This is a genomic window from Priestia sp. TRM10, from assembly GCF_057808375.1.
Genome location: NZ_JBJZOT010000013.1, coordinates 1 through 115343, shown reverse-complemented (window position 1 = coordinate 115343; position 115343 = coordinate 1). Strand labels below are relative to the sequence as shown.

The window sequence follows — 115343 nt, the reverse complement described above, 5'->3', positions numbered from 1 at the left end:
TATCACTGCACACAAGCAGGACTTGACTATGCAATTGTAAATACAGAAAAACTAGAGCGCTTCGCCTCTATCCCAGAAGAGGAAATCAAGCTAGCGGATGATCTTCTTTTCAAAACAAATGACGAAACCCTTCAAACGTTTACTGAATTTTACCGCGGCAAGAAAAAAGAGAAAAAAGTTGATGCTAGTACATTAACGCTTGAAGAGCGCCTTGCAAGTTACGTTATTGAAGGAACAAAAGAAGGACTAATTCCAGATCTTGATCAAGCTTTACAAAAGTTTGATGATCCGCTCGATATTATTAACGGACCACTTATGGACGGCATGAGCGAAGTTGGACGTCTTTTCAATTTAAATCAGCTTATTGTAGCAGAAGTTCTGCAAAGTGCAGAAGTTATGAAGGCTTCTGTTGCTCATCTTGAGCCATATATGGAAAAGAAAGAAGATGATACAGGAAAAGGAAAAGTCATCTTAGCTACTGTAAAAGGTGATGTGCACGATATTGGAAAAAACTTAGTGGATATCATCTTAAGCAATAACGGTTTTCGCGTAGTAGACCTCGGTATTAAAGTCACTCCGCAAGATTTAATTAAGGCAATCAACGATGAAAAGCCGGATATCGTCGGATTATCAGGACTTCTTGTAAAATCAGCTCAACAAATGGTGATCACAGCTCAAGACTTGACCCAAGCTAAAATTTCGGTTCCGATTTTAGTTGGAGGAGCTGCCCTTTCTCGTCGATTTACGGATCAAAAGATTTCTGCGGAATATAACGGGCTTGTGTTATATGCAAAGGATGCAATGGAAGGATTGTCTCTTGCAAATTCACTGCGCGATGAAGAAAAAATGGGTAAAATGATTGAAGAGCGTAGACAAAAAGAGAGTTCTGTTGCTGTTTTAGAAAAACCTGCTACAGCTGTTAAGACAGAAATCGTTATTCCAAAACGTTCAAGTGTCTCAACAGATGCTCCTGTTTATATACCAAATGATTTAAAAAAGCATGTTATTAAAAACTACAGTCTTGCAATGGTCGAGCCGTATATTAACTTACAAATGCTCCTTGGTCATCACCTTGGAGTAAAGGGAAAAATTTCTCGTCTTCTTGCTGAAAAAGATGAAAAAGTAGTTGGAATGAAAGAAATGGTCGATGATTTAATGACTCTTTCTAAACAAGAAAACCTTATTAAACCATCTGCCACATATCAATTCTTTCCTGCTCAAGCTGATGGAGATGACGTTGTTATTTATGATTCTGATGAAAAAACAGAGATTGAGCGTTTTACGTTTCCTCGTCAGCAAAAAGAACCGTTCCTTTGTTTAGCAGATTACTTAAAACCAAAAGAATCTGGCATTATGGATTATGTATGCATGTTTGCTGTAACGGCTGGGAAAGGTGTAAGAGAGCTTTCAAAAATGTTTAAAGATAACGGAGATTTCTTAAAAAGCCACGCCCTTCAAGCTCTTGCTCTTGAAACAGCTGAGGGCCTTGCAGAACGTATGCACCAACAAATTCGTGATCAATGGGGCTTCCCAGATTCTCCTGACTTTACAATGCAGGAACGTTTCACAGCTAAATACCAAGGTCAACGCTTTTCATTTGGCTATCCTGCATGTCCAAATCTAGAAGATCAAGAAAAGCTTTTTAAATTGCTACAACCAGAAGAGATTGGAATTCAATTAACAGACGGATTTATGATGGAGCCTGAAGCATCTGTAACAGCGCTCGTTTTCTCTCATCCACAAGCACGCTACTTTAACGTATTATAATAAAAAGAGCTAAGCATAATTGCTTAGCTCTTTTTATGTGCATCCTAAAATAAACATTGCTACAATATAGACAACAAAACCTATTGGTTGGAAAAGGAGAGACACAACAGATTGATTAAGCTACTTGTAAGTGATTTAGATGGAACACTATTAAGCGCCGAGAAAAAAGTAACGCCTGCTGATTTAAAGGCAATTAAAGACTTAAAAGAAAGCGGAGTTGATATTTGCCTTGCGTCTGGTCGAATGGATAATGAAATGGCTAAGGTGGCTCTTATGCTTCAAGGTGATTTTCATCAAATAAGTCAAAATGGAGCCTATGTTATAACACGCGAGCGTGAAACACTTTATGAAAAAGTATTTTCCGAAGAAATTGCGAGGAACGTTTATAATACAGTTAAAAATCCTGAAACAATTACGCTCGTTTGCTCAAATCATACAAATTTTGTTGAACAAGATCATGAAGCACTAGCAGAGATTCAAAAATATCTCTTCTTCCCTATTGAGAAAGAACCGAACATGAGCCTTGAGTTTGGTCAATCACTTTTCCCTTCTAAAATTTCTGTCATTAGCTTTCCTGACGAGATTTTCGCTATTGAAAAATCCATCATTGAGCAGTTTTCCAATGAAGTTGATTGCTACGTCTCAGCTCCAGGATGTTTAGATATTATGCCTAAGAATATTAGTAAAGGACATTCACTACGCATTCTTCTCTCTCACTTAAATTTAAAAGAAGAAGAAATTGCCTGTGTTGGCGACTCTTTTAACGATATTCCGATGTTTAACATCACTCCGCATAGTTTTGCGATGAAAGGTGGAGAACCGGAGGTTCAAAAACTCACTACTCATGTCGTTTCTTCTGTAAAAGATGTTGCTCAATACATCTTAGACTATAATGCAAAAACAAGCGTAAAATAAGCAAAAAAGACGTGTTTTGAACACGTCTTTTTTACTGTACTTTTACATCCCTTTGCTTTACCATCATTGTATTATAAGCCATTCGTGTTTTCGAAACAGTTGCTTTTAAAGATGTTGGCGGATCTGCATCTTCCCTTAACTGCGTGTTCGTCAAATCAACAACAACTCTTGCGAGAAGTTCTACTACTTCCTGCAAATCTTGCTGACGATAAGCAGTTTGATCTTGTAAACGGCAGTGTAAAATCTCGTATGCAAGCTCTCGTATACGAATTAATTTTACTCTTTCTTCCACAGTGCTTCACTCCTTCCAACTTTGAACTGCTCTTCTATTGTTCATATTCCACAGTATTGATTGATATCCTTTTACTATTTTATATTATTCCTATTTTTCTTAAAACATACCAATTAATACCTATAGGAAGAAAAGCCCCAATGAAATGACTGCTCCACTTATAAGAAGAATAAATACGCAAAACCCCATAATATCTCTTGCCTTCAAACCAGCGATAGCTAAGGCAGGAAGAGCCCAAAATGGCTGGATCATATTTGTCCACGCATCTCCCCAAGCAACAGACATTGCTGTCTTCGGAAGTGAGACACCCAAGTTTTCGGCTGCTTCTAGCATAATTGGAGCTTGTATGGCCCATTGCCCTCCGCCTGATGGAATAAACAAATTCACAAGTCCGGCACTCCAGAATGTTAAAACAAAAAAAGTAGATTCAGTTGAAATCGACACAAATGCTTCTGAAACAGCTGTCGCTAACCCGGATGACTGCATAACTCCCATTAATCCTGCATAAAAAGGAAATTGAACAATAATTCCGCCGGTTCCTTTCACAGCCTCTGTAACCGCATTCAAAAACTTTTTTGGTGTTCCATGAAAAAGGATACCAAGAAAGAGAAAGAGAAAATTCACAATATCTAAATTAAGTTCAAGACCATTTTCACCTACATATATTCCTAAAAAAACAAGTCCTGTCCCACCTATTATTAAAGAGATGAATCGGCTATTTTCAAGCTTAGTTGCTGGTGTCTGTTCTTCGATTGAAGCCGCTTCAAAAGAAGCTCGTTCTTCTAAAAGTTTTGGATCAATTGTAATAGTGTCTTTTCGAGAAGGCATTAAGAAGCGATTTGTAGCAGGAATGATTATAAATAAAGCAATGACGATAGCTAAATTATACGTAGAAAAAATGGTATCACTTGTTGAAACAATCCCTATTAATTCTTCTGAAAAATGACCTGGGGTTGAAATTGTTAAAGGAATGGATCCAGATAACCCTCCATGCCAAATCACAAATCCACTATAGGCACTTGCAATAAGAAGACGGTAATCAACATTTTCTATCTTTTTAGCGACTTCTTTGGCAAACAGAGCGCCAATAACAAGCCCAAATCCCCAGTTAATAAAACTTGCAAGCATTGATATAAACGTAACTAAAATGATAGCTTTACCAGGCGTTTTTGGAATACTTGCAAGAGCGCCTAACCAAATTTTAAAAAGGTGACTGCTTGCTAGTACATGTCCTGTCAATAAAACAAGAACCATTTGCATTGTAAACGACAAAAGTCCCCAAAACCCTTCACCCCAGTAATTAAAAAGTTGCGTAGCTGTTGTTGGAGTGAAAATAATAGCACATCCAAAGACAAGAAAAGTAAGTAGAAAAACAAAAATTAAAGGATCTGGTAAGTATCTCTGCATAAGCCTGTTTGATAAAGAAACAAGCACCCTCATTTTTCTCCCTCCCTATAAATAGTATTTTCATTTTCTGCCCCGAGATAGAGAAAACTTGTGGTACAAAGCAAAACGGCTCCAAAAGAAAGTAAACTGAAAGGAATGGCATATTCAATAATTTGAAGATTAAAAGTCAAAAAAGTAGACCATACTGCGCCACAAGCTAACATTATGCTATAGATAAAAATTAGATACTTTTTCACTTCCAAGCCTCTCCCCTTTCTAAATTCCGATCTTTTTGAAACTTACGATATGTATCTTTTTTCCACATACATTTATAAATACCTTTTATAAATGTATTAAAAATAAAAAGCAGCTTTCAAAAGCTGCTTTTCATCTTAGTAATATGGATAATACGGATAAGGATATGGCGGGTAATAGTATGGACGACCTATAAGTGCACTTCCTAAAATTCCCCCAAGCACTCCTCCAATAAAAGGTCCTCCAAATCCATAGCCAAATCCATAACCGAAAGGACGACCAAATGGTCGGCGGCCATATGGACGACGAACATCATATGGTGAAATGTGATGATACATCATTATTTCCTCCCTTAAAAAACTGATTACACTTCAACATATGACAAATGTACATATTTGCGTAGGCATTTACCCTAAGCAAAGGGATTTTTCTTTAGAAGTTATTGAACAAAAGCACAGAGCATATGCTTTTATTTTAAGAATTTTCTGGTAAAATGAAACTATAATAGGTTTAAAGAAATGGTTTTAAATGCTTTGCACTATGCGCAAAAATATAAAATGATAGCGCTACCAAAAATATAGGGGGCATAACAATGGTGGAAAATAAAGTTGTTTATATTACAGGAGCAGCACAGGGAATTGGCTTTCAGATGGCTGAACATTTCGCAAAAAACGGAAGTAAAGTAGCATTAACAGATATTAACGAAGACGGAGTCAAAAATGCAGCTGCTTCTTTACAAGAAAAAGGATTAGAAGCAATCGGGTTAAAGTGTGATGTTACAAAAGAAACCGACATTCAAAACACACTACATGAAACAGTTAGACATTTTGGATCCCTTGATGTGCTTATTAATAATGCAGGTATGCAATATGTTTCTCCTCTTGAAGACTTTCCAACAGAGCGGTTTGAACTTCTTATTAAAATTATGCTAACGGCACCATTTATAGCTATTAAACATGCTTTGCCTATTATGAAAGAGCAAAAAAACGGCCGTATCATTAATATGGCTTCTATTAATGGCGTTATCGGATTTTCTGGGAAATCCGCTTACAATAGTGCAAAACATGGAGTTATTGGTCTTACAAAAGTAGCCGCACTCGAAGGAGCTGAACATGGGGTGACGGTAAATGCTCTCTGCCCTGGATATGTTGATACTCCACTCGTGCGTAATCAGCTTAAAGATCTCGCCTCAACGCGTAATGTTGCACTTGAACAAGTACTTGAACAAGTTATTTACCCACTCGTTCCACAGAAACGATTGCTCTCTGTAGAAGAAATTGCAGACTATGCTCTCTTTTTAGCAAGTGAAAAAGCAAAAGGAGTAACAGGGCAAGCTGTTCTTCTTGATGGCGGATATACGGCTCAATAAATAAAAAACACAGTGAGATGTCTCACTGTGTTTTTTATTTATTTCTACTTCTTACTTGATTTGATAAGTAATCAATAATTTCCTCTTGGAGAGCGCCTTTATCGTGAATTTTTTTCGTCTGTGTAAAAATGCCATCTCCTCCGTTGGCAAGAAATGAGGTTGTTGAAATAAGATAGCTTTCTTTTTCTTGAAGTGGAATACCTCCAACTTTCACATTCCTCACTCTTTTTCCTTTTGGATACTCTGGCTTAAAAGTGAAGGATAATCCTGATGCATGAAGAAAACCACCATGCTCTTTAGGATAGCGTGACACACCGTTCTCAAGGGCCTTCTTTATATCAGCCCCTTCTGCTTGAAACGTAACTATTCTATCTTCAAATGGGATAACGTTATAAATATCTCCTCGCGTCAGCACACCTTGAGGCCACCCATCTCTAATCGCTCCCCCATTAATGAAACCGATATCTGCACCTGTGCTCTGCTTTAAAATATCAGCTAAATAATAACCAAGTGGCGTTCCTCTTGTACGCAGCGTTTTACGTTCTCCTTTAAAAGCTGAAGAAGAGTACCCCACTTTCTTATTAAAATGCTTTTCTACTTTCTTGTTGTACATTGATATAAGGGTATTTATACCTTCGTCTTTTTCAACCCACTGTTTCTTTTTTAAAAGTTCCCCATGTATAGACGAAAGGGTTTTCCCATTAAAAATCAACTCGACTTTTCCTAACGCTTTTCCATGTTCACATGCTTGCGCAATTGCAGCATACTTTCTTTTTTCAAGGTCTTCAAGACAAGTATGACTATGTCCTCCAATAATAAGATCAATACCTTTTACATAATCCCCTATCTCTCGATCCTTTGTAATACCACTATGAGAAAGGAGAACAACAGCATCTGCCTTTTTTCTCACATCATTTACTATACGTTGTACAGTTTTTCTCTCATCTTTAAAAGCTAATCCTTTTGTATTACTAAAATTTGTAGCTGTCTTTGTTTCAGTTGATGTCACTCCAACAAAAGCAATCTTTTTGTTTTTTACAGACTTAATCATATATGGTTTAAAAATAGGTTCTCCTTTTTTTGTGATATTAGCATTTAAGATAGGGAAGTTCATCATGGTTTCTAACTTACTCAGATGCATGCCATAATTAAAATCATGATTTCCAGGCGTCATTGCATCATATTTTAGCTTGTTCATGATCATAACAGCAGATTCACCTTTAAAGAAAGAAACAAAGTTCGTCCCATGCAAAACGTCTCCTGTATCAACTAGTAAAAGAGATGGATAAGAATCACGCATTGTTTTAATTAGATAAGCCATCTTCGCATAACCGAGCTCACCATTTGCTCTTTCTACTATATGTCCGTGCATATCATTCGTATGTAAAATAACAATGCTGTCTTTTTCAGTTCCATAAGTGTCTTTACATCCTAGAAAAGATGTAAATAAAATTAGTGAAAAAAGACATTTTTTTAGCATAACTTCTTTCTCCCCCTCATAATGTTTGAGTACTATCGCGTTGTTTAAATGTGAGAATATTTTAAAATATTAAAAACCATTATTGACATTGAATATGGTAAGCTTTATCATCATTTAAAATGTTCTATTCTATATGGTGCTATTCTTATCAACAAAGATGAAATAATTTTTTGGCTTTGAGAAGGAGGATTATATATGCAAAAAAATCTGGAAGTTCGCAGTGGCCCTAATTACTATGAGTGTCAAAAGGATGTGCTGTCTTCACTTGAGGAAAGGCTTAGTACATTAAATTATAAAAAAGCTTTGTGGATTCATGGCAAGAAAAGCCTTGAAGCTGCACAACCCTTCTTGCCTCAATTTCATTACATTCAATCACTTTTTGTATCTTATGAAGGGAAATGCAGCCTAAAAGAACGAGATCGCCTTGCTAGTAAAGCCGAAGAGTTTAGGGCAGACGTTATTATTTCACTTGGAGGCGGCAACGTATTGGATCTTGGAAAGGCTGTTGCGAATGTAGTTGATTGTGAAGTAATTCTCATACCAACGCTTGCTTCTACATGTTCGGCTTGGACGCCAAAAAGTCTTATGTACAAGGACGGGCAGTTTCATAGCGCTCTTTCTCATCCAAAACAAACGCTTATGGTTTTGATTGAACCAAGAATCATTCTTCACTCTCCTGTAGCCTATTTACGCTCTGGTATTAGCAATACGCTTGCAAAGTGGTATGAATTAGACGCTCTAATGGCTAAAGAAGAAAACAAAACGTATGCAATGGAGCTCGCTCATCAAATCGCTCATAATAGTCATACATTACTTCTTGCACACGGTAAACAGGCACTTATTGATCTAGCCACTGTAAAACTCAGCACATCTCTTCTTAAAACAATTGAAATTATTATAATGGGCGGGGGAATAGCTTCAAGTTTTAATTCTCAACACGAAACAGCGACGCTTTTTCAAAATAGTATTTCCCTTAACTCTTCTTCACCCCTGTTGCTTGGTGAAAAAGCGGCTTATGGGATTTTCATTCAGCTGGCTCTTGAAGAAAATTGGGACGAAATAGATCGTATTCTTCCTTTTTATCGCCAAATTAAACTTCCATATGGAGAAAATATAGAAACGGTAGAAAAGCTCGCTTCTTTCATTGCCCAGGATAAAAGAGTGCATGTTCTTTTTCCCTCGCTTACTCAACAGGAAGTAGTAGACAGTATTCAAGCCCTACTTCATCATATTCAGCAAAACGAGCGTGTACCTGTTTTATAATTGAATGAAATTCGGTTACACTAATAAGTAAGTTGATGAAATGGGAGATGAAAGGTTTGGCTAAAGAAAATATTGAAGAGTATTTAGATCGTGGAATGTACGGAGTAAAAGAAACAAAATCTGAAGAACGACGCTATTATTTAACAGCACTAAGAGAAAGAATTGAAGTTGCTTTGAAAAAAGGACAGGTTATGAAAACATCTCCTTATGAACAAGTTGTAGCAAACATTAAAAATGTGCGAAATGGACATCTTTATTTAAATGGAGAAATTAGCTATCCTCACCTATCTAAATATATTAAAATAGCTAATCAAGAGAATGTACCTTTTACAATTGTCCAAAATCATAATAGTGAAACAGATATTGGCCTTGTTTTGACAGGTAGCAATGGAAGTGAAGATAAGGATATTTTTATCCAAAATTAAAAAGCAGGCTTTTGCCTGCTTTTTTATCTTTAGAATACTTATCATTATTTCATAAATACATGATCACCAATACGCGCTACAACAGGACGAGATTTAATCCAATCACTTGTTGCAATGTCTGGGTTGTAGAAAAACAGCGTTTCTTTTTGAGCACGATTTGTAATAGCTTCGTTCACAGCTTTCTTTGATTCTTCTGAAGCTGGATTGTTAATTGAACCGTTTTGAACAGGTGTGAAAGCATAGCTTCCCCCTGGAATCTTTTGATTAATAACCTCTGTAATTGTATTCGGAAACTCGCTTGAAGCAACTCGGTTTAGCACAACGTTTGCTACTGCTACTTTTCCTTCATAAGGCTCTCCTTTTGCTTCAGCCTCAACAACGCGCTCTAAAAGATCACGTTCTTCTGGCAAAACAGCTTGTCCTTGATTTTCTGGTGATGCACTTGCTTGTTCAGCTGTATTTGGCTGTGTAGCTACGTTTGTTTCTGCTGCTTTAACTTCTTTTGTTTGAGCAGGCTGTGCCGTTTCTTTATTTGGAATTGTAAGCATTGCTTGCGCATAAATAAGGTTTCCTGTTAGGTTGTTTGCCTGTTGCAACTCTTCAATGGAAACTCCATAGCTTTTTGCAATACTAGATAATGTATCGCCTTTTTTAATTTTATATAAGTCATCATCATTTGTTGGAATAAATAGTGACTCACCAATATAAATAATGTCGTTTCGACGATCATTTGCTTTTTTAATATCATCAATTGAAATATGATAATCTTCTCCAAGCTTCCAAAGGGTATCCCCTTTTTGAACTTGATGGTTTGTTGCAGCAGAAGCTGTTCCTTTTCCAACGAATAAGAATGCAATTGCTGCTGATACAACAGCCCACTTTTTCATATTTTTTTTCTTCATGATGCCCCTCCTGTAGAAAACTATGTTCCTAAATCTATCACAGCTTTTTCTACAATGCATTGAAAAAATAGATTAAGTTTATTGCATAATCTTTAAAAACTATTACAAAAGAAACCGAGAAAGCTTTAAGCACAATAAAAAGTCCCAGTTTCATTTGTAATAAAACTGGGACTTTATACAATATATTTTTTTAATCTTGGAGACAAATGTCTACAACATCATAGAAATCAATGACAATTTTAGAGCCGTTTATATCCATAAATGTAAATACATCTTCTTCTTTTGAAAGATGAATAACATATCCATCAAGCGATTGTTCTCTGTTATCATAAACTGTCTTAATAGCTACTTTTTTATGATGAATAAAAGCATCTTGCAAAATTTCATGAAGACGTTTAAGACCTTTATCTTCAGGACGCTTCGTTATTAGCATGCCATACGTAATGTGACCTTTTTCGTTTCTCCATACGTAGTCTGCAAAATAAAATGGAGTTTTATTTTTCACACTCTTCCCTCCGTTCATATCTTAAGAAGTCTAGCATAAGAAAAGGCACTGAAAAGTTTTTCAGTGCTAGCTGCGTGGAGCTTCTAAATAGTGATAAACAATTTTACCACCGTGCTTTGCAATTCCTCTAAAATGTTTAAAGTCTTCCCTTTGAACAAGAAGAGGTTGAAATAAGAGAAAATGTTCTTTTTCAACTACAAGTTCATCTATCTCTCCCTTTTTCAATGCATCAAGCTGCTCATTTGCTTCTTCTCTATCCACTAAAAACACCTCTTTTATACTTCTAGCTCATCTTTCTTATTCATACGCTCTAAAATACGGCGCTTCTGATATAGCATTATACCAGCTTCTGCAACGTCCTGCATCATTGACTTATTAATAAATGCTCCAAAAAAAACACCTGCAATAGGGACAAGTTGAAAAAGTTTCTTCCATCCAAAGTTATCTCTGTACGTGTAGACTACCTCACGCCATCCTTGCAGCTGTGAAGCCATTGCCGCATATTCATATTCTCCGTTACGGTAAAGAGCTAAATCCTCTAGAATAGCTTTTTTTCCAACAACGTCAGCAGAAGAAAATTGCAGGCATTTTACGATAAAAGCCCGCTCTTTTTTATCATTTGGATCATAGCCATAGCAGACGGCTATATCTTGAAGTGTTTTAAGTGACAGCCCAAGCAAGGCAGGAATATCAACAGCAAGGGTAAATACTCCCCCAAAACCTGTTGTTGCTCCTTGCACTGTCGCCATATTCCCTCTGTTTTTTTGAATGCTTTCACTTACAGCATTCATTACAGCTACAGGAACTTTGTCTATGTCTTCTATTGTTTCTGGATTAATTCCATTATTTTGCTCACGCAAACGTTTTAGTACGCCTTTTTCACTTGTTAAATACTTTCCTCCACTTTGAACAAAACTTCCTAGCTCATCTAGTAAAGAACCAATTTTCTTTTGAATAAAAGCAGGCGTTAATTTATCTATAATTTTAAAAGGAATACGGCTGAAACGTTCCCAAAACCATAAGCCCTTTTGATCTTTTTCCCATTTTTCAATTTCTTTTAACATCTCTTGAAGTGTTTCTCTATTTTCCATCCGCTCTCTCCTTACTTTTAAAAACGTTATCTTTCATCATAATACGTTTAAAACAGAGATAAAGTTTCAACTTAAATAGGGCTTCTTTCCCTTTTTCATCTTAACCAAAACTATACCCCAAATTACTCACAATGTCAGTTCAAATGTGCTATTTTTATAAAAATGTCTTTACGGAATTTGTTTTTTAAGGCAAAATATTTAAAAAAGTAATTTTCAAAAAAATGAAACTTTTTTAACCAGTAATCGTTAATGTTATTAAAACGCTTTTGTAAAGGGGAGAGAGCATGAAGATTGCGGAGATTGGAAACGTTATTCAATTTAAGGATGGATTGAAAGGAATTGTAGAAAAAGTAAACGAAAACTCTGTTATCGTTGATCTTACGTACATGAGCAACTTTCGAGAATTAGATTTAGAACATAAAACCGTTGTGAACCATAAAAACTATCAAATTATTGCAGAAACCCTATAGATGAAAAAAACGCGGTAGAGTCTCTACCGCGTTTTTTTACTGTTTTTATCTATAACCTGTTTCTTTTGCTCTTTTGTTAAAATGCCGATTTTATAAAATAAATAAGCGTATTTCTGAACTTTATTCACCGTATTTCGCTCCTTTTTACTCTATTATATGGCAGTGGCAAAAAAAGTTTCCTTAACGCAATAATAAACCAAGCTCTTTTCAAAAAGCAAGAAAAAAAGCTAGAGCTTTTGCTCTAGCTTACATATGTTGTACAGATTGTTGGTTCACTACTTCATTACAATTACCATTAAAAATTTCATCACTTTCGTGAACATGAACCCCATTTTGTTCAACTAATGCTGCTGCAACCATTGCTTTTGCAACATTTTCACATTTAATTGGTTTGTATTTACGATATTTTCCTACAAAAGCAAACGAGAATAGTCTCATTAAACTAAAGATTGCTTTCTCATATAATCCTATCCGCTCTCTTTTTCCGATCAGAACCGATGGACGGAAAAAATGGGTTGATCGAATATAAAGCTGACAAATATCTTCCTCTGCCTGCCCTTTTACTTTAATGTAGAAAAAAGGTGAGCGCAGATTAGCACCTATTGAGGTTACTGCTAAAAAGCTTCGGGCCTTTTGACTTTCTGCACATTTTGCTGCAGCAAGAGGGTACTCATAATCCTCTTTTAAAAACTGTGCTTTTGTCCCCGATTGTTTCATCGTTGATCCAATACAGCAAAAAACATGGTCAACTTCAAATTCCTTCTCATACTCTTTTAAGTCATCAAAACTCGTGCGGATTTGACGAAGTTTTTCATGTTGAATAGGTAATGTTTTTTGTACAAATACCGTTACTTTTTCATACAGCTTGTTGTCTAATAAAAGGTGCAAAAGCTCTTTTCCAATAAGACCCTCAGCGCCAAGCAACACTGCTGAACGTTGTTCCACTGCTCTCACCTTCTTATACCATTTTTCCTTAGAGAATACTTAAGTGACACTTATGAAAAGTGTCACTTATACGTTAACGGTTATCAATTTTCTCTGGATAAAGATCATGATTCATTAGACGATGTTCGGCAATACGTTCGTATTTTGTCCCTGGTTTTCCATAGTTTACATACGGGTCAATTGAAATACCACCACGTGGTGTAAATTTCCCCCATACTTCAATGTAACGTGGATCCATAAGCTCGATTAAATCGTTCATAATGATATTCATGCAGTCTTCATGAAAATCCCCATGATTTCTGAAACTAAATAAATACAGTTTTAATGATTTACTTTCAACCATCTTTTGATCTGGAATATAGCTAATATAAATTGTAGCAAAATCTGGTTGATTTGTTTTAGGACAAAGACTTGTAAACTCAGGACAGTTAAACTTTACAAAATAATCGCGATTTGGATGTTTGTTATCAAACGATTCCAGCACTTCTGGAGAATAGTGAAAAGTATATTCTGTTCCCTGATTTCCTAGTAATGTTACACCTTTAAGTTCTTCATTTTTACGACCAGTCAATTGTCGTTCCCCACTTTCTACGCTAGTCATTCTAACAGCGTTTTTCATTTTTGTGAATAGTTCTGTGCATATTTTTTATTAAAATTTTTTTCCTTTTATACGCCGCGCTTGTTTCCCCATACAAGAGTATGAAGCTGAGGCAAAACACGGGCATGATTCATTTTTTTAGATTCCACAGCTTTATCAATAAGCCACTCATACTTTACGAGGAGATTGTTCAGTAAGTCCTCATCATTTGCTGTTGTCACATCATCGTTTCCAACCTGCAAATAAAAAGAAACGTCGGGATAGCGACTGTGAATAGCTTCTGCAAATTCAAAGTCTTCATCATTAAAAACAACCACTTTCAAACTTACATGGTTGAGACGTTCTCCTTGTTTAAGTCGCTCCATCACTTCATCAAGAACTTTCAAGTTTGGTTTCATCTTAGAACTTGGAGGTTTTGGAGAGATTGTTAGATCATTGATTTTCAAAAACCAGTCTTGATAGCGACTTCCTTGTGTTTCAAGACCTGTTTCAATTCCTTTTTGCGAAAGAAGGTCAATAAGTTCATCTAAATGTTTTAAGAGCGCTGGATTCCCTCCAGAGATTGTTACATGATTAAAGTGCTCTCCACCTATGTCAAACAACTTCTGTAAAATTTCTGAAGCCTCCATCATTTTAATATCTTCTTTTGCAGAACCGTCCCATGTAAAAGAGGAATCGCACCAAGCGCAGGAGTAATCACAACCTGCTGTACGAACAAACATAGTCTTACGCCCAACGACCATTCCTTCCCCTTGAATGGTTGGACCGAATATTTCTAATACAGGAATTTTATGACTCACTTTTCTTCCCTCTTTTCGGACGATACACAACATAACTTGTTGGCGTTTCTCGCAAGAAGACTTGCAAACAAACTGGTTTGTTTTCTAATGTATCTAAATACTTTTGAATGCGCTCGTAAATTGTACGTGCAACAACCTCTGTTGTCGGAAAGAAGTTAGGATCACGGTCATCAAATGCTTCATGATCATTTAACAACGTATGATCAAACTCTTTTGCCACAAGTTTTTTCAAACTTTGAAAATTTACTAAAAATCCCGTTTCATCAAGTTCGTCACCTGCAATAGTTACGTTAGCAAAGTACGTGTGACCGTGCATATTTTGACATGCTCCTGCACTTTCATGAGGAACAAAGTGAGCTGATGCAAAATGCATATCTTTGTTTAGTTCATAGCTAAAATCATGAGCGACGCTCGGATAAATTTGCTGTAGCATTTTTCTCCTCCTCTTTCTCAGCCAAGTATTGATTAAGCCCATTTTTTCTTAGTTTACATGCTGGGCACTCTCCACAGCCATCAGCTTTGATGCCGTTGTAACATGTAAGCGTGTTATAGCGAATATAATCAAGAGCACCAAGCTCATCAGCTAATTTCCACGTATCTTTTTTATCAATCCACATTAGTGGCGTATGAATTACAAAGTTATGGTCCATTGATAAGTTAAGCGTAACATTTAATGATTTAACAAAAATATCTCGGCAATCTGGGTATCCCGAGAAGTCTGTTTCACAAACTCCTGTTACAAGATGGCGCGCGCCCTTTTGCTTTGCCATAATCGAGGCAAATGATAAGAAGAGCAAGTTTCGGCCGTCCACAAACGTTGTTGGAAGCTCTCCTTCCTTCTCCTCTATTTCAATATCAGATCGCGTAAGAGCATTTGGAGCAAGCTGATTTAATAAAGACATATCAAGCACTGTATTTTCTACGCCAAGGTCTTTTGCAATTTCTTCTGCAACTTCTATTTCTTTATTGTGTCTTTGTCCATAATGAAACGTCACCGTCTCAACTTCTGCAAAGTTTTCAAGTGCCCAAAATAGGCATGTTGTGCTATCTTGTCCACCGCTAAATACAACAACCGCTTTCTCATTTTTCAACACGAACAACTCCTTAACAAACTTAATTTATGCACAAAAAAAGCGAACTTTTAAAAAGTTCGCTTCACTTATCATTGTAAAAAAATACCTAAATATAACTAGAGCAACCGAAAAAAGACCATAGCTTTCCCCTGTTCAAAAAGCGGAGCTATCGTGTTGCTTAGTTTTTTATCGAGGGAGTTTGCGAACCTCTCCCATGCAAGCGCATGGATTTTCAATATATTTTTCTATCCTACTATAGCATATCTTTTTTACTGAGGACAGGTTTTTATTTATATACCATCAAAAAAGCTAACAAATGTGTTAGCTTTTTTACAATACTATTGTTTTTCCTTTTTGTTTGGATAAGGACTTGTTTCTGAAGCGAGCTCTTCAAACGTTTTCACTTTCCCATGTGGCTGTTGAGTTTGCTTTCGGACATTCCATTGACGCTCTTGTTCATGCTTTGACTTTGTCAAAATTCTCATTCCTTTCTCTATCCATTCCTTTATTAGACTACACTTTTCCTCGTATTTTATCCGCTTCCTTTTTATATAATAAGGAAGATTTCCTGCAAAAAAAGGTTTGAAGGAAACTCATAGTGTAAAATAGTAAAGAAAAGGATTTTTATCCATACATGCAATTTACTTACGGCAGAGAAGGTGAAATTATGGGAATCGGCAAAAGAATGTTAACACGCTATATGTCAAAAGCTATTCCATTTGTTAAAAATAAAAAGCGTAGCGCGTCTCTTTTAACAGGAGTTGTTCGCAAAGTTAAAAAACGTTCTTTCAAACAAAGCAAAGAAGAGCTTACATGGCTTATCAATATGTTTAGAGACTGGATTAAAGGAGACTATCCTAATATCCCTAAACGCACATTGCTCACTGTAGCAGGCACTCTTCTTTATGTTCTGTCTCCTATTGACCTTGTTCCAGATTTTTTATTTCTAATTGGTGTCTTAGATGATTTTGCTGTCATCAGCTTTGCAATGAAACAAATTGAAAAAGATATTAATCAATACAAAGCCTGGTTTCAAAGTCAAAAGCGACCTCTTGAGCTACCGGAAGATACTCTTTCTTCTACAAAATAAAAATAAGCTACTGTAAAAGTAGCTTATTTTTTTAGATGAGCTTGAAACCAGTTTTGAATCTCTGCATCTGTTTCTCTTTCATATTGACTTAATGGATGATCTCCATTTGGATAAATAACAAGTTTCACTTCCTTGCTCTTGTCTTGTAACTTCTTCACAAGCTTCTCTGCTTGTGTATAGTGAACAAGCTTGTCATTTGTTCCATGCAAAAGCAACAGTGGAGAATTCACTTTGTCAGGCCAATATACAACAGAGCGAGATCTATAAGCGTCTTTGCTTTCTTGTGGTGGACCAACAATTTGATTTAATACTTCTTTCATTTTAGGACCGCGCTGATCATAAAACTGAAACATATCTGTAATGCCTGATTTAACAACGACTGCATCAAACTTTATATTATTTTTCATTAAAAGATATGTCATCATACCGCCTCTTGAATATCCAAGCGCAACTTTGTGACTTTCATCCGTATATGGAAGACTTTCAGCATAATTTAAAAGATTTATAACATCATGAATATCTTGTCCTCCGTACGTTTCGGTTCCTTCACTTCCACCGTTGCCACGATATTGACTTGCAATTACAACATATCCTCTATTTGCCCATGAGGCGAGGTAAGCTAACCTTTCCTCATTAATTTGGCTATAATGGCCATGACCTCCTCTATTATATACAAGAATAGGCCAATTTCCTTCCGTTCCTTTTGGTTTTAGCAAATATCCTTTTATTTTTAGCTCATCGCTAGGATATGTTAGTTCATACGTATCAACGCTATTTTGATATGAAGAGGAAACGTGAATTTTACGTTGAATATCATTGCTTCCCTCTCCTCTTGTTCCAACAAAAAGCAAAAAGCTACAGATGACAACTCCTACAAGTAGTAGGATTGCTTTTTTCATGTTCTTCTCTCCTATGCTCAAAATGGTGTTTATAGTATGTGCTTAACAATGATGAATTTATAGTTGGTAATAAAGTGAAACTTTTTTACAAAGATTGGTTCTTATGAATCTTTTCAGTAAGAAAAAGGATTTAATATAGTTCTAATTTCTTTCTTATGAAGATTTTTTAGCTACTCCAATCCCTGTATAAGCAAATATAATTGAAAATAATGGACAGAACAATAGGAAAAAAGCCCACGGAACATACGTTTGCACAGAGACGCCTAGTACCTGTGAAATAAATGCACCACTTACTCCCCACGGAATAAGTGGATTTACAAGTGTTCCTGCATCTTCTAATGTACGAGCTAAGTTTTTATTTTCTAATCCGTACCTATTATATAAAGGTTTGAAAGTTTGACCTGGAAGTAAGACTGATAAGTATTGTTCTCCTGTAATAAGGTTAACACCGATACTAGCTAGAGCTGTTGAAAAAATAACGTCTCCGCTTCGCTTTATTAATGAAATAATTCCTTCAAGGAAGGCTGTAATAACACCAACAGTCTTCATCAATCCCCCAAGCGATAAAGCAATCATAACGAGAGACACAGAGCTCATCATTGATTGAAGACCGCCTCTATTTACAATACCGTCTACAATTTTATTACCTGAATCAATGCTTACACCCTCTTGCAATGCTAGCAATACTTCTCCTATTGCAAACTGAGGTTGAACAAGAACAGTTGTGATAAAAGCTGTTAAAATACCAATAATGAGAGTTGGAACAACATCTTTTCTTCTAATAGATAAGAAGAGAACAATAAGGGGAGAAATTAATGTTAACAAGCTTAACGTAAATTCATTTGATAAAACCTCTTTAACAACTGCAATTTGCTCGTAATCAAGATTGTCTGCAGCATTTCTTTGAAGCCCTAAGACTAAAAAGAGAACAGAGCTTAATAATAAACTTGGCACCGTCGTCCACATCATATGACGAATATGTGTGAACATATCGACTTCTACAATCCCTGCTGCAAAATTGGTTGTGTCTGAAAGAGGAGACATTTTATCCCCAAATGCAGCTCCTGAAATAATAGCTCCAGCAGCAAGGGCAGGATCGACGCCCATTACAGAGGAAACACCCATAAGTGCTACTCCAACAGTACTAACTGTTGTAAACGTACTTCCTGTAAAAGTAGAAATTAAAACCGTAATAAATAAACTACTCACTAAAAAATAGTGTGGAGACAAAAAGTCAAATCCAAAATAAAGAATTGTTGGAATTGTACCACTCATCATCCATACAGAGATTAATACACCAACTAATGAAAGGATTAGAATGGGTTTAATACCTAATGAAATTCCCTCTATAATTCCTTTTTCAAGTTCTTTCCATTTTGTACCCTTTATAAAGCCCAAAAAGCCTAAAAGGATAACGCTACCTAGAATCGGAATATGAGGAGGAACCTTAAAAATAAATAAACAAACAAAAATGAGGGCTAATATAAGAACAATAATTCCGAGTGCCTCTATAAATGATAATTTCTTTTTCATGCTAATACGAGACTCCTTTTCTACTTCAACGCTTTTGTGCAACAGAGTAAATTATAACGTCTTCCACTGTCTTCTGTAAATTTTCTTTTATTTCAGTTTTTAAGAGCAGTTTACTTGCGTAAAAAAACGGGAAGATTTATACTGAACTTCATCATTCAATATCAATTTCTCAAAAAAGAAGAGCAAATTTCTTGTTATCCTCACAGGCAAAGTGTATGATAAGAACCACAAAGGTCAAAGATAGTCAAACAAAACTCTTGATAAACAAAATTAAAAGGTGTACAATAGTCTTACAAAGGTCAAAGATAGTCAAAGTCAAAGCAAAATTTTTGACTTTATCACTCTATTTTTGATATAACTTTTAAAATTACTATTGGTTTTATAGAGACAGATATATAGGAGGCAGATATATGATGTTATGTCAAAACTGTGGTCACAACAAAGCCAATATTCAGCTAAATCTTCAAATTAATGGTGAACGTAATCAATATCAACTTTGTCATACATGCTATCAAGAACTACAACAAAAACATAAGACTCCTGCAGGATCTGGAGGTGGATTTATGAACATTGATGACTTATTTAAACATTTAGCATCATCTTCTTCACAACCTGAGCAACAGAACAATCCATCATCTTCACAAACTGGTGGTGGAGGCTTCCTAGATCAATATGGAAGAAATGTTACAAATGCAGCGAAAGCTGGACTTATTGATCCAGTCATTGGTCGTGACGAAGAAGTAGAACGTGTAAGTGAGATTTTAAATAGAAGAAATAAAAACAATCCTGTTTTAATTGGAGAACCTGGTGTTGGTAAAACAGCCATTGCTGAGGGTCTTGCTTTAAAAATTGCAAATGGTGATGTACCAAGCAAGCTAATGAATAAGGAAGTTATTCTTCTTGATGTGGCATCTCTTGTTGCAAATACAGGAATTCGAGGTCAATTTGAAGAACGCATTAAATCGTTAATTACAGAACTACAGTCTCGTAAAAATATTATTCTCTTTGTGGATGAAATCCACTTACTTGTTGGCGCTGGTTCTGCGGAAGGTTCAATGGATGCTGCTAACATCTTAAAACCTGCTCTTGCTCGCGGCGAGCTTCAACTTATCGGAGCAACAACGTTAAAAGAGTATCGCAACATTGAAAAAGATGCTGCACTAGAGCGTCGATTCCAACCAGTAATGGTTCATGAACCTTCTGAAGAGGAAGCCTTTGCTATTCTTCAAGGTATTAAAGAAAAATATGAACAATATCATGGAGTAACGTTTACAGATGAAGCGCTAAAAGCATGTGTATCTCTTTCACATCGTTACATCCAGGACCGCTTCTTACCTGATAAAGCAATCGATCTTCTTGATGAAGCTGGTTCAAAAATGAACTTAAAAGCTGGCGTGCGAGATCATAAGGAAGTTGAAGCTCGTCTAGCTGAGATTGCAAAGGAAAAAGAAGCAGCGCTTAAGGAAGAAAAATACGAAGTTGCAGCTAAACTTCGTGATGAAGAAGTAAAACTAGATGCTTCTCTCAAAGGCAATAGTAACGATTCACTTACTATTGAGATTTCTCACATTGAAGAAATTGTAGAGAAGAAAACAGGCATTCCAGTCGGAAAACTTCAAGAAAATGAAGCAAATAAAATGAACAACTTAGCTGACAGCTTAAATAGCCACGTGATTGGCCAAAAAGAAGCTGTTTCTAAAATCGCTAAAGCAATCCGTCGTTCAAGAGCTGGGTTGAAAGCAAAACACCGTCCAATTGGTTCTTTCCTCTTTGTAGGACCAACAGGTGTTGGTAAAACTGAGCTTACAAAAACACTTGCAAAAGAGCTGTTCGGTACGAAAGATTCAATGATTCGGCTTGATATGAGTGAATACATGGAGAAACATGCCGTCTCTAAACTTATTGGTTCACCTCCTGGTTATGTTGGACATGAGGAAGCTGGTCAGCTTACTGAGAAAGTGCGTCGTAATCCATATTCACTAATTTTGCTTGATGAAATTGAAAAAGCACATCCAGATGTTCAACACATGTTCTTGCAAATCATGGAAGATGGACGTCTGACAGACAGCCAAGGACGAACAGTAAGCTTTAAAGATACCGTTATTATTATGACAAGTAATGCAGGTGCTGGCGTTAAGAAAATTACGGTTGGATTTGAAAATAGTGCTATAAAAGATACTTCTGTTCTTGAGTCACTTTCCGCTTACTTCAAACCAGAATTTCTTAACCGCTTTGATAGCATTGTTGAATTCAATCATCTTGAAAAAGAAGATCTTATTAAGATTGTAGATTTAATGGCTGAAGAACTGAACGAAACACTAAAAGAACAAAATATTGATGTCACTATTTCACAAGAAGTTAAAGAAAAAATTGCTGAACTTGGATATCATCCAGAATTCGGGGCTCGTCCACTGCGTCGAGCAATTGAAGAACATCTTGAAGATGCTATTACAGACCGTATTCTTGATGAGCCTGACGTGAAAACACTGAATATTATTATTGAGAATGATGATATTGCAGTTAAAGCATAAATAAAAAAATCCCCTCTTAGCTAAGAGGGGATTTTTTTATTTTATTGCTGATCGTCTGCGTTGTCTTCGCCTTCAGTTTGATCATCACTATTATCATCTGTATTTCCTTCTTCAGTTTCAGCCGCATCATCTGTTGCCTCATCTGCAGCCGGCTCCTCTTCTGTAGAAGTGCTATCATCTGTGGAAGTTTCTTCCTCAGTAGAAGCATCCTCTTCTGTTGAAGCATCTTCGTCTGTTGAAGTCTCCTCTTCTGTACCAGAAGTATCTTCGCCAGTACCGCTTGTTTCTGTTTCTTCAGTGTTGTCTGTGTTGTTTTCCGTTTCGTCTTCTCCATTTGCATTACAAGCTGTCACAAGCGTTAGAGCTAAAGCAGAACCAACTAATTTGATTAACAAACCTTTGTTTTTCATATGCAAGCTCCCCTTTTCTAATTCAGATTTTGGGCAATACGTGATAAGTTGTCCGCCCTACAGAAATTATATATAATTCTCTTTGTCGAAAGGAGTATTTTACCATTTTATCATTCAATCTTTACAGCTTCTTCATTCATTTACGTTCTGTCTACACTACATAGGAAAATAGAGCTGTCTTTCTTAACAATCTTAACAATTAGAAAAAATCTATTATATTTTTTACGTCGTTTTTTTTAACTTTATCAAAACTTGTCCTTTATTATGGTATGATGGGAATGTTAAACATTTGTCGAATATTTGTGAAAGGTCGATGTAGGATGTCAGAAAGTATGAAGTTGATCCAAAATCGGAATACGATTTTAGTAAAGTTATTGTGGTTCTTCTTTATGGCAGATCTTATTGCCATTTTTACTGTTAATTCGAAAGTGGAGGTTGTGTATACTTTTATCGGATTTTCAGCAATTGTGGGATTATGTTTGCTTATTCCACTATCTGCACTTATTCTCTATTGTAAAAATCATGCGATAACAATGTATAGCATCATTACAGCATTTTATATTTATATCGTATATCTGATTATGTCTAACCCTTCTTTGGTAAATTACCTTTTTCTACTACTCGGCATTATGATTTGCTTCTTTTATCAAGATGGAAAATTAATCGTTTTGTCATCAATTGCATCCATTTTGTTACTCGGATACTTTTATACAACTCAGTTTTCTATCATAGTAAAATCCATGTCAAAGTTTGATGTTATTTATTTCATTCTATTTATCATATTTTCAGCTATTTTATATGGATACTATGCTCGTTTTACCAATCGACTATGGTTAAAAGTATTTAGCGAAGTCAAAGAGAAAGAGGAAGCGCTTCACTCAGCACAAGAGCATTTTCAAGCTTTTTTTATGTATAACAATGACGCAATGGTTGTTGTAGACTTATTAGGAAACGTTATTAACGTAAATCCGGCTTATGAACGCATTTATGGATGGAAAAAAGAAGATATTTTAGGGGAGTTTCTCCCTTCCATTCCGAGAACGCATATAAAAGAAGCGAAGCAGCGCTTTTGTCGTGTTGAAAATGGAGAACGAATCATCGGATTTGAAACCGTCGACATGTGTAAAGATGGAACGCTCATCCATGTAGAGATTACGATATCTCCCATTTATGACCAGTTTGGGAAGGTGATTGCTCTTTCTGAGATTTGTCGGGATATTACGGAAAGGAAAGCAACAGAAGAACTTTTAAGACAGCGTGATAAGCTTGTCTTAGCTGGAGAAATGGCTGCTGGAGTAGCACATGAGGTACGTAATCCGCTCACATCCTTGAACGGGTTTATTCAGCTTATTCATGAGACAGATTCAAAGCATAGAACATATACAACAATTATGCTCTCAGAATTAAAGCGAATTAATGATATCGTAGGAGAATTTCTTTTGCTTGCAAAGCCTCAGTCCCTTTATATGGAAATTGGTCTTCTTGAAAAAGTATTGTCAGATGTTACTCTCCTGTTTAAAACAGAAGGTGCTTTAAACAATATTTCAATCTCTCTTGAACCATTTCAAGAACCTGCTTATATTCAAGGAGACACAAATCAGCTTAAACAAGTTTTTATCAATTTGCTCAAAAACTCGCTTGAAGCTATGCCTAACGGAGGGAAGATCGTCATCACCCCAAAGACTACAGAAGATGGCTTTGTGGATATATTTATTAAAGATAACGGAGTTGGAATTTCCAAAGCCCTTCTTTCTAAAATTCAAGAACCCTTTTTCACAACAAAAGAAAAAGGCACAGGGCTTGGACTTGTCATTATTCAAAATATTCTTCATCAACATCAAGGATCATTTATCATTTATGATTCAAAGATAAATGAAGGAACAACAGTAAGAGTTCGTTTACCTGTTATAAATATTTCACAGTAAAAAGGCGCTAAAACTAGCGTCTTTTTATTTATGAAAAGAACTTGCGTGAAGTCCTACCTTTTTTAAAAGCTCAATAGCAGTTTCTTTTTCATCTTGTGATAAAGGATTGAAAAGTTCATGGATTCTTTCAGCATGAGGTTTAAAAATATCTTCAATAATCTCCTTACCTTCATCGGTAATTTCTGCATATGTAACACGTCTATCTGTTGGACATGCTACACGTTTTAAAAACCCCTTCTTTTCTAACTTATCTACAACATAGGTAATACTACCGCTAGCTAATAAAATTTTTCCACCTATTTGTTGAAGTGGCTGTCCTCCTTTATGATAAAGAAGTTCTAATACCGCAAACTCTGTTGGGTTCATACCATAACCTTGAATAATGTGTTGCACTTGATCATTTATTGATCTACTTGCTCTAGATAAAACGATAAAAAGCTTTAACGATTGGTCAAGCTCTTTATTTGTTAATTCATTTCCCATCTCTAAACTCACCCTCTATTTATCTCAACTTCAAGATATAATCATACTAAATTAGAAATTTATTTGTCAAACCTTACCTTACAATTTATTCTACTTTCTTCTCTGTAGCTTTCCATTTACCTTTAATATCCATTATACAAGAAATTTTCCCCTCTTCCTACTCTTATGAAACGTATACAAAGATAGTTTTACTCTTTTTCATTTGATATAATCAAAAAATGGATAATGTATAAAGGAGCTATTCGAGTTTGATACTTCGATCACTTTTTTCTAAATGGCGAACGTCTCATTTACTTTTATATTTAGTTATTGTATTAATTCCTTCCCTTCTTATCAGTACAGTTGCAACCCAATGGCGGATAAACGTTTTACAAGAACAAGAAACAAAACAAGCGCTTCATATTGCATCTCTGCATAAAAATTACGTGGATCGCTTTATTAGTGAAATTATTACGAGTATTGAAACAATGGCAATCTCTTCTTATGCTGAAGATCAGTCTTTTGAACAGCTTCAAGCTATCTTTGAAAGAGCACAGCAGAAGGACGCGAGGTTATCCGGTATTTACTATTACGATGTAGATGGAAATACAAAGTTTGGTTCAAATGCTCTGCTGCAACCTTTTAATGTAAGTGATCATCCCTTTTTCAAAGAACTCCTAGAAACTAGAAATACAACGATTTCAAATGCATATTACGAGCCAACAACAGGTCGATATATTATTACAATTGCTACTCCATTACTTGATGATCAAGGAAAAATTAAAGCTGTAATCGCAGCAAATTTGCGTGTTCGGTATGTAGCAACCGTTTTAGAAGAGCTTACACCAGATGAAAGTGTAAAGCTACTTGATGAAAACAATAAAGAAATTTTTCATACAGGGAAAGACCTAAAAACCGAACATAAAACAACAATAGATACCCAGCTTGAGCGAGTACCGTGGACAGTTTCTGTAGCTACTTCTAATGTTAACCAAGGAACCTTTGGCCCATTCTTTGCTTTTTCCTTTTTTGGTTCTTTTATTGTGATGAGCGTTCTTTTTTTAAATTTTAGAATTAGGATGCTAAAAAGACAGGCACTTCAAGAAAGAATCCAAAATGAAGCTCAAAAACTTGAACTTGTTGGAACTCTTGCAGCAAGTACTGCACATGAAATTCGAAATCCCTTAACAGGAATTAAAGGTCTTGTGGCCCTTTTAAGCGAAAAACATAAAGGAGAACAAGATCAGTTTTATTTTTCAGTTATTCAAACAGAAATTGAACGAATCAATGAAATTGTTAGCGAATTTCTTATTCTTGGGAAACCTGTCGTAGAAAAACAAGGATACTATCACCTACAACAAATACTATCCGATGTTACACCTATTATAAAATCAGAAGCCAACTTACATAATATTGAGGTCATAACAACTCTTCCCCCAGAGCCTCTTTATGTTCTTTGTACAAGAGATCATTTAAAACAAGTTGTTCTGAATTTAGCAAAAAATGCCTTAGATTCAATGCCAGAGGGAGGAACATTAACCCTTTCTCTTTCCGAAAGACAAGAAGTTGCCATTTTGCATGTCCAAGATACAGGGACTGGGATATCAAAAGAAACGCTTTCGAAAATTTTCCACCCTTTCTTTACGATGAAAGATACAGGGACAGGACTTGGACTTGTTGTTTGCAAACGAATTATTGAAGCTATTGATGGGACAATTGAAATCGATAGTACAGTAGGAAAAGGAACAAATGTTATTGTCACAATCCCAATTCAAACAGAGCATACCGAAAGCTAAAAATTCATGTTGCTTTCGTTTTACTCTCTCATTTGCGATAATAAAAGAAATCTATGTATAGGTTAGTGGTGAAAATATGACACGATCACATCTTATTTTTGATTCATCTATTGGAAAACAGAAACCTGAAACAATTGTTAACAGACAAAATCCTTGTCCATTTTGTAATGTAGAAGCTCTCACTCACATTATGGATCAAAAAGACTCCATTATTTGGCTTGAGAACAAGTATCCGGTTTTACAAGATGCATTTCAAACCGTCATTATTGAAACGGATGAATGCACCTCAGAGCTTTCTTTATATTCAAAAGAACACCTTCATAAGCTCATCGACTTTGCTTTGAAAAAGTGGAAAGAAATGCAGGAAAATAGCCAATATAAATCTGTTCTGTTTTTCAAAAACCATGGTCCTATGTCTGGAGGTTCTTTGCGTCATCCACACATGCAAATTGTAGGACTTAAAAATGTTGATGCATATAGAGAATTAGACGAGCGACAGTTCGAAGGATTAACTATTCATGAGGAAAACGGGGTAATATTTAACCTTTCTACTCTCCCAAGAGTTGGTTTTTTCGAATTTAATGTTCGTTTAAAACAAGGCGGAGAGCAAACAATATTTGCTGATTTGCTACAAACGGCGGTTCACTATGTATTACATCATTTTCATAGAAATTGTACGAGCTATAATTTATTTTTCTATCCCCTTGAAAATAAGGAAGTTGTTGTAAAAATCCTACCGAGATTTTCAACCTCTCCTCTTTTTATGGGCTACGATATTGCTCAAGTTTCTAACAAGCTCTCAGACGTCGTCCACCAAGTTCAAGAACTGTACTTTTCTCAAAAAAAATAACTTAAATAAGCTATATTCCTTCTTTGAGTTGAATATAGCTTATTACAGCACAAAACATCCCTTCTTATGCATATTGTAAAAAAGTGACTCTCCATGATCATTGACGACTATTAAAGGAGCTTAAACATTTATGAAGGAAGTTTTAATCGGGAGCATTTTATCAGCTCTTTCAACAGGTTTAGGAGCTCTTCCTATCTTATTCATCCAACATCTCTTAACACACAAATGGCGTGATATTTTATTAGCTTTTACAGCCGGTGTGATGACAGCTGCTGCTACAATGAGTCTTATTCCAGAGTCTTTACAAACAGGCGGTCTTCTCCCTTTAACAATTGGATTATTGTTAGGAACCATTGCTTTAACATTACTTGAACGGAATATTCCTCATATTAATTTGGAACATCAAAAAACAGGCATTCAGTTTGATGAGAAAGCTTTTCTGATCGTTGCAGCGATTACTTTGCACAACATTCCAGAAGGTCTTTCGGTTGGAGTTAGCTATGCTTCTGATGTGGATAACACAGGTAACTTAATTGCGCTTGCCATTGGATTACAAAACGCGCCTGAAGGGTTGCTTGTTGCTTTATTTTTAGTGCAGCAAAAAATGAATCGTTTCAAAGCTTTTATTATAGCAACACTAACAGGTACTGTAGAAATAGTTGCGGGTCTTCTTGGCTTTTATCTTACATCTTTCTTCGACTCTCTTGTTTCCTATGGCCTTGCTTTTGCAGCAGGAGCGATGCTTTATATCATTTATAAGGAACTGATTCCAGAAAGTCACGGAGATGGGAATGAACAGACCTCCACTCATTCTTTTATCATTGGTGTTCTTTCCATGATTCTGCTTATCAATTTGTTTTAAATTATAAAAAGCCTGATTGAATTACGATCCATTCAATCAGGCTTTTTATATACATTTTTTATACAAATGATCTCAGTATATTCTATAATAATCATAAACTCTTAGTTGTTAAGCTTTTCTTTTCTCTTCTCTATGTTGAAAAACGATAAAACAAATCATTTATTTAGAAAAAGCAAGTGACGTTGGTAAAATAGTAAAGAAAGGCATCTTGTCTTCCTGCTTTTGTTCAAGACATCGCTGATATTTATTTAATAGCTCATCCAATTCTTGGCTGCAGAAAATGGTATCTTTATGTGTATAACCTTTTTGCTCAGCAAGTTTACACATCTCTTGTCTTTTGTGTAAAATTTCGCCCAGCAGTGCCTCTGCTTTACCATCACTATACATTTGCAACATTTTATCCTCCCTTGCCATTAAAAGTAACCCCCTTATGCTTCATTACAAATTCTACTAAAATTGTAAACAGGTTTGCAATAAGAAAAAATACTTTTTCATTACTTCTTAACAGCTTTGTAAAACAAATGTCGTAAATAACATGATTCACATAATGTTACAGCATAGATGTGATATACAAAAAGACGTATATGAGAAGCTACTAAGAGTATAGCTATATTCTTTTGTTTAGATTAACAGTATATTTGGATTTTGTAAAATGATAGTATTTATTGGAACAATACCCCACAAAATACCGCCTAAACATAAATATATTATATAGGAAAGTGTGCCTACTTAAATAAAAAATGATTTCTGCATTTTTGCAGAAATCATTTCCTTAAGAGCATATTATTTAGTATCAGCGTAGATTGGTACCCATCCTTCTGTTGTAACAAAAATACGGATTGCAACAACTTTTCTGTCATCCATAAGTGTAAAGTAATGCTGAATATTTTCAGGAACGGAAATAAGATCGCCAGGTTCAAGCTCAACATCGAAAAAGTGGCCATCTTTTCCTTGGATAACAAAAATGCCGTGTCCACTTACAATAAATCGAACTTCATCATCTGTATGATGGTGTTCACGCTGAAAGTTATTTAGCAGTTCATCTAGATTCGGAGTTGCATCAGATAAAGAAATAACATCCTGAGCTTTATAGCCACGACGAGTCGAAATGTCTGCAATCTCTTCTTTAAATGTTGCTAAAATCTCTTCTTTTTCTTCTTCTTTTAAACGATAATTCTCTTGCAGATGAAGAGGTAACTTTGAAATATCCCAATTCTCATAGATTACTTCTTGACTTTGTAAAAATCCCGCAACTTCCTCTTGATTTTCAATGCGCTCATTTGTTTTATGTAAACGAATGTTTGCCATGTTTTCTCCTCCTTAGTTTGTAAACTGTATTTGTTTTGCAAAAAGCTTAAGTTTTAATAGATAGCTACATAAAAACTCATATGCTTCTAAATGACGTTTAGCTTCAAAAGCTGTTTTCCCCCATACTGTGATTCCGTGATTGCGAATTAATACAGCTCCTGTATCTTCCTTAATATGCTTTTTAAATACATCTCCAAGTTTTTGTAAATCCGCAAAATTCGGGATGATTGGAATCTCTACTTTTGCATCTTCTTCCCAAAGTCCTAATGCTTTAATAATCTCCTGCTTTGTAAACACAACTTTCCCCTGATCACCATAAAGTTCTGAAACAACGTTATTATCAACTGTATGAACATGTAAAACGCATCCTGCTTTCGTTTTCTCATAAATAGCCGTATGGAGAACAGTTTCTGCAGAAGGTTTAAGCCCTGTTTCTTCTGCAGGAAGCCCATATTGATCTACAAGCAAAAAGTCTTCATTTGTACGTTTGCGCTTATCTTTTCCGCTTGCTGTAACAAGAAATGTTGTAGGACTTTCTGTTACTCTAATTGATAAGTTACCGCTTGTGCCAAAAAACCAGTCTCTTTCTGCCAATTCATCCTTGATAGCAGCTAATTCAAGCCACTTTTCTTCGTACCCACTCATTTTAGTTCCTCCCTCACCCGCTTAATCTCAGAGATAACATCATAAAACGTGTCAAATGAAGCATGTGGAAGCTTTAATGTTTCACATTTCTCTAACAAATAATCTCTAGCAATTACGAAATCAGCTTGCTTTGCAGCTTGAAGATCCGTTACAGAGTCGCCAATAACAATTGTAAATGCATCATCTTTTTGCAACGTTCTTAACAGCGATGGTTTACAGCAACCGCAACCGTTATCACACTGACTATCACAGCTATGTGGCCAGCGAATTTGTACATTCTCTCCGCTAAAATCTCCTTTATTGCAATAGATAAAATCTTTTTCTATATAGGGAAAGAGAATGGGACGAACAAAAAAATCAATACCTCCACTTACGATATAAAGAGGAATGTGATGTTCTTTCACATACAAAACAAACTCACTGAAGCCATTGCGAATTTGCGCATTTTCTAGTACATACTCTGTCATATCTCCTTTAAGAGAAGATGGTAAAAGATTAAACATCTTTCCCACTCCTTCTTTGATGGAGATTTCTTCAGCAAGCACTTGATCTTTTAATGAAACCCATTCTTTCGGCGCAAATTTTTTCATAATTTCAATAATGTTATCTTTAGATGTAACCGTTCCATCAAAATCACAAAACAAGATCAAATTCTTCATTTTACAACCTCTTTAGCTCCCCAAAGCTCAATTGCTTCTTTAAGGTTTTCGCTTGTTTTTGAAGCCTCTTGTAATGTTAATCCAGATACCGCAGCGTCAATGGCTGCTCTGAACGCTTTCCCTCCGCCGACTGCTCCATTTGGGTGCCCATGTACACCTCCACCAGCATTAATGATTGTATCTTTTCCAAAATCATTATAAATAAGAGGCACAAGGCCTGGATGAATCCCAGCTGATGGAACAGACCATCCTTTTTTCAAAGAGCTATTTTCTGTTAGATATTCATGGGTCTTAATTGCCTCACGATGATCAAGGGCAACACTTCCATATGGGGAAGGAAAAAGGGAGAAATCAGCTCCTGCTAAACGATTAAGTTTTCCAAAAAGCAATGAAGCACTTATTCCGTAAAAAGGTGATGAAGTCATTGCACCACTGAACGCTGGGTGCGCCATAATTGGCAGCCCGATTTCTTCATCTTCTCGAAGAGCTTGCAAAACATCTAAGCCATATGAGTACACGTTAAACAAAAGAGCATCTGCTCCAAGTTCTTTAGCACGCTTTGCTTTATCTTTTAGTTCAAATGTTTTGCCGGATAAGTTTACAGCATAAAGTGTTCTTTTCCCTGTTTGTTCATAAACATCATCAAGTACTTTCTTCCCTTCACTAATTCGATCTTCAAAAGGTGTGAGTTTATTTTCAAATAAAATCTCATCATCCTTAATTAAATCTACGCCACCTAATGCTTGGCTTTTTAACTGATTTTTCAAATAGGACATGTCACGTCCAATCACACCTTTAAAAATACTCATCACTAGAGGACGATTGTGGACATTAATTTTTGTACGTATTTCTTCAATGCCAAAGCGAGGTCCTGGAAATACTTTTGTTAGTTCTTCTGAAAGTTTTAGATCAACAAGTTTAATCTTCCCGTCTAAAGAAAGTTTTCCGAAAACTGTTGTTAAAATAGCTGGTATGTCATGAGAAAAGTTAGCAGAAGGGTAAGCAATAGCTATTTCTGCTTTATAACCTCCCTCTTCTTCTCTAATGATTTCTGAATACATAACGCGACCTTTGTGTTGTTTCAACTGCTCTCTTTCTAAAAGAGGCAAGTCTGTCCATGAACCAACAGTAAGACCTAACGCTATCTTTTCTGCCTGTTCTTCGACTTTTCTATTTTTTAAAATATTATGATATATTGCAATTACTTCGCTCATGTAGCGTCACCTCTTTATGTAAAAATAAAACCTCTCTTCAATCACTGATTGAAGAGAGGTTTTGTATGATCCTCTTATCTCTCAGCATTGCTGTAAGATTTAGCACCGTACTTTATAGCCGGTTGCCGGGCTTCACAGGGCTTATTCCCTCCACCTACTCTTGATAAGAATTATATTTATGTTTAGTTGTTTATGAGTCAATTCACTTTGGATTATGACATTCAAAGAAAAGATTGTCAATAATTTTTAGAAAATTCCTAATCCCTTGATTCGCTCAATAGCTTCTCGGATTCGCGTTTCCTCTGTTAGCAATCCTGTTCGTACATATCCTTCACCATGCTCACCAAAACCAATTCCTGGAGCTACCACAACATGTGCTTTCTTCAAGAGTAGATTGGAAAATTCCGTTGATGTATATCCTTTAGGGACACGAAGCCAAGCAAAAAAAGAGCCTGCTGGAGCTTTTACATCCCATCCGATATTTTGCAATCCCCCTATCCAAACTTCACGTCTTCTCTCATAAAGAGACAAAAGATCCTGAACACTTTTATGACTATGCAGAAGCGCAACTTCGGCTGCTTTTTGAATAGGACTAAAAATACTAACATAAAGGTGATCTTGTAAAAGTTCAATTGCTTTAATAACGCTCTCGTTTCCAACCGCAAAAGCAATGCGCCAGCCTGCCATATTAAATGTTTTAGAAAACGTATAAATCTCAATTCCAACGTCTTTTGCTCCTTCAGTTTGCAAAAAACTTCTTGGCTTCTTGCCATCAAATCCGATTGCTCCATAAGCAAAATCGTGAACAACACAGATATCATTTTTGTCGGCAAAGCTCACCGTATCTTCAAAAAATTCTTTTGAAGCAACAGCACCTGTTGGATTATTTGGATAGTTTAAAAACATCAGCTTAGCACGTTGTTTATCTTCTTCTGACAGTGAACTATAGTCAGGTAAAAAATCATTTTGCTCTGTTAAAGGCATTTTAGTTAATGTTGCGCCAGCTAGCGCAACCCCTGATAAATAGTCCGGGTAACCCGGATCTGGAACAAGGACACCATCCCCTTTATTAAGCAAACACTGGGGAATTTCAACCAATCCTGCTTTTCCGCCAAATAAAATGGCTACTTCTTTTGTTGGATCAATTGTTACTCCATATTCTTGTTTATAAAAAGAGGCTGCAGCCTCTTTTAAAAAGCTGTGCCCTTGAAAAGGCGGATAACCGTGAAATTGAGGATTATTACTTGCTTCTTGAAGAGCCTTTACAATATGATTAGGAGTCGGCTTGTCTGGATTTCCCTGACCAAAATTAATTAAGTCATGTCCTTTATGTGCTTCTTTTGCTACTTTTTTAACAAGAGAAGCAAAAAACTGTTCTGGTAACCCTTTTAAAAGGTCTGACTGCTGAAATATTTTCATCATAAACAACCTCTCGAAAAATTCTACAAATTCTAATGATTCATGATATATGCTTCTTTCATTTCTGTAAAGATGAAAAAAGAAAAGTTTTTCTCGCTCTAAACAAATAACCTAATCTTAAATTTACGTGTTGACAAAACCTACAATCGTTGCTAGTATACTTTTCAAACAGTGTTATTTCATTTCCAACTTAAAATCACATATACTCTTATCAAGAGTTGGCTGAGGGAATTGGCCCTTTGACGCCCAGCAACCGACCATTTGTTCATTCTGTGTAAAATGAACGTAAAAGTGGCACGGTGCTACTTCCAACAGAAAGGATATCCTTTCTGAAAGATAAGAGGTTTGACCATATCTTCAAGCCTCTTTCATAAAGGAAAGGGGCTTTTTCATTGTTAAATAAGCACCCCTACTCCCTTTCACTTCTTAATTCCGATTAAACAAATCTATTTTGGAGGTTTACTTCTCTTATGACTTTTCAATTTGATGTTTATAAACCGTTAACAGAAGAAAGCGCTATATCTCTTTTAAAACAACTTCATTTTTTTGCTGAAGATGAACATGTAACATGCCATGAAATTGGCGATGGGAACCTTAACCTTGTTTTTCAAATGAGTGCTCAAGGTAGCGCAAAAAAATGGATTGTAAAGCAAGCTTTACCATACGCTAAAGTTGTGGGAGAAAGTTGGCCATTGACGCTGCAGCGAGCCAAAATTGAAAGCGAAGCTCTGTTACAATTTGCAAAATTCACCCCTCACCTTGTTCCTGAGGTGTTGTACAGTAATGAGACGCTCGCACTAACAATTATGGAAGATTTATCTCATCTTTCCATTGCAAGGACAGGACTTATTAAAGGTGAATCTTATCCGAATTTAGGAAAAGATATTGGCACCTTTTTAGCTCACATTCTCTTTAAAACATCTGATTTAGGGTTGAGTCCAACTGAAAAGAAAGAAAAAGCACAGCAATTTTCAAACCCTGAGCTTTGTAAAATAACAGAAGACCTCGTTTTTACAGATCCATTCTTTGATCATGATACAAATGATTTTGAACCAGAACTATCAGAAAAAGTAGAACAACTTTGGAAAGAGGATGAACTTAAGCTTGAAGTAGCTAAATTGAAGAGACTGTTTTTAACAAATGGAGATGCCCTTATTCACGGTGATTTACATACAGGAAGTATTTTTGCTAGCGAGCATGAAACAAAAATTATCGATCCTGAATTTGCTTTTTATGGACCTTTTGGTTTTGACTTGGGTCATTTTATCGCAAATTTATTGTTTAATGCACTCCGTCGTCCCCAAGCTCAAACTGAGCTTTTTGGCTTTATTCATGATACATGGGAAACTTTTTCGTCTGTATTTACGTCTCTTTGGAAAGAGGATAAAAACAATCCTTTTCTACAAGTTAACGGCTATCTTGACTATACACTCCAAACCATTTGGCAAGATGCATTAGGTTTTGCAGGATGTGAAATAATCCGCCGAACAATTGGGCTTGCTCATGTAGCAGATCTTGATACGATCGAAGAAAGTGAACTTCGTATTCGTACAAAAGAGATTGCTTTAGACATAGGAAAATCTCTCATTTTAAATCGAGTAGAGATTAAAACTGTTCAAGACTTGCACGAGCTTTATATTGAAAATAATGAATTTTTAGGAAATAACGCTAGAACTGTTTAGAAAGGATGAAAGAAAAATGGCAATACCAAGATCGGTAGAATGGAAAGAGGATTCCATTAAAATTTTAAATCAACAACTTATTCCCAATTCTGTTGAGTTTCTAACTTTAGAAACAATTGAAGATGTATGGGATGCTATTAAAACTTTAAAAGTGCGTGGAGCACCAGCAATTGGAATTGCCGCTGCTTTTGGATTAGCCCTAGCTGGATCAAAATTTGAAGGAGAGGACTTACAAGAATTTCATACACACATTCGTGAACAAAGCTTATACCTTGCTTCTTCTCGCCCAACGGCCGTTAATTTAACATGGGCCCTTCATCGTTTACAAAATAAAATTGAGAATGCGGCTTCTGTCAATGAAGCAAAAACAAATCTTGTTCATGAAGCTATTTTGATTAGCGTTGAGGATGAAAATATCTGTTATAACATTGGACAGCATGCTTTGTCACTTTTTAATAAGAATGATTCTGTAATGACCATCTGTAATGCAGGGTCGATTGCCACCGCTTATTATGGTACGGCATTAGCTCCTTTCCATCTCGCAGCAGAAGTTGACTTCCCTATCCATGTATTTGCTTGTGAAACTCGCCCTCTCTTACAAGGTGCGCGATTAACAACGTGGGAACTCTTACAAAGCGGGGTAAATGTTACGTTAATTACTGATAGCATGGCTGCACATACAATGAAAACAAAGAAAGTCGACGCTGTTATTGTTGGAGCCGACCGCATTTCTGCAAATGGAGATACAGCTAATAAGATCGGAACCTACGGATTAGCTATTTTGGCAAAACAGCATGGAATTCCATTTTATGTTGCGGCTCCTTTATCAACGTTCGATATTTCTCTTAAAAATGGAGATGAAATTCCAATTGAAGAACGAAAAGAGGAAGAAATCCTTAAAGTAGGAAATGAGTGGGTTGCACCTAAAAACACATCTGTTTATAATCCTGCTTTTGATGTGACTCCTGCAGAACTTATCTCAGGTATTATTACAGAACAAGGTATTATACATGGAACTGAATTCGATAAAATCCCTGACTTATTTACAACTAAAAGCTTATAAAAGAGAAGAAGCATAGCTGCTTCTTCTTTGTTTTTTACAGAAGTGTAACATTTCATTGTAGAAAACATATTCTTCTCTTCAACTGCTTATTATAATAATGAAATTTTTAAAAAGTGTAAGGAGGACAAGAAAGTGAAAAAAAATGAGAAAGAATTCACAGAATCCGAAAGCTCCATGCACGAAACAGATGAACAACAGTCTGTTGATCTCGTTTTTATAGAAGGACAAGGATGGAAAGAAGAAGAAAGTGAATAAGCTAAGCGAATGTATCGCTTAGCTTTTATATTTTTACTGTGCCATTCTGAACTGTTAATCCTTCAACAGTTAATAGAAGTTCTTTTTGATGTATTTTATTTCCCGCATATCCTGTTAAAGAGGCATCTTTTCCTATTACACGGTGACAGGGAATAATAATAGGCAAAGGATTAGCTCTATTAGCACCGCCAACTGCTCTTACTGCTTTTGGACGCTGTACCTCTGCTGCAATATCACTGTAAGACCAGACGCTTCCATAAGGAATTTTTGATAATGTATTCCACACTTCCCGCTGAAATAGCGTACCTTTTTCAATACAAAGCGGTAAATTAAATGTTTGTCGTTCTCCTTTAAAATATTCCTCAAGCTGTTGCTTAGCAGTAAGCGCCCAACCCTGATTTTTAATTTCATCTTTTTCAATAACAAGCTCTTCTCCAATGGAAAGAGCTGTCACGCCTTTGTCGTTTGAATGGATGACAATATTGCCAAGCATCTCATGAACAAGGACGCTATAATATTTGTTCATTCTTTCTTATTCTCCTCACTTGGGTTGATTGGTAAGATGATGGAAAAAGTTGTGCCAAGTCCTATCTCACTATGAACGTCAATATAACCGCCATGTTCCTCAATAATTTTATATGACACCATAAGACCTAGTCCTGTACCTTTTTCTTTTGTTGTATAAAAAGGCTCGCCAAGACGCTTAATTCGCTCTTCAGGCATGCCTTCTCCTTCATCTTTAATAGAGACTACAATAAACTTTTCATCTTTAGCATGTACACTTACAGTTAGGGTACCACCTATAGGCATAACTTCCAATGCATTTTTCATAATGTTAATAAATACCTGTTTTAGCTGATTCGGTTCACAGTAAAGAAGCGGTAATGAAGGCTCAAATTCTGTATGAAACTGCACGTTTACAAGCGTTGCTTGTGCTGTTAATAAGTCCATTGTTTCTTGGACAATTTGAATAATATCTTTTTGCTCGTGTTTAATTGCCTGAGGTTTTGCTAATACAAGAAAATCTGTAATAATATTTTCAATACGCTGAAGTTCTGACGTAATGACGTCAAAATATAGAGAAAAATCATCTTTCTCTTCATGATCTATACTATTTTGTAAAAGCTGAATAAATCCTTTCAATGCTGTCATTGGATTTCGGATTTCATGAGCAATTCCTGCGGCAAGCTGCCCTACCACTTGTAGGGTATCTGATTTTCGAATTTGCTCTTCCATCTCTTTCTTTTCAGTGACATCTCGTAGCATTGTCATATAGACCCCTGGAATAATATCTTTCTTCGTTGAATATTCAATGGTTCGCTTGCGACCACTCTTCATTGTGTAAGTTAACTCACCTTCATGCTCTCTGTATTCCTTAAGAAACGATAAATGAACATCTAATATCTTTTTGTTTCCTTCATCTAGCAGGTTTCGCACGTTCAATGAGCATACTTCTTCTTTTGTTAATTCAACAAAATCACATAAAACAGAGTTAGCATCAATAATCTTTAAATTTTCATTCCAAAGCAGAACACCATCGACAGAACCATTGAAAATCGTTCTAAATTTTTGCTCACTTTCTCTTAACTCTTGTTCCATTTTCTTTCGTTCACTTATATTACGGAAAATAGTTAGATTATGGCCTTTTATAATACCTTGTTTTGCTGTAAACTCTAAGTCTTTCTTTTCACCATTTGGCATATAAAAAGGCAGCTCTTCTCTTATCGCATTAAAATCATAAAAACGATTTGTAATTTCTTTTGTTTTTGGCTGTGATAAATCTAAAAATTCTTCTAGATTACTTCCGATAAGTTGATGAAGAGGAAGCTCAAATGTACGAGAGGAAGAAGGATTTGCATCTACAACTGTCCAATCTTCATTCCAAATAATAATGGCATCAACAGCGCTTTCAAAAATTTCTCTAAATTTCTTTTCACTTTTAGCTAGCTCTTGCTCCATGTCTCTCTTTTCTGTAACATCGCGCATGATAGACATATAATAATCACTATTAATATGAGCTGTTGTTGTAAAATCAAAGTACACTTCTTCTCCTTGCCTAGTTTGAATAGGAAGTTCTCCTTGTGATTTTCCATTCCTTTTTAGCGCATGCCAAAGACGCTCAATCTTATAATGATAAATCGGAAGAACAAGCTCACTTAATGTTTGAACAAGCAGTTCATTTTTAGTGTAGCCAATCCTTCGGCAAAGGGACGGATTCGCATCAATAATTCGCCCTTTCTTGTCAAAAATCAAAATACCATCAATCGCTTGATTAAAAATATCTTGAAACATTTCTTGACTAATAAACCGCTCATTTTCTAAGTTCTTTGTTTTTGTAATATCCCGGAACGTTGTCATTAAAATGGCATTTTCTCCATCATGCTTTTCTGACTGAAATTCAATATACTTTATCGAGCCATTCGGCAAATATAAGGGGCCCTCAAAATAAAAATGGTCTCCGCTTGTAAGAGAATAATCATACCGCTCTAATGCCTCACTTGACATCATTTCCAAAAAATCTCGCACATGAAGTGAGAGGAGCTCCTCTTTTGCACATTCAAACAAGCGACAGGCTGCTTGATTGACGTCTGTAACGCGCAAATCACCATTAAATACAATCATTGCATCCCGTGCTCTGTCAAATACGATTCTAAGCTGCTCCAATTCTGCTGTTTCATCTCGACTTTTCTCAGTTGCTTGAAGTGATCCTTCAGCCGACATAAACGTTGCTCCTTTCACACATATATAGTGACAGCTTTCTTATTATCTTATGGTTATTCTACATATTACTCCAAATTCCTCCTATCTCTTTTTGAATAGACAGGAAAAGATGCTTGACTAGATTTCTCTAGCCAAGCATCTCTTTAACAGTCTTCAACAATAATATAGGTTGCTTTGACAGGACCATGAACACCAACGACAAGGTTCATCTCAATATCGGCTGAGTTACTCGGTCCTGTAATAAAATTAATGCAAGAAGAAATATCTTCTCCTCCTTCAACTTTTTGATGAATATACTGCGCAGCTTGCGTCATTCTCGGCACGATTGTACTCTTAGGAATAATAGCAATATATGTTGTAGGAAGAAGGCTAACTGAACGTCCCTTTCCTCCTCCGTTAAATAAAACAACTGTTCCTGATTCTGATAAAGTTATATCACTAAACGTAATCCCAACATTAGCTTGTGCTGCTTTTTGGATATTCTCTTCTCGTTTATCCTTGCCCCATATATGAACATTTTGTCTATCTAGAAGGGAAGATAGGCCATATTGAGAAAAACGAGGGTCATCCCATACAATAACCTCTCCTCCTCCGTTTATTTCAACTACTTTTTCTACTACTTCTTGCAAGCTTATGGATAAGGTGCGAATACATTCTGTATGAATCTGTTCACAGTATTCTTCGAGATGATCTGCTAGTTCATCATTTGAAGCATCTTGAAAAACATATTGTTGGGGAGAGTGTGTCCATGTTGGACGTTCTATCTGTTTACTTCTTTTTCTTCCAAGCTGCTTAGCAATATCATTCAGGAAAGAATCTCTATTTTGAATTGTTCCATAGCTCATTTGTTTTCCCCCTTTCTTTCCTGAAACCAATCTCTGAATCGCTCTTTGTTTGGAGCTGGAAATTCTCGAATATTAGTCCAGGCTTTAAGCGGTCCAGGCCCTTTTGATATTTTGTCATCTGTTGTAAAAGGACTTAGTGCAGACTTGGCCACCTTACCACCCAAATTATATAGTTTAGGAATTGATGCCCCTAACCCAAAGACTTTCATAGCCATCTTCTCTGAAATAGGAGCACGTCCCTCTCTTTCTACAATAACCTCTCTATGCTTGTGCAAAAGTTCATGAAGCGGAATCTTAACAGGACATGCTTCTGTACATGCTGCACAAAGGGTAGAAGCATATGGAAGTTCTTTATAATCATCATAGCCACCTAAAAGTGGAGACAAAACAGCTCCTATCGGCCCTGGATAAATAGATCCATAGGAATGGCCACCAACATGTCGATAAACAGGACAAACATTTATACAGGCTGCACAGCGAATGCACTGTAAAACAGATTGAAATTCAGTTCCGAGAATGTTAGACCTTCCGTTGTCAACAATTACGAGATGAAATTCTTCCGGACCGTCTACATCTCCTTCACTTCTTGCACCTGTTAAAGCTGTAACATAGCTTGTTAAACGTTGTCCAACAGCACTTCTTGTTAATAAACTAACAAGAACCTCAAATTCTTCAAATGTTGGCACAATCCTTTCCATTCCCATTACTGTGATCTGAGTTTTAGGAATACTCGAAACAAGCCGAGCGTTCCCTTCATTTGTAACAAGACCAATAGAGCCTGATTCTGCTATAGCAAAATTACATCCTGTAATTCCAATATCAGCTTTTAAAAATTCTTTGCGTAACATTTCACGCGCATGAAGTGCAAGTTCTTCTGGCTTCTCACTTTTCAAGTAAGACAACTTTTCCTTAAACACTTCGCGAATTTGTTCTTTATTTTTATGAAGAGCAGGTGCCACAATATGTGAGGGCGGATCGTGTTCATCTAGCTGAAGAATGTATTCTCCTAAATCTGTTTCAATCACTTCGCATCCTATACTCTCTAATCCTTCATTCATACTAATTTCTTCTGTTACCATTGACTTTGATTTTACAATCTTCTTAGCTTCTTTACGCTTTACAATATTTTGGATATACTTATTTGCTTCTTCACTTGTTTTAGCAAAAAAGACATTTCCGCCTCTTTTAGCAACATTATCACTTAGCATTTCTAAATAATAATCAAGATGATCAAGCGTATGTTTCCGGATTTCTTCCCCTAGTGAACGCCATTCTTCCCAATGTCCAAGCTCTTGGGCCGCGTGTAAGCGTCTAGCTCTTAAGCGTTCCTGAGCACTTGACACAGCGGAACGCATAAAATCATCTTGAAGGCCATCACCAACACGTTCTTTAAACTGCTTTTCTCCAATTTTCATCCCCATATGTTCTGCCTCCTTCTAATGGCTATTCAATACTTCTGCGATGTGAAGCACTTTGATTTCCTTTCCTCTCCGTTCTATCCTTCCACCAATGTTCATCAAACAGCCACAATCTCCGCCAATTAAATAGTCTACTTCTGACTCGTCAATATGGTTGGCTTTTTCATCTACCATTCTTTCAGAGATATCTCCCATTTTCACCGCAAATGTTCCACCGAAACCACAGCAGTTGTGCGAATTAACGAGCGGTTCAACTTCTAGACCTTCTACATGCTGTAAAAGCTTAAACGGGGCATCTCCAACTTTTAAAAGCCGAGTCATGTGACAAGAGGTATGATAAGTCGCTTTTCCTTGTAGCTTTGCTCCTACATCCTCGACTCCTAATACTTCAACAATAAACTGAGTAAGCTCATACGTTTTAATTGCTAAGCTCTCAGCTTTTTCACGCCACTCGCTGTCATTTTTAAAAACATGAGGATAGTCGCGAAACATCGTTGCACAAGATCCTGATGGTGTAACAACATACTGGGCATGCTCAAATGTCCGAATCATATTTTTCATTGCTTCTCGCGCTTCCTTGACGTATCCGCTATTATAAGCAGGCTGTCCACAACACACTTGCGTAGTCGGGAAATCAAGTTCACATCCTAATCTTTCTAAAAGCTCCACTGTTGCTTTTCCTACTTCTGTTTGAAACATGTCGACAAGGCACGTTGCAAATATGGATACTTTCATTTTTACCCCTCCGTATTAAACAGGTCATCTGATGACTTATGTTTAACTTATTTAAATATAAGAATATTCACAATCTATATTTTACCATAATCGTACTGCTAATTTATGAATTAAGCTATTTTTTATATACTTTTACGTTCTTCTTTTTCATATACCCTTGTATTTCTTGTTTGTAAAATAATAGTGATAATAAGTCCTGCTACTACTCCTCCAAATAATAGAGTACCAATATTAAAACCAACTCCATATAGAATCATATACCCTGCTGCTCCTGTAATGAAGACGTAGAAAGTCATCGGTAAAAGAAGCTTGCGAATCAGTGAACCTTCTTTTCCAGCTAAACCTGCGGCAGCTGATGCCGCTACAACATTATGCACACATATCATATTCCCAGCAGCTCCTCCTACAGCTTGCAAAGCGACAACAATACTTGGAGTTGCGCCAATATTGTCTGCTACTCCAAATTGAAAAAGAGCAAACATCATATTGCTGATTGTGTTACTTCCAGCTACGAAAGCTCCAAGTGCCCCTATCGCTGGTGAAATTAGAGGCCAGTTCTCATTGAAAACCCCTGAAATTCCCTCTGCTATTGTTAGCGGCATACTCATATATCCTTCTAAACTTCCTCCTGTATTAATAAAAACTTGAACCATTGGTACGGAAAAGATTAAAGCAACCATAGCAGCACTTACTGTCTTTCGTGATTCCCCTATTGCTTTTTTAGCACGTTTCCATTCCATCTTATGAAGAAAGAATACGATAAAGCTTGTAAGTAAAAACACAACTCCAGGAATATTAAGCGGAACTGTAGAAAAACCAATTTCACTTCCAAATAAATGGTCTATTCCCACTTCCCAACTTTTCAACCAAGAGGAGAATGGCAAAAAGTTAACTCTTGTCATAACTAAAAGTGCAGCTACAATAATATAAGGAACCCATGCTAAAAGAGGTGAAATAAAACGACCAGGCTTTTCATTTTTTATTTGTAGCGTTCCGCTCCATTCTTTATTCCATTTTTCCTTATGTTCAAAATCCCAAGCTTCTTTTGGTACAAACAAACCTTTTTTAACTGCAGGAATTACAATGGCTAGTCCAACAAGTCCTCCAATAAGGGAAGGAAACTCAGGGCCTAGAAAGACCGCTACAAGCATATATGGAACCGTAAATGAAAGTCCTGCAAAAAGAGCAAACTTCCAAACTGCAAAACCTTCTCTAAATGATTTTTTCTCACCAAAAAATTTCGTAAGCATAGCAGCTAAGAAAAGTGGAATAAAAATTCCTGCAATACTATGGATGATGGCTACTTGTCCTCCAAGATCAATAAGATAGCGCTCATATGTTGTACCAAGAGTTACAATATGCTTATCAACAAGCTCTGAACCGCTTAATCCTGTTCCAACTCCTGTTAAAATTGGCGTCCCAACTGCTCCGAAAGAAACAGGTGTTGATTGAATAATAAGGGCTACCATTACAGCTGCAAGTGCAGGAAATCCCACGGCTACAAGAAGTGGAGCAATAACAGTTGCTGGTGATCCCCACCCTGCTGCTCCTTCTAAAAATGAGCCAAAAAACCAGGCGATAATGATTGCCTGAATACGCCGATCAGGCGTAATCCCCATAAAACCTTGACGAATCGTATATACTGCTCCACTCTCCTTCAACATATTTAAGAGGAGAATAGCTCCAAAAACGATAACACCAACTTCAAGAGCAGATACAACTCCCTTTACACTTGCAGCCAAAATATCTGTCAGCGGCACCTTCCATACTCCATAGCTCATTACTGCTGTAATGAGTAAGGATAAAGGCATTGCCTTATTTGCTGGCCAACGCAAAACCACAAGAAACAAGAAAACTGAAAAAATAGGTACAACCGCTAGCAGTGATAACATCCCCATGCTCATTGCTAAATTCCTCCCTCTCCTTATAACATATGGTCATCAGATGACCAAACGTAATCATATATAATTATATTAGAAAACGCTTACAAAATACAATACTTAAAAATGATTTTTCCTTTTTATTCTAAAAATATATGAATGGGAAATAATGAGAAGAAATGAAGGTTCTTTTCTTCTCATTATCTGATTATCTATCCTATTTTCTTTTTTTAGCTATAGCATCGTTAAGCTTTTATGAATGATATAAAATCGTTATAATAAAACTAGGCTATTAAGGAGGGTTCTCGTATATTTATGGAAAACAATCAACCCCAGTTGAAGAACAACTTAATTTCAAAAGCAATTGATTACACACGTGTGGGTGTCGTTATTACAGATCCTTCACTTCCTGATAATCCTATTGTTTATACAAACCAGGCATTTTTGAATCTAACAGGCTATGGTGAAGAAGATGTTATTGGAAGAAACTGTCGTTTCCTACAAGGAGAAGCTACAAATAGAGAAACCGTTCAAGAAGTTAGAAAAGCCATTCAACAAAAAAAACCAATATCTATTGAAATCCAAAACTATCGAAAAGATGGAAGTAGGTTTTGGAATGAGCTTGCGATTGATCCTGTTTATTCTGAGGAAAATCAAAAATGGTATTTTGTTGGAATACAAAAAGATATTACGGTGCAAGAAAACTATAAACAGCTTCTAGAAAAAGCTTTAAAAGAACTAACTGTTCTCTCAACCCCAATTGTTCCAATTGCTGAGAAAATCTCTGTTCTTCCTATTATCGGAACACTTACAGAAGAACGCTATGAAGAAATGATTAACCAAGTAAGTCATTACTTAACGACTGCTAAAGATGATGTTCTTGTGATGGATTTATCAGGTCTTATTGGGATTGATACACATGCGGCCCATAAAATCTTTAAGTTTCATGAACTTCTCAAATTAATGGGAACAGATCTCATTTTAACTGGAATAAAGCCGGAGCTTGCTATCAAAACAGAACAACTCAATCTTGATTTTTCATCCCTTCAAACGTTCCTAAATGTAAAGGATGCAATCAAACAGCTTAAAAGCTAAAAAACCAGCGAAGAGTTACTTCTCCGCTGGTTTTTTTATTTCTTCCAGAAGTCATCATAAACAGTAATTGGTAGATGACGTTTATGCTCTGTTTTAAGGAAATGTGCTTGAATTTTCTCTGCTGCTTCTTTTCCTACGTCTTTTCCTTCTAGATAATCATCAATTTGATCATAGGTGACACCAAGTGCTTCTTCATCAGGAAGCTGTGGGCGATCTTCTTCAAGATCTGCTGTTGGCTTCTTATTATAAAGATGCTCTGGACAGCCTAGCTCTTTTAACAGCATCTTACCTTGACGTTTGTTTAAACGAAATAGAGGGACAAGATCCGCGCCACCGTCACCATATTTTGTATAGAAACCTGTGACAGCTTCAGCAGAATGATCTGTTCCAATTACAACTCCGCTATACATACCCGCAATTGTATATTGAGCAATCATACGCTGCCTTGCCTTCACATTCCCTTTGTTAAAGTCAGAAACTGAATCACCAGTATCTGTTTCAACAGCAACAAGCATTTGATCAACAGCGCCTTTAATATTCACTGTGACTGTACGGCTAGGTTGAATAAATTTAAGCGCATCTTGACAATCTTCTTCATCCATTTGTGTTCCATATGGAAGACGAACAGCGATAAACTCATACTTTCCTTCTCCAACTTCTTCATTTAGCTCGTCTACTGCCATCTGAGCAAGTTTTCCTGCTAATGTAGAGTCTTGTCCACCAGAGATTCCTAAGACAAATGTTTTTAAAAAGTCATATTGTTTCATATAGTCTTTTAAAAAGTCTACACTCTTACGAATTTCTTCTTGTACATCGATAGATGGTTTTGTATCCATTTCTTCAATAATACGTTTTTGTAAATCACTCATAGTTTTCTTAACTCCCCTTCCAGCTTTTCACGATAGTTCTTATTAATGTTCCCTATTTCTTTTGTAACACATTAGAAAGTTTTTTAAACTCATTAACGAGTTTGCATGACTCTTGTCGCTTCTCTGCGCGTTTCCTCAATATTGTGCATTTTGTTCTGCCAACATTCTGTGCTTAAATCAACTGGATATTCTGTTGGTCTTGATACATCTTCATCTGATTTTGAGATAATTTTATAATCGTCCCACAAATATTGGAGATTCTGCAAACAGTACGCTCTCATTTGTTCAATAGACGGCTCTTTATAAATAAGCTCGCCTCCAGCAAAGATGTTTTGATGAATGTTTGTTGCTCTAAAGTCTGTAACATATTTACTTACATGCGTATGTACAGGATGGAACATTTTTAAATGATCTTCTTCGTTTGGCTTTTCATTTTCCATTGCAATGTAATCGCCTTCCCATTTTCCATTCATCGTATTTGCAATACGATATACGCTTTTTAAACCTGGAGTTGAAATTTTCTCTGGGTTTTCTGACAGCTTAATTGTATCTACCATATTCCCGTTTTCATCTTCAATTGAAACAAGCTTATATACAGCTCCTAATGCTGGCTGTTGATAAGAGGTAATCAGCTTTGTTCCAACCCCCCAGCCATCAATCTTAGCTCCTTGAGCTTTTAAATCTGTGATGGAATATTCATCAAGATCGTTTGAAGCGAAGATTTTCGCATTTGGAAACCCTGCTTCATCAAGCATTGCTCGAGCCTGCTTCGACAAATATTGAAGCTTTCCACTATCAAGACGGATGCCAATAAAGTTAATACGGTCACCCATTTCTTTTGCAACGCGAATAGCGTTTGGCACGCCAGAGCGAAGCGTATTATATGTGTCAACTAAAAATACGCAGTCTTTATGCGTTTCAGCATAATGTTTGAAAGCTTCATACTCATTACGATACACTTGAACAAGGGCATGTGCATGAGTACCTGAAACAGGGATGCCGAAGATCTTTCCAGCGCGCAAATTACTTGTTGAATCAAACCCACCAATATAGGCTGCTCTTGTTCCATAAAGAGCGGCATCTAATTCATGAGCCCGTCTTGAGCCAAATTCCATAAGCGCTGGCGCATTTTCTCCTTCAATAAGCGTATCTGCTCCTACAGCTAACCTGATGCGTGATGCTTTTGTCGCAATAAGAGGATGGAAGTTTAAAATATTAAGAAGCGGCGTTTCAATAAGCTGTCCTTGTAAAAGAGGAGCATCAATTCGCATAATTGGCTCATTGGCAAAAATAATCTCTCCTTCTACAACAGACTGAACGTCTCCAGAAAAACGTACGCCCTTCAAATAATCGATAAACTCTTCCTCAAATCCTAGTACATTATATAAATAATCAAGATCTGTCTCACTAAAACGAAAATTTGCTAAATAATCAATTACGCGTTCAAGACCCGCAAAAACCGCATATCCTCCCCCAAAAGGCATTTTGCGGAAAAACGTTTCAAAAACAGCTCGACGATTATGCATGTTGTTTTTGAAATACGATTTCGCCATATTAATTTCATATAAATCTGTATGAAGTGCTAAACTATCATCCTGGTAGCATTTACCCATTTCCTGTTCCTCCACCGACAATTGGTTATTTTCGTTCACATAATTCATGGTGAGTGCAACCTATTTCCTCTATAATTAGAAGAATGCTAAACTTGCTACTATATAAAAAAGCTGAACTCTTTTTAAAGCGAACTAATTCCATTATTTTTCCCACATGCTATTTTACTTCTCCTCAACAACATTTTCTAGTAAAACAGCTTCAACACTCATTAAATGAGAAATCATTAAATCTTGGGCTCGCCTAACATCCATTGCTTGAATAGCCTTATAAATTTGCATATGCTCATCATAAAGGCGCTGAGAAGTGGTTTCTTTAGAATACAGCCATACTCTCCTTGTTTCCCTCATTGATTGAAGCATCATTTCCCCTACATTGTTCATAAGTCCTACTAAAAGGGGGTTTTGAGAAGCTTTCGCAACAGCAAGATGAAATTGAAAATCAGCTTTCTCACCAAGTTCCTCATCACCAACAGAATTCAGCATTTTTTCTAATATGTTTTTCATATTTATTAAATCTTCTTCTGTTCGCTTTGATGCTGCAGCCCCTGATGCCCCAACTTCCAGCACTTTTCGAACTTCTAGCAAGTTTTCAATATCTTCTTTCTTCATAAGAACGGCTGTTGTAATAGGGAGAGAAATCATAGATGGATCAAATTCCCTGACAAAGGTGCCTTCACCTTGTCTCATTTCAATAAGTCCCATTGCTCTTAAGGCACTTAGTGCTTCTCGAATAGCAGAACGGCCAACTTGAAAATTTTCAGCAAGCTGCCATACAGAATCTAACTTATCACCAGGTTTCAAATCCCCATTTTTTATATTTAAAAGCAGCTCTTCTGCTACTTGTTCATAAATTTTCCTTGGTTTAATTTTTTTATATTCCAAAGCCGTCACCTCTGCCTTGTTACTGCCCTTATTGTAACGAAAACATGTCCATCATACAATCACCACTTAAAGTAAGAAGGAAAGATGATTGCACGTATAGAAAACATCGTTACAAGGCTAAAATGTGATAAAATGAACTATTGATAGGAATTAGTTTACCATTTGTCAACGCGAATTTCACCCTAATTCTAAGGAGGAGTTTCTTTCTTGTGAACATTATTGTCGCAACATTAAATGCTAAATTCATTCATACCAACCTTGCGCTACGCTATTTGAAAGCGTATGCAGAACCTGATTATACAGTGGAAATGGCTGAATATACCATTAAAGATCCTCCAATGAACATTGTGACTGATCTTTACCAAAAGAAACCTGATATTATCGGATTCAGCTGCTACATTTGGAATATTGAAGAAACCATTAAAGTAATAAGCATGATTAAAAAAATTAGTCCCCACACTAAAATTATTTTAGGTGGCCCTGAAGTAACCTATGATGTTACATATTGGCTTGATCGACTTTCTGATGTTGATTTTATTGTTATTGGTGAAGGAGAAAAAACGTTTAAACATCTTCTTGATGAACTTCATGGGCAAGAAAACTTCACAGATGTGAGCGGGATTGCATTTAAAAAGAATGGAAGCTACCATATAAGCCCACAGCGTAATAAAGTAGATTTGCGTGAAATGCCTTCTCCATATCGGTTTGAAGAAGATATTGAAAATCTTTCAAAGCGCGTCGTGTACATTGAGACAAGCCGTGGTTGCCCCTTTAGCTGTCAGTTTTGTCTTTCTTCTATTGAAGTTGGCGTGCGTTATTTTGATCGAGAAAAAGTGAAAGACGATATTCGTTATCTTATGAAAAATGGAGCCAAAACGATTAAGTTCGTAGACCGTACCTTTAACATTAGCAGAAGCTACGCAATGGAAATGTTCCAGTTTTTAATTGATGAGCATATACCAGGAACAGTTTTCCAATTTGAAATAACAGCAGATATTATGAGGCCTGAAGTTATTCAGTTTTTAAATGATAATGCTCCAAAAGGACTGTTTCGCTTTGAGATTGGCGTTCAATCTACAAACGATTCAGTTAATGAACTTGTAAAGAGAAAACAAAACTTTGCTAAACTTACAAGAACAGTTACCATGGTGAAAGAAGGAAGAAAAGTTGATCAGCACTTAGACTTAATTGCAGGACTCCCGGATGAGAATTACGAATCTTTTCGCAATACGTTTAATGACGTTTTCCAACTTCATCCAGAAGAGCTTCAGCTTGGCTTTTTAAAATTGCTTAGAGGAACAGGACTGCGCCTAGAGGCTTCAAAATATGGATATGTGTATATGGATCAAGCTCCTTATGAAATGCTCTCAAATAATGTTCTTTCTTTTGATGAAGTTGTACGTATTAAACAAGTAGAAGATATTTTAGAAAAGTATTGGAATGCCCATCGTATGGATGAAACCATTCATTACTTAGTGAATCACCATTATGAAACCCCATTTGATTTCTTCCAAAGATTTGGAACGTTCTGGGAGGAAAAAGGCTGGAGTCGTATTGGCCATCAGCTTGAAGATTTATTTAAACGTCTTCAAGAATATTTACTAACTGAAGATTTTCCTGAAGAAGACGTAGTACTAGGGTTTATGAAAATAGACTATTTAGCAAACCAGCGCTACAAGCCAAGAAAGCCTTGGTGGCCCTCTAGTGTAGCAAAAGATCATCGTTCAAAGTATTACCAACAAATATTAAAAAATCCGCTCCTACTAGGCAAAGAATTTCAGGAAGAGAAACTTGATGAAAAAGATTTGTACAAGCATACTGTTCTTGAAGTTTTACCATTTGATTACACTAAATATCAAAAAACAGGGGTTTTAACAAAACAAAAAACGCTTGTAATGGCGTATTATGATCAAAAACAACAGAAAACAAAACTCTATATGAGCACGCTTGATTCCTTCAATTTATCAAGCGTAGGATAATTAAAAAGAAGCAGCACGCTGCTTCTTTTACTTTTTCTTACGTTCGCACTCCGCTTTTCGTTCAATGCTTCCTTCATAAGGTTTCATGAAGTTATAGTCCCCAAGCTCAGGACCAAATTCTTCATGCATAGCACTTTCTTTTTCATCTCTTAAATGTTTTTCATTCTTATTCATCATGAAAACTCCCTTTTTTACCTTTTCGGCCTTTCTTAGAGTTACGATTTGCTGCTTTATGGCTGTCTTCTCCACTATACTCTGCAGAGAATTCAGTGTCTGGCATACTTTCAGTTGGAGTTTGATTGTTCGTCTTTGCTGCGTCAAAAGAAACTTTACGCTTTGGCATTTTTTCACCTTCTTTTTTAGATTCTACTTTTAGTTTGGAGCAGTGAAGAGGAAATCATAAGATGAAATAAATAGAAAAAAGCCGAAAAAAGAAGCTCTCTTTTTTCGGCTTTTTTTATCCAATAATAACTCGTTCTTTCGGATAATGGAAATCGGGTTGAGCACCTTTTCCTCTTAAAATAAACAAGCAAAGTAAAATCCCAACGCGACCAATAAACATTAAAATCATAATAATAATCTTGCCAATATTACTCAGGTCTCCTGTAATCCCTGTTGAAAGCCCTGTTGTTCCAAAAGCTGAACAAACTTCAAACATAATATTCACAAGCGGAAACGGCTCAAGGACGCTTAATATAATAACTGAAATAGAGCAAAGTCCAACTCCTATAATTGTTACAACAAGTGATTTTATAATATCTTCTTCATGCAACTCTCTTTTAAAGATACGGACTTGCTTTTTTCCAAGTGCATAGTTATATATAAACAGGATATTAAGAGCAAACGTCGTTGTTCGAATACCTCCTCCTACTGAACTCGGAGAAGCCCCAATAAACATGAGCGCACTTAAAACAAGAAGAGTTGAAGTCGTGAACTCTGAAACGTCCATTGTAGCAAGTCCTCCACTTCTTGTTGAAGATGACTGAAAAAGGGCATAGAAAAAACTTTTATGCCATGATTCTCCTTTTAAGAAATGATTTCCTTCAAGGAGAAGAATAGCAATCGTACCAATCACAAGAAGTAAAAGAAACATAGAAGACGTAAGCTTTGTAAAAAGCGAGAAGCGGAATTTTCGCTTTGATTTTACGTTTAGAAAAAATTGTTTAATCTCAATTAAAACAGGAAAACCAATAGCTCCAAGTGCAATAAGGAAGATATGAATCATTTGCACATAGTAATCATCTGCATATGGAACGAGAGAGTTCCCTGTAATGTCGAAGCCTGCATTTGTTGTCGCACTAACAGACGAGAAAAGCCCTCTTAACAGCGCTTCAGGAAGACTGTGATAATAATATAGGTAGAAATGAATCCCTAAAAGAAGAGCACCAATTAGCTCAACAATAATAATGATAAATAAGATTTGTCTCATTAAGTTTACTAATCCTGATAAATTCGATTGATTTTGATCAGTCATAATAAGCTGGCGCTGTTTCAGTCCAATCTTCTTTCTTGCGATCAACCAAATAAACGTGCTCAACATCATGACACCAAGACCACCAAATTGAAACACAAACATCAATATAAACATTCCTGTTGTGCTGAACGTCTCAACTGTTGAGATGGGAGAAAGTCCTGTTACACTCACGGCGCTGATCGCTACAAAAAGAGTATCAATTGTTGCAACATGTACTCCTTGTTTATGAGCAATTGGTAGACTCAATAGCAAAAAAGAAATGGTGACTGCCACTATGTAAAAAAGCACAATAATTTGTGCAGGTGAAAATTCCCGTACGGTTTTATTATATTTTCTTAATAACATTTTTTGACCTTCTTTCTTCAAACCCACTGCAACATTATTACCACACTTTCTTTCTTATTAAAAGACTTTTTACATAAATTTAAGTTACAATTATAATGTAATGCGCTTTCACAAGTAATCGTTTCGCTAACATCTATTACCATAAGAATTCAATTTCTTGTGGATTGTAAATGGAGGGAAAAACATATGATTTCACCGAAAGCTAGACAACGATTTATCTCTATTGTTGGCCAAGAAAGTTATTACGATTCAAAAGCAGACCTTCTTGCCTATTCATATGATGCTACTCCTGGTTTTCAAGCTCTTCCAGATGCTGTCCTAGCCCCATCATGTACAGAAGACGTCAAAAAAATTGTAGAAATTTGTTCTTCCTCTAACATTCCAATTGTACCAAGGGGCTCAGGAACTAACCTTTGTGGGGGCACCTGTCCAACTCAAGGAGGCATTGTTCTTCTCTTTCATAAGATGAACAAAATTTTAGAAATTGATGAAGATAATTTAACCGCCACTGTTCAACCTGGTGTTATTACCTTAAATTTTATTACAGAAGTAGAAAAAAGAGGGCTTTTCTATCCGCCAGATCCGAGCTCTATGAAAATTTCTACACTCGGTGGCAACATCAGCGAAAATTCTGGAGGTCTTCGCGGCCTAAAGTACGGTGTTACACGAGACTATGTGTTAGGTCTCGAAGTTGTGCTTGCTAACGGAGATATCATCAAAACTGGTGGTAAGCTTGCAAAAGACGTTGCTGGATACGATTTAACCCGCCTTTTTGTTGGATCTGAAGGCACGCTTGGCATTGTTACAGAAGCCACATTAAAGCTCATCCCAAAACCTCAAAGCAAAAAGACTGCGCTTGCTCTTTATAATGATTTAGAAAGTGCTGCACGCTCTGTTTCAAGTATTATTGCCCATAAAATCATTCCTACAACGCTTGAATTTCTAGATCAGCGAACCCTTCAAGTTGTGGAAGATTTTGCTCATATTGGTCTTCCTACAAATGTGGAAGCTGTTCTGCTCATTGAACAAGATGGCCCCTTACATATTGTAGAAAAAGAAATGGATAGCATTGCTTCTCTATGCCAAGCTCACGGCGCCATTTCTGTTGACGTGGCATCTTCAGAAGAGCATGCAGAAGCTTTAAGAACAGCCCGTCGTTCTGCTCTCAGCGCTTTAGCGCGTCTTAAGCCAACAACTATTCTAGAAGATGCAACAGTTCCACGCTCACAAGTAGCGAAAATGGTACTTTCAATTAAAGAAATTGCTCAAAAATATAATCTTACAATTTGCACATTTGGTCATGCAGGTGATGGCAATCTTCACCCTACTTGCCTTACGGATGAACGAAACAAGGAAGAAATGCACCGTGTTGAACAAGCTTTTGAAGACATTTTCGCGCGCGCTCTTGAACTTGGTGGAACAATTACAGGAGAACATGGAGTAGGTGAAATGAAGGCTCCCTATTTAGAATGGAAACTTGGAGAAGAAGGAATAAAGGCGATGCAAAATTTGAAGAAAAGCTTTGATCCTCAAAACATTTTAAATCCTGGTAAGCTGTTTGCCAAAGACACAAAAAAACGGGTGGTTATTTCCTCATGAATAAAACATTACAGATGACTGAAATGATGGAGCGCTTTGCGAAAGAGATGGATAATGATGAACTTCTTAACTGTATGCGCTGCGGATTTTGTCTTCCTTCATGTCCAACATATATTGAATCAGGTTATAAAGAAACACACTCACCACGCGGTCGTATTGCTTTAATGAAAGCTGTCTCAGATGGAATGATAGAACCTGATCAAGATGTCCAGCGCTCATTAGATCTATGCCTTGGCTGCAGAGCTTGCGAACCTGTGTGTCCTTCTGGAGTAAAATATGGTCACCTTCTAGAAGATGCACGGTACATTATAAACCAAACAAAGAAAAAATCTTTCAAAGAAAAAACAGTCCGAAAATTTGTCTTCAATGAACTTTTTCCACACCAAGAGAGGATAAGCCAAGCAACTGGGCTTCTTCATATGTACCAAAAGTCAGGCCTGCAAAAGCTGGCTCGAAAAACCCAATTAATTAACCTTCTTCCCGAGCAGCTAAGAACAATGGAAAAAGTATTGCCTGAAGTTCCAACACGAAAAGAAATAATGAAAAGACCTCGCCATTTGCATGCTGTTGGATATGCTAAAAAGCGTGTAGCCTTTTTTTCAGGTTGCTTAATGGATACTATGTTTTTAAAAACTAATCAAGCAACAGCTGAACTTCTGCAGCTCGCTGGGTGTGAAGTAATAATCCCCTCAACTCAAGTGTGCTGTGGAGCTCTTCACGGGCACAGTGGAGAAAAAGACGGTGCTAAACAACTTGCTAAAAGAAACATCGAGGCTTTTGAAAAAGAGAACGTAGACTATATTATTACAAATGCTGGAGGGTGTGGAGGTTTTCTTATTGATTATGCTCATCTCCTTCAAGATGAAGAAGAATGGAAAAAGCGAGCTCACTCTTTCGTTCATAAACTAAAAGATATCTCTTCCCTCTTAATAGAGCTGGACTTCCATAAAAAAGAGCTTGCCCTCCCACCTCAAATTATTACGTATCAAGATTCTTGTCACTTACGCAATGTGATGAACACACATGAGGAACCAAGAAAGCTATTACGCTCTCTCACTAACGTTTCTTATATCGAAATGGAGAACGCAGAAAGCTGCTGTGGCTCTGCTGGCATCTATAATATTTTAGAATCAGAAATGTCAATGCAAATTCTAGACCGTAAAATGAGCTCTGTGCAAAAAACCCATTGTCAAACTGTTGTAACAGCAAATCCTGGCTGTCTACTCCAAATGAAGCTCGGTATTGAACGAGAAGGACTTAGTGATAAAATAAGAGCTGTTCACTTAGTTGATTTATTAAAAGAAGCTTTGGAATATAAAAAGCATGCTCTTTAAAGAGCATGCTTTTTGTGTTACGAACGTTTCACTAACCAGTCTCCAATGCAAGGATATGTTTCCTTTACAGCTTTTGGTCCAAATACAACTGAAACATGCCCTGTATTTAGAAGCTTAAATTCTTTGTCCTTGCTGGAAATAACGTTCATTAATGATTCTACTTGCTGAGGCATTGCAATATGATCTCGATCTGCCGCAATATTTAAAACGTTTGCTTTAATTTTAGACAAATCTACTTTTCGACCTCTTACAGTGAGTTCCCCTTTGATTAGCTTGTTTTGTTGATAAAAATCGCGAATCCACTGGCGATAAGCTTCACCTGGGAATGGAATACCATCTCCTACCCACTTCTGCATCAGTTTCCAGCTTTCTACAAAACGCTGATTTTCTGATCGATCCATAAGCGTTACGTATGGACCATAGAAGTTCGTAATCGGTTTAAGCATCTTATTCCCAAAATCAATCATATCAGGAGGAATATTGCCAAGTGTATCAACTACTTTATCAAGATTAAAGTAACGTTCATCTAAGAACACACCATAAAGTCCCGTTTCTGAGAAATCAAAAGGACTAGTCATAAAAATAAGGTTCTTAATTGGTAAATCATCATGTAGAGAAGCGAAGATAGACGTCATCGTTCCACCCATACAATATCCTAAGATGGACAAATCACTAGCTCCTGACGTACGCAACACTTTTTTCACTGCTCTTGGAATGTAATCTAAAATATAATCATCAAGCATCATATCTTGGTCTTCAAGCCCAGGAGTGCCCCAATCTAATAGATACACGTCAAATCCGCGATCAAGAAGATATTCTACAAGACTGTTCCCCTTTGTCAAATCAAGAATATACGGTTTATTGATAAGAGCGTATACCATTAAGATAGGTGTACGGTGAGTAGTTTCTTGTTTTGGCACATATCTATAAAGCTTTGCTTTATTCTTCTTCCAAATGGTCTCCTTAGGAGTTAATCCTACTTCAGGCTCGGGTTCTGTTGTTAAAATTTCCACTGCCCGTTTAAAGCGTCGAGCAGAATGTTTATACTCCTTCGGCATTGTAGCTAACAATTTTTCCATCTGCTCTGCATATGGTCTAGTTCCAATTGACACACGTACTCACTCCTTTTCATTTTTTTATATAACCTAACGGAAAGACGCTATCATGTTGCAGACAACGTCTTGATAATCAATTACATATATAAACCGCCGTTAATGCTTAGCTCTTGACCTGTAATATAAGCTCCATCTTGGCACAAGTATAAAACGCCACGAGCAATTTCTTCTGAATGACCGAGACGACGCGCAGGAATTTTTGAAATAACTTGTTCACGTACATTTTCAGGCATAGCCATTACCATTTCTGTCTCAATGAACCCTGGACAAATTGAGTTTACTGTTACGCCTGTGCGTGCAAGCTCTAAAGCTAGAGATTTTGTAAACCCTAACAAACCGGCTTTCGCAGCAGCGTAGTTTGTTTGGCCAAATCCTCCCGCTTGTCCAATGATGGAAGAAATGTTAATTACTCGCCCACCTTCTGATTCTAAAAGGTATGTAAGTGCTGCGGAAGTAGTGTTATAGACGCTATTTAAGTTCACATCAATAACTTTTCTCCAATCCTCTTCCCCAAGCTTCTTAAACGTTCTATCACGTGTAATGCCCGCATTGTTTACTAAAATATCAAGCTGCCCAAATGCTTCTTTTGTTTCTTCAATAAGGCGTTTAGCTTGTTCACTATAAGAAACATCTGCTCCAATAGCAACCGCTGCTCCACCTTCTGCTTCAATTTGCTTTACAATCTCTTCTGCACTTTCTTTGTTGCTGTTATAGTTGACAACAACCTTCACTCCGTTTTTCGCCAATTCCTTTGAAATAGCTGCTCCGATTCCTTTAGATCCACCTGTTACGACTGCTACTTTTCCCTGTAATGAAGTCAACATCATTCTCCCCTTTGTTTTAAACTAGTTGTTTTTTTCTCTTTATCTTGACGTTTTTATACTTAACTTTATTTCTTTGATGAAGATTGCTGTTGTTGCTTTGGTGCGTTTCCAGTCTGTTTTTGATTTTTTGCTTCTCCCTTTTCAGAAGATGCAGCCGTTTCTGCTCCTGCAGATTGCTTCACATTATCTTTAATAACAGACTGAATTTGTTCGTTTTGAGAAGAAAGTTCCTCTCGTAACGTTTCCGGCAACGCTTCCTGTAGTTGCTGTTGCGCTTGTAGAAGTTCCATTACTTGGTCAAGCTTTTTAATCTTTTCGTTTTGAGAAGAAAGTTCCTCCCGCAACGTTTGTGGCAACGTTTCCTGTAATTGCTGTTGCGCTTGTAGGAGTTGAACTACTTGGTCAAGCTTCTTATCTAATGCTTTCACATCAGATTTGATTTTCGTAAATTCTCGTTTGAAGTTTGGCGCATTGCTTTGCTCATCTTCGAGATTATCAAAGCGCTCTTCAAGAAAATCCACCTTTTCTTCCACATTTACAACAAGAGTTGCTACATTTGCAATGTCTTCTTTTGAAGGAATATTAATATGTTCCAAGCATTTTGTTGTTACTTCATTAACAGCTTGCTGGTACTGAAGATTTAAGTTTAATACTTTTCCCATCCAGTCAGAGAATTCATCCTTCTTCATGTTTTCTCCTAAAACCTTTCCCCAGTACGATTCAGTTTTGTCATACATATCCTTCCATGCTAAAAACGGGTCGAATAATTTTTGCTGATCCATTTTCTCCACTCCCTTCTTTTCTCGATGATGACCTTTCCTTGAGAAAAATTGAACAATCTAAAATATGTGGAAAGGGTATATACTCATTATAGAATTCTTTCTAACAATAAACAATTCTAAATTTTTGATATATTTTGATGTTTTTTGTGGAATATTGTCGAAACTCTTCAATTAATTGTTAAACTTCAGAATTTTTTTATTGACACTAACATCATGTAGGTGTAAATTACACTTATAGACATAGAAAAACATTCCATCTACTCATACCAGCTTATTATTCTAGATTGGGGGGGTACGATGTCATCGAAAGAAACAAAACCGAAAAAAGAGGCTGACAAATCGTTAGGTGGAGCGCCAAAAAATTTAATGATTCCGTTTTTACTCCTGAGTTTGCGGGAATGGAATCTACATGGCTATAAGCTTATTCAACAGCTTATGAATTTTGGATTTACATCAATTGATCAAGGGAACGTTTATCGTACTCTTCGTCAGTTGGAAAAAGACGAACTCGTAAAGTCTGAATGGGATACTTCTTCAGACGGCCCAGCAAGACGTATTTATTCTATAACAGAAGCCGGAGAACAGTATTTAACAATCTGGGCTAAGTCTCTTGAGCAATACCAAAGCATGTTAAATTCATTTTTCGATCTTTACGCAAACATGTTTTTCCCTTTCAATTCTTCAAAAAAAGTAGAAAAAGAAGAAGAAAAGCAATCGAAAGAAGATTCACAGGTTTAAAGCTGTGTTTCTAGATACAATGGATCGTGAGATAGACAACTATGATTATTCTTTTTAGATTATTGCACCTTCACGCTCCGCTTACTTTTTCATTATCCAAAGGAGGAAATACGCAATGGCAAACGTTAAGTATGATGCAGTAATCGATATGATGTGGGATCAATGGTCTAAAGGATTTAACAGCCTTCTAGAAGGTAGCAAAAACTTCGAAGAATGGACGCTTAAGGCTCTTTCTGGTCAAAAGCAATTTGTTGAAAAAGCAATGGAACAAGTAGAACAAACAGATGAGCAATGGCAACAAGAACTTCAGGAAGTTCAAGCTCAAACAGTTGAAAACATCCGCAAAACAGCAGGGGAAAGTGTTGCTCAGTCTTATGACCAATGGATGCAACGTGTAAATGAAGCAATGGTAAAAATGAAGCAGCTTTCTTCTGAACAACAAAAAGCTGGTTATAATTTCATTAAGCAAGCTCAAGAACAATATGAAGCATCTGTTCAACAATTTGTGAACGAACATCATAAGCTTCGTATTGAGATGCAATCAGCATCTGAAAATTATATGGATCAACTTAAATCATTCCAAAAAACATTTCTTCAATCAATTGAGCCTTACACATTAGTGAAATAAGCATTTATTCCTTGCTTGGAAAGCGATAACAGGTATTTTTCGTATTGTAACTCCTATACTATAGATACAGCCTGAGAGCTGTAAATGTATAAAAGGAGTGAACGAGATGGCTCGTCGAAATAAATTACTTGTACCGGGTGTTGAAAGCTTTCTTGACCAATATAAATATGAAATTGCTCAAGAGTTTGGTGTAACGCTAGGATCTGATACAGCAGCTCGTGCTAACGGCTCTGTTGGTGGCGAAATCACAAAACGCCTTATTGCACAAGCACAGCAAAACAACCTAAAATAATATAAATGGCAAAAGGCACAAGCGATTGCTTGTGCCTTTCATTTGTGCTATTCTCCTTCTGTTTCTTCCGTTTGATTGCTATTCTCGGTTTCAGTATGAGGTGGAGTGCCTTTTGATCCAGAATGAGGCGGTACAGTTTGGTCGTCTTTTTCTTGCTGCTTAGAAGGTACAGCCGGTTTTTGGTTCCCATCCTCAGGTGTTGAATGTGGAACTTCTGGTTCCTCTTCATTATTTGCTTCACTTTGATTTTCATTTGGCTTTGTTGGTTGAGCATTATCCTCGTCTGTTTCTGTTTCTTCTTCATCCTCGTCTGTTTCTTGTTTAGAATCTTGCTCTTTTTCTTCTGGCTTTGTTTCTTGTTCATCTTTCTCTACATCCTCTTCTGAAGATGTAGGTTCTTCTTCTACATCAGTCTCTTCTTCTTTACTTTCTTCTTTTTCTATTTTTTCATCTTCTTCCGTCTCTTCAGTTGACACTTGATCATCATCTTCAAGTTGTTGATCTTTTGGGTCTTTTTCCGGATCTTTTTCTTCTATATATTTGCCTGCTGAGAGTCCTTTCTTTTGAGCTTCATTTCGCTTCTTAAAGGAACAATCTTTTTGAACAAATTTATATTTTGACTCCCGCCATGTCTTTGTTGAGTCTTTGACAACTTTTGAAAAGTCTTCCTTTTCTTTACTAGCTTCATCTTTATAAGAAGTCGTTACAACAATTTCCTTATTTTTATGAAGATAGCCCTCTTCTTCGCTTTTCTCTAAAATTCGATTTGCTACCTTTTTAAATGACTCGTATTTCCATTTCCTCTTTAACTTTGCAATAATCTCTTTTCCTTCTTTATTATATCCTGTTAGTGAAATTACTTCGTATGACGGATTAACCCCTATTTCAATGCTTGGGTTAATATCGATTGATACATAAGCGAACACTTCTTGTTTGTTTTGACCAAAGGGAATGAAAAATAATAAAAGAGCGGCTGCAATTACTAAGCTTGTAAAAGCCATCCTTCTCCACTTTGAACGCTGCTTTTGCTGATTTTGCCATTTTCTTGATGAATAAAGCTTAACGGGAACTTCTTCGCCAAGCTCATACGTCGCTTTCTCTCGCTTCGCTTTTGCAAATTCACCATCAGGGGTTAGTACAACAATATACTCACGGTTTATATCCATCACAATACCTTTTTTCAAGATGTGAGCACCCCTTTTATATAGTCTTTTAAATACACGTACTCTCCTGCTAAAACTATCGTCATTGCAATAATATATTTTCGGTTGCGCTCAATGGTTTTCCGGCTAACATGAACCCCTTTTTCGATTTTCCCAATTTGAAGCCTTTTTTTCAAAAAGAGCGCTTCTAGTACATCAGGATGACGAACAATCCACTCCGCAACTTCCATTGCATTTTTTCTCGCCTGTTTATGCTTTGGTGTTTCATTCACAATTTCCTCCAATGAGAGACTAAAAAGCTTTAACTGCTCATTGTAGTGAATGATTTCTTCCTTTCTCATTTCTTGCTCAAGCTTTTGTGAATGATAGTTTATCGACAAATCTGCATCATATTGTGTACTATCATCAATTGATGGGTCCTGCAGCTGACGTGAACGAACTTCTTTGCGTATATAGTCAATAACACGTCTTTTTATCACTAATTCGCAGAAACTTAAGAAAGAACTTCCTTTTGCAACGGTATATTTTTCGATAGCTTCGTGAAAAGCAATGAGACCAATACTAAATTCATCGTCTGTTTCATATATGTAGCGTTTGCACACGCTCGACACCGTTTTTGCAATAAACGGCTTATACTGTTCTAAAAGCTCGTTCTGCACAATATCATCACCACTCTGAGCCTGTATAACAAGCTCTTCTACCGTGTGTTTCCGTTTCACGCCAAATAGAATGCTCAGCATTGATCTCACCTTCTTTTCATAAAGTATTCGCGACTAATGTCCTATTTCAGGGTATATTCCAAGTAATTGTTTATTATACATTAACACTTAAAAGGTGACTATACGCAAAAAGATGTGCTTTTTCCACAATCTCACATAAAAAAAGAGAGTAATGACACATGCTTTTTTACTTAGCACACTCATTGCTCTCTTTCACTATCTTGTATAAATAACTTCCTTAAATGAAGTTAGTATGTTGCTTCTTTTTTCTGGTCCTTTTCATGTGAAGGCTCTTTTTTAGATAAGAACCATCCACCAAGACCAATTAAAACTAACACAATCCAGAATGAAATTTTCCATAGTTTTGATTCAGGGAAGTGTTCATTAATGATCCCTAACTCTGGATGTGCCAATGTGTAAACAGCAAGTTTTACACCAACCCAGCCTACAATTAGAAAGGCAGCTGTCTCAAGACCTGGACGTGTTTTCAGAAGCTTCACAAATGCATTTGCAGCAAAACGCATAATAATTAAACCAATTAATCCTCCGAGGAAGATGATAGCAAATTGTCCTCCGTCAAGGCCTCCAATTTCAGGGAAAGTTGTTGGAGGTAACGTTACCGCTAAAGCTACTGCAGCTAAGATCGAATCAACAGCAAACGCAATGTCTGCAAGTTCAACTTTTAAAACTGTAACCCAGAAACCAGATTTTGCTCGCTTCTTATTAAGCGTTTCCTCATCTGGTTCTTCATGTTCATCGCTTTTCTTCTTAACAAATTTCTTAAACAAATGGTTAAATGCAATAAACAATAAGTAAATCGCTCCAATTGCTTGAACTTGCCAAACATCAACAAGGAAAGAAATAATGAATAATGAACCAAGACGAAAAACAAAGGCCCCCGCTAATCCATAAAACAATGCTTTTTTGCGTTGATCATCAGGCAAGTGCTTAACCATAATAGCAAGCACAAGTGCATTATCTGCTGCCAGTACTCCTTCTAAAACAATTAAGACAAGTAACACCCAGCCATACTCAAGTAATAGTGATGTATCCAATCCTTTTGCTCCTCTCTTTTTTGCCTTTCTATCTATAGTTGCTATTCCCTACGTAAAGGTTTAAAACACATAAAAAAGACCTTTGCCAAATATGGCAAAGGTCTTGCTAAGCATATATATGCCAATACAGCCGATGAACACAATGTTCATGTAATGACGACTATATTTCAGGTTTCCCTGACGCTACTCCCCTTTACGTGGAAGGAATTTATATTTTATTATAATTTTATTCTAAATGGATATGACTTACATGTCAACAAAAAATATAGGCTTTTTTATTTATTCTGTTTTTTTAGACGTGAAGTCTTTTACATTGTATTTTTCATAAGCTTTCTTTCGCTTCTTTTTGATAAGAGCATAAATAACAATAAGAACAACCACGCCAAGAATAACTTCCCACTTATATTCATCAAGAAGTTTGGAAGCAATCTCTTTACCTTGATCTCCGAACTTATAGCCAATATATACATAAAAGAATGTTGTAGGAAGCATCGCTAAGAAGGTATAAACACTAAACACCCAAACGTTCATTTTTGCCATCCCACAAGGAATAGAAATCAATGTTCGAATTCCCGGAAGAAATCGTCCTGTAAAGGCAACAATTGCTCCATGCTTTTGGAAAAAAGCATCTGCTGCATTAATTTGTTTGTCTTTAATAAAAAAGAACCTGCCAAACCTTTGCAGAAAAGGGCGGCCTCCGTATCGACCTACAGCATATAGAGTAAGTGGACCTGTTACTCCTCCAATTGTTCCAGCCAAAACGGTTAACCATAAATTCATATCTCCATCTTGTACCCATGTTCCTGCTAAAGGTAAAACAAGCTCTGCTGGTACGAATTCAAATGTCAAAGCAAGCATAATTCCAAAGTAGGAAAGACTTTTAAAATACTCAATAAAATCTAAAATCATCTGCTCCATGAAGGAAACATTCACCACCTATTTTATTTAAAATCCAATATTTATCATAAAGAAAAGTTTCTTAATATACAAGCTATAAAACGAACGGGATGAAAGAAAGTTTCGCTTTTATCTTCAAATGTTGACAACTTTTTTATTCTTTTCTCTATATTTTGTATAAGGAAGAAAAAAGCAACAAAGAATATAGCCAATGATAAATGCAACGGGGGATTTTATATGTTTTCATGGCTTAGAGGCTCATCCAAAAAAGAAGAAATAAGACTTTCTGTTCCACAAGCATTCGATATTCTCCATTCATCAAGTGATTTTTTACCTGTTTCAATTGGAGAGGATGAAAACATATTTGTTTTGTCTTATTATAAATCTCTCATTGATGCTCAAGATTTACAAGAGCAGTTTATTTGTAGTGTAAAACGCGCTCGCGATGATATCAAAACACTCAAAGATTTAAAGACATATATCCCATATGAAGATGTCACTATTACATCAGATGGAAAAAAAGTAATGGATAAGTTGCTTGAAGGCTATATTGCTTTTCAAATACATACAGAACAAAAAGAATGTGCACTTATTAAAGTTCTGAATATTGAAGGCGGCTTTCGAACCGAAAACGATACTGAAAATGAATTTAGTGTAACAGGCCCAAAGCTTGGATTTGTGGAAGATCTTGATATGAATTTATATATGTTACGGAAGACTTTCGTAACAGAAAGGCTATCATTTAAAGAAGTTTCTCTTGGTAATTTATCCAAATCACGTATTGTCATTGTTTATGTAGAAGGCATTACAAATGAGAAGCATATTGAAAATGCAACAGAGCGAATCAACAATATTGATTTTGATGTTGTGTTTGATGGCTCTCTTCTTGATCAGCTTCTTTCAGATAACCAAAACACCCCTTTTCCACTTTTCCTTGGAACAGAACGGATTGATCGTGCCATCCAGACACTCATAAATGGCCAGCTTGTTATTTTCACAAGTGGTTCACCTTATGCAATTACAGGTCCTTCATCTCTATTTGATTTTTTCATTTCACCTGAAGACTATTATTTACCTTGGATGATCGGCTCTTTTCTAAGAGTGACCCGTTTTTTTGCTGTAGCTTTTTCCATTTTTGCGAGTGCTATGTATGTTGCCGTATTAACGTTTCACTACGAAATGATTCCAAAAGACCTGCTTGGTCCTCTTGTTTATTCAAGAGCAAATGTTCCATTTCCACCTGTACTCGAAGTGCTCTTTTTAGAAATTACCATTGAGCTCCTTCGTGAAGCAGGAGCACGGTTACCTACTAAAATCGGCCAAACGCTTGGTATTGTCGGAGGTATTGTGATCGGGCAAGCGTCTGTGGAAGCATCGTTAACAAGTAGTGTATTGTTAATTATCGTCGCCTTAGCAGCTCTCGCTTCTTTCACAACACCTACTTCACGCATGTCTAATACAATTCGTCTGTTGCGTTTCCCTTTCATTATTTTAGCCGCTTTTTTAGGTGGATTAGGAATTGTGATCGGAATTGTCTTTTTACTCGTTCACTTAATGCGCCTTCAGTCGCTCACAAGTCCTTATCTCGCTCCCCTATATCCGTTCCGTTCAAAAGATATGTGGGGATTTCTGTTTCGCCCACCGTATAACCTCTCAATTGCAAGACCAGCTTATTTAAGACCTCTTTCCAAATGGAGATATAATCCGAAAAGAGGAAATAAAACAAAAGATATAGACAAGGAATGAACAAGATGAAGAAAAGATCCCTACTCGTTCTTTTGATGTTTTCTATCCCCTTTTTATCAAGTTGCTCTTCCTTTGTTATTGATGATGTTTTAGTTGTTCAAGGAATAGGACTAGATTATACAAAGGACGGAAAGATTCGTGGGACTGCTCTTTTTCCTCTTTTCCGAGAAAGCACAACAGAGGAACCGAGTACAATTAGTGTTACAACTGATAATACGTATAATATTTTACAAAAAATCAATGAAAAATCAGCCCTTCGAATGGTGGAAGGTCAAACACGTATCCTTTTATTTGGGAAAGCTTATGCTAAACATAATATAGAAGAAATCATTCATAGTTTCTCAAGAAGTCCTTCTCTCGGTCGGCGCGTTCATGTAGCTGTTGTGGATGGAAAAGCAGAAACAATGTTACAAGCCGTAACAAAAAAAGATGTAAAGGAATCGCTTTACATTACAGATTTAATTGAACAAAACATCCATACAGAAAACTTACCATATACAAACCTTCACGTTTTTTTCTCAAATTACTATGGAAAAGGGCGGGATGTTTTTCTTCCTTATTTAGGGGGCGAAAAAGACGAAATCAAGTTGAAGGGGCTAGCCATTTTTAATAAAGAAAGGCTTGTCACAACGTTAAATATGAAAGAAACGTTTTTATTTAAACTCATTCGCAGCGGCTCTAAAAATGGTCTTTATCATACCTTTATTAAAGCAGAAGGAAAAAAAGGAGCGGTTGTTCTTCGCAATTTATATGCCAGACAGTCTATGACATATTCAAAAAAGAACAACTCAATTAAAGTCGATGTACACATTAACGGACTTCTAAAAGAATATCCTGCTTGGGTAAATGCAAAAGAAAGAAAACAAGTGCACGATATTGAGGATCAAATTAAAAGTGAACTCACCAAAAATGGAAATAGAATTGTTCAAGACATGCAAAAACTGCAAGTTGATCCAATTGGATTTGAGGATTTTGCAAGAAGCAAAACACGTCACTTCGATTGGAAGGAGTTTCACAATCGCTATCCAAATATGGATATTAAAGTAAACATTGATGTAAAGCTTACTCAAACAGGAATTGGTGAATAAAGAAAGGAGGCAATGCAACATGTCTAAGCTTGTGGATGAAAAATTTCAAGTTTCCCCTTTTCTAGTTTTCTTTCTTATTCACGGCTTTCAAATTGGGGTTGGCGTTTTAGCTTTCCAACGAATGGTAGCCAAATATGCAGAGCAAGATTCTTGGATTGCCCTCTGTCTAGCTTCCTTTGCAATTCATATTGTTATTTGGTTTTCTTATAAAATGCTTTCTGAAGAGCAGTCTGACATAATTGCTGTTCATCAATTTTTATTTGGAAAATGGATAAGCAAACCATTAGATTTTGCTTTTTTAGTCTATATTTTTTTGATTTGTTTAACTATCTTTCGAACTTATATAGAAGTATTGCAATTATGGATGTTTCCCCTTCTCCCGACTTGGGTTCTTTCCCTTGTTATCATTGCTATTACCTACTACATTCTTACTTCTGGATTTCGAATTGTAGCAGGTGTTGCTTTTTTCAGCGTCATTCTGCCATCTTTTCTATGGGTGATGCTCATTTTCCCTCTTCAGTTTGCAAATTACCGAAATTTACTTCCTGTTTGGGATCATTCTGTTCAAGATATATTGATGGCTTCAAAAGTCTTTATGTTTGAGTTTAGTGGATTTGAACCATTACTTATTTTTTATCCTTTTATAAAGAAAGCTCATAAATCTCAAAAGTTTGCTCATGGAGCAAATGCACTGACGTTTTTCACTTATTTCATTATTCTTCTTGTTTCACTTGTTTATTTTAATAAAGACGAACTTCAGCACACTATCTATCCTACGCTGTCGATGGCTAAAATTATTGAAATTCCATTTATTCAACGTTTTGAATATATCGTGATTTCTCTTTGGTTTCTTGTCATCATCCCTGGAATTTCTATTTCAACCTGGTGCTGTGCACGACTATGTAAGCGAAGCTTCTCTCTGCGTCCATCTCGATTTCTACCTTTCTTTTTTGCCTGTCTTTTTGCTGGAGCTCTTTTTTTTGATACACGTTATGAAATTAATTCACTCGGGAAGTATTCAAGTTTCATCGGTCTTTTCCTCTTTATTTTATACATTCCACTGCTCAGCATTTTAACAATGCTTAAGCGAAAATGGCAAGGAATGAAAAAAAAGCAAAAGGAAACATAACGCTTCCTTTTGCTTTTTTATGAAAATAACTTTTGGTATTCCCCATATCCTTCTTTTTCAAGTTCTGATTTTGGAATAAAACGAAGCGCTGCTGAGTTGATACAATAACGTAAACCACCATGTGAAGAAGGACCATCATCAAACACGTGTCCTAAGTGAGCATTTCCGCCTTTGCTACGTACCTCCGTACGAATCATGCCGTGCGATGTGTCGGTTTCCTCTTCCACAACACTTTTATCAATTGGTTTTGTAAAAGAAGGCCATCCACATCCTGCATCGTATTGGTCCTGTGAACTAAAAAGAGGCTCACCTGATACGATGTTAACGTAAATTCCCTCTTCTTTGTTGTCCCAATATTCATTACGGAAAGGAGGCTCAGTCCCATTGTTTTGAGTTACTTCATATTGCATTGGGGTAAGGCGATTGCGAAGCTCTTCTTGCTGTTCTTTATTGCTCCAAGCTTCTTTTAAAAATCCTTCACGTCCAGAACCTTTCCGATACATTTTGTAGCGAATTGGATGTTTTTTATGATAATCTTGATGATATTCTTCAGCTGGATAAAACGGCTTAGCTTCTATTATAGGCGTAACGATAGGTTTGGAGAATCGACCGCTTTTTGCTAGGTTCTCTTTTGACTTTTCAGCAATTTGACGTTGCTTTTCACTATGATAGAAAACAGCTGTTTTATATGATTCTCCTCGATCAGCAAACTGTCCGCCTTCGTCTGTTGGATCAATTTGCTGCCAAAATAATTCTACAAGTTTTTCATATGGAAAAATCTCTGGATTAAAAGTAATTTGAACAGCTTCAACATGTCCTGTTGTATCTGAACATACTTCTTCATATGTTGGGTTTTCTTTATGGCCGCCCGTATATCCTGAAACGACTTTTTCAATGCCTGGCTGTTCGTCGAATGGTTTAACCATACACCAGAAGCAGCCACCTGCAAATGTAGCAATATGATTGTGACTTGTCATAATTCCAGCTCCTTTATAAGCTTTGTTTTCTTATTATATCGTCTCCTTGTTCACTTTCAAAACAATATGCTGTTTTCAGCATGCGCTCTCTTTTTCTCATTCATACAAAAAAGCGAAAACAGAATACTGTTTTCGCTTTTTTGGTCTATTCTTTGAACCGATCTAGTCGGTGTAAGGCATTAATAAGTTGTTGAAGTTCTTCATCGCTGATTACTTCAAATTTCTCGGTTAAATACTTAAGTTTTTTATCTCCAAACTCCTTAAATATTTCTTCCCCTTTTTCTGTTAACACAATCTCAACAACACGACGGTCATTTGGGGATCTCCGTCTTGTAATGTACTCTTTATCAATCATTGTATCGGTTACCGCTGTAATATGACTAGCAGATACACCAAGTGCTTTTGACAGCTCTGTTGCCTTTTTACCTCCGCCTTCTGATAAAAGACGTAAAATTGCAAATTCACTGCTTGTCATTTCCGATTGCAATAGATCGTTGATTTCATAGCGGATTTGTCGAAATACGCGACGCATTGATTTTTCTAAATCAACCATCATCGTATGACGTTCCATACAATCGCCTCCTCTTTTTCTTATCGTAAACTTGAAGCCCGCTTGTTACTAGCTACATCATACATCTAGTAACCATCGTTCTTTATTTAATTGTACCACTGTTATTACAATAATTCCTCTACTACTTACCAAAGGAGAAAATAAAAGACTTTTAAATAAAAAAAGACTTGATAGCAATGCAAGCTATCAAGCTACAAACTCCATAAGTTCATAAAGAGCGTCTTCCACCTTGGGAGTTTCTTATTTGCAATAAATCCTTCTTTCTTTTCTAACTGTTCCTCTACCATTGCCAAACGTTCTTCTAACTCATATATCTTCTTTTGTAAATTCGTAATTTCAGTTCGATGCTCTAGGACTTGGAAGGTGACAACTTCACCTGCTTTTTCTTCAATTCGACGATCATTTTCTGCGATTCTTCCCATCATACTTCCCATCTGTTTACACATCTCTTGAATTTGCGCTTCTAAGGCATCAAAATCTGTAGAACTCTGAACGTGTCCTTTTCTAGCTGAAGAGCGCGGCTGAATGTTATGAGCTTCCCGAATTTGCTTAATATTCTCTTTTGAAATATCAAAATGACCGCGCTCGTTTTTAGCACAATCAATATTGTAATGCCGAATCCATTTTATAACGGTTTGAGAACTAACTCCAAGTTCACGTGCAGCTTCATGTGTCTTCATATCCGCTCACCCCTTCGTTTCTTCTCCTTACCAAATTACATTCGAGCGGAAATGATGAATCCCTTTCTGTTTGACAAAACTAGTATGAATTCGCCAAAAAAAGAAGAGATATTACAAAAAAGCCCCGCTACAAGGAGCAGGGCTTTTTTGTAAATTATTGAGCAGATGTTGCTGGTGTTTCTTCACCAGTTGCTGGAACTTCCGGTGTTGTCGGTGTTTCTTCACCAGTTGCTGGAACTTCCGGTGTTGCTGGCATAAAGTATTGCTCAAGTTCATCTGTTGTAATTAAATTTTCTTTCTTTGTATCAACTGTAAATTTCACATCTTTATTTACAGACTTGTAGTTTGTTTTCGTATCGACTGCAAATGTACCGCCGCCATCTTCTGAGTCAACGTTCATGTTCACTTTAATATCTGAAGACTTCGGAAGATTATCATTATATTTAGAAGAGAACGTAAAGTCCATTGAAACTTTGTCACCTTCTGGCTCAGCAGTCATAGAGAATTTGCCAGAATCAGATACAAGCTGGTCTCCATCAACTTCACTTGTTAACGTAAGACCGCTGAATTTTGCATTTGAATCATTTAACGCTTTATCAAACTCTTTGCGCTCTTCAGCTGTTAAGTCTGCTTCTTTAAGGTAATTATCAATAAGACCTTTAACCTCTTTATCAGAGAAGTTAACTGTAATTTTTCCATCTTCTTCTTTAAAATCATCTTCTGATTTATCTTTTAGAAGTTTTTCAAGTTCTTTACGCATATTTTCTTGAAGCTGTGCTGTGTCTTGAGAATTTTTCATTGCGTCAAGTTCTTTTTGAAGCTCTGGATCATCTTTTGCTAACTCATTAAGATCAATAGAAATTGTTTTTCCTTTGAATTTGCTAATATCGATTCCAGATCCTTGTAGGAATGGAGAAATGTTATCAACAAGGCTATCTGCCTCAATATAGAATGTATTTGCTTTCTCATCAAAAAGCATTGGTACTTTAGCATCTAGAGCCATCATACCCATTTTTGCTTTAATGTTTAATACAACTTCTTGTTTCTTCGTTTTTTGATCATACTTCGTATCCATTGTTAAAGAAGAGTTTTTCAACACGTCAACTACTTGCTGCATCTCTGGATCAGACTCAGCTGCGTCGATTTTAATATCTTTGAAAGATAATTTTGTTGTTGCTTCAAAAGATTTAACCGTTTCCAGATTGCTGTATGCTTTTGTTAATTGTTCTCCTGGAGCGCTATTACACGCTGTTAAAGCGATTGCTGCTGTACCAAGTAAAGCTGTGTTTGTAATAAGTAATTTACGTTTTTTCATATAGTTCGAAGCTACTGCATATATATTGTAGCTTCTTACCTCCTCTCGATTTCCCAATCTCCATTTTTGCACTACTTCTACTAAACCATAAAGACAAAATTAACGTCAATGTTTTTTGGAAGAAATAGGTCTTATACTTCACAAAAATTTCTACTTATCTAGTTCTTTATTACCCTTGGTTAATATTAGAAAAACTTCAAATTAGAACCTTATCAGGAATTATTATTCCAGAATTCATCTCCAAAAGTAATAAACTTTCTGTCCTGCACTTATATTTACGGGACAGAATGCATTCGGTTTCAAAAATATTTTTCTTTAAATTGGTCATTACTAATTACAAGAGAAGGGTTTACTGCATTTCTATTAGAAATATGAAAAACTCTTGCACTATACTCAAAAAACGAATATTATGGATGTTGTTTCACAAAAAATGTTCGTAATTTGGAGGTAAACATGTTTAAATTACAAGAAGCAAATACGAGCGTTCGTACAGAGCTATCAGCAGGGCTTACAACGTTCCTTACAATGGTATATATCGTAATTGTTAACCCTGTCGTATTATCAAGTGCAGGCGTTCCTTTTGAGCAAGTTTTTACAGCTACTATTATTTCAGCTGTAATTGGAACCCTTTGGATGGCCCTTGCGGCTAATTATCCTGTTGCAATTGCTCCAGGGATGGGTTTGAATGCTTATTTTGCTGTTATTTGCTCACAGGAAGGTATTACGTATACAACAGCGTTTTCTGCGGTATTTATCGCTGGTCTTATTTTTCTTGTCCTTTCTCTAACTTCTTTTCGAGAAAAATTAATTGATGCAATTCCAGATAGTTTAAAGAACGCTATCACAACCGGAATTGGTCTTTTCATTGCTTTTATCGGCTTACGAAATGCTAATATCATTGTTGATGATCCAACAAACCTCGTCAAACTAGGAGATTTAACAGAACCAGGCACTTTCCTTACCATTGTTGGACTTGCCATTACACTTCTTTTAATGGCATTACGTATAAATGCAGCCCTTTTCCTCGGCATGATTGCAACCGCAGTTATCGCTCTGTGCACAGGGCAACTTTCATTTAAAGAGGGATTTTTCTCTTTCCCATCATTACCAGAGGGACTTATTGTTTTTAATCCTATTACAGCACTGAACGATGTCATTACACACGGCCTTTATGCTGTTGTATTCTCTTTCTTGCTTGTTACGATTTTTGATACAACAGGCACAATGGTTGGCGTTGCTCAAAAAGCAGGACTTATGAAAGATGGAAAGATGCCTCGCCTGCGTCAAGCACTTCTTTCTGATTCATTTGGAACAACATTTGGAGCAATGTTCGGTACAAGCCCAACAACAGCCTTTGTTGAATCATCTTCAGGAGTTGCTGCTGGAGGCCGTACAGGGTTAACAACATTAACGGTTGGCATTCTATTCATTGTTGCTGCTTTCTTCAGCCCTCTTGTAGGAGCTGTTTCAGGAATTGCTGCGATTACATCACCTGCTTTAATCATCGTTGGAAGTTTAATGATGGAATCTGTTGCTAAGATTGAATGGAAAGAACTTGATGAAGCTTTTCCAGCCTTTCTTGTTATTTTAAGCATGCCTTTAACATCAAGCATTGCAACAGGTATTGCACTGGGTTTCATTTCTTATCCCCTGATTAAACTAGTAAAAGGAAAAGGAAAAAGCGTTCACCCTCTTGTTTATATTTTTGCGCTTTTATTCTTTATTCAACTTATGTTCTTTTCCCATTAAAAAAGACAAACGAGCCGTTCCGCGGTCCGTTTGTCTTTTTTTATATAACGGTTCATCTAAACTTCCACAGATAACAATTGTTTTACTACAAAAATTTGGAAACGTTTTTTTCACTACAGCAACCAAACTAAATAAAAAAGCGGATGATCCGCTTTTTATTGGTCTAAAAAGTTTTCTACAAATTCTTGATAGTTTCTTCTTGGATATGAACGATACATATTGCTAAGAAGACGAATAGGATCGCCAAAAAAGAAACGTTCATACAATGTTTGACGTGTACCAAAAGCACTTAGAGTCATATCCCATGCAAGGCGGAAGAGTTTGACACGTTCATATCCTCCTTTTGAAAAACTTTGCAAATAGTAATTAAGCTTTTCTCCCATTTCAGAGTCAAAATCAGCTTCTGTTGGAAGAGTAATAAGACCGCTTGCACCAAGGAGTTCTACTATTTCAGTTAAGCGGGGATATGTGTTAGAAAAAAGAGTTACAGCAACATAGAGAGGATGTACGCTCGGAGCCATAATACCAAACTGATCCTTTTGAGCTTCTGTTTCTGATGTCAAAAGCAATCCTCTCATTGTTTCTAAAGCGATCACAATTTCACTTATCTTCGCTTGCACGTGCTGATATTCACTAATATTAATAGTATCTACAATTGACTGTGCTACACCTAATGTAAATTCCAACTTAACAACTTGACGGGACACAACTTGATGAAGAATAAGGGCAACATAGCTACTTCCCAAAAAAAGACTTTCCGCTGCTTGTTTATCTTCATAGAAAAAGAGCCTCTCCCACGGAACTAAAACATTGTTAAATATAACGACTGCATCAAGCTCATCAAAACGCGAACTTAATGGATAATTAAAAGAGGAAGAATGATAAGAAAATGGTTCTCTGCACAAGAACGTAAGTCCTTCTGTATTACTAGGAATTGAAAAAGCAAAAGCTCCTTTCTCATCCAATCCTTTTCCACCCGTTGAAAAAACGAGAAGTTCATCCGTAAGACCACCTTGTGTAGCAAGTAATCTTGCTCCTTTAAATAAAAGACCGTCCTTTGTTTTCTTCACTGCCTGAGCTGCAATTGGTTCCTCTTCTAATTCTTCATAATAAAAAGATCCTCTATTAACCTGTGGACTTACATATGTGTGTGTAAAAGATAAATCGAGATTCTTTGCTTTCTCATATAGCTGAACAAGGTTCTCACTACCTTGTTTATGCTTCTTTTCAATTAACGAAGCTCCTGATGAAAAAGCCATAAGAGCTGTGTTCATATAATCAGGGGCCCTTCCCATCATCCCACCTGATTTCCTAGCCCAAAGCTGTGTTGCTTTTCTCCTCTTTTCTAAATCTTCCTTTGTTTTCGGTTTCATAAAAGCTGTTCCGTACGTTTTTCCTTCTTCAGAATGAGTAAGGACTGATTTATGCTCGCCATCTTGCATGTCATAAAGTCCCGCTTTGCTTTTTACAACTCCTTGAAAAGCACTGTGCTCACTAATGTCTCCTTTTACTTTTTCTCCTTTTACCCATACATCATTTCTTAAAAGGTTTAACCTTGTAACAAACTCTTTTCCATCTATGATTCCCAAAGAAACCCGCTCCTCTTCACTGTTATTGTCTTCTATATCGTATTCACTCTTTTAAAAAAAGAAACAGAATATACAACCTAAATAAGATAGAGAGGACTTCAAACAAAAAAGATGGTGAAGAGCCTATAAGTCTTTACTTTTAAAAGGAGAAAAGTGATGAAGCAGACTTTATTAAAGTTCACTTATAAATATGTTTACTAAGCGAACATAAATAAAGAAGAACATCATTTAAAATCTGTTCTTCTTTTGGTCTATTTTCATCTTTTGATTCTTTTTAAAGCTTCTAAATCTTCTTCTACAGAAAATATTTTCTGCTCTACAATCGTTTTGCTGTCTTCAATTCCCTTATTATAGAAATAAGCTCCGACATTTTCTTTTATAAAATAAAAAACTGTTTCAGCGGCAAGTTCTCCTATTTCTTCTCCTCGTTCTTCTAGAAAAAAGCGTTGAATTTCATCAATCACTTCTGCCTTTTGTTCTTTTGATAATAAAATTTCCATACAGTGTACCCTCTCTTTTCTAGCTTTCTACTATTGTTCTCTTCAATGTACCAGGAATCTTGTTTATTTAAAACATTCTTTTACAGTCATGTGTAGCAAATCCATAAGAGGACCAAATGAATAATTAACATCAAGTCGTTCTGTCCACTGATGCGCGTCTCTCCCTCTAGGACCTAAGTTAAAGACAGGTACTTTAAACTGTTCTAGGTCAGAAAATGGAATATCATAGCCTTTCTTCCACAATGGCATGTTGTGAACAAGTGGCAAGAAAGTTTCTAACGCATGATCAAGTCCAACATAGCTAAGGTCTGAAATGCCTCCAAAGTAAAGCTGCTTATGAAACGCTATCCCATACTTTTCTGCACCTGTTTTTGTTAGTATTTGAACAAGTTTTTTTATAAGCGGATGATCATCTGTACATACAGCAGGATAGTATGGTGGTGCGAAAAACAGAATAATCATTGGGGAAAGCTCTTTGCATAAAAGAGCAAGCTTATTCAAAATAGCCGTTGTTTGTTCCCTATGATCGAGAGAGGACGTCTCATGTTGTACCTTCTTAATTAAACTATCAACGTGTTCCTTCCCGTAAGTATCCACTCCATATTTATAAAGTTTCTCATACGTAAAAACGTGAACATTTACAGACCTTGGAGTAGAAGATTGCATCATTCCATAATGAAAAGCGCGATTATTATAGTGCTTCTCTACTTCACGAGCTGCTTGCTGAGCACTTTCTAATAGCGAAGAAACAAACTTATCCATCGGCTTCTTCATCACTAAGAAATTATAAAGAGATAACGCTCTGTTTGGGGTTTGTGTTGAATACTCTTTCTTTAAATCTCCCTGAGACAAAATAGTTGGAGGAGGACTTACTTCCCCTTCAATCACTTCACAATAGTCTGTATTAAGCTCTAATGCTCTTGTAAGCTCACTAACAAGTAAATTAGCGTTAAGGCCTGCAAAAGGCTCTCCAACATGACTTTCTTTTCCATAGCAAAAGAAACCTGGCAATACCTTTCCAATCGATCCAACATATAAATAATCTTTCGTATCACCAGGATAACGACTGAACATCGGTTCTCCATTTAAGACTAGAGAATATTGAAAACTGTGTTGTTTTGCAAAATCAAGCAAAACAGGTACTGCTCTTCTCATTCCTACCGAACTTACTTCTTCATCTGGAACAGATAAAAACAACAGATTTCCTTCAAAGTCTCCATTTGTCGCTCGTTCAATGAGAGACATTTGAGTCGCCATTCCGCTTTTCATATCCATAATTCCACGTCCAAAAAGCCATTCTCCTCGATCTAAGTCTTGGCGGACTTCAAATGGTACAAGCTCACGCTGCCCATAAAATCGTTTTGTTAGTTCAATGGGGTTAAAGGCAGCATCTTTCCAAATCCCATATCCCTCAACTCCAACAACATCATGATGATTAACAAGAATAACCGTTTTATTTGTTTTTCGACCTTTTACAAAAGCAGTTACAATAAATCTGCCGTCTTCCGTATCATGTAATTGAGCATAAGAAGGGTGTTTTCTGAAATATGGAAGCTGTAGAAACTTACGATGAATAAACTTGGCCATCTCTCCTTCTGCAGAGCTTCCAGTAATACTCGGAACGGACACAAGTTCACAAAGAAGGTCGATGAGCTGTTGTTTTGTTTGAAAGTAAGTTTGCCCTTTCATGTTCTCCCCCCTGTTCGACGTTTTAGAAAGCAATGTTTATGCTGCTATAATTAAGCCCATTCTCCGCTATCTTCCTTTTTACGTCAACCACTTTTTAAAGAAAGAAAACCAAATAAAAAGAGCAGCTCTTTCACTTGTAGGCTGCTCTTTTTTCTTATTTTGCTTCTAAATAGTCCAAGATATGATCAATTAGTTCTTCACTGCTTTGATCGCTTCCATATTCAATGGAATAATCCATGACCGTCGCTCCTTCCTCAATTTACCTTTTATATAAGATAACACAGTTTTTGACTGTTTAGGATGTATATTTTTTAAAAAATTTCGACAAATTTATTTTGCGCTACTCATAGCGTTTTTACAAACATCCTATAGAGGTAGTTTGCTCACTTTATTATACGTGATGAATACTAGATTCGTTCTCGCTTTCTAATAAGAGGCAAGCACTCTTTCTTTATGCTCAAAGCCGACTCTCTGAAGCTTTTCTAAGAGAAGGTTAGACACTTTCTCATCATCACTTCTCTGTAGGTCCTTATAATCAATAGCTACTGAATATGTACAGTCACAATCTTTAGCGATAATTTGAATAAATGTCTCAAGGGAATGAATATAAACTTCTGACACCACATTTTCTAAATTTTTTTCAACATAAGCTTTCCACTCGACATGTTTCATTTTATCTCTCTCCTTTTAATATACTTTTCGACAAAGGCAAAAGAAAAATGCCAATCGCTAAAAGCGATTGGCATCTTTTCTCTGCACATTTATCACTCAAAGCGTTTGCTTTGCTGGTAGTAGCACCTTGCATACGCAGGTTGCTGTGGAATCATTGAGCCAGTTCTCTTATCCACTCTTGATAAGTTGTATATTTTTCTATTGTTAATAAAGTTGACTGTCTTAATAAACAATATATGTTTGTGAATAATGGAATTATACCAACTATTCTTCACTTTGTAAATGAGCATTTTGAGTAAAAATGAAAGAACGGTTTGAGCATATGTATCGATTTCCTGATATTATTAATAAGAAGTTATCGGTGTAACCTTGACCTTCACCTTAGTTTACATATACAATGAAAATTTGTAGAAAGGAGTTTCAATATGTATCATTTTAAAACAAAAAAGCATAGTTTCAATTACACGATTCACCAAGTTCAAAATACAACAAACGTTCAAATTTCAGTTTGCAAAGATGAAGGGGTTCTGCTTACTGTACCGAAAAGTTTTACAAAAAGCAACCTTCAATTTGTATTAGCCCGCAAAGCTGACTGGATTGCTGAGCAGCTAGGAGACGTTCAAACTTCTGAGGAAAATCATCATCAAGATGAAGAAAAGATAACAGAAGCAGAAAACGTTGTTAAATCTGATAAAAAGAAATCGTTTCAATCTGGAGAGCGTTTCTTTTACCTTGGACGTCAGTACCGTTTAAACATCGAAACAACTGAAGATACTCCATCTTTCGCTTTTAAATATTCAAAATTCACAGCACAAATTCCAACAAGCTGGGATGAAGCAAAAACGAATGAAGAAATCTTTACTATGTTAAAAGAATGGTACATAACAAAAGGCCATGATAAATCAAAAGATATTTTAAAAAGCCTTAACCCTCTTTTAACAAACGATGTAGCTTCTATCACATGGGAGGAATCGCCTAACCTTGTTTCTTACAACAACGGAGATGTAAAAGCAGATTGGCATTTGCTTATGGCACCAATGGCAACAATTGAAGCTGTTATCGCGAAAGAAGTGGAACAAAATCCTTCTTCCCTTTTTGAAGACTATAATGAACGCTTAGAGTGGCTAAAAGAACATACGCTCTCTCTATAAATTAAAGGAGTAGTAGAGCTGAAATGGTTTCATACTTATAATTGAGGGGTATAAACATAAAAATACTGATCCACCTAAAAAGGAGAGTTTTTTTATGAAAGGACAACGCTATTTTATTTTAGCTCTTGTTTTTGCTCTTATCGTTGCTATTTTAGCTATTGTAAATGATGAACCCGTTCAGTTTAACTACGTATTCGGTACACAAGACTGGCCACTGATTCTCGTTATTCTTGGCTCTGCTGTATTTGGTGGCGTTGTAGCTGTATCATTGAGTTTGGTTAAAATCATTCGTCTTCAGAGTCAAATCCGTCAACTTCAAAAAAATGGAGCATCAGTACCTCCTTCTATTGAAGCTGACAAAGACCATCCAACGGCCGCAAAAAAGAAGGAAAAAGAAATATCTTCTTCCGAAAATAAAAATGTTGGTATAAAGAGCAGGCTAAATAAATAAAGATGTAGAAGGTTAGTACAGGGAAATGTACTAGCCTTCTTTGTGTTGCATAGCATCCAACTATCTTTATTAAAAGGAGCGAATTGTAGCTTGACAAAAAGTACAAAAAGCGAACTTTGGTCTTATGTAAAAACCATCATATTAGCTATTATTTTATCCTTTTTTATTCAACATTTCTTCTTCCAACCTTATACAGTAAAAGGGGATTCAATGCTACCTAACTTAAAAGATGGAAACAAAATTGTCGTCAATAAAGTAAACTATAAGTATGGAAAGCCCCAGCGAGCAGATCTCGTCGTTTTAAAATCTCCCGAGCATAAGGAAGAATATCTTGTAAAGCGAATTGTGGGCCTGCCTGGTGAAAATATCTCGTTCAAAAACGATGTTCTTTATGTAAATGGACAAAAAACAGCTGAACCTTATTTAAGCAAAGCAAAGCAAGAAAAATTACCCTATGAACAAGTAACGAATGATTTCACCCTAAAAGAAATAGTAGGCCTAGCTAAGATTCCTAAAGACTATGTCCTTGTATTAGGCGATAATCGTCCTATAAGCAATGATGGGCGCCATTTTGGGCTTATTAAAATCGATAATATTGTTGGGGAAGTGAACATGAGATATTGGCCGCTGAATAAGATCAGTTTTATGCATTAACTCTTACCTCCCTGTTTTTTTACATAACTGTAATATTATTTTGATACCGAATTTACGTTTTTCCTTTATACTAAAAGTAGCAAAAGCAATTAGAGCAAGGAGGAATTTTAATGCTACTTTTCCGCTCCCTTATTGCGTTTTTAGTAATCTGTTTTCTGACTGCTTAGCTTCCTGAAAACGGCTCTATTCCAATGAAAAACACCTTATTTACGAAATTAAAAATAAGCTCTATATAAAGAAAGCCATTCAATATGAATGGTTTTTTTCTTCTATATATTGTTTCCATTCCCCCCATACCAAATATGAAAAAATCGATATAATACAGCAAAGGAGATGATTATTATTCAAAATTTGCCTTTTTATTCTTATGAAGAAGCTTTATCAAAAGTTCAGACAGGCGATATCTTACTTTGCTCTGGTCATTATATGATAAGTCGTCTCATTGGATTTTTTTCACGTTCTTCTTTCAGTCATGTTGGGGTTATTGTCAAATGGGAAAACCGTATTCTAGTAATGGAAAGTGTTGAGGATGATGGTGTACGTATTGTTCCACTCTCCCACTACTTTAAAAATTATGAAAATAAAAATGAAAGCTATAGAGGCAAACTATTTATCGCTAGACATGATAAATTTATGAGCGATAACGTCTCAGAAGAAGAGAAAAAAAGACTAATTGATAAAGGGATTTCCCTTCTAAATAGACACTATGATAAATTTGAAATTCTAAAAATTCTACTTCGTATTGTATTTAAAGTTCCTAACTATAAACAAAACAACCAATATATTTGCTCTGAACATATTGATATCCTTTACAAAGAAGCAAATATTACCCTTGCCCCATTACAGTGTCGCCCTCTTTTTCCAGAGCATATTGCAAAAGATAAAAGCATTACATTTCTCTTTCGCCTTCTGTAAAAGAAAATAAATTCCTTTTTCTTCCCTACTCTTTTATAATAAAGAGTGAATAGAGCAGCGGGAGGAATAACTAGATGCAGTATCGACGTAATGAAGGTTTTCGCTTTCAATTCGAATCACCGGTAAAAGGGCTTTTTTCCATTATTCGGCGGAATGGTAAACAGGTGCAAAGCAGAAGCGGCAGCGTCACAGTTATTGACATAAGCCCAAACGGACTGCGCCTTCAATCGCCATTAGAACTTCCTATTGAAACCAATCAAAAAATTGAAATTAACGTTTCTTTCACAATAAATAGTACTAAACTTTCTTATAATGGGACAATCCTTTGGAAAAGACCTGTTCAAGAAAGTTTTCAATATGGAATTTCACTTGAAAATGAGGAAGATGAACGCCAAGAAATTATTGATGAAATTAAACTTTATCAGAAACGCTTAAAAAAAGAGTAGTGTACAAAGCTAAAAGTTTTGTACATTACTCTTTTTTCTGATTTTTCTGTTTATCAAGCGTTCTATAAGGCTAAATAACAAGAAAGACAATTGAAAGGAGAAAGGAGAAATGGTCAAAAATCAAACGAACACAAAAATGAAAAAAGCAACGATAGCTACTGCTATGGGAAACGTTGTAGAATGGTATGAGTATGGCGTATATAGCTACACAGCAGGAATTATCGGTACTCAGTTCTTCCCTTCTGGCAGCACAACAACTGCCTTTTTATATGCTTTTGCTCTTTTTGCAATTTCCTTCTTTTTTAGACCGCTTGGTGGTATTATTTTTGGATCTATTGGAGATCGATTAGGTCGAAAAAAGATTTTGACAATAACAATCGTTCTTATGTCGCTTTCAACAGCAGCTATTGGAATTATTCCTAGTTATGAATCATTTGGAATAGGGGCTACTATTTTGTTAGTTGTAATGCGAATGATTCAAGGTCTAGCTGCAGGGGGAGAATATGGAGCAGCTACCGTTTTTATGACAGAATCTGCTCCATACAAAAAAAGAGGTTTATTTACAAGTTTCCTTGAATCTGGTGTGCTTTTTGGTTATATCATTGGAGCAAGCTCTGTTGCTCTTCTTACCTCCATCTTAAGTGCAGATGCTATGAATCTATGGGGTTGGCGCATCCCGTTTATCTTATCTCTACCTTTAGCCTTAATTGGTATGTATTTACGTACAAAAGTAGATGACACACCCGTTTTTTCTAAATTACAGAAGGAAGATTCTTTATCCGAAAAACCGTTTAAAGAAATGTTCTCAACTGCTCGGAAACCTCTCTTGACAACTTTTTGCTGTATTGCTTTTGCAAATGGAGCATACTACACCCTTTTAACTTATCTCCCTTCTTACTTTGAAACCGAAATTGGACTTTCGGCAAGCAGTTCCTTACTTATAACCATCATCGGAATGATCTTTATGATTTTTCTTATTCCCTTTGTTGGCGTTTTAAGCGATCATTTTGGACGCAAACTTTTTATGTTTTTATCAAGTATCCTGGCTATCATAAATGCTGTGCCTATTTTTTGGCTCATCAAGGATGGAGGAAACTTCGGACCTCTCTTTGGCTTTTTATTATTAGGAATTCTTGTTTCGCTTTTCGTTGGTGCTCAGCCTGCAGCTCTTCCGCCTTTATTTCCAAGTCGGGTTCGCAACAGCGGATATTCGTTTTCGTATAATATCTCCACAGCTATATTCGGAGGAGGAGCTCCTTTTATTATTACAGCTCTTACTTCCTTATCTCAAAGTTCGCTTACTCCTTCCTTCTTTCTTGTAGGAGTTGCTATTATAGCTGTGATTGGGCTTTTATTTGTTCCTGAAACAGCCAAAAAGCCAATTCACCAAGATGGCATTGACAATAGCACATAAAAAAAGGAACCCAGAGCCTGGGTTCCTTTTTTTACTCAACAACGCGATTTACAACACTGTTAACATCCTGTCTCGTCATTTTCTCTTTTCCTTCTTCTAATGCTTGAAGTGTAGCCTTTGCAAGAGCAAGTGGAATTTTACAAAAATCTAGAATTGGACCAGATTTGATTGCTTTTGTATACTCTTCACCAAGCTTTAAATTGCGACGAGCATATGCAAACATATCTGCGACTTCCCAACCTTCTGGAAAGAAATCAACACCACCCCTTTGTAAATCTTCACTTCTATTTCTTAGAATATTCACTGACTGCAGCCCACGTCCAAATCCGATTGCTAGATCTTTATCTGTTTCGATATCAGAATGCCACTTCCAAATGTCTGAAAGCATAACGCCAACTAAGCCTGCTACATAGTACGTATAGTCATCTAAATCTTGTTCACTTTTAATCTCCCAATCTTTCAAAGCCCAATCAGCCATTCCTTCTCCCATAATGGCTGTTGCATCTAGCACTTGATCTACAACATTTTCAGGACAATATTCAATCCAGTCTGCTAACCTAAGCGTAACTTCAGGAAGAATATTTTGATAAGGAGCGAAAAGCTTTGCTAATTCTTCTTTAGAAACACCCTTTCTTAAAAGAGCACTTACAGAACGAAGCAGTGCTGCTTTTGCTTTCTTTTCCAATTCAGGGTGATCTTCAATTTCATCAATTGCTCTCATGCATAAGTAGGCAGAACCGACAGCTTCTTTTAAACCTTCTGACAAGTACGTAATTGGAATAAAAAAGGTACGGCTCGTCTCCTTAAGCATTTCAATCGCATCTTTATGTAAACGTATGTTTTCACTCATCTTTAATTATCTCCCTTTCTCAATATACTCCATTCTCTCTATTGTATCATTTATAGGTGAACAGATTAACAAACATTTATTATCTTTATGCATCATCTGCTATTCTTTAGAACGATCGTCTCCTTTAACCTTGATTCCTTTATTAACAAGCTTTGCTGTTAATATCCCCATTAAGAGAGTATTACTCATAAAACCTGTCATCATTTCAAGAGAAGCAACTGCATTTGAAACAATATGTGATGACGAGACATCGCCATAGCCTGTTGTTGTAAAGGTTGTAATACTATAGTAAAGGAAATCCTCCCCTGTAAGGTACGTTCCCGAAAAGGTTTGCCCACCTTTTAGATGATAAATTTGCAAATAAATATCTGCATACGTAATGATCATTAAAGAAATCACTAATGCTGAGCCAGTAAAAATGCTTGGAAGTGATTCATTTGTTTTGGGAATAAGAATAACAAATTCAGCAAGTAAAAAAAGACACAAGCCTAAAAGCAAAAGAAAAAATATTAATAAACTAGTTCCCCAAAAACCAGATGGAACCTTTATAAATGAATTTAAGATAAGTAAAGCTAGCGCTACAATATCAAGGATAAAATAAAGCCACAGTTTTTTTCGATTGAACTCCTGCTTCATAAATAGTTTTCTTATCATATGCATCCTCAACTACATTCTTTTTTTGTATCTTTTCCTACTTTTCTTTTTTTATACAAAACAGCAGTTTTAGACAATGACGAAAAGCCCTCTGATGAGCATTATCAGAGGGCTTTTCCGTGAGAAATGAGAAGGTTAAAACCTGCAGTGTTACGTAATGTAGGCAATAATTAGAAGATTTTCTTATGTCTAACTCGTGCATTGGCTCCGCCTTCGCCATATGCCGTGGTAGCCACGCATGCTACCCAACCTATAACCATTATATTTGAAAACGCTTTCAAAGTAAAGAACAAATTTTTTTTGATAAAAAGAAAATTTCATATCATTTTCTTCATGTTTGGCCTTTAACGTCCGTATTTATTACATAATTTTGTTCTTGATAATAACATTTTTAACATTTTTTTAGCTTTTTAGCTTTTTCATCTTTTATTACGTACAGTGAAATTACCGCGGCAATATATGCAAAAGCTTTTGCACTGAAGGAGTTTAGCAGTGGAGAACAATAAATTCGAAACATTAAAAGAAGAATATGATCCAATGATTCATTCCATCTTACACAAGTTACACATCAAATTGGATTATGAAGAATATTATCAAACTGCTCTTATCGGTCTTTGGTATGCAGCAAATCGATTTGAAGAACACAAAGGAAATTTCTCAACATTTGCTTATACAACAATACGCGGTGAAGTGTTAAAGATACTTTATAAACAAAGTCTCTTTCTACAGCGAAGCGTCCAAATGGAACACGATACTCTAGAACTGATAACAGAACCTGCTCAAGATCAGATTCTTCAAAAACTTCTCCTTGCCGAATACTGTACATGCCTAACTCCTCGTGAGAAAGTTTATGTTGAAGAGAGGATTATAAACGATAGGAGCTTTGAAGATATTGCATCCCGCTATAATGTTTCCCCCCAAACTGTAAAAACGTGGGGAAAGCTTGCCAAAAGAAAGCTTCGAAATAAATATAAAAAATAATAAAATAAGAGTACAGGTCTTTTTATTCTACAAAAAGCCCGTACTCTTGTTCTGACTCAAAAAAGATTTCTCTATATCCTGCATAGCTCTTCACATAGCGAAGTTCTAATGAGGAAATAAGGGGCCCATTTAGCCTAAAAGAGGGAGAGAGCCTTCCATATTCATATTCTATATTTTCACTTCTGATCATCACTGCTGCTCCACCTAGAATATACTCTTTTACTTCTTTTACATCTAGTCTTTGAAAGGTATAGTCTTTCATTTTGTTTTGAATCCAGTATGTATAAATTCCATTTGTAACCTCTTCATCTATCCTATATATCCATTCTTCATCATCGTCCAACATTTGAACCCAAAGTGTAATATAAGCATCTAGTTCATCATGAAATTGTTTTTGAGATACTCTATAAAGATAAAATTCTGATGTATATTCTATAGGGATTCGAGCGCGAATCCGATGAACTTCTTTTTGTTTCATGTCTAAGATCGCTTCTCTTACTTTTCTTTTCCTTTCTTTTATCACTATTTGACTAATGTTCATCTCTTTTCCTCTTCTTCACCGTATAGACCATCAACATATAAAGAAGCAATAGATTGTGAAATTTCTTCCACACTTCCATCATGTTCATTTTGAACAATTTCCCATAAATACATTTCGTTCATAAAAAACCAGCCTTTTGCCACAATTTGTGCCTTCACATCACCTCGTGCTAAATGATGTTCCTGAACGTAAAGAATGTCTTTTGATATATGTGCAACAAACTGTTTTCGGATATCTTTCCACTGATGTGCAATAACATCTGACATACCTATGGCTTCTTGAAAAACCCTCATAATCTCCCGCTCTGTTTCAGCCATCTTGAGAAAACGATATGCTTGTTTTTCGATAATTTCTTTAGCTTCTTGTTTTGTTTTTGGAAAAAAAGGCGTTTCTGCAATCTCATAAAATTGATTCATCACTTCCTCCATTAACACAGAAAGCAACGCTTCTTTTCCATTAAAATGAACGTATGCTGTTCCATATCCTACTTTTGCTTTTTTTATTACTTGTGAAATCGTCGTTTTTTGAAATCCTTCCTGCAAAAATATATATCTTGACGCTTCTAAAATTTTTTGGCGGGTAACAAGCGATCGAAGATGACGCTTATCTTCTATTTCATGCTCTTTCATCGCACTTTCCTCCTCTTTCTATTAGCATATAAGTTTCACAAATAAAAGAAAAGTATAGGAAGCTTGAAAATAAAATAAATTTTCTGAATATTAAATTGACATCATGTCATATTGTTGATATGATTTCTAAAAATAATGTAGCAAGGAGATTGATTAATCATGCCTTTCTCTTCGTTTCAACCCACACTCGAATATGCTAAAAATCTTGACGAACAGGATATTCTAGCTTCTTTTAGACAAGAATTTTATTTGAAGGAAGACTCCATTTATATGGATGGAAATTCATTAGGACTTCTCTCTAAAAGAGCTGAGAGAACTCTTTTGGAAGTTGTTGATGATTGGAAGAACTTAGGGATTGATGGTTGGTCATCAGGCAAGCATCCTTGGTTTACGTTATCAGAAAACCTCGGTGAAAAACTGGCTCCACTCCTGGGTGCCTCTGCTGAAGAAGTGATTGTAACAGGCTCAACAACTGTTAACCTTCATCAGTTGCTCTCTACATTTTATCATCCAAAAGGAACACGAACTAAAATCTTAGCTGATGAACTTAATTTCCCTTCCGATATTTACGCTATTCAAAGTCAACTGCATACACATGGTTATGACCCTGAAACACATCTTATTAGAGTAAAAAGCAGAGACGGTCGCTTTTTATATACGGAAGACATTATCGAATTGATGACTGAAGATATTGCTATTATGATCCTCCCTACTGTCCTATATCGAAGCGGCCAAATTCTAGATATGGAGATATTAACAAAAGAAGCTCATAAACGCGGCATTTTAGTTGGCTTTGATGCTTGTCACTCTATTGGTGCTATCCCTCACCTTTTCAATAAGTGGGATATTGATTTTGCCTATTGGTGTAATTATAAACATCTTAATGGCGGACCAGGAGCTGTTGGAAGTTTATATGTAAATCATAAACATTTTGGCACTTCTCCAGGTCTTGCTGGTTGGTTTAGTTCTAATAAAGAAAAACAGTTTGATATGGAGCATACATTGACACCTGCTGACACAGCTAGCGCTTACCAGATTGGCACTCCTCACCTGCTAAGCCTTGCCCCTTTAATTGGGTCTCTTGAAATCTTCCATGAAGCTGGTATAGAAAAGATTCGTGAAAAGTCCGTAGCCATGACAGACTACCTTATCAAACTCGTAAATCATTATTTATTACCCTTTTCTTTCACTATCGGAAGTCCTAAAAATGCTAATGAACGCGGAGGTCATCTAAGTCTTGAGCATAAAGAAGCCGCTCGCATTTGTAAATCCCTTAAAGAATACAGCATCATACCTGACTTTAGGTCACCAAATATCATTCGTCTTGCTCCTGTTGCGCTCTATACCTCCTATGAAGAAATATGGAATGTTGTTCAAACATTAAAAGAAATTATGCAAAAAGAGCATTATAAACAATATAAAAATGAGCGTGAAATTATTGCTTAATATCAATTGCTAAATTTCATAGGAGGAATGAAAAATATGACGTCAAAAAACAATTCTCGCCCAGAGCAAAATATTCAAACTGACTTTCAAAAGGAAATGTCTTATGGTGACTATCTTCATCTTCATAAAATTTTAGATAGCCAGCAAAGACTTTCCGGTCATCATGACGAAATGTTATTTATTATTATTCATCAGACAAGTGAACTATGGATGAAGCTTATTTTGCACGAAGTGAAGGCCGCTATTAGCTGCATACGCAATGATAATTTAGAAGCTTCTTTCAAAATGCTTTCTCGTGTTTCTCGTATTCAACAACAGCTTATTCAATCTTGGAACATCCTTTCAACTTTAACACCTGCTGAATATATGGAATTTAGAGACGACCTTGGAAAGTCTTCTGGGTTTCAGTCGTACCAAAATCGGCTTATTGAATTTTCTTTAGGAAACAAAAATGCTCATACTCTAGCTGTCTACAAACATGATAAAAAGCTTTTCAATCAAATGCAGCAAGCACTTCATGAGCCAAGTATATATGATGAAGCAGTCAAAGCTATGTTTAGGCGTGGCTTACCCATTGACGAGCAATGTCTGAACAGAGACTATTCCGAACAATATGAGCCAAATGAAAGCATCGAATTAGCTTGGCTTGAAGTTTATCGCAATGTTAACCAATATTGGGATTTATATGAGCTAGCTGAAAAGCTAGTTGACATTGGAAGCCAACAGCAATTGTGGCGCTTCAATCATGTGACAACAGTTGAGAGAATTATTGGTCATAAAACTGGAACAGGAGGATCTTCTGGGGTAACGTACTTAAAAAGAGCACTTGATCAGCATTTCTTCCCTGAACTGTGGAGCCTTCGCACAAAAATTTAAAAGATGGAGGAATTGTGATGTGGATAGATGTTTCACAGCGACTTGATAACAATATAGCTGTATGGCCAGGAGATACCCCTTTTTCATACGAAGTGGATGTATCAAAAGAAGAAAGTGGGTCTGTTAATATCGGCAAACTAACCTTGAGCACTCATACAGGCACTCACATTGATGCACCTTTTCATTTTGATAATGAAGGGAAAAAAGTAATTGATTTAGACATTAACTTATATATTGGTTCTGCAGTTGTTGTTCACTTACCAAATCGGCAATTAATCGAAAAAGAAGAATTAGAAAAATTAAATTTAGATAATGTAACACGACTCCTAATACGTACTGATGCATGGCAGAATCGTACTGTCTATCCAGAAGAAATTCCAACGCTTGAATCAGAAGCCATTGACTATCTCGCTAGTATAGGAGTGCTTCTTATTGGTTTTGACTTGCCTTCTGTTGATCATATGAAAAGTAAAACACTGCCTAATCACCATAAGTTAGCAAGCTCCGGTATTCATATTTTAGAAGGACTCATATTGGACGATATTCCTTCTGGACACTATCAGCTTATCGCTCTTCCCCTTCCTCTTATAGAAGGAGACGGTAGCCCTGTGCGTGCCCTATTAAAAAAAGAGAAAAATTAGCGTTCTAAAGGGATAGGGAATCGAATTTTTCCTTTCCCTTTGTTTCTGCACCTACTCCCCTTAAATACTATCTTTTACATTTTCAATCTACTAAAACTTCTAAAAACTCCTTCTATTACTGTTCCTTATGCTAATTTTGATCAACATAATCATTCTCCAAATGAAAATATTTGCATTGATTACTTTTTTAATGGTATTAAGTGTACTTGTCATGTTATTCATGCACTATGTTATGAAATGTAAATTGAAACCGGTAGAAGTATTTACTCTACCGGTTTTTTATTCTCTCAAAAAACATAGCAAAAAAGAATAAGTTGTGAGAATATGAAGAGATTAAAAAATTCAAGGAAGGAATTTTTTAAATGAAAAAGAGCCTGTTTTTTATTATATTAATCGCCCTTATTATTAGTATTGTTATCGTTTCAAAAAAGCGCCAATCTTCCCCAACTGAAACGAACAGCTTATATGTTTCAGATGAGGGAAATGATCATAATAACGGAACAAAAGAGCATCCTTTTAAAACGCTTCAAAAAGCAAGCAAGGAAGCAACGAAAGGAACAACAGTCTTTATTCGAGGGGGGACATATAAAGAGTCCTTAACGATTAAACATAGTGGTACATCTACATCTCCTATCATATTTCGCCCTTATAAAAAGGAACCCGTCATTTTAGATGGCGGTGATATTCCCGAGAAAGAAGAAGAAACAGCACTAGTTAAAATTCAAGACAAGAGCTACATAACGATTCAAGGTCTCGAGATTTGCAACTTATCTACTTCTCTCACAGATCAAACTCCTATAGGGATTTATGTTACAGGGGAAGGAACAGGAATTAAACTGCTATCTAACAAAGTTCATCATATAAAAACAACAGGACAAGATGGCAATGCTCACGGTATTGCGGTTTATGGAACAAAAGAGATTACAAACCTTACTATTAAAGAAAACTTACTAGAGCACCTAACACTTGGATCAAGTGAATCACTTGCGTTAAATGGGAACGTTTCAAACTTCTCTGTTTCAAACAATACAGTAAGATATTCCGATAATATCGGCATTGATTTAATTGGCTATGAAGGAACTGCAAAAAAACATGACTACGTAAGAAACGGAAAAATCGAAAATAATATGGTGCATCATATTTCAAGTTATGGCAATCCTGCTTATGGTGAGGATTATGCAGCTGGTGGAATTTATATTGATGGAGGACATCATCTTACAGTCAACAACAACATCGTTTACAAAAGCGATATTGGCATTGAAGCTACTTCAGAGCATAAAGGGAAAGATGCTCAGGATATTACGATTTCTCATAATACCCTATATAATAATGACTACACAGGCATCTCTATTGGTGGATATGACAAGAAGCGCGGAGGTACTAAAAACTCTTTAATCACTCACAATGTTTTATATAAGAATGATCTTAAAGAATTAGGCGGTGGGCAACTTCTTCTTCAATATAATACAAAGGGCAATACAATTGAGAACAATGTCTTTACAGCAAGTTCTTCAGGTATTTTTATTAGCAATGATTTTAAAGAAAATAAAAACAATCATTTGAATCGTAACGTATATGATTCTCGAATTGGCGAGGATGCTATTTGGACTTGGAAGAAGCAAGAAGTTTATTCTCTTTCCCAATTTAAAAAGCTAACAAATAGCGGTGAAAAGTCCATCTTTGCTAATCCTCATTATAAAGATGAAAAAGAATTTAACTTTTCACTTAAAAAAGGAACAAAAGCAGACCTCCTTATCCATTAAAAAAACGGTCACAAAAATTGTGTCCGTTTTTTTATATTGCCTATTTTTCCATTTCAGTGTACGCATAAATGGCATCTCTTAAAAACTCAGCTAATCCATCACCATGTTGATCATAGTATTGCTTAAATCGCTCATCTGATACATACATCTCACCAAGGCCTCTATGAGCTTCCTTACTATAGCTATTCCAGTAATAAAGAAGCCATTTTTTATGAAGTTCTGCTGCTCTTAATGCATTTTCACTCTGTAGGTCGCCTTCTTCAAACGCTTTTTTTAGTTTTTCGAACATTTCCTTCTCAGTAGCCGTTAGTTCTTTATATTGCTCCTCTGTCATATTTAGTACTTTTTGATTTGAATGTTCTACTTCCTTTTCTCCATACTTTTGACGAATTTCTTTTCCATATTTTCTCTCATTCTCTTCAACAAGCTCTTTTTTAAATCCTTCAAACTTCTCTTTGTCATTCATCTTCTCGTTTTGCTCCTCTGCATATATTGTTTTTTCTACATTTTGAATAAGTTTGTTTATCCGTTCTTTTTCTTCAAGAAGCCCCAGATGGTGTTCTTTTAATGCTTTGTAACGATCAAAAGTTGGAGAAGCTACAATCTCTTTAATCTTTTCCAAATGAAGACCTAGCTCTCTATAAAATAGGATTTGCTGCAGTTTATTGATTTCATGTTCCCCATAAATTCGATATCCTGAGGAATTTATGCGCGCTGGCTTCAAAAGGTTAATTTCATCATAATATCGAAGTGTTCTTGCACTTACACCAGCTAAGCGGGCTAACTTTTGAACGGTATATTCCATTTCTTCTCCCTCCTTACAAATTAACGATACACTTTGACGTTGCGTAAATGTCAAAGTATTTTATATAAAAAAAGAAGAAACGATTAACGTTTCTTCTTTCATACTCTTTATTTATAACTTACCTGTTAAAAATTGCGCTTCACCCATTCCAAAGCTCCAGTCTGCATCTCCATTTGTTACAATTGAAACCATAATATCTTCTGGACGAATTCCACAGCTTTCATGAAGTTCTTGTGCTAAAAGTTTATATAACTTTTGTTTTTGCTCTTCTGTACGCTCTTTACTTGTAACTGTAATAACAACAAGGTCTTGGCTACGTTCGAATCCTAACCCTGTATCTTGGATAATCAATTCATGTGGTGGATGTTGATGAACAATTTGGTAACGATCGCGCTCAGGTACGCCAAATGCTTCTAGCATAGCACGATGAGCTGCATCAAGTAGATTTTTTAAACTTTGTTCATCTCTTCCTTCAATAACATCAAATTTAAGTAATGGCATTGTAAACCTCCTATATGTTTATCCCATGATGAAAGATGTTCCACATCTAAAAACGAAAGTGTTTCTAACTAACAGAACTTCCCTCCTTATTTAGTATTCTAACCTTATCCCTTACTATCCTTCTTTCTTTTAAAAGGAATTTGTTTTTTATCAAATAACCTATTGATAATGTATTTTTTTTACATACCAAACTTCACATTTGTAAAAAAATACAAAATACACATTCTTTATACCTATATAAACAGCTTTCTTTTTTAGGAAGTCTTGTAATATAATAAGAAAGAATTTGTTTCTACCTATAGGAAAGATGAGGGCTTAACACATAATGGAAAGCAGAGCAAAGAAGAAACCAAAGAAAAAAAGAACGCTTTTAAAGACAATCATCATTATTTTTATTCTCCTGATTTTAGGCGGACTTGGATTTGCTTATTATATGTACCATTCACTTGCAAATACACTTGATGGCACACATCAAGCACTACATCGTAAAGTTTCTGAGAAACGAGATGAAGGTGTGAAATTTTCTGAAAAAGATCCAATATCTATTCTTTTACTAGGGGTAGATGAGCGTGAAGGTGACAGAGGTCGCTCAGATTCCATGATTTTAATGACAGTGAACCCTGAAACAAAATCAATGAAAATGGTCAGCATTCCACGCGACACAAGAGCTGAGATTATCGGCCATGGCACAACAGATAAAATTAACCATGCTTATGCTTATGGTGGGGTTAATATGGCCGTTGATACAGTTGAAAACTTTTTAGATGTTCCTGTTGATTATTATGTACAAGTGAATATGGAAAGTTTCAAAGATATCGTTGACGCTGTAGGAGGAGTAACGGTAAATAACTCCCTTGATTTCACGTATGATGGTGTTCATTTCAAAAAAGGCCAAATTTCTTTAAGTGGTGAAGAAGCATTAAAATTCTCACGCATGCGTTATGAAGATCCACGTGGTGACTTTGGGCGCCAAGAACGTCAGCGTCAAATCATTCAAGCTGTAATTAAAAAAGGTGCTAGTTTTAACACCCTTGCCAACTATGGAGAGATTCTAGATACCATTGGCAAAAATATAAAAACAAACTTAACATTTGATAATATGAAAGATATCCAAAGCAACTACAAGGAAGCTAGACACAGCTTAGAACAGCTTCAAGTAAATGGGGAAGGACAAAAAGTAGACGGTGTTTATTACTATGTTGTTTCAGAGGCAGAACGTGAAAAGCTTTCAACAGAACTCAAAGAACACTTGAATATTAAACAATAAGAAAGAAGATCTCTCTCCTAGAGATCTTCTTTTTTATGATTTAGCATACAACGACTTTTAAAAAGTAGTTTAATAAATAAATAACAGGGTATATTGTCATAATGGAATAAATCTTATCTCACTTTATCTCAATCATTGTATGACATTTGTAGAGACAGTGGTGATAAATCACGTGAATGAGAAATCACGCTTTAATGTGCCGAAGGAAAGGCCTGGATTTCTGATGTGGAAAGTAACTGGAGCTTGGCAGAGACTAATTACGAAAAAACTTAGTCCCTTTAATTTAACTCATGTGCAGTTCATTCTACTATCTGCGAATGAATTTTTAAGTTCGCATGGAGAAAATGTAACGCAAAAAAAGCTTTCAGATTTTACTGGAACGAATATTATGATGGTATCTGATGTAGTAAGAACGCTACAGGCAAAAGGACTTATTATACGTTCAAAGAACCCATCTGACAAACGTGAGATGATCTTGTCTACAACAAAGCAAGGGACTCAAAAAGTAAAAGATGTTTTGCCTATTGTAGAAGCTGTTGATGAAGAGTTTTTTGGCAACATCAATAATGAACAAGAAACACTCATAGCCATGCTCTCTTCTCTTCTTGAAGAGGAAAGAGAAAAAGATCAGGTAAAGCTGAGATAAGGTATTCCGTAACAAAGGAAAGCCCCTTGCAACATGGCAAGGGGCTTTTTATTTCTTAATTGTTAGATATACACTACATTTTTCTTACTAACATACTCTATAACACATGCGGATTCCCCTAATGAACAAACACTAATTCAGTTTTTTCATTATATCATCAAATGGGACACATACTCAGTAATAAATCCTTACTAACAACCTCAATTCTTTTATATTGATGAAGGTTTTTAATGATTATGCATCCCAAATGACATTACCCAAACAGAACCCGCTACAATGATAATAGCTGTAAAAAAAGCGTGAACCATGTTACTAACTTGCACAGTTCCATATCCTTCTCTTACATGCATGAATAGGACAAGTTGCATTCCCGCTTGTAAGAAGGCTAACAATAACATAAGGGAAAGAACCATTTTGTCTTGAAAACCAGATCTAAAGGCTACCCATACTGTCAAAAGTGTCAGAACGATTGATAACACAAAACCAATGACAAGTTTCCAAGGAAAACGATCATGAGTCTCTTGTATATTTTCTTTTTCATTCACAGTTACAACACCATCCCTGATAAGTAAACTAGTGTAAAGATAAACAACCAAACAATATCTAAGAAGTGCCAATAAAGACCGATTATAAAGACTTTACGGGCCGTTCTCGGTGTAAATCCACGTTGAGTTAATTGGATTAAAACAAGCGTTAACCAACCGATTCCAAGCGTTACATGAAGGCCGTGTGTTCCAACGAGTACAAAAAATCCAGATAAGAAGGCGCTTGTCTTAATTGATACACCTTCAAGGGCAATATATTCATGAAATTCATAAATTTCACATCCTAAAAAACCAATCCCAAGCAACATCGTGAGTAACAACCAAACCATCATTTTCTTCATCTTCTGAGCACGTAAATAATGAATAGCCATACTTCCTGTAAAGCTGCTTGTTAACAAGAGAAATGTCATAATCAGAACAATCTCTGGCTTAAATAACTCAGCAGAGGTGGGGCCATCTGCAGGACGTGAATGTAACACTAAATATGTCGCAAATAAAGTTGAAAATAATACAACCTCAGCCCCAAGGAATATCCAAAAGCCTAGGATAGTCATCCGATCTTCGGCTTTTGAATATTCAAGTGGGACATTCTTGTCATGTATATGTGTAGACTCTGCCATATGCTAATTGCCCTCCCCAACTTTATGTGCTTCTTTAACTTCTTCAACACTTAAATAAAATCCATCATTATAATCAAAGGAACGAACAACCATGCAAGCGAGAATTCCAACTAAACCCGGGATGGCCATCCAATACCATTCCCAAACAAGACCAAATCCAGCAATAAAAAAGAACACTGACATTATGGCTGGTACATGAGATTTGTTAGGCATATGGATTGGTTTTAACTCTTCCTCTTTCACTTCACGTGCTTCCTTGAAGCCTTTTTCCTTTTTCAAGTACCAATATTCGTCTAGACGGCTTACTTTCGGTATTTTAGCAAAATTATAATGTGGCGGTGGTGATGGAATCATCCATTCAAATGTACGACCATCCCATGGATCGCCTGTTACATCACGCTTTCCATAGCGTGCACTGTAATAGATGCTATACACTAATACAATAAATCCTAATCCCATTCCGAATGCTCCAATTGTTGCTACAATATTTATGCCTGTCCATCCAAGTCCTGGTGAATAGGTGTACATACGACGTGCCATTCCCATCAATCCTACAAAATATAAGGGGAAGAAACAGACATTAAACCCAATCATAAACAACCAAAAACTAATCTTGCCCAAACGTTCATTAAGCATGTGCCCAAATGCTTTTGGATACCAATAATAAAGACCTGCAAAACAAGCAAAAACAGTTCCTGCGACTAATACATAATGAAAATGGGCTACTAAAAAATATGTATTATGATATTGGTAATCAGCTGATGCCATGGCGAGCATAACTCCTGTTATCCCACCAATAACAAAGTTTGGAATAAACGCTAGTGACCACATCATGGCAACCGTCATCTTAATACGGCCTTTATAAAGGGTTAAAAGCCAGTTAAATATCTTAACACCTGTTGGAACAGAAATAGCCATTGTCGTTATGGAGAAAAATGAGTTAACTCCTGCGCCAGCCCCCATTGTGAAAAAGTGATGGACCCATACAATAAAACTTAATCCTGCAATTGCAATCATTGAAAACACCATAGCTTTGTAACCAAATAACGTTTTACGGGCAAAAGTACAAATAATTTCAGAGAATATACCAAATGCCGGTAAGATTACAATATAAACTTCAGGATGTCCCCAAATCCAGAACAAGTTTGCCCACATCATTGGCATACCGCCGTTTGCCAACGTAAAGAAGTGAGAACCAAATAATCTATCAAAGGTCATCAATGCTAATGCTACTGTTAACACCGGAAAGGCAAAAACAATAATGATTGAAGTAATAAGCGTTGACCATGTAAAGATTGGCATTTTCATTAATGTCATCCCTGGAGCTCGCATTCTTAAGATAGTGACTAAGAAGTTGATCCCTGTAGCTAACGTACCAATCCCTGAAAGTTGTAATCCTAATAAATAATAATTTTGGCCTGGGCCTGGACTTAACTCATTCCCAGCTAGTGGCATATAAGCTGTCCATCCTGCATCAGGTGATCCCCCAATAACAAAGGAAATGTTAAAGAGCATTGCTCCCATAAAAAATGACCAAAAACTAATAGCATTTAAAAATGGAAAGGCTACATCACGTGCTCCAATTTGAAGAGGTACAACGATATTCATTAACCCAATGAGAAAGGGCATAGCCATAAATAAGATCATAATTGTTCCATGTGTTGTAAAAATTTCATTATAGTGTGAGGAACTTAACACTTTTAATTCTGGAAGTGCGAGCTGTGTACGCATTAACATACCATCTATACCACCGCGAAAAAGCATAAGAAGTGAGGCAATGATGTACATAATACCAATCTTTTTATGATCTACTGTTGGAATCCATTCTGTCCAAAGCCATTTCCATTTTTTAAAATAGGTTAAAACGAAGATAATCCCTAAAGTTGCCACAGCAATGGACACATAAGCACCGTAGATTAAAGGTTCACCTGTGACAAAAAATTCATCAAGCTTCATTTTATAGTTTCCTCCTTCCCTTGTGTTACCAAGGTATCTTGATTATATGGAGGGAAATCAATGATCCATATGACTTTTATGTGGGTCATGTTCTCCCTTATCTTTGTAATAAGTTTTTTGGGCTGCATGATCAACCCAGTCTAAGTGGGTATTTGAATAGCTCATACGCCCAACATGACTTTGCTCTAAAATTTTGTTATAGGTTGTTTTTGTAAGATTTGGAGCTGTATCTTGAACTTCTGCTACCCAATCTTTGAAATCTTTATCTGTTTGAGACTCTACTTCAAACTCCATCTTAGCGAACCCTTCTCCATTAAAATTTGCATTACGTCCCATATATGTTCCTGGGTTATCAGCCTGTAGATAAAGTTTTGTTTCCATCCCAGCCATTGCATATTTCTGTCCACCAAGCTCTGGAATCCACAAAGCCGTTATTGAACTTGTAGATGTTAACCTAAATTCAACTGGTCGGTCTTCTGGAATATTTACATAATTGACCGTCTCAATACCTTGTTCAGGATAGCTAAAAATCCATTTCCAGTCTGCTGATGTAGCGTGAATGACTAAAGGCTTTTGTTGCTCTTCTGCTGATGTTTTAGGTGGTTCTTCCAGTTCAAATATAGCTTGAACAGTTGGAATAGAAAGAGCAATAACAATAATAATCGGAATTCCTGTCCATATAACTTCAAGAAATTTGTTTCCATGTATTTCAGGTGGTTCGTAGTCCATATTGTCCGGTCTTTCGCGATACTTAATAAGAATGACAGTAAACAAAACGAAAACCACTACTACGATAATAAGCATAAAGATAATCGACCATATAATAAGGTCATATTGAGTTTGAGCTACAGGTCCTTTGGGATTTAGTACTCCCATCCTTATGTCACAGCCGCTTAATAATAAGACAAAAGCTAACGCTGCTACTAAACCTCTCTTTCGACTTATGTTTTGAAACCTCTTCATCGATGTGTCTCCTTTCTTTATATAAAAAATGGTGAAATGAATTCCTTTGATTTTTAGATGCCGAAAGATAGAAATAATGATGAAACTAAATATTTTAATGAATGTTCACGAATGGTAATCATAATTGGCCAATTAGAGACTTTTTATACCACAGATTAAGAAAAGACCGAATCAATAGATTTAATCTCTAAAATTTGATCACTAAAAAAACAAAAAAAGATTCTTTAGCATAGGCTAAAGAATCTCTATCTTATTAAAAATATTCTTCTTAATAATGAAAATCTTTTTATCACATTGCAGATTTGATATTCGCCTTCAGATTTGGATTGTTCCACAGCTCCATCCACTTCTTTATTGCTGTAACAACAATAACAATCCCAAGAACAAGCATAATAATTGAAAGGATAGCATTTAAAACACTGTATCCTGTCGCATCTGGGTTCAGATAAACATTTTTCACCATCCAATATCCTGCATAGTTAACAGTAACATATAAGTAAGCAAGTGGAACGAGGCATGTTAGCATATACCAGCGTTTGTCCGCAATTTTTAAAATGACTGTTGCTCCAACAATTAATCCAATGGAAGCCATAAGCTGATTCGAAACTCCGAAAAGAGCCCAAACAGAACTAATGTCTCCTGAGAAAAGAAGATATCCCCACATAATACATGCTAATGCACTTGCAAAAATAGATCCTGGTAGCCAGTCTACTCTTTTTAATGGTTTATAAAATTCACCAAAAAAGTCTTGAATTAGATAGCGCGCAACACGAGTTCCAGCATCAATGGCCGTTAAAATGAAAACTGCTTCAAACATAATAACGAATTGGAAAAAGTAAGAAGCAAGGTTGCTAAACCAAGGAACTTCTGTAAAAATATATGTCATACCAACAGCAAGTGTGACAGCCCCACCTGTTCTTCCTTCAAGATCAAGTCCAACCGCTTGACTAAGCTGTGGTAGATTTTCAACGCTCATCCCGAGTGTTGCAAACATTTCAGGTGTAGAATTAATCGCAAAATAGTCACCAGGCTGAAGAGAAATAGCAGCAATTAAAGCCATTATAGCTACAACACACTCTACAAGCATTGCCCCAAATCCAACTACTTTAATATCACTCCAACGATCAAGCATTTTTGGTGTTGTTCCAGAGCTTATAAAAGCATGAAACCCAGAAATAGCTCCACAAGCGATTGTAATCGAAATAAATGGCCACACAGGCCCGGCCACAACAGGCCCTCCGCCGTGAATAAACTCTGTTACAGCGGGAAAAGGAATAGCTGGATTAACAATAAATACTCCTATAATAAGAGCTAAAAACACTCCGATTTTCATAAAACTACTCAAATAATCGCGAGGAGCAAGCAATAACCAAACAGGAAGTGCTGCTGCAAAAAAAGCATAAATAGGTAAAATAATAGCAAGTGTATTCATATCAAGTGTTAAAAAATCACCAACCGCTGTATTTTGGAGCGATGGTCCAATAAAAACACCAACCATGATCAGAATAAAACCAAGTGTTGCAGCACCTTTTAAATTTCCAGTCTTCTTATGGTACAACCCAACTCCCATTGCAATTGGAATCGTAATGCCAACTGCAAATGTTCCCCATGGATTGCGTTCAAGTGCGTGAAGGACGACCATTGAGAGTCCTGCCATTGTAATAGTAATAATAAAAAGCATCGCAAGTCCTGTACAAAATCCTGCTACAGGTCCTAATTCTGCCTTTGCTACTTCTGAAAGAGATTGACCTTTTTTACGCATTGAAGCAAATAATACAACTGCATCATGGACAGCTCCTCCAATCACAGCTCCAACAAGCAACCAAATCATGCTTGGTAAATACCCAAACTGTGCTGCTAGTATAGGACCTACAAGCGGCCCTGCTGCAGCAATAGCAGCAAAATGATGACCAAATGTGACCCACCTATTTGTAGGAACATAGTCTTTTCCATCTTCTTCTGTATATGCTGGTGTTGGCTTATCATCATTTAGTTTCAAAACCTTTACAGCAATAAATGTACCGTATAAACGGTAGGCAATCATTAAAATACAAATGGAAGCAATCATAATTGTAATCGCATTCATTTTTCCATCCCCCTCTTGCCTTCTCTTATAATATAAATATATCATACTAAATGAAAACGCATTCATTGGATTTTCATGCTGAAATGCTCTAAACAGGAAATAAAAAAGCAAAAAAGCGTTCTGAAATACATATTAAAAACCTAAAAGTGCTCTAAGTTGTCGCACATAGGTACGGCTAACAGGAATAGTTGAATGCTCCTTCATTAAAAGATTATAAGTGGAGTTGAACCACGGCTGTATTTCTACAATATGTTGAAAGTTTACAAGATAGCTTCTATGCACTCTAATAAAGGAAAAGGCAGCCGCTTTTTTTTCAATGGAAACAAGCGTCTCACTTGTAACAAATTGATCATTAAACGTCTTTACAATCGTTTTACCATCAAGAGCACCTATATATATAATCTCTTTAAAATCTAATAGAACGATACGTTCCTCTTCTAATACCGCTATTTTGCTAGAATTCTTCAAAGAATGAGAGATTGGCTCTTCTACTATTAAATCCCTAGCAGCATAGTTTTTCATAAGTTTGTCTAATGCTTGATGAATACGCGCCTCTTCAAAAGGCTTTAATACATAATCAGAAGCGCTTAAATCAAAGGCCTGTAGTGCATATTCATCATATGCAGTCGCAAAAATAATATCTGGAATTTTACGGAAAGATTGAAGTTTGTTCGCTAACTCAAGACCGCTTTTTTCAGTTAGTTCGATGTCTAAAAAAACAACGTCTGGAGCGAGCTCTTTAATTTTCTCTACTGCGTCTTCGAAACAGTCTGTCTCTCCAATAACTTCTGCTTTTCGACTTCTCTTTAACAAATACGCTAGCTCATCTCTAGCAAGAGGTTCATCATCCACAATAAAAGCTTTCAACATCTTTTTTATAGTCTCCTTTCAATGGTACAGTGATTGTAACCTTTGTGCCGTTTTCCGTGCTTTTAATTTGAAATAAAGCCTCTTCATTATAAATCCCTTGCAATCTTTCAGAAATATTGTAAAGGGCTGTGCCTGTTCCTTCACTTGAATGCACTGGTTCTTTTCCAAGCATATATAATCTTTCGCTTGAAATGCCATGCCCATTATCTTGAACACTAATGATCATTTTTCCTCGTTCTGTATAAGCTTCTATTATAATCTCTCCCCCATTCTTCCGCGCTGACAAAGCATGCCGAACAGCATTCTCAACAAGTGGTTGAAGAATAAATGGCGGAATAAGGGCTTCTTTAAGAGCAGCCTCAATATTGAACCTAATTTTATATTTGTCTGGAAAACGGGCTTGCTCAAGCGACAAGTATGCACGAACATGCTGAAGCTCTTTTTCAAAGGGAATAAGAATATGCCTTGCTCCTTGTAAGTTTCTTCTGAAATATCGACTTAATTCCAAAAGAAGAGCTCTAGCTTTTTCCACATCGACACGACAGAGAGCTGAGATAGTATTAATAGCATTAAAAAGAAAATGGGGATGAACTTGTGCTTGAAGAGCCTTAATTTCAGCATCTTTCAAAAGTTTCCCTTGAGTTTCTGCTTGAGCTAACTCGAGTTGAACAGAGAAAAGGTTTGCCAAACCTTCAGCTAACTCTCTTTCTACCTTATTTAGCTTATTTGCACTAACAAAATAAAGTTTTAACGTTCCAACTGTTCCACCATGGAGTTTTAATGGTAGAACTACTGCTGCTTGTAAAGGACAATCCGAATGAAAACATAAAATATCTCTTTTACTATGAGCTGTTAAAATTTTACCTCTTTTTAGTACTTTCTTTGTTAATTCTGTAGCAAAATCTCCCGGAGCAACATGATGATCCTCCGCTACTCCTACATGTGCAAGCACTTCTTTTTCATTTGTAACAGCAATTGCATCCGCCTCTGTTCTCTTCAACATAATTTCTGCTACCCTTTTACAAGACTGTTTATTAAGTCCTTTTCTAAAATGGGGAAGCGTTTCTTCTGCAATTTTCATGGCTTGATGTGTTTGAAAAGCTTTCGTTCGTTCTTCTTCTCTTAATATTGAAATAATAATTAACATAAAGAGAAAAGCGCCAAGACCGTTCAATAGAATCATAGGAACTCCAATTGTTTCAACAAGTCTCCTAAACCCAGATCCCCACAAGATAATCATTTGCAGTACTTCCATTAACATACTTATCGTAACAGCAAACCAAGGTGAAGCTGTAATTCTTCCTTTAAAATACTTTCCTACTATACCAGCAAAAAAACCTGCAATAACGGAAGAAATAGCACAAGAAAATGCTGTGTAGCCACCAAGTAAATAGCGGTGAAACCCTGCAATAATCCCAACGCCTCCTCCAACTAAAGGACCGCCTAATATTCCTCCTATCACAATATTCATAATTCTTGTGTTAGCAATTGCATTTTCTGTTCCAATTTCATTAATCCATGTTCTTGTAGTAATCTCACGCTGATGAACTTCAATTCCAGTATAATTACTAATTATTCCAAAGGCACCAAAGATAAATAAAATGAATAGCTTTTCTTTTATTCCTTGCTCATGTTGCACAATTTGCCGAAATGACTTCATTTGAGCAAGAATGAAAGCAGCAATCACAATAATGCCAACACGTTCAATCATTAATGGAACAAGATGAATCAATCTTATTAACTCCTTTCCTTTTTAGTTTATCGAAAATTGCGAAATATAGGAAAATAAATCTTTTAATTATAAAAAAAGCTAGTCATATGACTAGCTTTTAGCTCTGGCCGTAATAATAATATTCACCAATGTTTACTTTCTTTTCATTTAATACAACTCCAAGCAGTTTTCCTTTTGCATTCTGCAAAAGTTCTTTCGCTTTCAGCGCTGTATCAATAACCGTGCTACCGCTTTTTACAACCAGAATTGTTCCATCACATTGGTTCGCTAAAATTTGTGCATCTGTCACAGATAAGATAGGAGGTGTGTCAAAGATAATAAAGTCATAGTTTTCATATGCTTCTTCTAGCATATTTTTCATCATTTGAGAGCCGATTAGTTCAGATGGATTTGGTGGAATAGGTCCACTTGAAAGTAAATCTAGGTTAGCTACTTCCGTTGTTTGAATAGCATCCGCCAATGTAGATTTTTTACTTAAAACAGTTGTTAACCCTTTAAAATTTTCTGCACGAAAAGTATAATGAGCAGTTGGTTTTCGAAGGTCAGCATCAATAAGCAATACTCTCTTTCCTTGCTGAGCAAATACGGTTGCTAAGTTAGCTGTTGTTGTTGACTTCCCTTCACTTGGGCTTGCTGACGTAATCATAAGAGAGCGGATATTTTGATCAACGCTAGAAAATTCAATATTTGTTCGAATTGTTCTATACTGCTCAGTTATTGGCGCTTTTGGTCTTGTATGAGCAACTAAGCTACGCTTTGTTGTTTGCTGAACACTACTTTTTTTTCTTTTAAGCACCGTATGTTTCCCTCCTTGTCTTACGAAGCCCTAACTTTGGCTGCTTTGTTGGATGAGCATTCCCATCTACTTTTGCAATAGCACCCATTACTGGAAGTCCTAGTAATTCTTCAATATCATTTTCATTCTTAATTGTATTATCTAAGTATTCTAGTAAAAAGGCTAGTCCAACCCCTGCCATTAGTCCTACCACAAGAGCAATAGCTACATTTAGCATTTTATTAGGCTTAATTGGATAATCTGGGATTTGGGCAACAGATAAGATTGTAACATTATCAACCTTCATAATTTTTGCAATTTCTGATTTAAATACAGTCGCAGTTGTGCTCGCAATTTTGGCTGCAAGTTCCGGATCACTATCTTGCACAGTTACAGAAAGGACTTGGGAATCTTGTTCTGATGTAACCTGAATTTTACCTGCTAAACTACCTTGATAATCTAGTTGTTCCTTTACTTTATCTAATACAGCTGGGCTTTTCATGATAACTGTATATGTATTCACAAGCTGTAAATTGGTCTGAATTTGATAAGATTCATAGAGCTGTTGACCGTCTTTTGATTGGTTAACTAAAATTTGTGTTGAACTCTGATACACAGGTGTCAAAACAAAATAGCTTATAATGGCACTAATTAAACCTGCTGCTAACGTAATAATAATGATTAGTTTTAATCTTTTCTTCAACGTTGCAAACAGCTCACGAAGACTAATCGTTTCTTCCATGTTAACCTCCTAGTTTTGTTAAAATTTACACATCGTATTATACTCCAGTCCTAGTAGAATAGCTATAGGAAAATAAAGTATAGGTAAACCCCTTTTTACTACAACTTAAATATCGACAACCTTATCATTTTGTTTACAAAAAAATAAATTATAATTTTAAAATACTAATACTTTACCCCTTCTCGATATTATTACAGCATTTCGTGCTCTTCCTATTATATGTAGGCGAACTTCGGCCCCTTTGTGTTGTTCAAGAGGAGGAAAATAAGGTGAGACCGTAACAAAAAGAGTATATTTTTTAAGAAACCTAAAAAAGGATACGGATAGAGAGAGAAAATAACATGTATAAGTCTTTTCATTAAGCATTTTATAGACTCCTACTTTTTCGAAATAAAAGTGAGGAGTCTACTTTCTATTAAAGTAAAAAACGGAGAATAGCTGCTAAGGAGGGGTGCATTTTTCACCGTTTTAAAAGTAAGGGACGGTTATTTTTTCACTTTAATTTTCTCTTTTTGTAAAAGCTGTTCCATTGTTTCTAACATGGATTCTTTTAAGGCAGGATCTTGTAAAGCAAATTCAAGTGTTGTTTGGATAAATCCAAGCTTCTCTCCTACATCATAACGTTTGCCTTCAAAGTCATATGCAAAAACGCGTTGAATTTCATTTAACTTTTGGATGGCATCTGTTAATTGAATTTCACCACCTGCTCCAACTTCTTGGTTCTTAAGATACATAAAAATTTCCGGTGTAAATATATATCTTCCCATAATAGCTAGATTTGAAGGAGCCGTGCCTTGAGTCGGCTTTTCTACAAAGTTCTTTACTTGATAGCGTCGACCAGAACTTGAAATTGGATCAACGATTCCATATCGATGAGTTTGCTCCTCAGGTACTTGTTGAACACCAATAACTGAAGAATGTGTTTGTTCATATTCATCCATTAGCTGACGTAAGCAAGGTTTTTGTGACTGGACAATATCATCTCCAAGTAAAACAGCAAAAGGCTCATCACCAATAAAGTTACGCGCACACCATACAGCATGACCAAGTCCCTTTGGCTCTTTTTGTCTAATATAATGAATATCTACTATATTAGAAGCTTTACGAACTTCTTCAAGCAGCTCCTGTTTTCCTTTTTCTTCTAAATTCCGTTCGAGTTCAGGAGCATTATCAAAATGATCTTCAATAGCTCTTTTCCCTTTACCAGTTACAATAATGATATCTTCTATGCCTGATTCGATAGCTTCTTCAACAATATACTGAATTGTCGGCTTATCTACAATTGGAAGCATCTCTTTTGGCATTGCTTTTGTAGCTGGCAAAAATCTCGTTCCAAGGCCTGCAGCTGGTATAATCGCTTTTCTGACTTTTTTCATTATGTTCCTCCATTAGCTCTGTATTTTGTAGTAGAATCTATCATTTCAAATATGGAAGATTTTCCCTTCTATATTATGTAGATTATGAAATGCAATTTAAAATAAATGCATTTAAAAGTATTAGCATTATGTTTTATATTTTATCTCTCTACTGAAGAAAAGTGAAACTGCTCATCTCTATTGTTTTGTATTTAAATGTCCAAGTCCCTAATTTGTTCACATTACAAACCTGAAATACAAAACGTTTGAACTAGTAAAAAAGAACCAAACAAAACATTACTAATACTACCACAAAAACTTTTGTAATAAAAGCATCCATTCATTCTCTATTGTAAACTATTTCCTTACATTCAACTAGAGAATAAACAAACGCTTGGAAGAAATTCGCTCTGGCTCTTCTCTTATAATAGATTCTCCTACGAGTAATGATGAGGCATTACGCTGAAGTTTAGTAGCAGTACTTTCCCCGAATTTTTTTGCTATAAGCTCATATCCATCCTGAAGGGAAATGTACTCGTTCATATAGGCTGTGCCAACAAGATCAGCAAGGTTAGCATTTAAAAATTTAACAGCAAACTTCTTTGCTTTGCGTCCATTTCTACCAAGTAAACTTGCTATACTAATTTGAGAAAGCGCCCCTTTTTTTATATATTCATAAAGAAGATTTGGCTGACTTTGAAAAATCTCCATTGTTTCAGGATTAGGAAGAATAGGAACAATACCTTTTATTTGCAGATTATAAAGAATTTTCTCAATTTCAAATTGATTTTGCTCTACTACATAATCAATATAGACATAGCGTTCTCTCTTTCCTAACGTATAAACATTTCCCTGCTTCACCTCATAAAAAAGAGCTTCGTTCATCTCACATAAGCTAATGATTTCAAGTTTTAGAGGAAGTGATTCTTTTACTAACAGTCTGTTTAGCTCTTTTACAGACAAAGCCTCTTCTTCATTTTTCACCAATACAATAACGTTTTTTATTCCTTCTTGAATCATTTCTCTTGCATTCGAAATCATTTCTGTATTTGAACAAGACTTCATTTTCGAGTGACTCATTAATAGACAATTGGTATCGATCATTTTCAACATCAACCTCTTAATATATAAATTTGTTTTTAACTTATCGTATCACGAACTTCTAAACTATAGCTTAGTTTTCCCTCTCTCTTTTTCGACAAATTCTGTAAATTGCTTTTTTTTACTTTTATCGATAATATAGAAAGGAAACTCTATATAGAAAGCTGTGAAAAACGTGCGTAAATTGCTTTTATTTCTCGTATTAGTTAGCATCTTTTATGCTTCAAACACACCAGGGATTAAAGCCACAGATCCAACAACATGGGTCCACACTCCATCGCTCAAACCAAATGCAACGCTAGGAACTATCCTCGTTCCTCCAAGTGATTTTTATAATCCTTGGGAAATAGATAGTAGTGCCGAATTTATTACACGTAAGCTTGCTCATTTCCTCTTTTTTGGATTAGTTGGTTTGCTTTTTCTTTTGAATTTAAAACCAAATAAGAAAGCACCTTGGCTTGCCTCAGTTTTTGCTGCTTTTTTTGCTTTCACTGATGAGATCCATCAAGCTTTTATTGTTAATAGGGATGGAAGAATAATGGACGTAGTTTTTGACTCTCTAGCGGCATTTTTGTTCATCCTTATGGCCGTAAAAATAAGAAAAAAACGCAGTTCAGTTATACATAAAGCAAAAGACTGCTAGAAATGTCTTAGCAGCCTTTTGCTTATATCGAATTCTGAAATTGATTTTCTTTGTGATATTTATCGGCAAGAATTTCATTTCTACGAGCTTCTCTATTTTTTAACAAAGTTTGCTTACTAATCATTTATTATCCATATTCTTAGTGCACGAGTCCCATTTTCTAAATCTCGTTAAGTTCCTACAATCGCAGGTTACTATCACTATAATATAGGATAAGGAATAAATACGGGATAGGAAAAAGGATTCTTTTTTTTACCACAATAAGTAAGTAAAATCCATAAAAACACTTTCAAATAACCAGGCATAAAGAACTGTATACTAAGGTTTTGTTACATATTGAACAAAAAAAGTCGAGTTTTTCAACTCGACTTTTTACAATTTATAATAGGTTTTATTGTTCTTTTTAGATTGATACACGTTTTTCGTATCAAAAATAATCTGAGCATTCTTCTCAACTCGTTCATAATCAACATCATCGTGATCTGTTAAAATAATAACAAGATCTCCTTGTTTAATTTTTTCATAATTAACATTTTCTACTTCAACTATTCTATCATTTATCTTTATAGATTCAACATGATTATCTTGAATGCTTACATTTGCTGCTAATGTACTTAATTCTTCGTATAGCATATAAACAGCTGATTCTCGTGCATCTCCTATATTCTTCTTATAAGAAGCACCTAGTATAACAATATTGCTGTCTTTTAGAAATTTATTTTCATTGTTTAAGATTTCAAGAATGCGTCGTACCGTATAATGAATCATACTGCCATTTACTTCATTTGCTAAATCAATCATCCTTGTATTAAAACCATATTCCTTTGATTTAAAAGACAAGTAATGCGGATCAACAGGTATACAATGACCTCCAACGCCTGCTGTTGGATAAAAAGGCATAAACCCATACGGTTTTGTAGCTGCTGCATTAATTACTTCCCATACATCAATTCCCATTCGCTCACATACAAGAGCTAACTCGTTAGCAAGCGCAATATTCACATATCTAAATGTGTTTTCAAATACCTTCGACATTTCCGCAACCTCTGGAGAAGACACAGCCCTCACTTCTCCTCCAAGTACTTCTAAGGCGAGTTTTGTGCATTTCTCTGTTATTCCCCCTACAATACGAGGTGTATTTTTAACATTAAAGGATGTATTTGCTGGATCAATACGTTCTGGAGAATATGCTACAAATACATCTTCCCCAACGAAGAAGCCTTTTTCCTCAAGAGCTTTTACAACGTATTCTCTCGTTGTCGCCGGATATGTTGTACTTTCTAAAATAACAAGCGTACCTTTTGAAACATGTGAAGCAATAGAAAGTGATGAATTTTCTACATATGTTAAATCAGGCTGCTTATATTTATCAATAGGAGTTGGAACACAAATATGAACAACGTCCACTTCTTTTAATTGAGAAAAATCATCGGTAGCTTGCAAATAGCGGTGCTGTACAACTTTTTGAAGTTCCTCCTGAGTTACATCATTAATATAACTTATCCCTCTGTTTACTTTCTCTACTTTGATTTCATCTAAATCAAATCCGATAACAGAATAACCGTTCTCAGCTTTCGCTACTGCATTTGGCAAACCAACATATCCAAGTCCCAATATACCAATCTTCGCTTCCTTAGACTGAATTTTCTGCCATAATTGCTTGTAATGATGATTTTGAGCTTTCTCACTTAGTTTAGAAAGCATCTTTTCAGTTGTAGCCATAAAAAGCCCTCCTTTTTCATCTTGTTCCCCAACCATTTGACTTAATTGTTGCTAAAGCATAAAGTCGAAGTGGATATAAAATGCAAATATGAATTAGCCCATATATTGGTGCTAACAAAAAGATATGTGGATAGCGTAAAACATAGAAAACGTTTCTTGCATAAGCTGACAAGCTTAGGTAGAAAAGATAATAAACTAACAAAATATAGCCCATTGTGGCGGATTTAATAATAATGCTTCCAATAATGACAAAACCAAACATAAACCACATAATAAGTTCAAGAAGAACCCAAATTAATGTTCTCGGTTTTTTAAAACCGATCTTTAATGCAATAAGACTTTCTCTAAAAAAGGATTTGTTCCACCTTACTTGTTGCTTAATAAATTGTCTAAGTGTTGATGGTACATCTGTAATACAGCGTGCTGTTGATTGATAAATAGTCTTTCCTTTTAAAATGGCATAGTTTGTAAGACAGCGATCATCTCCAAACTGAACAGGTTCCCCTAAAAACATTTGATTTTCATAATGTTCAATGTTTTCTAAAATCACTTCTGTGCGGTAAGCACTAAAACACCCGCTACATACTAAAATATTCCCTGTAACAGACTGCGCTGATCGCTCAACACGAAAAGCATTGTCATAACGCATATCTATTAGCCTTGTAAACAAACTATCTTCTCGGTTTCGAGCTCCTACGTGACCTGTTGTGGCCATTACTTTTTCGTCGTTGAAAGGTTTAATAAGTTCACGAATAGCATCAGGAAAAAGATATGCATCAGAATCTACTGTTGCAATAATATTTCCTTTAGCCCTTTTAAATCCCCAAATTTGGGCATGACGCTTTCCTTGATTCTTCTCTAGACGATGAACAATAAGAGCTGTATTGTGAGCTGTTTTCTCATATTCTTTCTTGAAATCCACCATTGCTTTATAAGCAGATATATCTTTACTTCCATCATCAATAATCATAATTTCTTCAATTGGATAATCCTGTTTAAGAAGACTATCTACAGTAGCCATAACTGACTCTGGACTCTCATTATAGCAGGGGATAATTGCCGAGATTTTTTGCTCAATTGGTTCTTCTTTTTTAGGATTGTACCAAAAAGAGAGCGCCATTTTTCCAACCATATATATAACCATAATGCTTCCATATATCCCAAGGAAAATGTTGAATCCTCCTTTGATTGTGGCATTTACATAGAACAATACACACACAAGCCCAATAAATAACGCCACTACAATCGTTTTTTGCGCATATGTATCACGATTAGAATTGAACGTTTTTTCTTTTTTTAAAGGTTGTACATCCACGTCTTTAACCTCCTCTTTACAAGCTTGTACACAAAACAAAGTAAACTTCTCTGTTTTGGTCTCAACTTTCATGTCTAACAATATATTATACTGAGATAAAAATAGTCAACGAGACAAACGAACGTAATTATTCCCATAATTTCCTTTGGAACAGATGGTTAAAAAAGGAATGTTTTTTCCTTTATTAACCACAAAAAAGATTAATCATTATATGAAAATACATTATATAAAGAACTTTGTTTATTTTTCTAAGAGCTTTCTTTTCCTTGGAGCACATAGGAAAAGGGAGCTCCTCCTTGATGGAGAACTCCCTTTTTTAAATCTTCATACTTCTTCCGATATTATTTCTTACTATGAAAATATTTCTTCACATAAATGCGCAGATTGCTTGTTATAAACTAAATCTTTCTAACTAAGACTACAGATGTCTTTGCCTCTCTTAGTGATAAACGTATGAAGTATTAGGACCTATAAGCTAAGTGAAGAAACATTTTCTTTTTGGCAATCTTTAATCTTTTCCCACATATCACCGACTACTTTCTTCAATTCGTCAGGGGGAATAGGACGTGAAAAATAGTACCCTTGAATTTCATCACATCTCTCCTGATGTAAAATAAGAGCTTGGTCTCTTTCCTCGACTCCTTCTGCAACAATGGATAGATCAAGACTTTTAGCAAGTGAAATAATAGAACTCACAATAGCTGCCTCTCTTGAATCTGTATAAAGATTTTGAATAAAAGAACGGTCAATCTTTAGCGTATGAATAGGAAGTCTTTTTAAATAACTAAAGGATGAATATCCTGCTCCGAAATCATCAATAGCAATAGAAATACCATGTTTCTTCAATTTCACAAGCTTTTCAATTACAAGATCTACATGTTTCATAGCTACACTTTCTGTAATTTCTAGTTCAAGTTTATTTGGAGAAAACCCTGTTTCTTCTAGAATACTAAGAATCATGTCAACAAAAGATGGTTCCGCAAACTCAACGCTTGATATATTAACGCTAATCTTTAAAGAAGAAAAACCTTCTTCCTTCCAACGTACTCCTTGAGAGCACGCTTCTCTGAGTACCCACTGCGTCATTGGCACAATAAGTCCACTTTCTTCTGCAATAGGGATAAACTCGCCTGGAGATAAAAATCCCATTTCAGGATGATTCCAGCGAATAAGGGCTTCCACTCCTACGATTTCTCCCTTTATAATGTTCACTTTCGGTTGATAATGAAGCGCAAACTCGTTTCTTTTTAACGCTTGTCTAAGCCCATCTTCAATTTCCATTCTTCTATTTACATATGTCTTCATAAGGGGCTCGTAGCATTTCCAACCGTTTCGCCCTAACTTCTTTACCTCGTTCATTGCAAGATCTGCGTTTCGTACTAGCGTTTCGACTGTAACTCCATCTTCTTGGAACTTACTTATTCCAATACTAATACTGTGATACAATTTGTATTTATTAACAATGAATGGTTGTACAAATACCTCTAAAAGGCGATCTGCTAACTGAAATACTTCTTCTTTCGCTTGCGGGGAATACAGCATAAACTCATCTCCCCCCATTCGAGAAAGCGTATCATTGCTACCCAAGCAACTCTTTATTCTTCTTGTTGCTTCAATTAACACCTGATCCCCGCCATGATGACCAATAGTATCGTTAATTTGCTTGAAACGATCAATATCAATTGAAAGCATAAAAGCTTGTTTATTTTCTTGTTGCACTTTCCATAAATCTTGCTTAACAATTTGATGAAAAAGTGTTCTATTTGGTAGATCTGTTAAACTGTCATGAGAGTTCAAGTACTGAAGTGTCTCTTTAGCACGATGATTTTCCGTTACATCTTGAGTAATTGTTTGAATATAAATTTCCCCATTCATAATAATCACAGTCGACGTTGCTTGAACTGAAAGGTGATGATTCTGGTTCGTTTTCACTTTCACTTCATCTATAAAAAAGCTATCCTCGTCTTCTAATTTCATAAATTGATCAATTCGATTTTTAATATGTTGACGCTGACTTTTATCTATAAATTCTGTAATATTCCGTCCGACAATTTCTTTCTCATGTTCAAAGTGCAACATTTTTAAGAACCGAGCATTAACAGAGATAATTTCCTCTCCCTTATGAAGAACAATTGAAAGCGGAGAAATATCGAAAAGACTGCGATATCTATTCGTTGCTTCTTCTAACTGTTTTTTTTGGAAATGTTCTTCGGTTACATCTCTTACTGAAATAATATACTGATCCATAAATTCAAAAGTTGCTTTCGTAATGTTAACGCAAATTCGGTATTGTTTATCGTTAATAAATACAGTGCTATAAATTTGATCTTGAGGAGAGGATGAGACCTTTGTTAAAAAAGACAAACAATTAGTAATAGGTTCACCACTTACTTCTTGTTTTTTTATATGAAAAAACTCTTCACCTTTTTCATTTATACCAAGTATGTTTCCTTCCTCATTCGTAATGAAAATAGCTTCTGTTGAAGAATGAAAAATAGCTTGTTGAAGAGTAAGCTGGTGTTTAGTCCGCTCGTCCATATATATAGTAAGGAAAATCATTAAAAACATTGTCATAATAAAAATAGCAATAACAACTGAAAAGAAAGCAGGATTGATATATGAGTCCACCTCTGTATCCACTTTTTTCGGATAAAACTGAGCCGCGTTCATTCCCATATAATTCATCCCTGTAATGGCTATTGCCATGAAAGCCGCGCAAATTAGTTTCATTTTCCATGTTAGTTTATAGTTAGTATAAAATGCTACCCTCAAGGCGATAAACGATGCTATGAAAGCAATATAGATAGATAACAAAACTTTTGAGGAAGTATATGACACTATAACTGATGCCATCGCACTCATTCCAATATAATGCATGAGAACAATACCACTACCCATAAAAAAAGTTGCAAATAATAAAGTAAATAAAGAGTTTTTTCCATAATGAATATATGCTAAAGCCAAGTAACAACCACCCGTTGCAAAAAGAATTGAAACAATGATATATCCTATATGATAATGCATATTTATAGGTAGAGAATGAGCAAGCATTCCAACAAAATGCATTGACCAAATCCCGATTCCAAGTGCACAAGATCCGCTCAACAGCCAAATTTGCTCTCCTTGCTTCGATTGAAACCTAAGCCGGGTTGCAAAACTAAATGACGCATAGGCTGAAACCATAGCAATAGCAAATGATAGAAAAACAAGCCACACATTATAGTGCCCGTGAAAAGGCCCAGCATCGTTCATATTGTTCTTTCCTTTCTTAACATGCACTAATTTCTAACTTCTATATCGGTCAGAAAAAGATATTGTTAAGAATTAAACTCCTCCTAATGTATCTTTTTAATATTTAAAACATTTGAGATCATTCCTATATCCTGTTTATAAATCCTAGACTTTTCTATATAGAAGAGAAGGAGTTCCTAATTATTATCTAGAAAGTATCTAAAGGTGATGATAATGTTAATCAAAGTGATAAACAGTTTCGTAAAACAAGATAAACGATATGCTTTTTCTTATTCTCAAAAACACTGGAGCGCTCTTACACATATTGAAGGGTTTTTAGGTCAATTTGGTGGGTGGAATATTGTAGAACCAACAGATGCTTGTATTATTGGTATATGGAAGGACACTGATAGTTATCGATCTTTTATGAATGACGTTCATGATAATATTTTTTATAAGCACGGGCAAAAAGCTTCATACGACAAATTAGAAACTATTTTGTCTTCAAATGGTCAATTTGTAAAAGGGATCTATCATTACACTCGCTCAAGTATTGTTGGAGCAAACTATATGATGATTACTTCTATTGCTCATAACAATCACGATAAAAGCCTTATTCCTTTTACTCTCATATCAGAAAGAGATCGCTGTTTAAGCACCTTTGTTTTTGCTGATGAGCATACAAGTACATTCATATCCCTCTTTGGATACGCGCCGCCTGATGCTACAAAGCATGTTTTGCAAAAAAATAAAATCCCTGTTCAACAGCAAAACATCTATAAATTAGAAAAAGAATGGACAGTGTTACAAACCTTTTCCTCTTAAACATTATAAAAGCTACCCGCTAAGCGGGTAGCCTAAGCCATGCTATTTGATTCTGTAACGATCATATTATTTATGACCAGCTAATTGTGATTGAGCAGTAGCAACTAAACGCTTTGTGATCTCTCCACCTACAGATCCGTTAGCACGAGCAGTAGTATCAGCTCCAAGTTGTACACCAAATTCGCTAGCAATTTCGTACTTCATTTGGTCGATTGCTTGTTCAGCACCTGCTACAACAAGTTTGTTGCTGCTGTTGTTGTTGTTTGCCATGTTTTTCACCTCCTTTGTTTCTATACCTTTAATATGTCTTTCTCTCCTTTCCTCAATACTATGTAATGTTTGGATGAAAAGGAAATTTTGCATCTTATATATCCTCTATTCTAACTACTTCTCTTTTTCCTTACATAATCCACCTCTCAACTAAAAACTCAACAATATGGAATTTTATAAAATACATTTTTTTACACACCCTCTAACGTTCTTTGAATACGATGTTGTTGGAGGTGAATGTATGGAATTTCGCTGCAATAATTGTAGACGAAGAAAAGAATTTTGTGGATGTTACAAACCGAGAAATCAAAGGGGCAAAGATAAATGTAAGCCTAGATGTGAGGATGTCAGTGGAGTACCAGGGCCTAGAGGACCTAGAGGACCTCAAGGAGAGGCTGGGCCACCAGGGCCTAGAGGACCTAGAGGACCTCTAGGCCCTCAAGGGATTGGGCTACAAGGTGTAGTCCCTTTCGATCCGGCTGAAGCAACCTTCTATCCAGCAGGACAAATTGTTACTTATATGGGAAGTCTTTATATTACTGATACTGCTTCACCAAGCGGTGTACCAAGTACTTCCTCAGACTATACGCTCCTTGCCTCAGCTGGTTCAGATGGACCAACAGGGAATACAGGTGCACCTGGGCCGACAGGGGCTACAGGTATTGGTCTTGAAGGTGTTATTCCTTTTAGTGTAACTGGCGCACCTTTCTACCCAGCTGGGCAAGTTGTTACTTATAATGGCAGTCTTTATATCGCTGATGTTGCAGGGCCTTCAGGCACACCGGATACGTCGCCTGACTATACTCTTTTAGCCGCAGCCGGCGTTACCGGACCGACAGGCATTCAAGGGCCTAGTGGCGCAACGGGCGTTCCGGGACCTACGGGAGCGACAGGTGTAGGACTTGACGGCGTTGTTCCTTTCGATCCAGCAGCTGCTCCTTCTTATCCTGCCGGACAGCTTGTTACCTATAACGGCAGTCTTTATATTGCTGATGTTGCAGGGCCTTCAGGCACACCGGATACGTCGCCTGACTATACTCTTTTAGCCGCAGCCGGCGTTACCGGACCGACAGGCATTCAAGGGCCTAGTGGCGCAACGGGCGTTCCGGGACCTA

115 protein-coding genes and 4 riboswitches (1 of these 119 running past the window's edge) are annotated in these 115343 nt (G+C 36.1%); of the genes, 42 read left to right on the top strand and 73 right to left on the bottom strand.

Going from position 1 to position 115343, the window contains the following annotated elements:
* Both metH and ACK3CR_RS11865 read left to right on the top strand, forming a co-directional pair.
* On the top strand, nucleotides 1-1767 hold the 3' portion of the coding sequence (gene metH / locus ACK3CR_RS11870) for a methionine synthase (RefSeq protein WP_243513884.1). Its footprint begins 1677 nt before the window's first position; 1767 of the gene's 3444 nt are visible here — the last part of the coding sequence; its start codon lies beyond the left edge, outside the window; it ends in the stop codon at nucleotides 1765-1767.
* Between the two features lie 111 nt (nucleotides 1768-1878).
* Nucleotides 1879-2682 (top strand): Cof-type HAD-IIB family hydrolase, encoded by an 804-nt coding sequence (locus tag ACK3CR_RS11865; RefSeq protein ID WP_488975479.1) that lies wholly within the window; start codon nucleotides 1879-1881, stop codon nucleotides 2680-2682.
* A 31-nt stretch (nucleotides 2683-2713) separates the two neighbouring features.
* Here the strand turns inward: ACK3CR_RS11865 and ACK3CR_RS11860 are convergent, their stop codons facing one another.
* The 4 genes from ACK3CR_RS11860 to ACK3CR_RS11845 all read right to left on the bottom strand — a co-directional run bounded on the left by ACK3CR_RS11860 (nucleotide 2714) and on the right by ACK3CR_RS11845 (nucleotide 4953).
* A complete protein-coding gene (locus ACK3CR_RS11860) occupies nucleotides 2714-2974 on the bottom strand; it encodes a hypothetical protein (RefSeq protein WP_019392942.1) in 261 nt (86 codons plus the stop codon).
* Between the two features lie 120 nt (nucleotides 2975-3094).
* Nucleotides 3095-4414 (bottom strand): short-chain fatty acid transporter, encoded by a 1320-nt coding sequence (locus ACK3CR_RS11855; RefSeq protein ID WP_243513890.1) that lies wholly within the window; start codon nucleotides 4412-4414, stop codon nucleotides 3095-3097.
* Complete coding sequence (locus ACK3CR_RS11850; RefSeq protein WP_328123344.1) at nucleotides 4411-4623, bottom strand: hypothetical protein; 213 nt, start codon at nucleotides 4621-4623, stop codon at nucleotides 4411-4413. The genes ACK3CR_RS11855 and ACK3CR_RS11850 overlap by 4 nt, the downstream gene beginning before the upstream one ends.
* Before the next feature lie 129 nt (nucleotides 4624-4752).
* Complete coding sequence (locus ACK3CR_RS11845; RefSeq protein ID WP_410914394.1) at nucleotides 4753-4953, bottom strand: hypothetical protein; 201 nt, start codon at nucleotides 4951-4953, stop codon at nucleotides 4753-4755.
* A gap of 254 nt (nucleotides 4954-5207) precedes the next feature.
* Between ACK3CR_RS11845 and ACK3CR_RS11840 the strand changes: the two genes are divergently transcribed.
* Nucleotides 5208-5984, top strand: coding sequence for a 3-hydroxybutyrate dehydrogenase (locus ACK3CR_RS11840; RefSeq protein ID WP_243513899.1), 777 nt, complete (start codon nucleotides 5208-5210; stop codon nucleotides 5982-5984).
* A 34-nt stretch (nucleotides 5985-6018) separates the two neighbouring features.
* Here the strand turns inward: ACK3CR_RS11840 and ACK3CR_RS11835 are convergent, their stop codons facing one another.
* A complete protein-coding gene (locus ACK3CR_RS11835) occupies nucleotides 6019-7464 on the bottom strand; it encodes a bifunctional metallophosphatase/5'-nucleotidase (RefSeq protein ID WP_328123338.1) in 1446 nt (481 codons plus the stop codon).
* A 195-nt stretch (nucleotides 7465-7659) separates the two neighbouring features.
* On the opposite strand from ACK3CR_RS11835, the gene ACK3CR_RS11830 reads away from it, so the two are divergent.
* Both ACK3CR_RS11830 and ACK3CR_RS11825 read left to right on the top strand, forming a co-directional pair.
* On the top strand, nucleotides 7660-8727 hold the full coding sequence (locus ACK3CR_RS11830) for an iron-containing alcohol dehydrogenase family protein (protein ID WP_488975478.1): 1068 nt from the start codon (nucleotides 7660-7662) through the stop codon (nucleotides 8725-8727).
* 56 nt (nucleotides 8728-8783) lie between these two features.
* A complete protein-coding gene (locus tag ACK3CR_RS11825) occupies nucleotides 8784-9152 on the top strand; it encodes a YueI family protein (RefSeq protein ID WP_243513906.1) in 369 nt (122 codons plus the stop codon).
* Between the two features lie 44 nt (nucleotides 9153-9196).
* On the opposite strand, the gene ACK3CR_RS11820 is transcribed toward ACK3CR_RS11825, so the two are convergent.
* From ACK3CR_RS11820 to ACK3CR_RS11805, 4 genes are all read right to left on the bottom strand, one after another.
* Nucleotides 9197-10054: a cell wall hydrolase gene (locus ACK3CR_RS11820; RefSeq protein WP_488975477.1), complete on the bottom strand. Its 858-nt coding sequence runs from the start codon at nucleotides 10052-10054 to the stop codon at nucleotides 9197-9199.
* Between the two features lie 190 nt (nucleotides 10055-10244).
* Nucleotides 10245-10559 (bottom strand): hypothetical protein, encoded by a 315-nt coding sequence (locus ACK3CR_RS11815; protein WP_243513912.1) that lies wholly within the window; start codon nucleotides 10557-10559, stop codon nucleotides 10245-10247.
* Between the two features lie 66 nt (nucleotides 10560-10625).
* Complete coding sequence (locus tag ACK3CR_RS11810) at nucleotides 10626-10820, bottom strand: hypothetical protein (RefSeq protein WP_061803493.1); 195 nt, start codon at nucleotides 10818-10820, stop codon at nucleotides 10626-10628.
* Between the two features lie 14 nt (nucleotides 10821-10834).
* Nucleotides 10835-11650 carry an EcsC family protein gene (locus ACK3CR_RS11805; protein ID WP_061803492.1) on the bottom strand — a complete coding sequence of 272 codons (816 nt, stop codon included), beginning with the start codon at nucleotides 11648-11650 and terminating at the stop codon, nucleotides 10835-10837.
* Between the two features lie 284 nt (nucleotides 11651-11934).
* On the opposite strand from ACK3CR_RS11805, the gene ACK3CR_RS11800 reads away from it, so the two are divergent.
* On the top strand, nucleotides 11935-12120 hold the full coding sequence (locus ACK3CR_RS11800; RefSeq protein WP_243513915.1) for a YkvS family protein: 186 nt from the start codon (nucleotides 11935-11937) through the stop codon (nucleotides 12118-12120).
* Nucleotides 12121-12366: 246 nt separating this feature from the next.
* On the opposite strand, the gene ACK3CR_RS11795 is transcribed toward ACK3CR_RS11800, so the two are convergent.
* The 6 genes from ACK3CR_RS11795 to ACK3CR_RS11770 form a co-directional block, all read right to left on the bottom strand.
* A complete protein-coding gene (locus ACK3CR_RS11795; protein WP_243513918.1) occupies nucleotides 12367-13065 on the bottom strand; it encodes an NAD-dependent epimerase/dehydratase family protein in 699 nt (232 codons plus the stop codon).
* 73 nt (nucleotides 13066-13138) lie between these two features.
* Nucleotides 13139-13636 carry a preQ(1) synthase gene (gene queF, locus ACK3CR_RS11790; protein ID WP_243513921.1) on the bottom strand — a complete coding sequence of 166 codons (498 nt, stop codon included), beginning with the start codon at nucleotides 13634-13636 and terminating at the stop codon, nucleotides 13139-13141.
* Nucleotides 13637-13731: 95 nt separating this feature from the next.
* Entirely contained in the window at nucleotides 13732-14463 is a 732-nt protein-coding gene (gene queE, locus ACK3CR_RS11785) for a 7-carboxy-7-deazaguanine synthase QueE (protein WP_243513923.1), read from the bottom strand.
* Nucleotides 14453-14896 carry a 6-carboxytetrahydropterin synthase QueD gene (gene queD, locus ACK3CR_RS11780; protein WP_243513929.1) on the bottom strand — a complete coding sequence of 148 codons (444 nt, stop codon included), beginning with the start codon at nucleotides 14894-14896 and terminating at the stop codon, nucleotides 14453-14455. Before queD ends, queE begins: the two co-directional genes overlap by 11 nt.
* Entirely contained in the window at nucleotides 14862-15554 is a 693-nt protein-coding gene (gene queC / locus ACK3CR_RS11775) for a 7-cyano-7-deazaguanine synthase QueC (RefSeq protein ID WP_243513931.1), read from the bottom strand. Before queC ends, queD begins: the two co-directional genes overlap by 35 nt.
* A gap of 154 nt (nucleotides 15555-15708) precedes the next feature.
* Nucleotides 15709-15752, bottom strand: a riboswitch (PreQ1 riboswitch).
* 122 nt (nucleotides 15753-15874) lie between these two features.
* Nucleotides 15875-16012, bottom strand: coding sequence for a DUF6254 family protein (locus ACK3CR_RS11770; protein WP_019392923.1), 138 nt, complete (start codon nucleotides 16010-16012; stop codon nucleotides 15875-15877).
* Between the two features lie 191 nt (nucleotides 16013-16203).
* On the opposite strand from ACK3CR_RS11770, the gene ACK3CR_RS11765 reads away from it, so the two are divergent.
* Nucleotides 16204-16626 carry a YkvA family protein gene (locus tag ACK3CR_RS11765; RefSeq protein WP_243513933.1) on the top strand — a complete coding sequence of 141 codons (423 nt, stop codon included), beginning with the start codon at nucleotides 16204-16206 and terminating at the stop codon, nucleotides 16624-16626.
* A gap of 23 nt (nucleotides 16627-16649) precedes the next feature.
* Here the strand turns inward: ACK3CR_RS11765 and ACK3CR_RS11760 are convergent, their stop codons facing one another.
* Nucleotides 16650-17525, bottom strand: coding sequence for an alpha/beta hydrolase family protein (locus ACK3CR_RS11760; RefSeq protein ID WP_328123326.1), 876 nt, complete (start codon nucleotides 17523-17525; stop codon nucleotides 16650-16652).
* Between the two features lie 153 nt (nucleotides 17526-17678).
* The gene (gene nhaC, locus ACK3CR_RS11755; RefSeq protein WP_488975476.1) at nucleotides 17679-19058 is read right to left on the bottom strand and encodes a Na+/H+ antiporter NhaC; all 1380 of its coding nucleotides are present in this window, start codon (nucleotides 19056-19058) and stop codon (nucleotides 17679-17681) included.
* 413 nt (nucleotides 19059-19471) lie between these two features.
* Here nhaC and ACK3CR_RS11750 point away from each other — a divergent pair, with 413 nt between their 5' ends.
* Nucleotides 19472-21589 carry an ATP-dependent Clp protease ATP-binding subunit gene (locus ACK3CR_RS11750; RefSeq protein WP_488975790.1) on the top strand — a complete coding sequence of 706 codons (2118 nt, stop codon included), beginning with the start codon at nucleotides 19472-19474 and terminating at the stop codon, nucleotides 21587-21589.
* Between the two features lie 41 nt (nucleotides 21590-21630).
* On the opposite strand, the gene ACK3CR_RS11745 is transcribed toward ACK3CR_RS11750, so the two are convergent.
* A complete protein-coding gene (locus ACK3CR_RS11745) occupies nucleotides 21631-21999 on the bottom strand; it encodes a hypothetical protein (RefSeq protein ID WP_488975475.1) in 369 nt (122 codons plus the stop codon).
* Between the two features lie 332 nt (nucleotides 22000-22331).
* On the opposite strand from ACK3CR_RS11745, the gene ACK3CR_RS11740 reads away from it, so the two are divergent.
* Nucleotides 22332-23924, top strand: coding sequence for a PAS domain S-box protein (locus ACK3CR_RS11740; RefSeq protein WP_488975474.1), 1593 nt, complete (start codon nucleotides 22332-22334; stop codon nucleotides 23922-23924).
* A 24-nt stretch (nucleotides 23925-23948) separates the two neighbouring features.
* Here ACK3CR_RS11740 and ACK3CR_RS11735 read toward each other — a convergent pair whose 3' ends face one another.
* Complete coding sequence (locus ACK3CR_RS11735; protein ID WP_019392916.1) at nucleotides 23949-24407, bottom strand: MarR family winged helix-turn-helix transcriptional regulator; 459 nt, start codon at nucleotides 24405-24407, stop codon at nucleotides 23949-23951.
* 248 nt (nucleotides 24408-24655) lie between these two features.
* Between ACK3CR_RS11735 and ACK3CR_RS11730 the strand changes: the two genes are divergently transcribed.
* From ACK3CR_RS11730 to ACK3CR_RS11720, 3 genes are all read left to right on the top strand, one after another.
* Nucleotides 24656-26182: a PAS domain-containing sensor histidine kinase gene (locus ACK3CR_RS11730; RefSeq protein WP_243513943.1), complete on the top strand. Its 1527-nt coding sequence runs from the start codon at nucleotides 24656-24658 to the stop codon at nucleotides 26180-26182.
* A gap of 76 nt (nucleotides 26183-26258) precedes the next feature.
* The gene (locus tag ACK3CR_RS11725) at nucleotides 26259-27032 is read left to right on the top strand and encodes a DUF4931 domain-containing protein (RefSeq protein ID WP_430239507.1); all 774 of its coding nucleotides are present in this window, start codon (nucleotides 26259-26261) and stop codon (nucleotides 27030-27032) included.
* 130 nt (nucleotides 27033-27162) lie between these two features.
* The gene (locus ACK3CR_RS11720) at nucleotides 27163-27894 is read left to right on the top strand and encodes a ZIP family metal transporter (RefSeq protein WP_243513946.1); all 732 of its coding nucleotides are present in this window, start codon (nucleotides 27163-27165) and stop codon (nucleotides 27892-27894) included.
* A gap of 159 nt (nucleotides 27895-28053) precedes the next feature.
* Here the strand turns inward: ACK3CR_RS11720 and ACK3CR_RS11715 are convergent, their stop codons facing one another.
* The 6 genes from ACK3CR_RS11715 to ACK3CR_RS11690 all read right to left on the bottom strand — a co-directional run bounded on the left by ACK3CR_RS11715 (nucleotide 28054) and on the right by ACK3CR_RS11690 (nucleotide 33139).
* Nucleotides 28054-28308: an aspartyl-phosphate phosphatase Spo0E family protein gene (locus tag ACK3CR_RS11715; RefSeq protein ID WP_243513947.1), complete on the bottom strand. Its 255-nt coding sequence runs from the start codon at nucleotides 28306-28308 to the stop codon at nucleotides 28054-28056.
* Between the two features lie 369 nt (nucleotides 28309-28677).
* Complete coding sequence (locus tag ACK3CR_RS11710) at nucleotides 28678-29202, bottom strand: cupin domain-containing protein (protein ID WP_243513950.1); 525 nt, start codon at nucleotides 29200-29202, stop codon at nucleotides 28678-28680.
* 12 nt (nucleotides 29203-29214) lie between these two features.
* Nucleotides 29215-29847: a methylthioribulose 1-phosphate dehydratase gene (locus tag ACK3CR_RS11705; RefSeq protein WP_243513957.1), complete on the bottom strand. Its 633-nt coding sequence runs from the start codon at nucleotides 29845-29847 to the stop codon at nucleotides 29215-29217.
* Entirely contained in the window at nucleotides 29844-30506 is a 663-nt protein-coding gene (locus ACK3CR_RS11700; protein WP_488975472.1) for a 2-hydroxy-3-keto-5-methylthiopentenyl-1-phosphate phosphatase, read from the bottom strand. The genes ACK3CR_RS11705 and ACK3CR_RS11700 overlap by 4 nt, the downstream gene beginning before the upstream one ends.
* On the bottom strand, nucleotides 30503-31720 hold the full coding sequence (locus tag ACK3CR_RS11695) for a 2,3-diketo-5-methylthiopentyl-1-phosphate enolase (RefSeq protein ID WP_488975471.1): 1218 nt from the start codon (nucleotides 31718-31720) through the stop codon (nucleotides 30503-30505). The genes ACK3CR_RS11700 and ACK3CR_RS11695 overlap by 4 nt, the downstream gene beginning before the upstream one ends.
* A gap of 71 nt (nucleotides 31721-31791) precedes the next feature.
* Nucleotides 31792-31890: riboswitch (SAM riboswitch) on the bottom strand.
* A 76-nt stretch (nucleotides 31891-31966) separates the two neighbouring features.
* Nucleotides 31967-33139 carry a pyridoxal phosphate-dependent aminotransferase gene (locus ACK3CR_RS11690; protein WP_488975789.1) on the bottom strand — a complete coding sequence of 391 codons (1173 nt, stop codon included), beginning with the start codon at nucleotides 33137-33139 and terminating at the stop codon, nucleotides 31967-31969.
* A 205-nt stretch (nucleotides 33140-33344) separates the two neighbouring features.
* Nucleotides 33345-33482, top strand: a riboswitch (SAM riboswitch).
* Between the two features lie 127 nt (nucleotides 33483-33609).
* Here ACK3CR_RS11690 and mtnK point away from each other — a divergent pair.
* The 3 genes from mtnK (at nucleotide 33610) to ACK3CR_RS11675 (ending at nucleotide 36139) form a co-directional block, all read left to right on the top strand.
* Nucleotides 33610-34821, top strand: a complete 1212-nt coding sequence (mtnK, locus tag ACK3CR_RS11685) for an S-methyl-5-thioribose kinase (RefSeq protein WP_243513966.1) — start codon at nucleotides 33610-33612, stop codon at nucleotides 34819-34821.
* Between the two features lie 16 nt (nucleotides 34822-34837).
* Entirely contained in the window at nucleotides 34838-35884 is a 1047-nt protein-coding gene (mtnA, locus tag ACK3CR_RS11680) for an S-methyl-5-thioribose-1-phosphate isomerase (protein ID WP_488975470.1), read from the top strand.
* A 132-nt stretch (nucleotides 35885-36016) separates the two neighbouring features.
* On the top strand, nucleotides 36017-36139 hold the full coding sequence (locus ACK3CR_RS11675; RefSeq protein ID WP_019392904.1) for a hypothetical protein: 123 nt from the start codon (nucleotides 36017-36019) through the stop codon (nucleotides 36137-36139).
* Nucleotides 36140-36164: 25 nt separating this feature from the next.
* Here the strand turns inward: ACK3CR_RS11675 and ACK3CR_RS11670 are convergent, their stop codons facing one another.
* The 6 genes from ACK3CR_RS11670 to ACK3CR_RS11645 form a co-directional block, all read right to left on the bottom strand.
* Nucleotides 36165-36665 carry a methylated-DNA--[protein]-cysteine S-methyltransferase gene (locus tag ACK3CR_RS11670; protein ID WP_276517199.1) on the bottom strand — a complete coding sequence of 167 codons (501 nt, stop codon included), beginning with the start codon at nucleotides 36663-36665 and terminating at the stop codon, nucleotides 36165-36167.
* On the bottom strand, nucleotides 36662-38860 hold the full coding sequence (locus ACK3CR_RS11665) for a PAS domain-containing sensor histidine kinase (RefSeq protein ID WP_243513970.1): 2199 nt from the start codon (nucleotides 38858-38860) through the stop codon (nucleotides 36662-36664). The genes ACK3CR_RS11670 and ACK3CR_RS11665 overlap by 4 nt, the downstream gene beginning before the upstream one ends.
* 143 nt (nucleotides 38861-39003) lie before the next feature.
* On the bottom strand, nucleotides 39004-39705 hold the full coding sequence (locus tag ACK3CR_RS11660; RefSeq protein ID WP_328123304.1) for a LutC/YkgG family protein: 702 nt from the start codon (nucleotides 39703-39705) through the stop codon (nucleotides 39004-39006).
* Nucleotides 39702-41126: a LutB/LldF family L-lactate oxidation iron-sulfur protein gene (locus ACK3CR_RS11655; RefSeq protein WP_243513974.1), complete on the bottom strand. Its 1425-nt coding sequence runs from the start codon at nucleotides 41124-41126 to the stop codon at nucleotides 39702-39704. Before ACK3CR_RS11655 ends, ACK3CR_RS11660 begins: the two co-directional genes overlap by 4 nt.
* A 15-nt stretch (nucleotides 41127-41141) precedes the next feature.
* Nucleotides 41142-41858 (bottom strand): (Fe-S)-binding protein, encoded by a 717-nt coding sequence (locus tag ACK3CR_RS11650; RefSeq protein ID WP_488975469.1) that lies wholly within the window; start codon nucleotides 41856-41858, stop codon nucleotides 41142-41144.
* 122 nt (nucleotides 41859-41980) lie between these two features.
* Complete coding sequence (locus ACK3CR_RS11645; protein WP_243513978.1) at nucleotides 41981-43762, bottom strand: L-lactate permease; 1782 nt, start codon at nucleotides 43760-43762, stop codon at nucleotides 41981-41983.
* Between the two features lie 291 nt (nucleotides 43763-44053).
* On the opposite strand from ACK3CR_RS11645, the gene ytvA reads away from it, so the two are divergent.
* Nucleotides 44054-44833 (top strand): YtvA family blue-light photoreceptor, encoded by a 780-nt coding sequence (gene ytvA, locus ACK3CR_RS11640; RefSeq protein WP_243513980.1) that lies wholly within the window; start codon nucleotides 44054-44056, stop codon nucleotides 44831-44833.
* Nucleotides 44834-44868: 35 nt separating this feature from the next.
* On the opposite strand, the gene nadE is transcribed toward ytvA, so the two are convergent.
* The 3 genes from nadE to ACK3CR_RS11625 all read right to left on the bottom strand — a co-directional run bounded on the left by nadE (nucleotide 44869) and on the right by ACK3CR_RS11625 (nucleotide 48197).
* Entirely contained in the window at nucleotides 44869-45702 is an 834-nt protein-coding gene (gene nadE / locus ACK3CR_RS11635; RefSeq protein WP_243513983.1) for an NAD(+) synthase, read from the bottom strand.
* Nucleotides 45703-45794: 92 nt separating this feature from the next.
* Nucleotides 45795-47315, bottom strand: a complete 1521-nt coding sequence (locus ACK3CR_RS11630) for a nicotinate phosphoribosyltransferase (RefSeq protein ID WP_243513988.1) — start codon at nucleotides 47313-47315, stop codon at nucleotides 45795-45797.
* Nucleotides 47316-47477: 162 nt separating this feature from the next.
* Complete coding sequence (locus tag ACK3CR_RS11625) at nucleotides 47478-48197, bottom strand: FadR/GntR family transcriptional regulator (protein ID WP_276517200.1); 720 nt, start codon at nucleotides 48195-48197, stop codon at nucleotides 47478-47480.
* Between the two features lie 209 nt (nucleotides 48198-48406).
* Between ACK3CR_RS11625 and ACK3CR_RS11620 the strand changes: the two genes are divergently transcribed.
* Entirely contained in the window at nucleotides 48407-50176 is a 1770-nt protein-coding gene (locus tag ACK3CR_RS11620) for a B12-binding domain-containing radical SAM protein (protein ID WP_243513991.1), read from the top strand.
* A 27-nt stretch (nucleotides 50177-50203) separates the two neighbouring features.
* On the opposite strand, the gene ACK3CR_RS11615 is transcribed toward ACK3CR_RS11620, so the two are convergent.
* The 3 genes from ACK3CR_RS11615 to ACK3CR_RS11605 all read right to left on the bottom strand — a co-directional run bounded on the left by ACK3CR_RS11615 (nucleotide 50204) and on the right by ACK3CR_RS11605 (nucleotide 51995).
* The gene (locus tag ACK3CR_RS11615) at nucleotides 50204-50353 is read right to left on the bottom strand and encodes a hypothetical protein (protein WP_488975468.1); all 150 of its coding nucleotides are present in this window, start codon (nucleotides 50351-50353) and stop codon (nucleotides 50204-50206) included.
* Nucleotides 50343-50519 (bottom strand): hypothetical protein, encoded by a 177-nt coding sequence (locus tag ACK3CR_RS11610; protein ID WP_019392891.1) that lies wholly within the window; start codon nucleotides 50517-50519, stop codon nucleotides 50343-50345. The genes ACK3CR_RS11615 and ACK3CR_RS11610 overlap by 11 nt, the downstream gene beginning before the upstream one ends.
* A 114-nt stretch (nucleotides 50520-50633) precedes the next feature.
* Complete coding sequence (locus ACK3CR_RS11605) at nucleotides 50634-51995, bottom strand: TrkH family potassium uptake protein (RefSeq protein ID WP_243513996.1); 1362 nt, start codon at nucleotides 51993-51995, stop codon at nucleotides 50634-50636.
* Nucleotides 51996-52181: 186 nt separating this feature from the next.
* Here ACK3CR_RS11605 and glcD point away from each other — a divergent pair, with 186 nt between their 5' ends.
* Together glcD and ACK3CR_RS11595 are read left to right on the top strand one after the other, a co-directional pair.
* The gene (gene glcD, locus ACK3CR_RS11600) at nucleotides 52182-53594 is read left to right on the top strand and encodes a glycolate oxidase subunit GlcD (protein ID WP_488975467.1); all 1413 of its coding nucleotides are present in this window, start codon (nucleotides 52182-52184) and stop codon (nucleotides 53592-53594) included.
* On the top strand, nucleotides 53591-54928 hold the full coding sequence (locus ACK3CR_RS11595; protein WP_488975466.1) for a (Fe-S)-binding protein: 1338 nt from the start codon (nucleotides 53591-53593) through the stop codon (nucleotides 54926-54928). The genes glcD and ACK3CR_RS11595 overlap by 4 nt, the downstream gene beginning before the upstream one ends.
* 17 nt (nucleotides 54929-54945) lie before the next feature.
* Here ACK3CR_RS11595 and phaC read toward each other — a convergent pair whose 3' ends face one another.
* From phaC to phaR, 3 genes are all read right to left on the bottom strand, one after another.
* Nucleotides 54946-56007, bottom strand: a complete 1062-nt coding sequence (phaC, locus tag ACK3CR_RS11590) for a class III poly(R)-hydroxyalkanoic acid synthase subunit PhaC (RefSeq protein ID WP_488975788.1) — start codon at nucleotides 56005-56007, stop codon at nucleotides 54946-54948.
* 113 nt (nucleotides 56008-56120) lie between these two features.
* Nucleotides 56121-56864 carry an acetoacetyl-CoA reductase gene (gene phbB / locus ACK3CR_RS11585; protein WP_243514000.1) on the bottom strand — a complete coding sequence of 248 codons (744 nt, stop codon included), beginning with the start codon at nucleotides 56862-56864 and terminating at the stop codon, nucleotides 56121-56123.
* A 68-nt stretch (nucleotides 56865-56932) separates the two neighbouring features.
* Nucleotides 56933-57649, bottom strand: a complete 717-nt coding sequence (gene phaR, locus ACK3CR_RS11580; RefSeq protein WP_243514001.1) for a polyhydroxyalkanoic acid synthase subunit PhaR — start codon at nucleotides 57647-57649, stop codon at nucleotides 56933-56935.
* Nucleotides 57650-57946: 297 nt separating this feature from the next.
* Between phaR and phaQ the strand changes: the two genes are divergently transcribed.
* The 3 genes from phaQ (at nucleotide 57947) to ACK3CR_RS11565 (ending at nucleotide 59307) form a co-directional block, all read left to right on the top strand.
* A complete protein-coding gene (gene phaQ / locus ACK3CR_RS11575) occupies nucleotides 57947-58387 on the top strand; it encodes a poly-beta-hydroxybutyrate-responsive repressor (RefSeq protein WP_061803456.1) in 441 nt (146 codons plus the stop codon).
* A 115-nt stretch (nucleotides 58388-58502) separates the two neighbouring features.
* Nucleotides 58503-59015, top strand: coding sequence for a polyhydroxyalkanoic acid inclusion protein PhaP (gene phaP / locus ACK3CR_RS11570; RefSeq protein WP_243514003.1), 513 nt, complete (start codon nucleotides 58503-58505; stop codon nucleotides 59013-59015).
* Nucleotides 59016-59121: 106 nt separating this feature from the next.
* Nucleotides 59122-59307 (top strand): alpha/beta-type small acid-soluble spore protein, encoded by a 186-nt coding sequence (locus tag ACK3CR_RS11565; protein ID WP_019392882.1) that lies wholly within the window; start codon nucleotides 59122-59124, stop codon nucleotides 59305-59307.
* A 47-nt stretch (nucleotides 59308-59354) separates the two neighbouring features.
* Here the strand turns inward: ACK3CR_RS11565 and ACK3CR_RS11560 are convergent, their stop codons facing one another.
* The 4 genes from ACK3CR_RS11560 to ACK3CR_RS11545 all read right to left on the bottom strand — a co-directional run bounded on the left by ACK3CR_RS11560 (nucleotide 59355) and on the right by ACK3CR_RS11545 (nucleotide 63162).
* Nucleotides 59355-60491: an anti-sigma factor domain-containing protein gene (locus tag ACK3CR_RS11560; protein WP_430239528.1), complete on the bottom strand. Its 1137-nt coding sequence runs from the start codon at nucleotides 60489-60491 to the stop codon at nucleotides 59355-59357.
* Nucleotides 60488-61219 (bottom strand): RNA polymerase sigma factor SigI, encoded by a 732-nt coding sequence (gene sigI / locus ACK3CR_RS11555; RefSeq protein ID WP_243514009.1) that lies wholly within the window; start codon nucleotides 61217-61219, stop codon nucleotides 60488-60490. The genes ACK3CR_RS11560 and sigI overlap by 4 nt, the downstream gene beginning before the upstream one ends.
* Nucleotides 61220-61437: 218 nt before the next feature.
* Nucleotides 61438-62244, bottom strand: coding sequence for a TerC family protein (locus tag ACK3CR_RS11550; RefSeq protein ID WP_243514012.1), 807 nt, complete (start codon nucleotides 62242-62244; stop codon nucleotides 61438-61440).
* Between the two features lie 279 nt (nucleotides 62245-62523).
* Nucleotides 62524-63162 carry a DedA family protein gene (locus tag ACK3CR_RS11545; protein WP_113754401.1) on the bottom strand — a complete coding sequence of 213 codons (639 nt, stop codon included), beginning with the start codon at nucleotides 63160-63162 and terminating at the stop codon, nucleotides 62524-62526.
* Between the two features lie 216 nt (nucleotides 63163-63378).
* On the opposite strand from ACK3CR_RS11545, the gene ACK3CR_RS11540 reads away from it, so the two are divergent.
* Genes ACK3CR_RS11540 through ACK3CR_RS11530 form a run of 3 tightly spaced genes read left to right on the top strand, consistent with a single transcriptional unit; the run spans nucleotide 63379 to nucleotide 67104 of the window.
* Nucleotides 63379-64887, top strand: coding sequence for a spore germination protein (locus ACK3CR_RS11540; protein WP_243514015.1), 1509 nt, complete (start codon nucleotides 63379-63381; stop codon nucleotides 64885-64887).
* A gap of 5 nt (nucleotides 64888-64892) precedes the next feature.
* Nucleotides 64893-65975 (top strand): Ger(x)C family spore germination protein, encoded by a 1083-nt coding sequence (locus ACK3CR_RS11535; RefSeq protein WP_243514017.1) that lies wholly within the window; start codon nucleotides 64893-64895, stop codon nucleotides 65973-65975.
* 19 nt (nucleotides 65976-65994) lie between these two features.
* On the top strand, nucleotides 65995-67104 hold the full coding sequence (locus ACK3CR_RS11530; RefSeq protein WP_243514019.1) for a GerAB/ArcD/ProY family transporter: 1110 nt from the start codon (nucleotides 65995-65997) through the stop codon (nucleotides 67102-67104).
* Between the two features lie 17 nt (nucleotides 67105-67121).
* Here ACK3CR_RS11530 and msrB read toward each other — a convergent pair whose 3' ends face one another.
* The 4 genes from msrB to ACK3CR_RS11510 all read right to left on the bottom strand — a co-directional run bounded on the left by msrB (nucleotide 67122) and on the right by ACK3CR_RS11510 (nucleotide 70647).
* A complete protein-coding gene (msrB, locus tag ACK3CR_RS11525; RefSeq protein WP_243514021.1) occupies nucleotides 67122-68081 on the bottom strand; it encodes a peptide-methionine (R)-S-oxide reductase MsrB in 960 nt (319 codons plus the stop codon).
* Nucleotides 68082-68226: 145 nt separating this feature from the next.
* Nucleotides 68227-68652, bottom strand: a complete 426-nt coding sequence (locus tag ACK3CR_RS11520; protein WP_019392873.1) for a MarR family winged helix-turn-helix transcriptional regulator — start codon at nucleotides 68650-68652, stop codon at nucleotides 68227-68229.
* 191 nt (nucleotides 68653-68843) lie between these two features.
* Entirely contained in the window at nucleotides 68844-69332 is a 489-nt protein-coding gene (locus ACK3CR_RS11515; protein WP_243514023.1) for a MerR family transcriptional regulator, read from the bottom strand.
* 154 nt (nucleotides 69333-69486) lie between these two features.
* Nucleotides 69487-70647: a hypothetical protein gene (locus ACK3CR_RS11510; protein WP_328123283.1), complete on the bottom strand. Its 1161-nt coding sequence runs from the start codon at nucleotides 70645-70647 to the stop codon at nucleotides 69487-69489.
* A 453-nt stretch (nucleotides 70648-71100) separates the two neighbouring features.
* On the opposite strand from ACK3CR_RS11510, the gene ACK3CR_RS11505 reads away from it, so the two are divergent.
* On the top strand, nucleotides 71101-72396 hold the full coding sequence (locus ACK3CR_RS11505; protein ID WP_243514027.1) for an NCS2 family permease: 1296 nt from the start codon (nucleotides 71101-71103) through the stop codon (nucleotides 72394-72396).
* Between the two features lie 155 nt (nucleotides 72397-72551).
* Here ACK3CR_RS11505 and hpaB read toward each other — a convergent pair whose 3' ends face one another.
* From hpaB to ACK3CR_RS11485, 4 genes are all read right to left on the bottom strand, one after another.
* Nucleotides 72552-73985 (bottom strand): 4-hydroxyphenylacetate 3-monooxygenase, oxygenase component, encoded by a 1434-nt coding sequence (gene hpaB, locus ACK3CR_RS11500; protein WP_328123280.1) that lies wholly within the window; start codon nucleotides 73983-73985, stop codon nucleotides 72552-72554.
* A gap of 257 nt (nucleotides 73986-74242) precedes the next feature.
* Complete coding sequence (locus tag ACK3CR_RS11495) at nucleotides 74243-74485, bottom strand: DUF2164 domain-containing protein (protein WP_488975465.1); 243 nt, start codon at nucleotides 74483-74485, stop codon at nucleotides 74243-74245.
* A gap of 63 nt (nucleotides 74486-74548) precedes the next feature.
* Complete coding sequence (locus tag ACK3CR_RS11490; protein ID WP_488975464.1) at nucleotides 74549-76174, bottom strand: M20/M25/M40 family metallo-hydrolase; 1626 nt, start codon at nucleotides 76172-76174, stop codon at nucleotides 74549-74551.
* A 426-nt stretch (nucleotides 76175-76600) separates the two neighbouring features.
* Entirely contained in the window at nucleotides 76601-76846 is a 246-nt protein-coding gene (locus ACK3CR_RS11485; protein WP_243514037.1) for a hypothetical protein, read from the bottom strand.
* Between the two features lie 86 nt (nucleotides 76847-76932).
* Nucleotides 76933-77034: riboswitch (SAM riboswitch) on the bottom strand.
* Nucleotides 77035-77271: 237 nt separating this feature from the next.
* On the opposite strand from ACK3CR_RS11485, the gene ACK3CR_RS11480 reads away from it, so the two are divergent.
* The 6 genes from ACK3CR_RS11480 (at nucleotide 77272) to ACK3CR_RS11455 (ending at nucleotide 81877) form a co-directional block, all read left to right on the top strand.
* Nucleotides 77272-77997 carry a YgjP-like metallopeptidase domain-containing protein gene (locus tag ACK3CR_RS11480; protein WP_328123277.1) on the top strand — a complete coding sequence of 242 codons (726 nt, stop codon included), beginning with the start codon at nucleotides 77272-77274 and terminating at the stop codon, nucleotides 77995-77997.
* Between the two features lie 94 nt (nucleotides 77998-78091).
* Complete coding sequence (locus tag ACK3CR_RS11475) at nucleotides 78092-78448, top strand: LapA family protein (RefSeq protein WP_243514041.1); 357 nt, start codon at nucleotides 78092-78094, stop codon at nucleotides 78446-78448.
* Between the two features lie 90 nt (nucleotides 78449-78538).
* Nucleotides 78539-79102, top strand: coding sequence for a signal peptidase I (gene lepB / locus ACK3CR_RS11470; protein WP_243514042.1), 564 nt, complete (start codon nucleotides 78539-78541; stop codon nucleotides 79100-79102).
* A gap of 333 nt (nucleotides 79103-79435) precedes the next feature.
* Nucleotides 79436-80017 (top strand): YiiX/YebB-like N1pC/P60 family cysteine hydrolase, encoded by a 582-nt coding sequence (locus ACK3CR_RS11465; RefSeq protein WP_243514045.1) that lies wholly within the window; start codon nucleotides 79436-79438, stop codon nucleotides 80015-80017.
* Between the two features lie 74 nt (nucleotides 80018-80091).
* On the top strand, nucleotides 80092-80463 hold the full coding sequence (locus tag ACK3CR_RS11460; RefSeq protein ID WP_243514047.1) for a PilZ domain-containing protein: 372 nt from the start codon (nucleotides 80092-80094) through the stop codon (nucleotides 80461-80463).
* A gap of 109 nt (nucleotides 80464-80572) precedes the next feature.
* Nucleotides 80573-81877, top strand: coding sequence for an MFS transporter (locus tag ACK3CR_RS11455; RefSeq protein WP_488975463.1), 1305 nt, complete (start codon nucleotides 80573-80575; stop codon nucleotides 81875-81877).
* Between the two features lie 31 nt (nucleotides 81878-81908).
* Here ACK3CR_RS11455 and ACK3CR_RS11450 read toward each other — a convergent pair whose 3' ends face one another.
* Together ACK3CR_RS11450 and ACK3CR_RS11445 are read right to left on the bottom strand one after the other, a co-directional pair.
* Complete coding sequence (locus ACK3CR_RS11450; protein WP_488975462.1) at nucleotides 81909-82727, bottom strand: squalene/phytoene synthase family protein; 819 nt, start codon at nucleotides 82725-82727, stop codon at nucleotides 81909-81911.
* A 99-nt stretch (nucleotides 82728-82826) separates the two neighbouring features.
* Entirely contained in the window at nucleotides 82827-83381 is a 555-nt protein-coding gene (locus ACK3CR_RS11445) for an ion channel (RefSeq protein WP_243514055.1), read from the bottom strand.
* A gap of 492 nt (nucleotides 83382-83873) precedes the next feature.
* On the opposite strand from ACK3CR_RS11445, the gene ACK3CR_RS11440 reads away from it, so the two are divergent.
* On the top strand, nucleotides 83874-84362 hold the full coding sequence (locus tag ACK3CR_RS11440; RefSeq protein WP_488975461.1) for a sigma-70 family RNA polymerase sigma factor: 489 nt from the start codon (nucleotides 83874-83876) through the stop codon (nucleotides 84360-84362).
* A gap of 22 nt (nucleotides 84363-84384) precedes the next feature.
* Here ACK3CR_RS11440 and ACK3CR_RS11435 read toward each other — a convergent pair whose 3' ends face one another.
* Both ACK3CR_RS11435 and ACK3CR_RS11430 read right to left on the bottom strand, forming a co-directional pair.
* Entirely contained in the window at nucleotides 84385-84903 is a 519-nt protein-coding gene (locus tag ACK3CR_RS11435) for a hypothetical protein (protein WP_488975460.1), read from the bottom strand.
* Nucleotides 84900-85532 (bottom strand): TetR/AcrR family transcriptional regulator, encoded by a 633-nt coding sequence (locus tag ACK3CR_RS11430; protein WP_243514063.1) that lies wholly within the window; start codon nucleotides 85530-85532, stop codon nucleotides 84900-84902. Before ACK3CR_RS11430 ends, ACK3CR_RS11435 begins: the two co-directional genes overlap by 4 nt.
* Nucleotides 85533-85691: 159 nt before the next feature.
* Here ACK3CR_RS11430 and kynU point away from each other — a divergent pair, with 159 nt between their 5' ends.
* The 4 genes from kynU to ACK3CR_RS11410 all read left to right on the top strand — a co-directional run bounded on the left by kynU (nucleotide 85692) and on the right by ACK3CR_RS11410 (nucleotide 90258).
* A complete protein-coding gene (gene kynU, locus ACK3CR_RS11425) occupies nucleotides 85692-86978 on the top strand; it encodes a kynureninase (RefSeq protein ID WP_488975459.1) in 1287 nt (428 codons plus the stop codon).
* A gap of 36 nt (nucleotides 86979-87014) precedes the next feature.
* Nucleotides 87015-87854, top strand: coding sequence for a tryptophan 2,3-dioxygenase (gene kynA / locus ACK3CR_RS11420; RefSeq protein ID WP_410914682.1), 840 nt, complete (start codon nucleotides 87015-87017; stop codon nucleotides 87852-87854).
* Nucleotides 87855-87871: 17 nt separating this feature from the next.
* Nucleotides 87872-88495 (top strand): arylformamidase, encoded by a 624-nt coding sequence (kynB, locus tag ACK3CR_RS11415; protein ID WP_328123265.1) that lies wholly within the window; start codon nucleotides 87872-87874, stop codon nucleotides 88493-88495.
* Nucleotides 88496-88857: 362 nt separating this feature from the next.
* Entirely contained in the window at nucleotides 88858-90258 is a 1401-nt protein-coding gene (locus ACK3CR_RS11410; RefSeq protein WP_328123263.1) for a right-handed parallel beta-helix repeat-containing protein, read from the top strand.
* Between the two features lie 40 nt (nucleotides 90259-90298).
* Here ACK3CR_RS11410 and ACK3CR_RS11405 read toward each other — a convergent pair whose 3' ends face one another.
* Together ACK3CR_RS11405 and ACK3CR_RS11400 are read right to left on the bottom strand one after the other, a co-directional pair.
* On the bottom strand, nucleotides 90299-91063 hold the full coding sequence (locus ACK3CR_RS11405; protein ID WP_488975458.1) for a MerR family transcriptional regulator: 765 nt from the start codon (nucleotides 91061-91063) through the stop codon (nucleotides 90299-90301).
* Between the two features lie 111 nt (nucleotides 91064-91174).
* The gene (locus ACK3CR_RS11400) at nucleotides 91175-91564 is read right to left on the bottom strand and encodes a tautomerase family protein (protein ID WP_061803422.1); all 390 of its coding nucleotides are present in this window, start codon (nucleotides 91562-91564) and stop codon (nucleotides 91175-91177) included.
* Between the two features lie 325 nt (nucleotides 91565-91889).
* Here ACK3CR_RS11400 and tagU point away from each other — a divergent pair, with 325 nt between their 5' ends.
* Together tagU and ACK3CR_RS11390 are read left to right on the top strand one after the other, a co-directional pair.
* Nucleotides 91890-92831, top strand: coding sequence for a polyisoprenyl-teichoic acid--peptidoglycan teichoic acid transferase TagU (gene tagU, locus ACK3CR_RS11395; protein ID WP_243514080.1), 942 nt, complete (start codon nucleotides 91890-91892; stop codon nucleotides 92829-92831).
* Nucleotides 92832-93003: 172 nt separating this feature from the next.
* Nucleotides 93004-93477, top strand: a complete 474-nt coding sequence (locus ACK3CR_RS11390) for a MarR family winged helix-turn-helix transcriptional regulator (protein ID WP_328123260.1) — start codon at nucleotides 93004-93006, stop codon at nucleotides 93475-93477.
* 227 nt (nucleotides 93478-93704) lie between these two features.
* On the opposite strand, the gene qoxD is transcribed toward ACK3CR_RS11390, so the two are convergent.
* The 11 genes from qoxD to ACK3CR_RS11335 all read right to left on the bottom strand — a co-directional run bounded on the left by qoxD (nucleotide 93705) and on the right by ACK3CR_RS11335 (nucleotide 106225).
* The gene (gene qoxD / locus ACK3CR_RS11385; protein ID WP_243514087.1) at nucleotides 93705-94022 is read right to left on the bottom strand and encodes a cytochrome aa3 quinol oxidase subunit IV; all 318 of its coding nucleotides are present in this window, start codon (nucleotides 94020-94022) and stop codon (nucleotides 93705-93707) included.
* A gap of 2 nt (nucleotides 94023-94024) precedes the next feature.
* Nucleotides 94025-94642, bottom strand: coding sequence for a cytochrome aa3 quinol oxidase subunit III (qoxC, locus tag ACK3CR_RS11380; protein ID WP_243514100.1), 618 nt, complete (start codon nucleotides 94640-94642; stop codon nucleotides 94025-94027).
* A gap of 3 nt (nucleotides 94643-94645) precedes the next feature.
* Nucleotides 94646-96598: a cytochrome aa3 quinol oxidase subunit I gene (gene qoxB, locus ACK3CR_RS11375; RefSeq protein ID WP_243514102.1), complete on the bottom strand. Its 1953-nt coding sequence runs from the start codon at nucleotides 96596-96598 to the stop codon at nucleotides 94646-94648.
* Between the two features lie 57 nt (nucleotides 96599-96655).
* Nucleotides 96656-97561: a cytochrome aa3 quinol oxidase subunit II gene (gene qoxA, locus ACK3CR_RS11370; protein WP_243514104.1), complete on the bottom strand. Its 906-nt coding sequence runs from the start codon at nucleotides 97559-97561 to the stop codon at nucleotides 96656-96658.
* A gap of 289 nt (nucleotides 97562-97850) precedes the next feature.
* Nucleotides 97851-99647 carry a carbon starvation protein CstA gene (gene cstA / locus ACK3CR_RS11365; protein ID WP_328123256.1) on the bottom strand — a complete coding sequence of 599 codons (1797 nt, stop codon included), beginning with the start codon at nucleotides 99645-99647 and terminating at the stop codon, nucleotides 97851-97853.
* Between the two features lie 132 nt (nucleotides 99648-99779).
* Nucleotides 99780-100517 (bottom strand): LytR/AlgR family response regulator transcription factor, encoded by a 738-nt coding sequence (locus ACK3CR_RS11360; protein WP_488975457.1) that lies wholly within the window; start codon nucleotides 100515-100517, stop codon nucleotides 99780-99782.
* Nucleotides 100492-102249 carry a LytS/YhcK type 5TM receptor domain-containing protein gene (locus ACK3CR_RS11355; RefSeq protein WP_488975456.1) on the bottom strand — a complete coding sequence of 586 codons (1758 nt, stop codon included), beginning with the start codon at nucleotides 102247-102249 and terminating at the stop codon, nucleotides 100492-100494. The genes ACK3CR_RS11360 and ACK3CR_RS11355 overlap by 26 nt, the downstream gene beginning before the upstream one ends.
* A 97-nt stretch (nucleotides 102250-102346) precedes the next feature.
* The gene (locus ACK3CR_RS11350; protein ID WP_276517202.1) at nucleotides 102347-103045 is read right to left on the bottom strand and encodes a CpsD/CapB family tyrosine-protein kinase; all 699 of its coding nucleotides are present in this window, start codon (nucleotides 103043-103045) and stop codon (nucleotides 102347-102349) included.
* Complete coding sequence (locus tag ACK3CR_RS11345; RefSeq protein ID WP_243514114.1) at nucleotides 103038-103766, bottom strand: YveK family protein; 729 nt, start codon at nucleotides 103764-103766, stop codon at nucleotides 103038-103040. The genes ACK3CR_RS11350 and ACK3CR_RS11345 overlap by 8 nt, the downstream gene beginning before the upstream one ends.
* 485 nt (nucleotides 103767-104251) lie before the next feature.
* On the bottom strand, nucleotides 104252-105142 hold the full coding sequence (galU, locus tag ACK3CR_RS11340; RefSeq protein WP_243514118.1) for a UTP--glucose-1-phosphate uridylyltransferase GalU: 891 nt from the start codon (nucleotides 105140-105142) through the stop codon (nucleotides 104252-104254).
* A gap of 354 nt (nucleotides 105143-105496) precedes the next feature.
* Entirely contained in the window at nucleotides 105497-106225 is a 729-nt protein-coding gene (locus ACK3CR_RS11335; protein ID WP_488975455.1) for a CpsB/CapC family capsule biosynthesis tyrosine phosphatase, read from the bottom strand.
* Between the two features lie 172 nt (nucleotides 106226-106397).
* On the opposite strand from ACK3CR_RS11335, the gene ACK3CR_RS11330 reads away from it, so the two are divergent.
* Entirely contained in the window at nucleotides 106398-106865 is a 468-nt protein-coding gene (locus tag ACK3CR_RS11330; protein WP_488975454.1) for a VanZ family protein, read from the top strand.
* A gap of 372 nt (nucleotides 106866-107237) precedes the next feature.
* Here the strand turns inward: ACK3CR_RS11330 and ACK3CR_RS11325 are convergent, their stop codons facing one another.
* The 3 genes from ACK3CR_RS11325 to ACK3CR_RS11315 form a co-directional block, all read right to left on the bottom strand.
* Nucleotides 107238-108587, bottom strand: a complete 1350-nt coding sequence (locus tag ACK3CR_RS11325; RefSeq protein ID WP_488975453.1) for a nucleotide sugar dehydrogenase — start codon at nucleotides 108585-108587, stop codon at nucleotides 107238-107240.
* A gap of 16 nt (nucleotides 108588-108603) precedes the next feature.
* Nucleotides 108604-109902: a glycosyltransferase family 2 protein gene (locus ACK3CR_RS11320; protein ID WP_488975452.1), complete on the bottom strand. Its 1299-nt coding sequence runs from the start codon at nucleotides 109900-109902 to the stop codon at nucleotides 108604-108606.
* 468 nt (nucleotides 109903-110370) lie between these two features.
* Nucleotides 110371-113154: a bifunctional diguanylate cyclase/phosphodiesterase gene (locus ACK3CR_RS11315; protein ID WP_488975451.1), complete on the bottom strand. Its 2784-nt coding sequence runs from the start codon at nucleotides 113152-113154 to the stop codon at nucleotides 110371-110373.
* Between the two features lie 213 nt (nucleotides 113155-113367).
* On the opposite strand from ACK3CR_RS11315, the gene ACK3CR_RS11310 reads away from it, so the two are divergent.
* The gene (locus tag ACK3CR_RS11310) at nucleotides 113368-113958 is read left to right on the top strand and encodes a DUF4937 domain-containing protein (protein ID WP_430239559.1); all 591 of its coding nucleotides are present in this window, start codon (nucleotides 113368-113370) and stop codon (nucleotides 113956-113958) included.
* A gap of 66 nt (nucleotides 113959-114024) precedes the next feature.
* Here the strand turns inward: ACK3CR_RS11310 and ACK3CR_RS11305 are convergent, their stop codons facing one another.
* Nucleotides 114025-114228 carry an alpha/beta-type small acid-soluble spore protein gene (locus ACK3CR_RS11305; RefSeq protein ID WP_026009588.1) on the bottom strand — a complete coding sequence of 68 codons (204 nt, stop codon included), beginning with the start codon at nucleotides 114226-114228 and terminating at the stop codon, nucleotides 114025-114027.
* 241 nt (nucleotides 114229-114469) lie between these two features.
* Here ACK3CR_RS11305 and ACK3CR_RS11300 point away from each other — a divergent pair.
* The coding region (locus ACK3CR_RS11300) for a collagen-like domain-containing protein (protein WP_488975450.1) at nucleotides 114470-115343 on the top strand (874 nt) is incomplete at its 3' end.

Excerpts from the sequence above, each read along its gene's own strand:
- ACK3CR_RS11855 (WP_243513890.1), bottom strand. The coding sequence starts at position 4,414 with ATGAGGGTGCTTGTTTCTTTATCAAACAGGCTTATGCAGAGATACTTA.
- ACK3CR_RS11845 (WP_410914394.1), bottom strand. The coding sequence starts at position 4,953 with ATGTATCATCACATTTCACCATATGATGTTCGTCGTCCATATGGCCGC.
- ACK3CR_RS11840 (WP_243513899.1), top strand. The coding sequence starts at position 5,208 with ATGGTGGAAAATAAAGTTGTTTATATTACAGGAGCAGCACAGGGAATT.
- ACK3CR_RS11835 (WP_328123338.1), bottom strand. The coding sequence starts at position 7,464 with ATGCTAAAAAAATGTCTTTTTTCACTAATTTTATTTACATCTTTTCTA.
- ACK3CR_RS11830 (WP_488975478.1), top strand. The coding sequence starts at position 7,660 with ATGCAAAAAAATCTGGAAGTTCGCAGTGGCCCTAATTACTATGAGTGT.
- ACK3CR_RS11820 (WP_488975477.1), bottom strand. The coding sequence starts at position 10,054 with ATGAAGAAAAAAAATATGAAAAAGTGGGCTGTTGTATCAGCAGCAATT.
- ACK3CR_RS11805 (WP_061803492.1), bottom strand. The coding sequence starts at position 11,650 with ATGGAAAATAGAGAAACACTTCAAGAGATGTTAAAAGAAATTGAAAAA.
- ACK3CR_RS11800 (WP_243513915.1), top strand. The coding sequence starts at position 11,935 with ATGAAGATTGCGGAGATTGGAAACGTTATTCAATTTAAGGATGGATTG.
- queD (WP_243513929.1), bottom strand. The coding sequence starts at position 14,896 with ATGCTACAGCAAATTTATCCGAGCGTCGCTCATGATTTTAGCTATGAA.
- ACK3CR_RS11765 (WP_243513933.1), top strand. The coding sequence starts at position 16,204 with ATGGGAATCGGCAAAAGAATGTTAACACGCTATATGTCAAAAGCTATT.
- ACK3CR_RS11760 (WP_328123326.1), bottom strand. The coding sequence starts at position 17,525 with ATGAAAAAAGCAATCCTACTACTTGTAGGAGTTGTCATCTGTAGCTTT.
- nhaC (WP_488975476.1), bottom strand. The coding sequence starts at position 19,058 with ATGAAAAAGAAATTATCATTTATAGAGGCACTCGGAATTATTGTTCTT.
- ACK3CR_RS11750 (WP_488975790.1), top strand. The coding sequence starts at position 19,472 with ATGTTATGTCAAAACTGTGGTCACAACAAAGCCAATATTCAGCTAAAT.
- ACK3CR_RS11745 (WP_488975475.1), bottom strand. The coding sequence starts at position 21,999 with ATGAAAAACAAAGGTTTGTTAATCAAATTAGTTGGTTCTGCTTTAGCT.
- ACK3CR_RS11740 (WP_488975474.1), top strand. The coding sequence starts at position 22,332 with ATGAAGTTGATCCAAAATCGGAATACGATTTTAGTAAAGTTATTGTGG.
- ACK3CR_RS11735 (WP_019392916.1), bottom strand. The coding sequence starts at position 24,407 with ATGGGAAATGAATTAACAAATAAAGAGCTTGACCAATCGTTAAAGCTT.
- ACK3CR_RS11725 (WP_430239507.1), top strand. The coding sequence starts at position 26,259 with ATGACACGATCACATCTTATTTTTGATTCATCTATTGGAAAACAGAAA.
- ACK3CR_RS11720 (WP_243513946.1), top strand. The coding sequence starts at position 27,163 with ATGAAGGAAGTTTTAATCGGGAGCATTTTATCAGCTCTTTCAACAGGT.
- ACK3CR_RS11715 (WP_243513947.1), bottom strand. The coding sequence starts at position 28,308 with ATGGCAAGGGAGGATAAAATGTTGCAAATGTATAGTGATGGTAAAGCA.
- ACK3CR_RS11710 (WP_243513950.1), bottom strand. The coding sequence starts at position 29,202 with ATGGCAAACATTCGTTTACATAAAACAAATGAGCGCATTGAAAATCAA.
- ACK3CR_RS11705 (WP_243513957.1), bottom strand. The coding sequence starts at position 29,847 with ATGAGTGGGTACGAAGAAAAGTGGCTTGAATTAGCTGCTATCAAGGAT.
- ACK3CR_RS11700 (WP_488975472.1), bottom strand. The coding sequence starts at position 30,506 with ATGAAGAATTTGATCTTGTTTTGTGATTTTGATGGAACGGTTACATCT.
- ACK3CR_RS11695 (WP_488975471.1), bottom strand. The coding sequence starts at position 31,720 with ATGAGCGAAGTAATTGCAATATATCATAATATTTTAAAAAATAGAAAA.
- ACK3CR_RS11690 (WP_488975789.1), bottom strand. The coding sequence starts at position 33,139 with ATGAAAATATTTCAGCAGTCAGACCTTTTAAAAGGGTTACCAGAACAG.
- mtnK (WP_243513966.1), top strand. The coding sequence starts at position 33,610 with ATGACTTTTCAATTTGATGTTTATAAACCGTTAACAGAAGAAAGCGCT.
- mtnA (WP_488975470.1), top strand. The coding sequence starts at position 34,838 with ATGGCAATACCAAGATCGGTAGAATGGAAAGAGGATTCCATTAAAATT.
- ACK3CR_RS11670 (WP_276517199.1), bottom strand. The coding sequence starts at position 36,665 with ATGAACAAATATTATAGCGTCCTTGTTCATGAGATGCTTGGCAATATT.
- ACK3CR_RS11665 (WP_243513970.1), bottom strand. The coding sequence starts at position 38,860 with ATGTCGGCTGAAGGATCACTTCAAGCAACTGAGAAAAGTCGAGATGAA.
- ACK3CR_RS11660 (WP_328123304.1), bottom strand. The coding sequence starts at position 39,705 with ATGAGCTATGGAACAATTCAAAATAGAGATTCTTTCCTGAATGATATT.
- ACK3CR_RS11655 (WP_243513974.1), bottom strand. The coding sequence starts at position 41,126 with ATGGGGATGAAAATTGGAGAAAAGCAGTTTAAAGAACGTGTTGGTGAT.
- ACK3CR_RS11650 (WP_488975469.1), bottom strand. The coding sequence starts at position 41,858 with ATGAAAGTATCCATATTTGCAACGTGCCTTGTCGACATGTTTCAAACA.
- ACK3CR_RS11645 (WP_243513978.1), bottom strand. The coding sequence starts at position 43,762 with ATGAGCATGGGGATGTTATCACTGCTAGCGGTTGTACCTATTTTTTCA.
- ytvA (WP_243513980.1), top strand. The coding sequence starts at position 44,054 with ATGGAAAACAATCAACCCCAGTTGAAGAACAACTTAATTTCAAAAGCA.
- nadE (WP_243513983.1), bottom strand. The coding sequence starts at position 45,702 with ATGAGTGATTTACAAAAACGTATTATTGAAGAAATGGATACAAAACCA.
- ACK3CR_RS11630 (WP_243513988.1), bottom strand. The coding sequence starts at position 47,315 with ATGGGTAAATGCTACCAGGATGATAGTTTAGCACTTCATACAGATTTA.
- ACK3CR_RS11615 (WP_488975468.1), bottom strand. The coding sequence starts at position 50,353 with ATGATGAATAAGAATGAAAAACATTTAAGAGATGAAAAAGAAAGTGCT.
- ACK3CR_RS11610 (WP_019392891.1), bottom strand. The coding sequence starts at position 50,519 with ATGCCAAAGCGTAAAGTTTCTTTTGACGCAGCAAAGACGAACAATCAA.
- ACK3CR_RS11605 (WP_243513996.1), bottom strand. The coding sequence starts at position 51,995 with ATGTTATTAAGAAAATATAATAAAACCGTACGGGAATTTTCACCTGCA.
- glcD (WP_488975467.1), top strand. The coding sequence starts at position 52,182 with ATGATTTCACCGAAAGCTAGACAACGATTTATCTCTATTGTTGGCCAA.
- ACK3CR_RS11595 (WP_488975466.1), top strand. The coding sequence starts at position 53,591 with ATGAATAAAACATTACAGATGACTGAAATGATGGAGCGCTTTGCGAAA.
- phaC (WP_488975788.1), bottom strand. The coding sequence starts at position 56,007 with ATGGAAAAATTGTTAGCTACAATGCCGAAGGAGTATAAACATTCTGCT.
- phaR (WP_243514001.1), bottom strand. The coding sequence starts at position 57,649 with ATGGATCAGCAAAAATTATTCGACCCGTTTTTAGCATGGAAGGATATG.
- phaQ (WP_061803456.1), top strand. The coding sequence starts at position 57,947 with ATGTCATCGAAAGAAACAAAACCGAAAAAAGAGGCTGACAAATCGTTA.
- phaP (WP_243514003.1), top strand. The coding sequence starts at position 58,503 with ATGGCAAACGTTAAGTATGATGCAGTAATCGATATGATGTGGGATCAA.
- ACK3CR_RS11565 (WP_019392882.1), top strand. The coding sequence starts at position 59,122 with ATGGCTCGTCGAAATAAATTACTTGTACCGGGTGTTGAAAGCTTTCTT.
- ACK3CR_RS11545 (WP_113754401.1), bottom strand. The coding sequence starts at position 63,162 with ATGGAGCAGATGATTTTAGATTTTATTGAGTATTTTAAAAGTCTTTCC.
- ACK3CR_RS11540 (WP_243514015.1), top strand. The coding sequence starts at position 63,379 with ATGTTTTCATGGCTTAGAGGCTCATCCAAAAAAGAAGAAATAAGACTT.
- ACK3CR_RS11535 (WP_243514017.1), top strand. The coding sequence starts at position 64,893 with ATGAAGAAAAGATCCCTACTCGTTCTTTTGATGTTTTCTATCCCCTTT.
- ACK3CR_RS11530 (WP_243514019.1), top strand. The coding sequence starts at position 65,995 with ATGTCTAAGCTTGTGGATGAAAAATTTCAAGTTTCCCCTTTTCTAGTT.
- msrB (WP_243514021.1), bottom strand. The coding sequence starts at position 68,081 with ATGACAAGTCACAATCATATTGCTACATTTGCAGGTGGCTGCTTCTGG.
- ACK3CR_RS11520 (WP_019392873.1), bottom strand. The coding sequence starts at position 68,652 with ATGGAACGTCATACGATGATGGTTGATTTAGAAAAATCAATGCGTCGC.
- ACK3CR_RS11515 (WP_243514023.1), bottom strand. The coding sequence starts at position 69,332 with ATGAAGACACATGAAGCTGCACGTGAACTTGGAGTTAGTTCTCAAACC.
- ACK3CR_RS11510 (WP_328123283.1), bottom strand. The coding sequence starts at position 70,647 with ATGAAAAAACGTAAATTACTTATTACAAACACAGCTTTACTTGGTACA.
- ACK3CR_RS11505 (WP_243514027.1), top strand. The coding sequence starts at position 71,101 with ATGTTTAAATTACAAGAAGCAAATACGAGCGTTCGTACAGAGCTATCA.
- ACK3CR_RS11495 (WP_488975465.1), bottom strand. The coding sequence starts at position 74,485 with ATGGAAATTTTATTATCAAAAGAACAAAAGGCAGAAGTGATTGATGAA.
- ACK3CR_RS11490 (WP_488975464.1), bottom strand. The coding sequence starts at position 76,174 with ATGAAAGGGCAAACTTACTTTCAAACAAAACAACAGCTCATCGACCTT.
- ACK3CR_RS11485 (WP_243514037.1), bottom strand. The coding sequence starts at position 76,846 with ATGAAACATGTCGAGTGGAAAGCTTATGTTGAAAAAAATTTAGAAAAT.
- ACK3CR_RS11480 (WP_328123277.1), top strand. The coding sequence starts at position 77,272 with ATGTATCATTTTAAAACAAAAAAGCATAGTTTCAATTACACGATTCAC.
- ACK3CR_RS11475 (WP_243514041.1), top strand. The coding sequence starts at position 78,092 with ATGAAAGGACAACGCTATTTTATTTTAGCTCTTGTTTTTGCTCTTATC.
- ACK3CR_RS11465 (WP_243514045.1), top strand. The coding sequence starts at position 79,436 with ATGATTATTATTCAAAATTTGCCTTTTTATTCTTATGAAGAAGCTTTA.
- ACK3CR_RS11460 (WP_243514047.1), top strand. The coding sequence starts at position 80,092 with ATGCAGTATCGACGTAATGAAGGTTTTCGCTTTCAATTCGAATCACCG.
- ACK3CR_RS11455 (WP_488975463.1), top strand. The coding sequence starts at position 80,573 with ATGGTCAAAAATCAAACGAACACAAAAATGAAAAAAGCAACGATAGCT.
- ACK3CR_RS11450 (WP_488975462.1), bottom strand. The coding sequence starts at position 82,727 with ATGAGTGAAAACATACGTTTACATAAAGATGCGATTGAAATGCTTAAG.
- ACK3CR_RS11445 (WP_243514055.1), bottom strand. The coding sequence starts at position 83,381 with ATGATAAGAAAACTATTTATGAAGCAGGAGTTCAATCGAAAAAAACTG.
- ACK3CR_RS11435 (WP_488975460.1), bottom strand. The coding sequence starts at position 84,903 with ATGAACATTAGTCAAATAGTGATAAAAGAAAGGAAAAGAAAAGTAAGA.
- ACK3CR_RS11430 (WP_243514063.1), bottom strand. The coding sequence starts at position 85,532 with ATGAAAGAGCATGAAATAGAAGATAAGCGTCATCTTCGATCGCTTGTT.
- kynU (WP_488975459.1), top strand. The coding sequence starts at position 85,692 with ATGCCTTTCTCTTCGTTTCAACCCACACTCGAATATGCTAAAAATCTT.
- kynA (WP_410914682.1), top strand. The coding sequence starts at position 87,015 with ATGACGTCAAAAAACAATTCTCGCCCAGAGCAAAATATTCAAACTGAC.
- kynB (WP_328123265.1), top strand. The coding sequence starts at position 87,872 with ATGTGGATAGATGTTTCACAGCGACTTGATAACAATATAGCTGTATGG.
- ACK3CR_RS11410 (WP_328123263.1), top strand. The coding sequence starts at position 88,858 with ATGAAAAAGAGCCTGTTTTTTATTATATTAATCGCCCTTATTATTAGT.
- ACK3CR_RS11405 (WP_488975458.1), bottom strand. The coding sequence starts at position 91,063 with ATGGAATATACCGTTCAAAAGTTAGCCCGCTTAGCTGGTGTAAGTGCA.
- ACK3CR_RS11400 (WP_061803422.1), bottom strand. The coding sequence starts at position 91,564 with ATGCCATTACTTAAATTTGATGTTATTGAAGGAAGAGATGAACAAAGT.
- tagU (WP_243514080.1), top strand. The coding sequence starts at position 91,890 with ATGGAAAGCAGAGCAAAGAAGAAACCAAAGAAAAAAAGAACGCTTTTA.
- qoxC (WP_243514100.1), bottom strand. The coding sequence starts at position 94,642 with ATGGCAGAGTCTACACATATACATGACAAGAATGTCCCACTTGAATAT.
- qoxB (WP_243514102.1), bottom strand. The coding sequence starts at position 96,598 with ATGAAGCTTGATGAATTTTTTGTCACAGGTGAACCTTTAATCTACGGT.
- qoxA (WP_243514104.1), bottom strand. The coding sequence starts at position 97,561 with ATGAAGAGGTTTCAAAACATAAGTCGAAAGAGAGGTTTAGTAGCAGCG.
- cstA (WP_328123256.1), bottom strand. The coding sequence starts at position 99,647 with ATGAATGCGATTACAATTATGATTGCTTCCATTTGTATTTTAATGATT.
- ACK3CR_RS11360 (WP_488975457.1), bottom strand. The coding sequence starts at position 100,517 with ATGTTGAAAGCTTTTATTGTGGATGATGAACCTCTTGCTAGAGATGAG.
- ACK3CR_RS11345 (WP_243514114.1), bottom strand. The coding sequence starts at position 103,766 with ATGGAAGAAACGATTAGTCTTCGTGAGCTGTTTGCAACGTTGAAGAAA.
- galU (WP_243514118.1), bottom strand. The coding sequence starts at position 105,142 with ATGAAAAAAGTCAGAAAAGCGATTATACCAGCTGCAGGCCTTGGAACG.
- ACK3CR_RS11335 (WP_488975455.1), bottom strand. The coding sequence starts at position 106,225 with ATGATCGATACCAATTGTCTATTAATGAGTCACTCGAAAATGAAGTCT.
- ACK3CR_RS11325 (WP_488975453.1), bottom strand. The coding sequence starts at position 108,587 with ATGGCTACAACTGAAAAGATGCTTTCTAAACTAAGTGAGAAAGCTCAA.
- ACK3CR_RS11315 (WP_488975451.1), bottom strand. The coding sequence starts at position 113,154 with ATGAACGATGCTGGGCCTTTTCACGGGCACTATAATGTGTGGCTTGTT.
- ACK3CR_RS11310 (WP_430239559.1), top strand. The coding sequence starts at position 113,368 with ATGTTAATCAAAGTGATAAACAGTTTCGTAAAACAAGATAAACGATAT.
- ACK3CR_RS11305 (WP_026009588.1), bottom strand. The coding sequence starts at position 114,228 with ATGGCAAACAACAACAACAGCAGCAACAAACTTGTTGTAGCAGGTGCT.